The 114,007-nt window shown below is 64.3% G+C and carries 103 protein-coding genes and 1 pseudogene (1 of these 104 cut by a window edge); 40 read left to right on the top strand and 64 right to left on the bottom strand.

Annotated elements, in window-relative coordinates; genetic code table 11:
• Nucleotides 1-178: 178 nt before the first annotated feature.
• Complete coding sequence (ftrA, locus tag ACZ9H4_RS18705) at nt 179-1,144, bottom strand: transcriptional regulator FtrA (protein ID WP_408324046.1); 966 nt, start codon at nt 1,142-1,144, stop codon at nt 179-181.
• A gap of 176 nt (nt 1,145-1,320) precedes the next feature.
• Nucleotides 1,321-1,953 carry a glutathione transferase gene (gene yfcF, locus ACZ9H4_RS18700; protein ID WP_408153134.1) on the bottom strand — a complete coding sequence of 211 codons (633 nt, stop codon included), beginning with the start codon at nt 1,951-1,953 and terminating at the stop codon, nt 1,321-1,323.
• 680 nt (nt 1,954-2,633) lie between these two features.
• Between yfcF and ACZ9H4_RS18695 the strand changes: the two genes are divergently transcribed.
• A complete protein-coding gene (locus ACZ9H4_RS18695; protein ID WP_476120186.1) occupies nt 2,634-5,054 on the top strand; it encodes a membrane-bound PQQ-dependent dehydrogenase, glucose/quinate/shikimate family in 2,421 nt (806 codons plus the stop codon).
• A 184-nt stretch (nt 5,055-5,238) separates the two neighbouring features.
• On the top strand, nt 5,239-6,327 hold the full coding sequence (locus ACZ9H4_RS18690; protein WP_408153136.1) for a porin: 1,089 nt from the start codon (nt 5,239-5,241) through the stop codon (nt 6,325-6,327).
• A 98-nt stretch (nt 6,328-6,425) separates the two neighbouring features.
• On the opposite strand, the gene ACZ9H4_RS18685 is transcribed toward ACZ9H4_RS18690, so the two are convergent.
• From ACZ9H4_RS18685 to ACZ9H4_RS18660, 6 genes are all read right to left on the bottom strand, one after another.
• Nucleotides 6,426-8,168: an ABC transporter substrate-binding protein gene (locus tag ACZ9H4_RS18685; protein WP_408142728.1), complete on the bottom strand. Its 1,743-nt coding sequence runs from the start codon at nt 8,166-8,168 to the stop codon at nt 6,426-6,428.
• Nucleotides 8,169-8,276: 108 nt separating this feature from the next.
• Complete coding sequence (locus ACZ9H4_RS18680; protein WP_408142730.1) at nt 8,277-8,558, bottom strand: DUF2160 domain-containing protein; 282 nt, start codon at nt 8,556-8,558, stop codon at nt 8,277-8,279.
• The gene (locus tag ACZ9H4_RS18675) at nt 8,558-9,367 is read right to left on the bottom strand and encodes a carbohydrate ABC transporter permease (RefSeq protein WP_168663913.1); all 810 of its coding nucleotides are present in this window, start codon (nt 9,365-9,367) and stop codon (nt 8,558-8,560) included. Before ACZ9H4_RS18675 ends, ACZ9H4_RS18680 begins: the two co-directional genes overlap by 1 nt.
• Nucleotides 9,357-10,253: a carbohydrate ABC transporter permease gene (locus ACZ9H4_RS18670; RefSeq protein WP_408142732.1), complete on the bottom strand. Its 897-nt coding sequence runs from the start codon at nt 10,251-10,253 to the stop codon at nt 9,357-9,359. Before ACZ9H4_RS18670 ends, ACZ9H4_RS18675 begins: the two co-directional genes overlap by 11 nt.
• Entirely contained in the window at nt 10,250-11,338 is a 1,089-nt protein-coding gene (locus ACZ9H4_RS18665; protein ID WP_408142734.1) for an ABC transporter ATP-binding protein, read from the bottom strand. The genes ACZ9H4_RS18670 and ACZ9H4_RS18665 overlap by 4 nt, the downstream gene beginning before the upstream one ends.
• The gene (locus tag ACZ9H4_RS18660) at nt 11,325-12,431 is read right to left on the bottom strand and encodes an ABC transporter ATP-binding protein (protein ID WP_408142736.1); all 1,107 of its coding nucleotides are present in this window, start codon (nt 12,429-12,431) and stop codon (nt 11,325-11,327) included. The genes ACZ9H4_RS18665 and ACZ9H4_RS18660 overlap by 14 nt, the downstream gene beginning before the upstream one ends.
• A 472-nt stretch (nt 12,432-12,903) precedes the next feature.
• Between ACZ9H4_RS18660 and ACZ9H4_RS18655 the strand changes: the two genes are divergently transcribed.
• Complete coding sequence (locus tag ACZ9H4_RS18655) at nt 12,904-13,638, top strand: ABC transporter substrate-binding protein (RefSeq protein ID WP_476120181.1); 735 nt, start codon at nt 12,904-12,906, stop codon at nt 13,636-13,638.
• Between the two features lie 125 nt (nt 13,639-13,763).
• Here ACZ9H4_RS18655 and ACZ9H4_RS18650 read toward each other — a convergent pair whose 3' ends face one another.
• The 4 genes from ACZ9H4_RS18650 to ACZ9H4_RS18635 all read right to left on the bottom strand — a co-directional run bounded on the left by ACZ9H4_RS18650 (nt 13,764) and on the right by ACZ9H4_RS18635 (nt 16,405).
• Nucleotides 13,764-14,174, bottom strand: a complete 411-nt coding sequence (locus tag ACZ9H4_RS18650) for a rhodanese-like domain-containing protein (RefSeq protein WP_408153139.1) — start codon at nt 14,172-14,174, stop codon at nt 13,764-13,766.
• Nucleotides 14,175-14,333: 159 nt separating this feature from the next.
• A complete protein-coding gene (gad, locus tag ACZ9H4_RS18645) occupies nt 14,334-15,713 on the bottom strand; it encodes a glutamate decarboxylase (RefSeq protein WP_408142741.1) in 1,380 nt (459 codons plus the stop codon).
• Nucleotides 15,710-15,949: a hypothetical protein gene (locus tag ACZ9H4_RS18640; protein ID WP_476120179.1), complete on the bottom strand. Its 240-nt coding sequence runs from the start codon at nt 15,947-15,949 to the stop codon at nt 15,710-15,712. The genes gad and ACZ9H4_RS18640 overlap by 4 nt, the downstream gene beginning before the upstream one ends.
• 99 nt (nt 15,950-16,048) lie before the next feature.
• On the bottom strand, nt 16,049-16,405 hold the full coding sequence (locus ACZ9H4_RS18635) for a hypothetical protein (protein WP_408142883.1): 357 nt from the start codon (nt 16,403-16,405) through the stop codon (nt 16,049-16,051).
• A 564-nt stretch (nt 16,406-16,969) separates the two neighbouring features.
• Between ACZ9H4_RS18635 and ACZ9H4_RS18630 the strand changes: the two genes are divergently transcribed.
• From ACZ9H4_RS18630 to ACZ9H4_RS18610, 5 genes are all read left to right on the top strand, one after another.
• Nucleotides 16,970-18,262, top strand: a complete 1,293-nt coding sequence (locus ACZ9H4_RS18630; protein ID WP_408324053.1) for an LssY C-terminal domain-containing protein — start codon at nt 16,970-16,972, stop codon at nt 18,260-18,262.
• Complete coding sequence (locus ACZ9H4_RS18625) at nt 18,259-19,512, top strand: LssY C-terminal domain-containing protein (RefSeq protein WP_476120177.1); 1,254 nt, start codon at nt 18,259-18,261, stop codon at nt 19,510-19,512. Before ACZ9H4_RS18630 ends, ACZ9H4_RS18625 begins: the two co-directional genes overlap by 4 nt.
• 43 nt (nt 19,513-19,555) lie before the next feature.
• The gene (locus ACZ9H4_RS18620; RefSeq protein ID WP_408142885.1) at nt 19,556-20,653 is read left to right on the top strand and encodes a hypothetical protein; all 1,098 of its coding nucleotides are present in this window, start codon (nt 19,556-19,558) and stop codon (nt 20,651-20,653) included.
• Between the two features lie 332 nt (nt 20,654-20,985).
• Nucleotides 20,986-23,055 (top strand): putative bifunctional diguanylate cyclase/phosphodiesterase, encoded by a 2,070-nt coding sequence (locus ACZ9H4_RS18615; protein WP_408142746.1) that lies wholly within the window; start codon nt 20,986-20,988, stop codon nt 23,053-23,055.
• Nucleotides 23,056-23,057: 2 nt separating this feature from the next.
• Complete coding sequence (locus ACZ9H4_RS18610; RefSeq protein ID WP_408142747.1) at nt 23,058-23,276, top strand: hypothetical protein; 219 nt, start codon at nt 23,058-23,060, stop codon at nt 23,274-23,276.
• 24 nt (nt 23,277-23,300) lie between these two features.
• Here the strand turns inward: ACZ9H4_RS18610 and ACZ9H4_RS18605 are convergent, their stop codons facing one another.
• The 4 genes from ACZ9H4_RS18605 to dapA all read right to left on the bottom strand — a co-directional run bounded on the left by ACZ9H4_RS18605 (nt 23,301) and on the right by dapA (nt 26,440).
• Complete coding sequence (locus ACZ9H4_RS18605; protein ID WP_476120174.1) at nt 23,301-23,750, bottom strand: bactofilin family protein; 450 nt, start codon at nt 23,748-23,750, stop codon at nt 23,301-23,303.
• A gap of 80 nt (nt 23,751-23,830) precedes the next feature.
• Entirely contained in the window at nt 23,831-24,223 is a 393-nt protein-coding gene (locus tag ACZ9H4_RS18600; protein ID WP_408153144.1) for a hypothetical protein, read from the bottom strand.
• A complete protein-coding gene (locus tag ACZ9H4_RS18595) occupies nt 24,216-25,187 on the bottom strand; it encodes a M23 family metallopeptidase (protein ID WP_476120172.1) in 972 nt (323 codons plus the stop codon). Before ACZ9H4_RS18595 ends, ACZ9H4_RS18600 begins: the two co-directional genes overlap by 8 nt.
• Before the next feature lie 332 nt (nt 25,188-25,519).
• On the bottom strand, nt 25,520-26,440 hold the full coding sequence (gene dapA, locus ACZ9H4_RS18590) for a 4-hydroxy-tetrahydrodipicolinate synthase (protein WP_408142754.1): 921 nt from the start codon (nt 26,438-26,440) through the stop codon (nt 25,520-25,522).
• A gap of 416 nt (nt 26,441-26,856) precedes the next feature.
• Here dapA and ACZ9H4_RS18585 point away from each other — a divergent pair, with 416 nt between their 5' ends.
• A complete protein-coding gene (locus ACZ9H4_RS18585) occupies nt 26,857-28,149 on the top strand; it encodes an aspartate carbamoyltransferase (RefSeq protein ID WP_408142756.1) in 1,293 nt (430 codons plus the stop codon).
• 31 nt (nt 28,150-28,180) lie between these two features.
• Here ACZ9H4_RS18585 and ACZ9H4_RS18580 read toward each other — a convergent pair whose 3' ends face one another.
• Both ACZ9H4_RS18580 and ACZ9H4_RS18575 read right to left on the bottom strand, forming a co-directional pair.
• On the bottom strand, nt 28,181-29,050 hold the full coding sequence (locus ACZ9H4_RS18580) for an alpha/beta hydrolase (protein WP_408142758.1): 870 nt from the start codon (nt 29,048-29,050) through the stop codon (nt 28,181-28,183).
• Between the two features lie 185 nt (nt 29,051-29,235).
• Nucleotides 29,236-30,012 (bottom strand): NAD(P)H-dependent oxidoreductase, encoded by a 777-nt coding sequence (locus tag ACZ9H4_RS18575; RefSeq protein ID WP_408142760.1) that lies wholly within the window; start codon nt 30,010-30,012, stop codon nt 29,236-29,238.
• Between the two features lie 89 nt (nt 30,013-30,101).
• On the opposite strand from ACZ9H4_RS18575, the gene ACZ9H4_RS18570 reads away from it, so the two are divergent.
• Nucleotides 30,102-30,995 carry a LysR family transcriptional regulator gene (locus ACZ9H4_RS18570; RefSeq protein ID WP_476120169.1) on the top strand — a complete coding sequence of 298 codons (894 nt, stop codon included), beginning with the start codon at nt 30,102-30,104 and terminating at the stop codon, nt 30,993-30,995.
• A gap of 6 nt (nt 30,996-31,001) precedes the next feature.
• Here the strand turns inward: ACZ9H4_RS18570 and ACZ9H4_RS18565 are convergent, their stop codons facing one another.
• Nucleotides 31,002-31,877: an aldo/keto reductase family oxidoreductase gene (locus ACZ9H4_RS18565; protein WP_408153149.1), complete on the bottom strand. Its 876-nt coding sequence runs from the start codon at nt 31,875-31,877 to the stop codon at nt 31,002-31,004.
• Between the two features lie 104 nt (nt 31,878-31,981).
• On the opposite strand from ACZ9H4_RS18565, the gene ACZ9H4_RS18560 reads away from it, so the two are divergent.
• On the top strand, nt 31,982-32,893 hold the full coding sequence (locus tag ACZ9H4_RS18560; RefSeq protein WP_408153150.1) for a LysR family transcriptional regulator: 912 nt from the start codon (nt 31,982-31,984) through the stop codon (nt 32,891-32,893).
• Between the two features lie 19 nt (nt 32,894-32,912).
• Here the strand turns inward: ACZ9H4_RS18560 and ACZ9H4_RS18555 are convergent, their stop codons facing one another.
• Nucleotides 32,913-33,272, bottom strand: a complete 360-nt coding sequence (locus ACZ9H4_RS18555) for a response regulator (RefSeq protein ID WP_408142766.1) — start codon at nt 33,270-33,272, stop codon at nt 32,913-32,915.
• A gap of 269 nt (nt 33,273-33,541) precedes the next feature.
• Between ACZ9H4_RS18555 and ACZ9H4_RS18550 the strand changes: the two genes are divergently transcribed.
• Both ACZ9H4_RS18550 and ACZ9H4_RS18545 read left to right on the top strand, forming a co-directional pair.
• Entirely contained in the window at nt 33,542-34,759 is a 1,218-nt protein-coding gene (locus ACZ9H4_RS18550; RefSeq protein ID WP_408324068.1) for a sensor histidine kinase, read from the top strand.
• Between the two features lie 105 nt (nt 34,760-34,864).
• Nucleotides 34,865-35,359 carry a GNAT family N-acetyltransferase gene (locus ACZ9H4_RS18545; protein WP_408153152.1) on the top strand — a complete coding sequence of 165 codons (495 nt, stop codon included), beginning with the start codon at nt 34,865-34,867 and terminating at the stop codon, nt 35,357-35,359.
• A gap of 33 nt (nt 35,360-35,392) precedes the next feature.
• On the opposite strand, the gene ACZ9H4_RS18540 is transcribed toward ACZ9H4_RS18545, so the two are convergent.
• The 3 genes from ACZ9H4_RS18540 to ACZ9H4_RS18530 all read right to left on the bottom strand — a co-directional run bounded on the left by ACZ9H4_RS18540 (nt 35,393) and on the right by ACZ9H4_RS18530 (nt 37,388).
• A complete protein-coding gene (locus ACZ9H4_RS18540) occupies nt 35,393-35,749 on the bottom strand; it encodes a hypothetical protein (protein WP_476120165.1) in 357 nt (118 codons plus the stop codon).
• Nucleotides 35,750-35,760: 11 nt separating this feature from the next.
• Nucleotides 35,761-36,753, bottom strand: coding sequence for a hypothetical protein (locus ACZ9H4_RS18535; RefSeq protein ID WP_476120163.1), 993 nt, complete (start codon nt 36,751-36,753; stop codon nt 35,761-35,763).
• Nucleotides 36,754-37,016: 263 nt separating this feature from the next.
• Nucleotides 37,017-37,388: a lysozyme inhibitor LprI family protein gene (locus ACZ9H4_RS18530; protein WP_408324072.1), complete on the bottom strand. Its 372-nt coding sequence runs from the start codon at nt 37,386-37,388 to the stop codon at nt 37,017-37,019.
• Between the two features lie 322 nt (nt 37,389-37,710).
• Between ACZ9H4_RS18530 and ACZ9H4_RS18525 the strand changes: the two genes are divergently transcribed.
• Nucleotides 37,711-38,097, top strand: a complete 387-nt coding sequence (locus tag ACZ9H4_RS18525) for a DUF2917 domain-containing protein (protein ID WP_408142777.1) — start codon at nt 37,711-37,713, stop codon at nt 38,095-38,097.
• 143 nt (nt 38,098-38,240) lie between these two features.
• Here ACZ9H4_RS18525 and ACZ9H4_RS18520 read toward each other — a convergent pair whose 3' ends face one another.
• The 9 genes from ACZ9H4_RS18520 to ACZ9H4_RS18480 all read right to left on the bottom strand — a co-directional run bounded on the left by ACZ9H4_RS18520 (nt 38,241) and on the right by ACZ9H4_RS18480 (nt 47,833).
• Complete coding sequence (locus ACZ9H4_RS18520; protein WP_408142779.1) at nt 38,241-38,819, bottom strand: hypothetical protein; 579 nt, start codon at nt 38,817-38,819, stop codon at nt 38,241-38,243.
• Nucleotides 38,820-39,106: 287 nt separating this feature from the next.
• The gene (gene pcaF / locus ACZ9H4_RS18515) at nt 39,107-40,309 is read right to left on the bottom strand and encodes a 3-oxoadipyl-CoA thiolase (protein WP_408153156.1); all 1,203 of its coding nucleotides are present in this window, start codon (nt 40,307-40,309) and stop codon (nt 39,107-39,109) included.
• 573 nt (nt 40,310-40,882) lie between these two features.
• Nucleotides 40,883-41,863, bottom strand: a complete 981-nt coding sequence (gene denD / locus ACZ9H4_RS18510) for a D-erythronate dehydrogenase (protein ID WP_408153157.1) — start codon at nt 41,861-41,863, stop codon at nt 40,883-40,885.
• Between the two features lie 27 nt (nt 41,864-41,890).
• Nucleotides 41,891-42,679 (bottom strand): 2-oxo-tetronate isomerase, encoded by a 789-nt coding sequence (gene otnI / locus ACZ9H4_RS18505; RefSeq protein WP_408153158.1) that lies wholly within the window; start codon nt 42,677-42,679, stop codon nt 41,891-41,893.
• A gap of 78 nt (nt 42,680-42,757) precedes the next feature.
• Complete coding sequence (locus ACZ9H4_RS18500) at nt 42,758-44,092, bottom strand: MFS transporter (protein ID WP_408153159.1); 1,335 nt, start codon at nt 44,090-44,092, stop codon at nt 42,758-42,760.
• Between the two features lie 69 nt (nt 44,093-44,161).
• Nucleotides 44,162-44,824: a 3-oxo-tetronate 4-phosphate decarboxylase gene (gene otnC / locus ACZ9H4_RS18495; RefSeq protein WP_408153160.1), complete on the bottom strand. Its 663-nt coding sequence runs from the start codon at nt 44,822-44,824 to the stop codon at nt 44,162-44,164.
• Nucleotides 44,821-46,134, bottom strand: a complete 1,314-nt coding sequence (gene otnK / locus ACZ9H4_RS18490; protein ID WP_476120158.1) for a 3-oxo-tetronate kinase — start codon at nt 46,132-46,134, stop codon at nt 44,821-44,823. The genes otnC and otnK overlap by 4 nt, the downstream gene beginning before the upstream one ends.
• Before the next feature lie 15 nt (nt 46,135-46,149).
• Nucleotides 46,150-47,040, bottom strand: coding sequence for an L-threonate dehydrogenase (gene ltnD / locus ACZ9H4_RS18485; RefSeq protein ID WP_408142793.1), 891 nt, complete (start codon nt 47,038-47,040; stop codon nt 46,150-46,152).
• Nucleotides 47,041-47,128: 88 nt separating this feature from the next.
• Entirely contained in the window at nt 47,129-47,833 is a 705-nt protein-coding gene (locus ACZ9H4_RS18480) for a FadR/GntR family transcriptional regulator (protein WP_408142795.1), read from the bottom strand.
• A gap of 208 nt (nt 47,834-48,041) precedes the next feature.
• Here ACZ9H4_RS18480 and ACZ9H4_RS18475 point away from each other — a divergent pair, with 208 nt between their 5' ends.
• On the top strand, nt 48,042-48,866 hold the full coding sequence (locus ACZ9H4_RS18475) for an IclR family transcriptional regulator (protein ID WP_408142797.1): 825 nt from the start codon (nt 48,042-48,044) through the stop codon (nt 48,864-48,866).
• Between the two features lie 96 nt (nt 48,867-48,962).
• On the opposite strand, the gene ACZ9H4_RS18470 is transcribed toward ACZ9H4_RS18475, so the two are convergent.
• Together ACZ9H4_RS18470 and ACZ9H4_RS18465 are read right to left on the bottom strand one after the other, a co-directional pair.
• Nucleotides 48,963-50,273: an MFS transporter gene (locus ACZ9H4_RS18470; protein ID WP_476120155.1), complete on the bottom strand. Its 1,311-nt coding sequence runs from the start codon at nt 50,271-50,273 to the stop codon at nt 48,963-48,965.
• Nucleotides 50,274-50,321: 48 nt separating this feature from the next.
• Nucleotides 50,322-51,512: a M20 aminoacylase family protein gene (locus ACZ9H4_RS18465; RefSeq protein WP_476120153.1), complete on the bottom strand. Its 1,191-nt coding sequence runs from the start codon at nt 51,510-51,512 to the stop codon at nt 50,322-50,324.
• Nucleotides 51,513-51,645: 133 nt separating this feature from the next.
• Between ACZ9H4_RS18465 and ACZ9H4_RS18460 the strand changes: the two genes are divergently transcribed.
• Entirely contained in the window at nt 51,646-52,554 is a 909-nt protein-coding gene (locus tag ACZ9H4_RS18460) for a LysR family transcriptional regulator (protein ID WP_408142804.1), read from the top strand.
• Between the two features lie 6 nt (nt 52,555-52,560).
• On the opposite strand, the gene phnN is transcribed toward ACZ9H4_RS18460, so the two are convergent.
• From phnN to phnF, 3 genes are read right to left on the bottom strand one after another with little or no spacing between them, the layout of a single operon-like run.
• Nucleotides 52,561-53,115: a phosphonate metabolism protein/1,5-bisphosphokinase (PRPP-forming) PhnN gene (gene phnN, locus ACZ9H4_RS18455; protein ID WP_476120151.1), complete on the bottom strand. Its 555-nt coding sequence runs from the start codon at nt 53,113-53,115 to the stop codon at nt 52,561-52,563.
• Nucleotides 53,116-53,117: 2 nt separating this feature from the next.
• A complete protein-coding gene (locus ACZ9H4_RS18450) occupies nt 53,118-53,840 on the bottom strand; it encodes a DUF1045 domain-containing protein (protein WP_408324086.1) in 723 nt (240 codons plus the stop codon).
• Nucleotides 53,837-54,595 carry a phosphonate metabolism transcriptional regulator PhnF gene (gene phnF / locus ACZ9H4_RS18445; RefSeq protein WP_408142808.1) on the bottom strand — a complete coding sequence of 253 codons (759 nt, stop codon included), beginning with the start codon at nt 54,593-54,595 and terminating at the stop codon, nt 53,837-53,839. The genes ACZ9H4_RS18450 and phnF overlap by 4 nt, the downstream gene beginning before the upstream one ends.
• Nucleotides 54,596-54,774: 179 nt before the next feature.
• On the opposite strand from phnF, the gene phnG reads away from it, so the two are divergent.
• The 7 genes from phnG to ACZ9H4_RS18410 all read left to right on the top strand — a co-directional run bounded on the left by phnG (nt 54,775) and on the right by ACZ9H4_RS18410 (nt 60,780).
• Nucleotides 54,775-55,272 (top strand): phosphonate C-P lyase system protein PhnG, encoded by a 498-nt coding sequence (gene phnG / locus ACZ9H4_RS18440; RefSeq protein ID WP_476120148.1) that lies wholly within the window; start codon nt 54,775-54,777, stop codon nt 55,270-55,272.
• A complete protein-coding gene (gene phnH, locus ACZ9H4_RS18435) occupies nt 55,272-55,883 on the top strand; it encodes a phosphonate C-P lyase system protein PhnH (protein ID WP_408324119.1) in 612 nt (203 codons plus the stop codon). The genes phnG and phnH overlap by 1 nt, the downstream gene beginning before the upstream one ends.
• On the top strand, nt 55,883-57,058 hold the full coding sequence (locus tag ACZ9H4_RS18430; RefSeq protein ID WP_476120146.1) for a carbon-phosphorus lyase complex subunit: 1,176 nt from the start codon (nt 55,883-55,885) through the stop codon (nt 57,056-57,058). The genes phnH and ACZ9H4_RS18430 overlap by 1 nt, the downstream gene beginning before the upstream one ends.
• Nucleotides 57,055-57,978, top strand: coding sequence for an alpha-D-ribose 1-methylphosphonate 5-phosphate C-P-lyase PhnJ (locus tag ACZ9H4_RS18425; RefSeq protein WP_408324091.1), 924 nt, complete (start codon nt 57,055-57,057; stop codon nt 57,976-57,978). The genes ACZ9H4_RS18430 and ACZ9H4_RS18425 overlap by 4 nt, the downstream gene beginning before the upstream one ends.
• The gene (gene phnK, locus ACZ9H4_RS18420; protein WP_408324093.1) at nt 57,975-58,751 is read left to right on the top strand and encodes a phosphonate C-P lyase system protein PhnK; all 777 of its coding nucleotides are present in this window, start codon (nt 57,975-57,977) and stop codon (nt 58,749-58,751) included. Before ACZ9H4_RS18425 ends, phnK begins: the two co-directional genes overlap by 4 nt.
• Before the next feature lie 8 nt (nt 58,752-58,759).
• The gene (phnL, locus tag ACZ9H4_RS18415) at nt 58,760-59,536 is read left to right on the top strand and encodes a phosphonate C-P lyase system protein PhnL (RefSeq protein ID WP_476120143.1); all 777 of its coding nucleotides are present in this window, start codon (nt 58,760-58,762) and stop codon (nt 59,534-59,536) included.
• A 110-nt stretch (nt 59,537-59,646) separates the two neighbouring features.
• Entirely contained in the window at nt 59,647-60,780 is a 1,134-nt protein-coding gene (locus ACZ9H4_RS18410; RefSeq protein ID WP_476120141.1) for an alpha-D-ribose 1-methylphosphonate 5-triphosphate diphosphatase, read from the top strand.
• 83 nt (nt 60,781-60,863) lie between these two features.
• Here the strand turns inward: ACZ9H4_RS18410 and ACZ9H4_RS18405 are convergent, their stop codons facing one another.
• From ACZ9H4_RS18405 to manD, 5 genes are all read right to left on the bottom strand, one after another.
• Nucleotides 60,864-61,697, bottom strand: coding sequence for a GntR family transcriptional regulator (locus ACZ9H4_RS18405; protein WP_476120139.1), 834 nt, complete (start codon nt 61,695-61,697; stop codon nt 60,864-60,866).
• A 132-nt stretch (nt 61,698-61,829) separates the two neighbouring features.
• A complete protein-coding gene (locus ACZ9H4_RS18400) occupies nt 61,830-63,122 on the bottom strand; it encodes an MFS transporter (RefSeq protein WP_476120137.1) in 1,293 nt (430 codons plus the stop codon).
• A 309-nt stretch (nt 63,123-63,431) separates the two neighbouring features.
• Entirely contained in the window at nt 63,432-64,478 is a 1,047-nt protein-coding gene (locus tag ACZ9H4_RS18395; protein ID WP_476120135.1) for an L-idonate 5-dehydrogenase, read from the bottom strand.
• Nucleotides 64,479-64,509: 31 nt separating this feature from the next.
• Nucleotides 64,510-65,916 carry an MFS transporter gene (locus ACZ9H4_RS18390; RefSeq protein ID WP_408324097.1) on the bottom strand — a complete coding sequence of 469 codons (1,407 nt, stop codon included), beginning with the start codon at nt 65,914-65,916 and terminating at the stop codon, nt 64,510-64,512.
• A gap of 62 nt (nt 65,917-65,978) precedes the next feature.
• Nucleotides 65,979-67,187 carry a D-mannonate dehydratase ManD gene (gene manD, locus ACZ9H4_RS18385; RefSeq protein ID WP_476120133.1) on the bottom strand — a complete coding sequence of 403 codons (1,209 nt, stop codon included), beginning with the start codon at nt 67,185-67,187 and terminating at the stop codon, nt 65,979-65,981.
• 261 nt (nt 67,188-67,448) lie between these two features.
• On the opposite strand from manD, the gene ACZ9H4_RS18380 reads away from it, so the two are divergent.
• The gene (locus ACZ9H4_RS18380) at nt 67,449-68,948 is read left to right on the top strand and encodes a mannitol dehydrogenase family protein (protein WP_476120131.1); all 1,500 of its coding nucleotides are present in this window, start codon (nt 67,449-67,451) and stop codon (nt 68,946-68,948) included.
• A gap of 70 nt (nt 68,949-69,018) precedes the next feature.
• Here ACZ9H4_RS18380 and ACZ9H4_RS18375 read toward each other — a convergent pair whose 3' ends face one another.
• Together ACZ9H4_RS18375 and ACZ9H4_RS18370 are read right to left on the bottom strand one after the other, a co-directional pair.
• Complete coding sequence (locus ACZ9H4_RS18375) at nt 69,019-70,851, bottom strand: diguanylate cyclase domain-containing protein (protein WP_476120129.1); 1,833 nt, start codon at nt 70,849-70,851, stop codon at nt 69,019-69,021.
• The gene (locus ACZ9H4_RS18370) at nt 70,851-72,005 is read right to left on the bottom strand and encodes an extracellular solute-binding protein (protein WP_408324103.1); all 1,155 of its coding nucleotides are present in this window, start codon (nt 72,003-72,005) and stop codon (nt 70,851-70,853) included. The genes ACZ9H4_RS18375 and ACZ9H4_RS18370 overlap by 1 nt, the downstream gene beginning before the upstream one ends.
• 510 nt (nt 72,006-72,515) lie before the next feature.
• Between ACZ9H4_RS18370 and ACZ9H4_RS18365 the strand changes: the two genes are divergently transcribed.
• From ACZ9H4_RS18365 to ACZ9H4_RS18355, 3 genes are all read left to right on the top strand, one after another.
• On the top strand, nt 72,516-72,746 hold the full coding sequence (locus ACZ9H4_RS18365) for a hypothetical protein (RefSeq protein WP_408153175.1): 231 nt from the start codon (nt 72,516-72,518) through the stop codon (nt 72,744-72,746).
• A 396-nt stretch (nt 72,747-73,142) separates the two neighbouring features.
• The gene (locus ACZ9H4_RS18360) at nt 73,143-73,925 is read left to right on the top strand and encodes an ABC transporter substrate-binding protein (protein ID WP_408142837.1); all 783 of its coding nucleotides are present in this window, start codon (nt 73,143-73,145) and stop codon (nt 73,923-73,925) included.
• Between the two features lie 247 nt (nt 73,926-74,172).
• The gene (locus tag ACZ9H4_RS18355; RefSeq protein WP_408142839.1) at nt 74,173-75,288 is read left to right on the top strand and encodes a succinylglutamate desuccinylase/aspartoacylase family protein; all 1,116 of its coding nucleotides are present in this window, start codon (nt 74,173-74,175) and stop codon (nt 75,286-75,288) included.
• Nucleotides 75,289-75,441: 153 nt separating this feature from the next.
• Here ACZ9H4_RS18355 and ACZ9H4_RS18350 read toward each other — a convergent pair whose 3' ends face one another.
• Nucleotides 75,442-76,248, bottom strand: coding sequence for a MetQ/NlpA family ABC transporter substrate-binding protein (locus ACZ9H4_RS18350; RefSeq protein WP_408142841.1), 807 nt, complete (start codon nt 76,246-76,248; stop codon nt 75,442-75,444).
• A 44-nt stretch (nt 76,249-76,292) separates the two neighbouring features.
• On the opposite strand from ACZ9H4_RS18350, the gene ACZ9H4_RS18345 reads away from it, so the two are divergent.
• Together ACZ9H4_RS18345 and ACZ9H4_RS18340 are read left to right on the top strand one after the other, a co-directional pair.
• On the top strand, nt 76,293-76,544 hold the full coding sequence (locus tag ACZ9H4_RS18345) for a hypothetical protein (protein ID WP_476120125.1): 252 nt from the start codon (nt 76,293-76,295) through the stop codon (nt 76,542-76,544).
• Between the two features lie 19 nt (nt 76,545-76,563).
• Complete coding sequence (locus ACZ9H4_RS18340; protein WP_408142845.1) at nt 76,564-77,742, top strand: porin; 1,179 nt, start codon at nt 76,564-76,566, stop codon at nt 77,740-77,742.
• 137 nt (nt 77,743-77,879) lie between these two features.
• On the opposite strand, the gene ACZ9H4_RS18335 is transcribed toward ACZ9H4_RS18340, so the two are convergent.
• Complete coding sequence (locus ACZ9H4_RS18335) at nt 77,880-78,785, bottom strand: LysR family transcriptional regulator (protein WP_476120387.1); 906 nt, start codon at nt 78,783-78,785, stop codon at nt 77,880-77,882.
• Nucleotides 78,786-78,931: 146 nt separating this feature from the next.
• Between ACZ9H4_RS18335 and ACZ9H4_RS18330 the strand changes: the two genes are divergently transcribed.
• The 3 genes from ACZ9H4_RS18330 to ACZ9H4_RS18320 are packed head-to-tail and all read left to right on the top strand — an operon-like array spanning nt 78,932 to nt 82,734.
• A complete protein-coding gene (locus ACZ9H4_RS18330) occupies nt 78,932-80,368 on the top strand; it encodes a M20 family metallopeptidase (RefSeq protein ID WP_408142847.1) in 1,437 nt (478 codons plus the stop codon).
• The gene (locus ACZ9H4_RS18325) at nt 80,365-81,657 is read left to right on the top strand and encodes an MFS transporter (protein WP_408142849.1); all 1,293 of its coding nucleotides are present in this window, start codon (nt 80,365-80,367) and stop codon (nt 81,655-81,657) included. Before ACZ9H4_RS18330 ends, ACZ9H4_RS18325 begins: the two co-directional genes overlap by 4 nt.
• Before the next feature lie 18 nt (nt 81,658-81,675).
• Nucleotides 81,676-82,734, top strand: a complete 1,059-nt coding sequence (locus ACZ9H4_RS18320) for a serine hydrolase domain-containing protein (RefSeq protein ID WP_476120123.1) — start codon at nt 81,676-81,678, stop codon at nt 82,732-82,734.
• Nucleotides 82,735-82,897: 163 nt separating this feature from the next.
• Here the strand turns inward: ACZ9H4_RS18320 and ACZ9H4_RS18315 are convergent, their stop codons facing one another.
• From ACZ9H4_RS18315 to gltS, 10 genes are all read right to left on the bottom strand, one after another.
• On the bottom strand, nt 82,898-83,449 hold the full coding sequence (locus tag ACZ9H4_RS18315) for a glutathione peroxidase (RefSeq protein WP_408153177.1): 552 nt from the start codon (nt 83,447-83,449) through the stop codon (nt 82,898-82,900).
• A 199-nt stretch (nt 83,450-83,648) separates the two neighbouring features.
• A complete protein-coding gene (locus tag ACZ9H4_RS18310; protein WP_408142854.1) occupies nt 83,649-84,392 on the bottom strand; it encodes a FadR/GntR family transcriptional regulator in 744 nt (247 codons plus the stop codon).
• A gap of 34 nt (nt 84,393-84,426) precedes the next feature.
• Nucleotides 84,427-85,947 carry an arabinosylfuranosidase ArfA gene (arfA, locus tag ACZ9H4_RS18305; protein WP_408142856.1) on the bottom strand — a complete coding sequence of 507 codons (1,521 nt, stop codon included), beginning with the start codon at nt 85,945-85,947 and terminating at the stop codon, nt 84,427-84,429.
• Between the two features lie 83 nt (nt 85,948-86,030).
• Nucleotides 86,031-87,365, bottom strand: a complete 1,335-nt coding sequence (locus ACZ9H4_RS18300) for an extracellular solute-binding protein (RefSeq protein ID WP_476120120.1) — start codon at nt 87,363-87,365, stop codon at nt 86,031-86,033.
• Between the two features lie 111 nt (nt 87,366-87,476).
• Nucleotides 87,477-88,364, bottom strand: coding sequence for a carbohydrate ABC transporter permease (locus ACZ9H4_RS18295; RefSeq protein ID WP_408142859.1), 888 nt, complete (start codon nt 88,362-88,364; stop codon nt 87,477-87,479).
• The gene (locus ACZ9H4_RS18290) at nt 88,361-89,287 is read right to left on the bottom strand and encodes a carbohydrate ABC transporter permease (RefSeq protein WP_408142861.1); all 927 of its coding nucleotides are present in this window, start codon (nt 89,285-89,287) and stop codon (nt 88,361-88,363) included. The genes ACZ9H4_RS18295 and ACZ9H4_RS18290 overlap by 4 nt, the downstream gene beginning before the upstream one ends.
• Nucleotides 89,277-90,359 carry an ABC transporter ATP-binding protein gene (locus ACZ9H4_RS18285; protein WP_408142863.1) on the bottom strand — a complete coding sequence of 361 codons (1,083 nt, stop codon included), beginning with the start codon at nt 90,357-90,359 and terminating at the stop codon, nt 89,277-89,279. The genes ACZ9H4_RS18290 and ACZ9H4_RS18285 overlap by 11 nt, the downstream gene beginning before the upstream one ends.
• Before the next feature lie 313 nt (nt 90,360-90,672).
• A complete protein-coding gene (locus ACZ9H4_RS18280) occupies nt 90,673-92,004 on the bottom strand; it encodes an MFS transporter (protein ID WP_408142865.1) in 1,332 nt (443 codons plus the stop codon).
• Between the two features lie 251 nt (nt 92,005-92,255).
• Nucleotides 92,256-93,989: an IlvD/Edd family dehydratase gene (locus tag ACZ9H4_RS18275; protein ID WP_476120116.1), complete on the bottom strand. Its 1,734-nt coding sequence runs from the start codon at nt 93,987-93,989 to the stop codon at nt 92,256-92,258.
• Nucleotides 93,990-94,357: 368 nt separating this feature from the next.
• Nucleotides 94,358-95,560 (bottom strand): sodium/glutamate symporter, encoded by a 1,203-nt coding sequence (gene gltS, locus ACZ9H4_RS18270; protein WP_408142869.1) that lies wholly within the window; start codon nt 95,558-95,560, stop codon nt 94,358-94,360.
• A gap of 298 nt (nt 95,561-95,858) precedes the next feature.
• On the opposite strand from gltS, the gene ACZ9H4_RS18265 reads away from it, so the two are divergent.
• From ACZ9H4_RS18265 to ACZ9H4_RS18255, 3 genes are all read left to right on the top strand, one after another.
• Nucleotides 95,859-96,245 carry a DUF6232 family protein gene (locus ACZ9H4_RS18265; protein ID WP_408142871.1) on the top strand — a complete coding sequence of 129 codons (387 nt, stop codon included), beginning with the start codon at nt 95,859-95,861 and terminating at the stop codon, nt 96,243-96,245.
• Between the two features lie 156 nt (nt 96,246-96,401).
• The gene (locus ACZ9H4_RS18260) at nt 96,402-96,740 is read left to right on the top strand and encodes a hypothetical protein (protein ID WP_408142873.1); all 339 of its coding nucleotides are present in this window, start codon (nt 96,402-96,404) and stop codon (nt 96,738-96,740) included.
• A 330-nt stretch (nt 96,741-97,070) separates the two neighbouring features.
• Nucleotides 97,071-98,189: a hypothetical protein gene (locus ACZ9H4_RS18255; RefSeq protein ID WP_476120113.1), complete on the top strand. Its 1,119-nt coding sequence runs from the start codon at nt 97,071-97,073 to the stop codon at nt 98,187-98,189.
• 104 nt (nt 98,190-98,293) lie between these two features.
• Here ACZ9H4_RS18255 and ACZ9H4_RS18250 read toward each other — a convergent pair whose 3' ends face one another.
• On the bottom strand, nt 98,294-100,747 hold the full coding sequence (locus ACZ9H4_RS18250) for a glycogen/starch/alpha-glucan phosphorylase (RefSeq protein WP_408142877.1): 2,454 nt from the start codon (nt 100,745-100,747) through the stop codon (nt 98,294-98,296).
• A 762-nt stretch (nt 100,748-101,509) separates the two neighbouring features.
• Between ACZ9H4_RS18250 and ACZ9H4_RS18245 the strand changes: the two genes are divergently transcribed.
• Nucleotides 101,510-102,877 (top strand): MFS transporter, encoded by a 1,368-nt coding sequence (locus tag ACZ9H4_RS18245; RefSeq protein WP_408142892.1) that lies wholly within the window; start codon nt 101,510-101,512, stop codon nt 102,875-102,877.
• 60 nt (nt 102,878-102,937) lie between these two features.
• On the opposite strand, the gene ltaE is transcribed toward ACZ9H4_RS18245, so the two are convergent.
• Nucleotides 102,938-103,945 carry a low-specificity L-threonine aldolase gene (ltaE, locus tag ACZ9H4_RS18240; protein WP_476120385.1) on the bottom strand — a complete coding sequence of 336 codons (1,008 nt, stop codon included), beginning with the start codon at nt 103,943-103,945 and terminating at the stop codon, nt 102,938-102,940.
• A gap of 251 nt (nt 103,946-104,196) precedes the next feature.
• Nucleotides 104,197-104,691 (bottom strand): universal stress protein, encoded by a 495-nt coding sequence (locus tag ACZ9H4_RS18235; RefSeq protein ID WP_476120111.1) that lies wholly within the window; start codon nt 104,689-104,691, stop codon nt 104,197-104,199.
• Nucleotides 104,692-105,106: 415 nt separating this feature from the next.
• Here ACZ9H4_RS18235 and ACZ9H4_RS18230 point away from each other — a divergent pair, with 415 nt between their 5' ends.
• The 3 genes from ACZ9H4_RS18230 (at nt 105,107) to ACZ9H4_RS18220 (ending at nt 108,566) form a co-directional block, all read left to right on the top strand.
• The gene (locus tag ACZ9H4_RS18230; protein ID WP_408149078.1) at nt 105,107-106,264 is read left to right on the top strand and encodes an HPP family protein; all 1,158 of its coding nucleotides are present in this window, start codon (nt 105,107-105,109) and stop codon (nt 106,262-106,264) included.
• Between the two features lie 74 nt (nt 106,265-106,338).
• Entirely contained in the window at nt 106,339-106,755 is a 417-nt protein-coding gene (locus ACZ9H4_RS18225) for a MarR family winged helix-turn-helix transcriptional regulator (RefSeq protein WP_408149063.1), read from the top strand.
• 2 nt (nt 106,756-106,757) lie between these two features.
• A complete protein-coding gene (locus tag ACZ9H4_RS18220; RefSeq protein ID WP_476120109.1) occupies nt 106,758-108,566 on the top strand; it encodes a chloride channel protein in 1,809 nt (602 codons plus the stop codon).
• A gap of 501 nt (nt 108,567-109,067) precedes the next feature.
• Here the strand turns inward: ACZ9H4_RS18220 and ACZ9H4_RS18215 are convergent.
• The 3 genes and pseudogenes from ACZ9H4_RS18215 to ACZ9H4_RS18205 form a co-directional block, all read right to left on the bottom strand.
• Nucleotides 109,068-109,745: pseudogene (locus ACZ9H4_RS18215) on the bottom strand (RNA polymerase sigma factor); the annotation flags it as partial.
• Nucleotides 109,746-110,283: 538 nt separating this feature from the next.
• Nucleotides 110,284-111,054, bottom strand: a complete 771-nt coding sequence (locus ACZ9H4_RS18210; protein ID WP_476120107.1) for a peptidoglycan DD-metalloendopeptidase family protein — start codon at nt 111,052-111,054, stop codon at nt 110,284-110,286.
• 158 nt (nt 111,055-111,212) lie between these two features.
• Nucleotides 111,213-111,524, bottom strand: a complete 312-nt coding sequence (locus ACZ9H4_RS18205) for a cupin domain-containing protein (RefSeq protein WP_168662846.1) — start codon at nt 111,522-111,524, stop codon at nt 111,213-111,215.
• Nucleotides 111,525-111,797: 273 nt separating this feature from the next.
• Here ACZ9H4_RS18205 and ACZ9H4_RS18200 point away from each other — a divergent pair, with 273 nt between their 5' ends.
• Complete coding sequence (locus ACZ9H4_RS18200) at nt 111,798-112,118, top strand: hypothetical protein (protein ID WP_054041885.1); 321 nt, start codon at nt 111,798-111,800, stop codon at nt 112,116-112,118.
• Between the two features lie 298 nt (nt 112,119-112,416).
• Here ACZ9H4_RS18200 and ACZ9H4_RS18195 read toward each other — a convergent pair whose 3' ends face one another.
• Nucleotides 112,417-112,734: a DUF4148 domain-containing protein gene (locus ACZ9H4_RS18195; protein ID WP_408156167.1), complete on the bottom strand. Its 318-nt coding sequence runs from the start codon at nt 112,732-112,734 to the stop codon at nt 112,417-112,419.
• 267 nt (nt 112,735-113,001) lie between these two features.
• A protein-coding gene (gndA, locus tag ACZ9H4_RS18190; RefSeq protein WP_476120104.1) for an NADP-dependent phosphogluconate dehydrogenase crosses the window boundary here: on the bottom strand, nt 113,002-114,007 show its 3' portion. The gene runs 407 nt beyond the window's last position; only the last 1,006 of its 1,413 coding nucleotides appear in the window; the start codon falls outside the window, past its right edge; its stop codon occupies nt 113,002-113,004.

Genomic DNA, 114,007 nt, shown 5'->3' with positions numbered 1-114,007 from the left:
CCGCGAGTGGGGGGCTGGCGTTCGCGGCCGACGCGCGATGGAACGGGCGCGTCCAGAAGCTACCGCCAGGCCACGCGCATCGAGCGCCATTTTTGCGAACGCGCGGCTGCACACTACTTTGTTTATAGAATGATCGCCAATACCCGCCGTCTATCGCACACGACACAAGCGCGCTTTTTCAGGCACGCTCCTGTGCGCCGAACTTCTTGCGATACGCCGCCGGACTCGTCAGCGCGACGCGCCGAAAATGGCGCCGCAGCGATTCTTCAGAACCGAAGCCCGCGACTTGCGCGACGCGCGCCATCGGCCACGAAGCCTGCGCTTCGAGCAATTCGCGCGCAATCGCAACCCGTTCCCGCACGACCCACTCGAAGAGCGCCATGCCGGTCGCGTCGCGAAACTGCCGCTGCAGCGTGCGCGGGCTCATCGCGGCGCGTTCCGCGAGCGAGCCCAGCGTGTGCGGCTCGGCCGGATGCGTGCGCACCCAGTCCATCAGTTTCGCCAGCCGCCCGCTCTCGTCCTGCGGCATCGGCCGCGGCACGAACTGCGCCTGCCCGCCCTCGCGATGCGGCGGCACCACGAGCCGTTGCGCGACCCGATTCGCCACCGCGCCGCCATGATCGCGCCGCACCAGGTGCAACAACATGTCGAGCCCCGCCGCCGATCCCGCCGACGTGATGATCCGGCCTTCGTCGATATAGAGCGCGTCGGGTCGCACGTTCAACTGCGGGTAACGCTGCTGCAATTTTTCGGCGTAGCGCCAGTGGGTCGTGACGGTCTTGCCGTCGAGCACGCCTGCGGCCGCCAGCACGAACACACCGGAACAGATCGAACACAGCCGCGCGCCGCGCTCATAAGCGGCGCGAATCTTTTTCAGAAGCGGTGCGGGCGGCACTTCGTCCGCGTCGCGCCAGCCGGGAATGACGATGGTGTCGGCGCGCTCCAGCAGCTTCAGCGTGTATGGCGCGGCGATCGTGATGCCGCCCGCCGCGCGAATCGGACCGGCTTCGACCGCGCACACCGCGAAGCGATACCAGTCGACGCCGAGCTCGGGACGTTCGAGCGCGAACAGTTCGGTCACGCAGCCGAATTCAAAGGTGCAGAGCCGGTCGTAAGCCAGCGCGACGACGAGGTGATTGTGCATGGCGCAATGTTACTGGAGATTGCAATTGCGCCAGTCGAATAGACGACGAGGCGATGCGACGAACTCGCGCTTTTTGGGCCCGCGAGACAGCACGTCTCAGGAGGGTATGGCTCTGAGCCAAACGGCCGGGGCAGACCGGATCGGCAAAGGCCAAATCCAGCCCAGGCCTCGTCTATTCAAAGCGGCGGACGGTCCAGCTCGATCCACCGCTGCACGGAAGGCCTCTCCCATTGGCGCGCAGCGTAATCCATCAACCGTGCCGGCACCCGATCGCCATGCATGATGAGGCGATTCAGCATCAACGCGAGGTCCGTATCGGCGATACACCAATTCCCGAAGAGATTGGGCGCATCTCCAGCGAGCAGCGCCTCGGCCGCAGAAAACAACTTTCGCGCCGCCGCTTCGGCCGCAAAGGTGAGCGGCGCCCCTGCCTGACCGTAGAACACCACCTCCGTCGAACGCTCCTGCCGGATCGGCATCAGATCGCTGCGAAGCCAGGCTTGCATCTGGCGCGCCCTTGCCCGAAGAAATCTGTCCTGAGGGTAGACGAGCGTTTCTGGAAACGCTTCGTCGAGATACTCGGTGATCGCCGACGACTCCGACAAAGCGAAGTCCCCATGCACGAGCGTCGGTACGCGCTGTGTCAACGAGCGGGCCGCGTAGCTCGCTTCATGGTTCGCTTGACTGCCGAGATCCACGCTCGACAGGTCAAACGGCAATCGCTTCTCGTGAAGGGTCACAAAGACCGACATCGCGTAAGGGCTCGTGAACTGGGCATCGGCGTATAGACGAAGACGACTTTCCTGCAAGATGCTCTCCCTGGCGGGTTACGTTGGTGAGGAACCTCGATGATATCCGGCTCAGACCGCGTTCGATCACGGGGGCACCTGCACGAGAAAACCCAGTTTGAAAAAACTCTCACCGGTTCGACACGACATCCAGACAATGGGCTAACTAGATCGTTATCATTTGAATTGGACTACCTCAAATCCGTCCAGGCTTTTCCGTCAAAGCAAAATCAGGCCCTCACGTATGTCTTCAAAAATTCGAAAGAGCCGACCTGCCGAACGCAAATCAGCCATTTGTATTAAAATGTACGGACTAGTTAGTTTTAAATGCACGCACTACGCTGCCGAAAGCCTCGTCAGACGCCATGTGGCCGCGAACGCCGCACGTCTGCGCACCGTTCCGGATGCCCTTTGCGCTTAGCCTTTTGCTTCGCGCCCAACGCAATACGCTCAGGGAAATCCGCGAAATCGAAGGCGCTCGCCCGCCTCGCGCCGGTGCCGGCATGCGCGCGCCATGCAGTAACACCACCAGCGCGATGACGCAGCGTAAGACCACGTCGAAAGCCCTGACGGGCTTTTCACCCGAGCCGATTCACCACTGCCGGAGCCAGCGCGCACCGGCTTCACGACCCGGCACATGCACGCCGCCCGCTTCAGGCGGCCCGTATGCATGGGCCCAATTTTGCGTACCTATGAAAACAATGTCCAGGCAAACTCAAACTAACCCACCATCGACCGCGGCGCGCGTCGGTCTGTCCGTCGTGGGTGCGCTGGGCCTCCTGCTCGGCCTCTATTTCGTGATCGGCGGGGGCATGCTCATCGCCCGCGGCGGCTCCTGGTATTACCTGCTGATGGGCCTCGCCATCGGCGCGACGGGCATCCAGCTCGCGCGACGCCGCTCGAACGCCTACGTGCTCTTCATGATCGCCCTCGTCGCGACCGCGCTGTGGGCCGTCTGGGAAAGCGGCATCGACTTCTGGCCGCTGCAAGCGCGCATCTTCATGTTCTCGATGATCGCCATGCTGCTCGCGCCCGTCTATCCGGTCCTGCGCCGCCTTGAGGGCAAGAGCCCCGCCAGGGGCGCCGCGTGGGCCGTCGGCCTCGTGCTGCTGGCGTGTAACGCGCTGTTCGTGTACGGCATGTTCATTCCGCACGGCACCTTCGGCACCGAGTCGGACGCCGGCCTTGCGAGACACCATACCGGCACCGGCGACTGGTCCGCATACGGCCACTCGGCGGGCGGCGACCGTTTCGTGGGCTTCCCGCAGATCAATCGCGACAGCGTGAAGAACCTCCAGGTCGCGTGGACCTACCACACCGGCGACGTGCCGCTCAGCCCGACTGGCGGCGGCGCGGAAGACCAGGAAACGCCGCTGCAGATCGGCGACACGCTGTTCGTTTGCTCGCCGCACAACACGGTGATCGCGCTCGACGCCGCGAACGGTCACGAAAAGTGGCGCCATGAATTTCCGAGCAAGACGACCGTCTGGGTGCGTTGCCGCGGCCTCGCGTACTTCGATACGACGAAGCCCGTGCAGCAGCCAAGCGTGAGCGGTTCGACGCCCATCACGCCCGTTGCGCTGCCGGCCGATCAGGCCGCCTGCCGTCGCCGCATCTTCATGAATACGATCGACGCGAAGCTGGTCGCGCTCGACGCCGACACCGGCAAGCTCTGCGCGGACTTCGGCGAGAACGGCGTGATCAACCTGAAGGCCGGGCTCGGCGATGCGACCGACCCGCTCTACGAACTGACCTCGCCGCCGACCGTCGCGGGCACGACCATCGTGGTCGGCGGGCGCGTCGCCGACAACGTGGCGCTCGACATGCCGGGCGGCGTGATCCGCGGCTTCGACGTGATCACGGGCAAGATGAAGTGGGCGTTCGACCCGGGCAATCCGCAGGACAAGCAGGCGCCGGCGGCCGGCAAGACCTTCACGCGTTCGACGCCGAACGTGTGGGCGCCGATGTCCTACGACGCGTCCTCGAACACCGTCTACATGCCGGTGGGCAATGCGGCAATCGATCTGTGGGGCGCGAAACGCACGCAACTCGACGAGTCCTACGGTGCGTCGATTCTCGCGCTCGACGCGACGACGGGCGCCGAGAAGTGGCACTACCAGACCGTCCACCACGATCTGTGGGACTACGACGTGCCGATGCAGCCGACGCTCATCGACTTCCCGGTCGACGGCAAGAAGGTGCCGGCGCTGGTGGTCGGTACGAAGATGGGCCAACTGTTCGTGCTCGACCGTCTGACCGGCAAGCCGCTCACCAAAGTGATCGAGCAGCCGGTGAAAACCGCGACGATCCCGGGCGAGCCCTATTCGAAGACCCAGCCGGTGTCGGTCGGCATGCCGCAGATCGGCGCGGAAGTACTGAAGGGCTCAGACATGTGGGGGATGACCCCGGTCGACCAGATGATGTGCCGGATCATTTTCCACGGCATGCGCTATGACGGCAAGTTCACCGCGCCGGATACCGACACGTCGCTGAGCTTCCCCGGCTCGCTCGGCGGGATGAACTGGGGCGGCCTGTCGTACGACCCGGACGCGGACATGATCTTCGTGAACGACATGCGCCTCGGCCTGTGGGTGCGTCTCGTCAAGGAAGCGCGGCGCGGCGGCGAATCGAACGGCAATGAAGCGGTGAACGCCGGCATGGGCGCGGTGCCGCTCGGCGGCACGCCGTATTCGGTCACCAAGGACCGCTTCTTCTCGCCGCTCGGCATTCCTTGCCAGAAGCCGCCTTTCGGCAGCCTGACGGCCATCGACCTGAAGACGCGCAGCGTCGCATGGCAAGTGCCGCTCGGCACGGTGCGCGACACGCGCCTCGCGGGCGTGCAGATGCACATGCCGACGCCGATCGGGATGCCGACCATCGGCGGCTCGCTCAGCACCGGCGGCGGTCTCGTGTTCTTCGCGGCCACCCAGGACTACTACCTGCGCGCGTTCGACAGCTCGACCGGCAAGGAAGTCTGGAAAGCCCGCCTGCCGGTCGGCAGCCAGGGCACGCCGATGAGTTACGAGCTCAACGGCCGCCAGTACATCGTGATCTCGGCGGGCGGCGCACGTCAGTCGCCGGATCGCGGCGATTACGTGATCGCCTACGCGCTGCCGCAATAGCACGCGACACGAGCACCTGAAGCGCGATCCATTCGTCCGCGCTTCAGCGTGGCTCGGTATGGCGTCAGCGTGCGCACCCTCGCAACGGCATGCCGCCGGCGCAGCTTCGCGTCGGGCATGCCGTTTTCATTCGCGCTTCTCGTGCCCCCCGTGGCGCACAGCGTGCGGTATTCTCTTTTCCCTTATGAAACATTCACCCCTCGCGCTACCTCAGTGCCATGACACCTCACGCGGGTCGGCGCGTGTGTTCGGCCGGCTGGCGCGGCGTACCTCGGCGGCGCTGGCCGTGTTCGCCGCGCACGCCGTGACGGCGCACGCCCAAAGCTCCGTCACGCTCTACGGCGCGCTCGACACCAGCATCGAAATCACCAACCCCGGCGCGGGCTACGTTGCACGCATGGACTCCGGCGCCTATCGTGGCTCGCGCTTCGGCCTGCGCGGTGCGGAAGACATCGGCAACGGCGTCAAAATCCTGTTCGACCTGGAGAACGGCTTCAACTCGGGCAACGGCTCGCTCGCCGTCGCCGACACGATCTTCAATCGCCAGGCATGGATCGGCGCGTCCACGCCCTATGGCACCGTGCGGGTGGGCCGTCAGTATTCGCCGATCTACATCCCGTTCAAAGGACAGCTCGACGCATTCGGCGCCGGCACGATCGCCTCGGGACTCGACAATCTCTCGAAGATCACACCGTATGAGAGCAACGCGATCACATATCTGTCGCCGGAATTCCACGGCTTCTCCACGACGCTGATGGCCGCCCTGCGCGACCCCGCCGACGGCGACGGCAACGGCCTCGCGGGCCACATCGAAACGCTCGCGTGGCGCAGCGGTCCCTTCCGCATTTCCTATGCGCACCAGCAGACGCACGGCGACGGCGCGTTGCGCGCCAATCTCGGCGGCGTTTCGTACGTGTATGGGCCGCTCACCGGCTTCCTGTCGTTCTTCAACGGCGATGGCGGCACGCCGCGCTATCACAACGACGGCGCGTCGGTGTCGGCGCGCTACGCGATCAACGGACGCTTTCGCGCCTCGCTCGGCTACACGTATCTGCGTGACCGCTCGGGTGGCGACAACAATGCCGACCAGTTCAGCGCCGCCTGCGAATACGATCTCTCGAAGCGCGTGCTGCTCTATGCGAGCGCAGGCTGGCTGAGAAATCACGGAGACGCCGAATTCACGCTCAAGGGCGTGAACGTCACCGGGCTCACGCCCTCGTGGCCCGGCGCCAGCGTGCGAGGCGTGCAGTTCGGCATGATCAACCGCTTCTAGGCGGCGCGCGTAATACGCGTGCCCGTCGCGTGAAAAAAACGGGCGGCCTTGCACAGGCCGCCCGCCCACACCCTCTCATACCATCGCGCAGCGGTTCCCTAGCGCACCTTCCCCTCCCTCCAGGCCGTCAGCAACTGGTCGTACTTGACCGTTTCGCCCTTCGGCTTCTCGTTGCCCAATTTCTTCCACGGTGCGTGCTGATCCGACAGCCATTTCCCCGGATCGCTTTCCGCATTCAACTCCGGCGCGCACACCTTCATCCCCGCACGCTGCAAGCGGCCCAGCACCTGGTCCATTTCCTTCGCCAGATTGTCCATCGCGGCTTGCGGGGTCTTTTCCCCGGCCACGGCCGTCGCGACATTTTTCCACCAGAGCTGCGCCATCTTCGGATAGTCGGGCACGTTGTTGCCGGTCGGCGTCCACGCGACGCGCGCCGGGCTGCGATAGAACTCGATCAGGCCGCCGTACTTGTCCGCGTTCTTCGTGAAGAACTCGCTATGAATGTCGGAATCGCGAATGAACGTCAGCCCGACGATCGACTTCTTCAGCGAGACCGTCTTCGACGTGACGAACTGCGCATAGAGCCATGCGGCCGCACGCTGGTTCGGCGGCGTCGACTTGAAGAACGTCCACGAGCCGACGTCCTGATAGCCGTTCTGCATGCCGTCCTTCCAGTACGGACCGTGCGGCGACGGCGCCATCCGCCACTTCGGCGTGCCGTCGGAGTTGGTCACGTTGCCGGGCTTGAGCATCGACGCGGTGAACGCGCTGTACCAGAAGATCTGCTGCGCGATGCGGCCTTGCGCCGGCACCGGCCCCGCTTCGTTGAAGGTCATCCCCGAGGCTTCGGGCGGCGCGTATTTCTTCAGCCAGTCGATGTACTTGGTGGTCGCGAAGACCGCCGCCGGACTGTTCGTGCCGCCGCCGCGGCTGACCGACGCGCCGACCGCGTGGCAGCCGTCGGGCGTCACGCGAATGCCCCACTCGTCGACCGGCATACCGTTCGGGATGCCCTTGTCGGCTTCGCCCGCCATCGACAGCCACGCGTCGGTGAAGCGCCATCCCAGCGACGGGTCTTTCTTGCCGTAGTCCATATGCCCGTAGACCTTCTCGCCGTCGATATTCTTGACGTCGTTGGTGAAGAACTCCGCGATGTCCTCATACGCGGACCAGTTCACCGGCACGCCGAGATCGTAGCCGTACTTCGCCTTGAACTTGTCCTGCAGGTCCTTGCGCGCGAACCAGTCGGCGCGGAACCAGTAGAGGTTGGCGAACTGCTGGTCGGGCAGCTGATAGAGCTTCTTGTCCGGCGCGGTCGTGAAACTCGTGCCGATGAAGTCCTTCACGTCGAGCCCGGGGTTCGTGTACTGCTTGCCTTCGCCGGCCATATAGTCGGACAGCGGCACAATCACGCCATAGCGGTAGTGCGTGCCGATCAGATCGGAGTCCGAAATCCAGCCGTCGTAAATGCTCTGGCCGGATTGCATCGAGGTCTGCAGCTTCTCGACGACGTCGCCCTCCTGGATGATGTCGTGCTTGACCGGAATGCCCGTGATCTCGGTGAATGCCTTGGCGAGCGTTTTCGATTCATACATGTGCGTGTCGAGCGTTTCGGACACCACATGCACCTCCTTGACGCCCGCCGCCTTCAGCTTCGCCCCGGTGTCGATGAACCACTTCATCTCGTCCATCTGTTGCTGCTTCGACAGCGTGCTCGGCTGGAACTCGCTGTCCACCCACTTCTGCGCCTCCGGCGTGCCGGCCATCGCCGCGTGGCTAGTAAAGCCTGTCGCGACGACGCCTGCCACGGCGAGCGTGACGATCCGTCTCCTCTGTTGCATGGCTGTCTCCAGTCTCTGAGCACCCCTTGCATCAACTGCCGGCGTCCGCCCGGGGCATCAACGGAACCGGTCTGTCCAGATACGCAAGTCTTCGGAACGCAACGCCGTTCAACCCTTCCACATGACGGTGAGCAGCACGAGCATCGACACCACAAAGCCCGGCCACGCGTTCGCGTTCTCCGCGCTGATGCCGATCCACGCGAGATTGATGTACGCGGCGATCAGCAGCCCGATGAAGAGCCGGTCGCCACGCGTGGTGGAAATCGGCAGGAATCCTTTTCGTTCGATGGTCGGTGAGCGGATTTCCCACACGGTCATGCCCGCCAGCATCAGCACGATGCAGCCGAAAAAGACCGCCACCTCGGGGGTCCAATACATCCACGTGAGCATCAGACTCTCCCCATCGCAAAGCCCTTCGCGATGTAATTGCGCACGAAGTAGATGACGAGCGCGCCCGGCACGATGGTCAGCACGCCCGCCGCCGACAGCACGCCCCAATCCATCCCCGCCGCCGACACCGTGCGCGTCATCACCGCGGCAATCGGCTTCGCGTTGACCGTCGTGAGCGTGCGCGCGAGCAGCAGTTCGACCCAGCTGAACATGAAGCAGAAAAACGCCGTTACGCCGACGCCCGACTTGATCAGCGGCAGAAAGATCTTCACGAAGAAAGCGGGAAACGTATAGCCGTCGATGTACGCGGTTTCGTCGATTTCACGCGGCACGCCCGACATGAAGCCTTCGAGAATCCACACCGCGAGCGGCACGTTGAACAGCATGTGCGCGAGCGCGACCGCGATATACGTGTCCATCAGACCGACGCTCGAATAGAGCTGGAAGAACGGCAGCAGGAACACGGCGGGCGGCGTCATGCGGTTCGTGAGCAGCCAGAAGAACATGTGCTTGTCGCCGAGAAAGCGGTAGCGCGAGAACGCGTAGGCCGCCGGCAGCGCGACCAGCACCGACATCACCGTATTCATCAGCACGTAGATGATCGAGTTGATGTAGCCCCAGTACCAGGACGGGTCGGTGAAGATGACCTTGTAGTTGTCGAAGGTCACGTGATGCGGCCAGACGGCGAACGCCGACATCGTCTCTTCGTTCGTGCGCAGCGAGATCGACAGCATCCAGTAGAGCGGGACCAGTGCGAACAGGATGTACACCGTCAGCACGACGACGCGCATCCAGCGGTTATTGCCCATATTCGTCTCCCCCGGTTGCCGGCCCGCCCTTGCCGACGCGCTCCATCCAGTTGTAGAGAATGAAGCACAGCAACAGGATGATCAGGAAGTAGATCAGCGAGAACGCCGCCGCCGGTCCGAGGTCGAACTGGCCGACCGCTTTTTGCGTCAGGTACTGCGAGAGGAACGTGGTCGAGTCGCCCGGGCCACCGCCCGTCAGCACGAACGGCTCGGTGTAGATCATGAAGCTGTCCATGAAGCGCAGCAGCACCGCGATCATCAGCACGCCGCGCATCTTCGGCAGCTCGATATAGCGGAACACCGCGAAGCGGCTCGCGCCGTCGATTTCGGCGGCCTGATAGAACGCGTCGGGAATCGCGCGCAAGCCCGCATAGCAGAGCAATGCGACGAGCGGCGTCCAGTGCCAGATGTCCATCACGAGCACCGTGATCCACGCGGCGGCGGGACTCGCCGTGTAGTTGTAGTCGATGCCCACGCGATTGAGCACGTAACCGAGCAGACCGATATCCGGCCGCCCGAAAATCTGCCAGATCGTGCCGACCACGTTCCATGGAATCAGCAGCGGCATGGCAAGCACGACCAGCGACGCCGACGCGCGCCAGCCGGACGCGGGCATCGCCAACGCGAGGCCGACGCCGAGCGGGATTTCGAACAGCAGCACGCACGCGGAAAAGATGATCTGCCGCCCGAGCGCACCGCGCAGATCGGCGTCGTTGATGATCGCGCGAAACCACTCGGTGCCGACGAACACATGCTGCGTCGGGCTGATGATGTCCTGCACCGAATAGTTGACCACCGTCATCAGCGGCAGGATCGCCGAAAAGGCGACGCAGATGAACACCGGTATGACCAGCAGCCAGGCCTTCTGGTTGACGGGCTTGTTCATCGCACGATCCTTTCGTCGTTGCTGAAGAACACGGTTTGCGCCGCGGCGAGCTTCAACCAGACCGCCCCGTCGCCCACCCGCAGATGCGGTTCGAGCTTGGCCCGGAAGGTGTGGCCGTCGCATTGCGCGGTGACCAGCTGATAATTGCCGAGCTGCTGCACGCGCAATACGTTCGCCTTCACCGCGCCGGGCTCGCCGTCGTTCACCACGCGCACGAACTCCGGGCGAATCCCGAGCGTCAGCGTGCCGCTCGCGTGTTTCAGCGTATCGAGCGTGTGCGCATCGAGCCGCACGTGCTGCGTGCCGATCCTGATGCCGTCGGCATCCAGATCGACGGGGCAGAGATTCATCCCCGGACTGCCGATGAAATAGCCGACGAACGCATGATCGGGCCGCAAAAACAGCGCGTCCGGGCCGCCCTTCTGCACGACGCGGCCGTTCGTCATCACGATCACTTCATCGGCGAAGGTCAGCGCCTCGACCTGATCGTGCGTCACGTAGATCAGCGTCAGCTTCAGTTGCTGATGGATCTTCTTCAACTGACGACGCAATATCCACTTCATATGCGGATCGATCACCGTCAAGGGTTCGTCGAACAGGATCGCGGCGACGTCCTTGCGTACGAGTCCGCGCCCCAGCGAAATTTTCTGCTTCGCATCCGCCGACAGATTGTTTGCCTTGCGCGGCAATTCCCGCGTCATGTCGAGAATCTCCGCCACCTCATGCACGCGCCGCCCGACGTCGCGCGCCGCCATCTTGCGGTTGCGCAATGGGAACGCGAGGTTGTCGAACACGCTCATCGTGTCGTAGATCACCGGGAACTGGAACACCTGCGCGATGTTGCGCTCGCGCGGGCTCAAGCCGGTGATGTCGCGTCCGTCGAACAGCACCCTGCCCTCCGACGGCCTGACGAGGCCCGATACGATGTTCAGCAGCGTGGACTTGCCGCAGCCGGACGGCCCGAGCAACGCATACGCGCCGCCGTCTTCCCAGACCATGCTCATCGGCTGCAATGCGTAGTCGTCGAGCGTCGCGGGGTTGGGGGCGTACGCGTGCGCGAGATTCTGGAACTCAATGCGCGCCATGAGCCGCCTCCGGGCCGGACAGTAGCTTCGTGTCCGCGCCGAACACGAACAGTTCGTCGGGGTCGATGTACACGTCGAGCTGCGTGCCGAGATCGATCTGATGCACGCCTTGCAGTTGCGCGACCAGATCGACACCGCCTTGTTGCGTGTGCAGATGCAGGTAGGTTTCGGAGCCGCTCAATTCGGCCAGTTCGAGCCGGCACGGCACCGCGACGGAGCGCTCGGTGCGGGGCGCGAGCCGCAGATGGCCGGGGCGGATACCGATGCGGAACGTGTCGTTGCCGCGCACCGCGCGCATGCTGGCCCGTTCGAGCGGCACGTCGATGCCGATCGGCAGGCGCGCGGTGCCGTCGGCGGTCAGATCGCTCACCAGCATGTTCATCGGCGGATCGTTGAAGACAGCGGCGACGTCGACGGTGGCGGGCGCGTTGTACACGTCGAGCGTGGGGCCGTGCTGCAGCACGCGCCCTCTGTCGACGATCGCCGTATAGCCGCCGAGCAGCAGCGCTTCGAGCGGCTCGGTGGTCGCGTAGACGACCGTGGTTTTGCCGTCGGCGAACAGCGTCGCCAGTTCGACGCGTAGTTCTTCGCGCAGCTTGTAGTCGAGATTCACGAGCGGCTCGTCGAGCAGCACCAGCGACGAACGCTTGACCAGCGCCCGCGCCAACGCGCAACGCTGCTGCTGGCCGCCGGACAGTTCGCCGGGGCGGCGTTGCAGCAGATGATCGATGTGAAGTTTGGCGGCGACTTCATGCACGCGCCGTTTGACTTCGTCGGCGGGCAGCTTTTGCAGTTGCAGCGGCGACGCGATGTTGTCGAACACCGTCATCGCCGGATAGTTGATGAACTGCTGGTACACCATCGCGAGGTTGCGCTGTCTGACGCTGACGCCGGTTACATCCTGGCCGTCGGCCAGCACGCGCCCTGACGCCGGGCGGTCGAGTCCGGCCATCACGCGCATCAGGGTGGTCTTGCCGGCTTGCGTCGGCCCGAGCAGCACGTTGATCGCGCCGGGCACGAGCCGCAGATCGACGCCGTACAGATGCGTCTGGGCGCCCGAAACGACTGTCACCCGCTCCAGTTCCAAGACCAAATCGCTCTCCTTTGTTCTAAGTGCGTCTCCGGTGCTGCGGGTGCCTGGCGCGGCGCGCAGGCGTGGTGCGTGATGGTGTTACGGATTGCTTGCGCCGTGGGATCGTTCGGTGAATCTTCCGTGGTTCTTATGCTTCAGGGCGAACCATCAGGCAGGCCCTATTTTTTCCGAAAGGAATTAAAACAACAGAATCGATGTTCCTTTTTGTTCGTTTACGGATAAATTGGTGTTAACCATACAATCGTGAAACAGTTTCACTCCCACCTCCTTACCGTATGCGTCTTAAATTCTTTCGCTACCTGAGTTTTTTCATCATTGTCGTAAGAATCATGTCAGCGTAACAGAAAGGTTATGGCCCGAGGAGGCGGCAGCAAGCCCGCCACATGGGCGGGGGAACCGATATGCTGTCGCGCATCGACGAATTCCTGAACCTTGAGACCGCGTGCAAAACGCGGTCGCGACGAGAGCCGCCATGAACATCGAACCGTCCGTTGTCGCCGCCTTCTCGCCCACCGGCAAGCTGCGCGCGTCGATCAATCTCGGCAATCCGATTCTTGCCAACAGACATCCGGAATCCGGCGAGCCGTTCGGCGTGTCCGTCGACCTTGCGCGGGCGTTTGCCGCGAAGCTCGGCGTCGAACTGGAACTGGTGGTTTTCGATGCCGCAGGCAAATCGGTGCAGGCCCTGAGCGAGGAGCGCGCCGATTTTGGTTTCTTCGCCGTCGATCCATTGCGCGGCGAGACCATCGCTTTCACGGCGCCGTACGTGTTGATCGAGGGCTTCTATCTCGTGAGCGACGACTCGCCCGTCAGAACGAATCAGGACGTCGACCAGGCGCACAACCGGGTCGCCGTCGGCAAGGGCAGCGCTTACGACCTGTTCCTCACGCGCGAACTGAAGGCGGCGCAAATCGTTCGCGCACCCACGTCGCCGACTGTCGTGCAAACGTTCCTTGAACAGAATCTCGAAGTGGCTGCCGGCGTCAAGCAACAACTCGAAACCGATGCGCTAAAAGTCTCCGGGCTGCGCTTGCTCGACGAACGATTCATGGTGATCCAGCAGGCGATGGGCACGCCTAAAAGTCGCGGCGCCGCGGCGGCGAACGTTCTGAGTCAGTTTGTCGAGGCAATGAAGGCGTCGGGATTCGTGGCCGAGTCGCTGGAGCGGCATGGGATCGTTGGCGCGTCGGTTGCGCCGGGGGCATAGCTGCGGCGCATGGTGCAGTGCGGGGCGTCTGCAAAGAAAACGCTGGCAGCGTGATGCGGCTCCCCTTCAAGACGCACCGGCCGCCACCAACGTGCTTCAAAGACGGAGCGGCCTCGCGCCGCCGCTCACTCGCTACGGGCAACGGCCAACGGTAAGCCCTCATCGAGCCAGCCGGTGATGCCACCGGTCATGACCTTGACCGGGCGGCCGAGTCGAGCGAGATTGATCGCGGCACGCGTTGCGCCGTTGCAGTGAGGGCCCGCGCAGTACGTGACGAACAGCGTATCGGGCGGATAGTCGACGAGCTTCGATGCCACGATCTTGCCGTGCGGCAGGTTCACGGCGCGAGGCACATGGCCGCCGGCGAAAAGCGCAGCGCCACGCACGTCCAGCAATACGAAATCGATCGAAAGCGGATCGTTGCTGGCCAGTGCCGCGTGGACGTCGGCGCAATCCGTTTCGAATGACAGCAACGTGCTGAAATGATCGAGCGCGGCAGCGCTATCGGCAGCAGGAATGGCTGAGACCGGGGACATTTAAAGCTCCTTTTGCGTGTAGTGTCACGAAGGATTGTCCCGTTCTCACGCACGATCGACCAGTGGCGCAATTGACAGATTCCGGTAACATCACGCCACCCTACCCCACCCCGTTTCCGCGCAGCCATAGCGGTTACGGCTGCGCCTCGATCGGTATCCTCAACACTTGGCCGGCGCCGCGGGTCCCGACGCATGCGTGTGCAGCTCGGGAGGCGTCGCGTTTCCGCCATGCGTTTCGAGAAATTTGCACGCATTGACGATGTCCGCGGCGAGCAGTTCCGCCACGTTCCGGTTGATGTGCGGCCGCACCACGACCCGCAGGCTCGTCACTTCCTCGGCATTGGGCGGCATCGAGTAAGCCGCTAGCACCCAGCCTTTCTCGCGCACCTTGTTCGACACATCGAACTCGTTGAAATTTTTTACTTTCTTGTCGAGCGTCACGGCGACCACCGGGATGCGCTGCGCGTCGTTCATGACGGTGAAATAGCCGCTATCCACGAGAATGCCCCGCAACGCAATGGCGTTGTCCAACGTGTGCTGCATGACTCTCCGATAGCCCTCAAAGCCCTGGCGAATGAACATGTAGTACTGCACCGCCACCTGGAACGCGTTACGGCTGAAATTCAACGTCGCGGTCGGCATTTCGCCGCCCAGGTAATTGACGTAGAAAACCAGTTCCTCGTTGAACACCTTGCGTTCGCGGAAAATGATCCAGCCGAGGCCAGGAGGCACGAGGCCGTATTTATGCCCCGACGCATTGATGGACAGCACGCGCGGCAACCGGAAGTCCCATTTGTAGTCGGGGTAAAGGAAAGGATTGACGAATCCCCCCGACGCGCCGTCGATGTGCATCGGAATCGAAATGCCGGTGCGCTTCTCGTAGTCGTCGAGCCAGTCGTGAATGCCCTGGATATCGTCGTCCTCGCCGGTGAAGGTCTGCCCCGCGATGGCCACGACGGCGATGGTATTTTCGTCGACGTACTTGTCGAGCTGTTCCGCCGTCAGCCGGTAGTTGCCGGGACTCAGCGGCACGATGCGCGGTTCGACGTCGAAGTAGCGCAGAAACTTTTTCCACACGATCTGCACGTTGCCGCCGGTGACCATATTCGGCCTGCTCGTGTCTTTTCCTTCCGCTTCCCTTTTCTTGCGCCAGTTCCACTTGTGCGCGAGACCGGCAAGCATGCACGCCTCCGACGAACCTACCGTCGCCGTGCCGTACGGCTCCACGCCTTTCGGCCCGTTCCATAGCTGATGCAGCCACTTGACCATCCGCGTTTCCATCGCAAACACCTGCGGATACATGTCGTGGTCGATGTAGTTCTTGAATATGTTGCGCCTGGCGGTCTCCGCGGCCTCCGGTTCAGCCCAGGTGGTCACGAACGACGACATGTTCAGCATCGGGTTCGCGTCGGTCCACTCGGCGCTGATGACGACAGCGGCGGCCGCGCGCGCGGACATGCCGTCCTTGGGAAATTCGTCCTCGGGAATCGGATAGTTGAACTCGTCATAAGGTGTGATCTTGTCGCTGGCCGTAGTCATCTGTCGCTCCTCGATGGATAAAGATTGGATGCGATGGCCGCCGTGGACGGCGTGATCGTCAGTCGGTCCGATGCCGGCTGCTGCAAATCGCTGTTCCTGTCGAGCTTGATGCCGGTCGCGGCGCCGTGGCACTCGACATATTCGGCAAGCAGTGTCCTGATGGCGCGACCTGTCTTCCGATAGCGGGAATCGGTCAGAGTCGCGAGCGAAAGCCGGCGCTCGTGTGCCGAGCCCATCCGACGATCGTTCCGCTACGTCGCCGGACGCTTCTGACCGCGCCGGCCTCGTTGCGCACGAAGGCCCGCGTTGTCAGAAGGACTGCGGGCGTGGCCGGCTTAAAGACAGGAGTTGATGTCGGCCGCGCCACCACTGGCATCACCGCCGCCGGCCCCAGGACGAAAGCCAACCCATGTCTTGCTGTTGCCCGACCACGAAGGCCGCACGAGGGCGGCGGCGCCACTCGGAGGCTGCTGCCCCGGCACATAGACGTCCATCGCCTGATTGTTCGCCACGATGACCTGCGATATGACCTGCTGTTGCGACCGGTTCGCCCATTTCTGAGCGATGCATTGCCAGACGGCGGAGACCGGCTGCTGACTTTCGCCGACCGTTTGTGCGTTCGGCGGCATCGGTGCGTTCGCACAGGCGGTCAAGGTGGCGGCAGTCACGACGAGAAGTGGTAACGATTTCATTTTTTCATCCCTCACTTGGATCCGCGTTTCTATCGGTGTGATGCTACGTTCCGGGAGCACGTGCTCTGGCCTCGAACGATTCGCATCGCTCGAACAATTCATGACATGCCCTCACTACAGGCACTTTTCAGTGCCGACTGGCAGTTATCGAACCTGAACGAGCCGCGCGATGGGCCTTGGTGTACGCCGCAGCGGCAGCCTTTCGAGCGTGACCCGCAGCAAGATGGGCGGCAGTTGCTTGTCGAGCATGCCGTCAATGAAAGTAACGCGCGCCTCTGAACTCTCTCCAGCCGGATGCGGCTGCCGATCCCAGCACAATGACGGCTATCGGCCGATGCGTAAATCGGCCTTTGGTCTTATACGTGCGAGCGTCGCGCCGTATGACGATTGAAGGCCTCGATCGTGGCGGTTTTTAACCATGGCGCGCTCGAAGCCGCACACTATAATTCCACTCGCATAGCGTGGAAGGTACGACACGGAACGGCCTGCATTTGCCGTCAAGCTCGATTGATATCGGCCCATCGACAGGAATGCCGTCCTGGCTCGGGGCACAAAGGTTACGCGATGGACCGCATCGTGAATCGACGGCTGGCTGCAGTGGTCATCGCCTTCGCATTGTGCGGTTGCGGGGCCGCCACGCTGCAGAGCGCAGGGGAACGCAGCTATAAGAGCCGCGCCGTGAATCGTGACGAAGGTGGCGTGCGCGTTTCCGCGTCGGTCCTGTCGGCGCAGGAAAGCGCGGAGGTGTACGGCGTGCCGCTCGCCGCAAAGGGCATTCAGCCAGTCTGGGTCGAGGTGCAGGACAACGACACGGCCAGCTATTTCCTGATGTCGCCGGGCCTCGACCCAAATTTCTTCCCGGCTTCCGAAGCCGCCGAGGCATTCGGCGAGAGCAATGGGCCTGGCGGCAAAGCCGAACTCGAACGGCGCTTTCGCGCGCTCGCTTTCCGTAATCCGGTCCGGCCCGGGCAAACCGTCTCGGGCTACGTGCTGACCAACCTCAGCGAGGGCGCGAAGCTCGTGCAGTTGGACCTCGTGGCGAGCGAACGGGCACGCACCTTCTCATTCCTGATGGTCGTGCCCGGCTTCTACGCCGACTACCACGTCAGCGAGGTTTTTCGGCGCGATATCTATCCGCCGGAAAAAATCGTCAACTACACGGATGACGACGCGTTTCGCGCCGCACTCGAAGCGCTGCCCTGTTGCACAACTAACGAAAGCGGTTCGAAGAACGGCGATCCGATCAACCTCGTCATCGTGGGTGGGCTGAACGACGCGTTTCCCGCACTGGTCCGCCGCGGCTGGAGTCCGACGGAACAGAAATGGTCCGGCGCGATCATGAAGACGGTGACCTCCGCGCTGTCCGGCGACCGTTACGTCAATGCGCCCGTCAGCGATCTTTACCTGTTCGGCCGCGCCCAGGACCTGGCCTTGCAGAAAGCGCGCGACACGATTCACCAGCGCAATCACCTGCGACTCTGGCTGAGCCCGATGCGCTATCACGACAAGCCCGTTTGGGTCGGCCAGATCAGCCGGGATATCGGCGTGCGTCTCACGTTTCATTCGCCGACGTTCACCACGCACAAGATCGACCCGGACGTCGACGAGGCGCGCACCGCGTTGACGGAAGACATGGCCTATTCGCAGAACCTCCAGAAGATCGGCTTCGTCAAGGGGGTGGGCGCCGCGCCGCCAGGCGCACCGAGCGAGAACCTCACCACCGATCCGTATTTCACCGACGGCTATCGCCAGGTACTCATCTTCGACCAGCAACCGACCGCGCTATCGGGAATCGAATTCCTGCCGTGGGAGTCCGACGCGAAGCTCAACACGCTGCCGCCGGGAGAGAAACGATGAGTGACTCGCGTTCTCTGCGTCGGGCATGCAAGCAGGCCGTGGGCTGCGTCATCCTCGCGTTCGTTCTCGCGGGCTGCACGACGTGGACGGCGCCGGCCAGTATCGACGATGCGCCGCTGCGCGAGCGCGCGGTGAACGAGTCGAAGCGGAATACGCGCGTCAGCGTGGCCGTGTTGGGATCGGATGACAGCAAGCGCATGTTCGGCGCCGATCTCAACAAGCACAACGTCCAGCCGCTGTGGGTCGAAGTGGAGAACCACACTTCGCAGCCCTTATGGTTGCTCCATTCCGGCACCGATCCCAACTACTTCTCTCCGCTCGAAGTCGCCTGGTCCATGCACACGCTGTTGGGCGGCGCGACGAATGCGGACATCGACAGCCATCTGAACCGGCTCGGCTTCAGAAATCCCGTTCCACCCGGCGAAACCCGCACGGGGATTCTGTTCACCAACCCGGACCGGCAGATCAAACTCGTCAATATCGATCTGCTCGGCGACAGGACGTTGATCCCCTTCTCGCTGTTTCTGCCGATCCCGGACGACGTCGTCGACCCGCGTCTCGTACTGACGCCGTTCCTGTACCCGGAAGCCGAGATCACCGACTATCACGACCTGGCTTCCTTGCGTGCCGCGCTCGAACGGTTGCCGTGCTGCGCGAGCGGCGAGCACGCGGCGGCGGCAGCCGATCCGTTGAACGCGGTCGCAATCGGCACGCTGGGTGACATCGGGGCGGCCCTGGTGCGTCGCAGCTACCGTCGCGACATGCGGAAGAACGACCTCGCGCAATGGGTGTTCGGGCGCCCGCCCGACGTCGTCCTGCGCAAGGAAGCGCAGACGGGCGCGCCGTCCACGTCGTTGCGCGCGTGGCTCACACCCATGCGCTTTAACGGCACGCCGGTTTATCTGGTGCAGGTCGGGCGGCCTGTCGGCGGCCGCTTCGCACACAACGACACGGACGGCGGCACGCTCCATGAGGACGTCGACGAAGCGAGAAACTTTCTGATTCAGGACATGATGTATTCGGGTGGTCTGGATAAGCTCGGCTTCGTGTACGGCGTAGGCTCATCCCCGCAGGTAGGCTCGCGCACCTCGCTAGACGGGGCGCGCTATCACACTGACGGACTGCGTGCCGTGATGTTCTTCGCGACGCGCCCGCTCAGTTTCACGAACGTGACGATTCTCGACTGGGTGCCCTACCTGGACCAGCGTGAGCCCGCCGCGCACGAGGAGAACGGCGATGCCGGAAAATAGCCCGCTCTGCGCGCGGCGTGGCCGCGTCGCGCTGCGCACGCTCATGCGGGCGCGTGCATGGGCCAATCGCCGGGCAGGGCTCGCTGCCTTGGCCTCCTGCGTGGCGCTCGCAGCGTGCGCGACGAAGCCGCTCGTTCCCTACTCGACCGACACGCCGCCCCTGATACTCGTTCCGGCGTCCTATGCAGGCGTAGAGGACAAGCGGGCGCGGTTTCGTGAAATCTACTGCGCGGTGCTCGAAGCGCACGGCGCAGCGCTTCCCGATTACCGCCCTTGCGAAAGCGCACTCACACGCGTCGGCACCGAACCGGCCGGCACCGGCGCGCCGGTCGCGCTGGGCCAGTCCACGCGGCACCTCGTTGCGGCGGTCGTCGCCGGCATCGGTTACGACTGCTTCAAACCGTGGCTGAACGCCCCCGGCACCGTTACGACCCAACTGCGGCAATCCGGATACGACGGCTTCATGCTCGAGGTCGACGGCTTATCGAGCTCCGCTCACAATGCACGACAGATACGCGATGCCATCATGGCGATGCCACCGCCGGACGGACCCGCGCGGCTCGTGCTGATCGGTTACTCGAAGGGGGCGCCGGACATCCTCGAAGCCGTCGTTGCCTATCCGGAGATCCGCAGCCGCGTGGCGGCCGTCGTCAGTGCGGCCGGGGCGGTCGGCGGCTCGCCGCTCGCCAACGACGCGCAGCAGTATCAGGCTGATCTGCTGCGGCACTTTCCGGGCGCGACCTGCACCTCGGGAGACGGCGGCGCCGTCGAGAGCCTGCGCCCCGCGACACGCAAGGCGTGGCTCGCGCAGAATCCGCTTCCGGGCGAGGTGCGGTACTACTCGCTCGTGACGTTCCCGGAGCCGCAGCGGATATCGTCGATACTCGAATCGAGTTACGAGAAGCTCGCGCGAATCGATACACGTAACGACAGCCAGGTGATCTTCTACGATCAGGTCGTACCCGGCAGCGCGTTGCTCGGCTACATCAATGCCGATCACTGGGCTTTGGCGGTGCCGATTGCCCGATCTCATGCCACGATCGGCGCGCTGTTCGTCACGCAGAACGCGTACCCCCGCGAAGCACTGACGGAGGCAATTCTGCGGTTTCTGGAGGAGGATCTGGCGGCAACCGGGAAGTGACACTAACCCGGCCGCCGGATCCAGCCGGACACCATCCCGCAAACCTGCCTTCAACGCATTGCCATGCGTGGTCAATGGTAGCGCCTCTTGCGGCCACAGATGCCATCCGATACCCGGTTATCGATCGTCCATCCCCATTCGACAGGTCCTTCGTCGGCTTGGGGCAGCCGGCGGGTTCCGGGTCGCGAATACCGTCCGCCCGTTGATCCGTGTCGCTCCCCTGCCACGCTGCCCCCAGACTCGACGGCCAGCGGATTGGAAATGCGCTAAATAAAAACCGCAAATTGCCGATAACATGTCCAGCCGCATTCCTACCGGCGGTTGGACCCAACATGCAGAGTTCATATAATTTTTGGCTCGTGGCCATCTCGTTCGTGGTCGCGACGCTGGCGTCGTACACAGCGCTCGATCTGACCGGCCGCATTTTCCTGCTGGCGTCGGCGCGGCTGCGGCACGCCTGGCGTGCGGGCGGCGCGGCGGCGCTCGGCGTCGGCATCTGGTCGATGCATTTCATCGCGATGCTCGCTTTTTCACTGCCTATCCCGCTCGGCTACGACGCCGCGACCACCGCCTTCTCGCTCGGGCTGGCGATCGGCGCGTCGTACCTCGCGCTGTGCATGACGACCCAGGTGCGGCTGACGCCTGCCCGCCTGCTGGCGGGCGGCGTGCTGATGGGGCTGGGCATCGCCGGTATGCATTACACGGGCATGGCGGCGCTGCAGATGACGCCGGGCATCCGTTATCAGCCGGCATGGTTCGCGGGGTCGCTGGTGATCGCGATTGGCGCGTCGAGCGCGGCGCTGTGGATGGCGCGCGTACTCAGTGACGACGAACAACGCCACGTCGTGCGCAAACGTTTCGCCGCGGCGCTGGTGATGGGCGTCGCGATCAGCGGCATGCACTACGCGGGCATGGCCGCCGCCGGCTTTGCGCCCGGCGCCCTATGCGGCGCGGCCAAAGGCGTGGATGCCGCCTGGCTCGCCACCTCGGTGATCCTGCTCACGTTCGCAATCCTGATCGTCACGCTGATGCTGTCGCGTTTCGGCGCGCGCGCCACCTTCCTCACCGGCGCGGTGTCGAGACTGAACGGGCAGATCGTGCGCCTCGCCACGCTCGACACCCTGACCGGACTACCGAACCGCAGCACGCTGACCGAGCGCATCGAACTCGCGCTGACCAACGCGCACCGTCAGCGCTCGCTGTTCGCGATCCTCTTCATGGATCTGGACGGCTTCAAGACCATCAACGACTCGCTCGGCCACTCGGCCGGCGACGCCGTGCTGTCCGCGTTCGCGCAACGCCTGCAGCAATGTGTGCGCGCGAACGACACCGTCGCGCGCCTCGGCGGTGACGAATTCGTCGTGCTGGCGGAAAACCTCGGCTCGCGTGAAGACGCGAGCGCGCTGGCCGAAGGCGTGCTCGAACGGATGCGCCGCGGCACGTGGACCGATTCGCAGCCGCTGCAGGTGATGCCGAGCATCGGTATCGCACTCTATCCGCCCGACGGCGACTCCGTCGAAACGCTGCTGAAGCACGCGGACGCAGCCATGTACGAAGCCAAGCGCGCGGGCCGCAGCACCTATCGCTTCTTCGAGCGCAGCATGAACGAGGCAGCCGTGCGCACGCTGCAGATTCAGAACGCACTGCACGACGGACTCGCCGCCGGCCATTTCTCGGTGCACTTCCAGCCGAAGTTTCACGGCGGCGGCGACTCGCTGGCGGGCGCCGAAGCGCTAATCCGGCTGCATGATCCGCAGCTTGGCGAACTGACGCCGCTCGAATTCATTCCGGTCGCCGAGCGCTCGGGCCAGATCGTCCAGATCGGCTACTGGGTCGTGCGCGAAACTTGCCGGCGGATTCGCGGCTGGATCGACCAGGGCCTGCCGCCAATGAAAGTCGCGATCAATCTTTCGCCGCGCCAGCTCCTGCAGCCAGATCTGATCGCGACCATGCTCGAGATCGTCAAGGCCGAAGGCGTCGCGTGCGAGCAGATCATGTTCGAAATCACCGAAACCGTGGCGATGCAGGACGCACCGCGCACCATCGAGATGATCCGCGCGTTTCAGGCGAGCGGCTTCGAGATCGCGATCGACGATTTCGGCACCGGCTATTCGAGCCTCGCCTATCTGCAACGTTTTCGCGTGAAGCAACTGAAGATCGACCGCTTCTTCACCAACGGACTCGACGAGCACGGCCCGGAAGGCAGCGCGATCGTCTCGGCGATCATCGCGCTCGCGCACTCGCTGGAAATGGACGTGGTGGCCGAAGGCGTCGAGACCGAATCGCAACTCGACATGCTCAGGTCGATGATGTGCGACGAGATGCAGGGCTTTCTGCTCGGCAAGCCCGTCAGCGCCGACGATTTCGGCGAACTGCTCAGAGGCAGGATGCTGGCGGTGTGAGCGTGCCGGTTGTTGAACCGCTGAGCGGGTTGATCGCACAGGCGTTCAAACGGCTGAGCGTCGAGCGCGACATGCTCGCCACGCTCGATCGCGGCGCGTGCGCACGCCTCGCGACGAGCCGCGCCGTGCGCGCACAGCGCGATGCGCTCATGCCGCACGGCGACGTCCGCGGCCACCACGACGCCGTGCCGCACGCTCCCTCGATGCCGGGCGCCGTTTGACCATTTGACACGCGGCGAGCCCGCCTAGCCGGCCTTGCGTTCCCTGCGCTCGTCGCGCATGGACTCGTCCAGCGAGACCAGGAGCGGCGCCGCCTGCACGGCCTGCGCGGCTTCCCGCTTGGTGAGCTTGCCATCGACCGACGCGCCGCAGTCCATCCGCAGTTGCTGGTAGTAGATGTTGCCGGTCACGTGCGCATTGCCCTGCAACTCGACGAAGTGATCCGCGATCAGATCGCCGACGATCCTGCCGTTGACCACCACGTCGTAGCCGTGCACGTTGCCCTCGATCGAGCCACGCTCGCTCAGCACCAGCAGCGTCTGGGCGCCGGGCGCGCCGCTGACGTTGCCTTTCACGTGGCCATCCATGCGCAGGCCCTCGCTGAACTGCAGGTCGCCCGTGATCCGCACGTCGTGGGCGATCAGGGTGGCGAGCTTGGTCTGTTCGATGCCCGCGCTTTTTTTCTTGCTGAACATAACGGTTTCCTCGGAATAAGAATGTTCGTCGCGTGATGCTGTCCGGGCAACGGGGGCGGGTTTGCGCTGTGCGCCCCCACTCACCGCCGCGCCGTCTGTGTCTTGCTCTGCCCCCGCAGAAACTGCAACTCGACATTGAGCCGCGCGACGTCGGCGGCGGCGCTGTCGGCCGACTTCTGCACCGCCGCGCGAGCCGCCGACTCCTGCGCCAGCGCAAGCCGCGCGCGGGCCAGTTCGGTCTGCTGTTGCCCTTCGTCGACGGATGCGGGCGCGCACCGGGCCGGCGGCATGCCGGCGCGCCGTGCGTCCCAGCCGGCCAGCGCCGCCGCGCCGAGCGCCGCGCTGAACGCACACGCCCCGGCCCACATGGCCACGCGCCGAGCCAGCGATCGCGCCGGCCGCAGCGTGTAGGTGCGCCCGCTCAGTGCGAGCGCGACGCGGTCAACCCGTCGGCCGTCCCAGCGCTCAGCCATGAGGCGCCGGCGCGAATAGCGCGAGGTAGTCGACCGGATTGACCGGCGCGCCGTTGACCAGCACTTCGAAATGCAGATGCGGGCCCGTCGAGCGTCCGGTCGAGCCGACGTCGGCAATGTGCTGACGCGGTAGCACCAGGTCGCCGACATGCGCGACGATTCGCGACGCGTGCCCGTAACGCGTCATGAGTCCGTTGCCATGATCGATTTCGACCGCGTTGCCATAGCCCGCTTTCTCGCCGGCGAACACCACGCGGCCGCCCGCCGCCGCCATGATCGGCGTGCCGGTTTTAGCGACCAGATCGATGCCCGGATGAAAACTCAAACGATGCGTGAACGGATCGCTGCGGTTGCCGAACGGCGAACCGAAGCGCGCGCCGTCGGCCGGCATGCGCCCCGGGAAAGCGGCGTAGGCGAGTTCGTGATCGGCGGTTTGCTGTTCGAGCGCCGACAGCGTCGCGGCGATGCAATCGAGCTGCCGGCGCGTGCGTTCGGCGTCGGCAGATCCGTGTGCAGACGGCACGATTTCGCTGCAGGGCCGCGGCGACAGCGCGGGGCCGCCCTCGCCGTCGGTGGCGGACAACTCCGCGTCGGACGCCGGCGCCAACGGAACGGGCGAAGCCAATGCGCGCGGCGCGGGCCGCGGCGTATTCAGACGTGCTTCGAAATCGCGCAAGGCGCCGACCTGCGTGGTCAGCCGCGCCATACGCGGCTCCATCTGCGCAACCGACGCGCTGAGCTTGCCGAGTTGATCGATCGCGTAATCGTGTTCGACGCGGCTTGCAGCCTGAGCACCGGACGCCTCATGCGCATCCCAGTGCATGCCAATCGCGACGCCCGCGGCGAGCGCCAGCGACGCCGCGCCGCAAGCCGCCCCCACCGCGACCGACAACGCCGTGCGGCGCGTGACGAAGCGGACCGAGCCGCTGGAAAGCTGACTACCGGCACTGAATACGGAAGCCATCACGGGCTCCCCGCGCACGAAGCGCAAGCGGCACGAAACCGTGCAAGCGAGTCGCGGCGCATGCCGCGGGACATCGGTGCGTCACTCGCGCCCGGCAGACGGCGCATGAAGGCACGGGACAGGAAATTGGCAAACAGGAATGGCTGCATTCGGCATGGGCCGGACACAGGCCGGCGGCAATAAAGGACCAGAAGGGCGCCGATTATCGCCTGGCTACGCCAAGCTTTATCTCAAATACAGAGCGGTGATTAGAGATGCCAAACACCGCTTGCAAGCCGTGCCTGGATGTGTCGCGATGACCGTCCTTTCGCCCGTGCCGCGCGACGATCCGATCAGGTCAATCGTTCGGCATCCTGTTCAATTGCACAGGGTCCGTCCAGCGCTTCGAGCCGCGCGGCGAGCACATCGCTCGCGCGCGTCATCGGCATGCGCAGTTCGTTGCGGATCAGCCCTTGCGCGGCGAGCAGCGCCTTCACCGGCGCCGGATTCGGCTCGGCGAACGCCGCCTGGATCAGCGGCACGAGATCGTGAAAAATGCGTCGCCCTTCGTCGAGCCGGCCCGCCGTCAGCGCGCGATACAGCGCGACGAAGCGCTCCGGCCGCAGATGCGCGGACGCCGCGATCGCGCCGCTGCCGCCCAGACAAACGGTGTTGAAGATCGCGATGTCCTCGCCGGCGAGCACCTGCAGGCGGCCGTCGCGAATCAGCGCGAGCGTGGTATCGAGCGAACCGGCGCAATCCTTCACGGCCTGAATCCGCGGATGCGCGGCGAGCGTCAGCAACGTATCGAGTTCGAGCCGCACACCGGTCCGGTACGGAATGTCGTAGAGCACGACCGGCTTGTCGCTCGCATCGGCGAGTGCGGTGAAATGACCGACGATCCCCGCTTGCGACGGCCGGATGTAATACGGCGCGGCAATCAGTACGCCGGCGATCGGTAGCGTGTTGAGTTGCTGGATGCGCTCGCGCATGCTCGCCGTGTGATTACCCGATACGCCGACCACCACCGGCAACGCCCGCGCACCGTCCGCACCACGAGCCACGGCTTGCGCGGCGTCGAGAATCGTTGCCAGCACGGCGTCCTGCTCGGCGGCATCGAGCGCGGCGGGCTCGCCGGTCGTGCCGAGCGCGACCAGCCCGGCGACGCCCGCACCGGCATAGCGGCGCACCAGCGCGCGCAACGCGGCGTGATCGACGGCGCCGTCGGCGAACGGCGTAATGAGCGGAATCCAGATACCCGAAAAATCAGACATGTTTCTACCTCGATGACGCGACCGTATCGATTCCGTTCAGCGGTACGAGGGAAACATTCAGGACAGGCCGCAGGCGGGCGGTGACCGGCTATTCCGTCGCACATCTGACGACGGAACAGCGTGCTCCGGTCAGATGAGCGGCTGTTTTTTGGCTTTGGCGCCAACATTCGGGCGGTTCGCGCTGCTGCGAACGCGCAACTCGTCCGCGCGCATCCCCGCCGCGCTAGTGAAAGCGTCGTGTGCGAGGGTCGACAGGCGGAGTCGGAACGTGGGGCCGGATTGCATGAACCGCAGTGTAACCGGCTGCGGCGCCGTCTGGCAAAGCCATCTCGAAAAGCGCTTGACTTCTCCTGCAGGCCAACTAATATACGCACCGCGTACATCCGCCACCACTCCCTTCCCCGACAGGTGCCTCCATGAGCGTCCCGCAACAAGCCTTCCTACGCGACGCGATGCGCCGCCTGAACATGACGCGCGACACGTTCGCAAGCCGCATCGGTGTTTCGCGCCGGGCGCTCGACACGTGGCTTCTGCCGGACGACTCGCAGGAATCGCGGGCCATGCCGGAGATCGTCGAGCGCTTCGTGTCGGAGATCGTGGTGCACGGCGACCCCGGCGAAAAATATACGCAGAGCGTAGATTCACAATCGCTTGCCAGCCAGATGCTGTTCGAAGGCCGGCCCCAACTGTTGTCGGTCGATCAGTTCTCGCGCGACTCGGTGGAGGCGCTGTTCCGGGTGGCCGACATCATGCAGCCCATCGCGCGACGCCGGAAAATCTCCCGCGTGCTCGAAGGCGCGGTGCTCGGCAATCTGTTCTTCGAAGCCAGCACGCGCACCCGCGTGAGCTTCGGCGCGGCCTTCTGCCGGCTGGGCGGCTCGGTGTGCGATACCACCGGCTTCACGTTTTCGTCGATGGCCAAGGGCGAGTCGATCTACGACACGAGCCGCGTGATGAGCGGCTACGTCGACGCCTTGGTGATCCGCCATCCGGAGCAAGGCTCGGTGGCCGAATTCGCGCGCGCGACCAACGTGCCGGTGATCAACGGCGGCGACGGCCCCGGCGAGCATCCGAGCCAGGCGCTGCTCGATCTCTACACGATCCAGCGGGAGTTTTCGCGTCTGGGGAAAATCGTCGACGGCGCGCATATCGCGCTGGTCGGCGACCTGAAGTACGGGCGCACCGTGCATTCGCTGGTGAAACTGCTGGCGCTGTACCGCGGCATCAAATTCACGCTGATTTCGCCGCCGATGCTCGAAATGCCCGGCTACATCATCGAGCAGATTTCGCGCAACGGCCACGTGATCGAGCAGACTCACGACCTCGCCAACGGCTTGCGCGGCGCCGACGTGGTGTACGCGACGCGCATCCAGAAAGAGCGCTTCACCGACGAATCGTTCGAAGGCTACACGCCCGATTTCCAGATCAATCAGGCGCTGGTAGACAGCGTATGCGGCGCCGACACGCTGATCATGCACCCGCTGCCGCGCGACAGCCGGCCCGGCGCGAACGACCTGAGCGTGGATCTGAACCACGACGCGCGGCTGGCGATTTTCCGGCAGACCGACAACGGCATTCCGGTGCGGATGGCGATTTTCGCGGTGCTGCTGGGCGTCGAAAAGCTGGTTCAGCATTCGATGCGCGACGCCGCGTGGCGCCCGCCCGCGTATCTCGGCCCGGATGACGCGGTGTTTCACGGCATCGACTGAAGGCCACGGCGCGGTACTCGAATTCGCGCGTTCAGCTCGCGGCGCTGGTGAGGTTGCCTGCCGCGGTGCCAGCCATGCGCGCGTGCCTGAACGCGCTGGCGAAGAACAGCACCTGATACTGCACCGCGTTTGACCAGTACGCCCAGGTGTGGCCGCCGGGCCGCTCGGCGTAGTCATGCGGCACGCCGAGTTCGACGAGCCGCTCGTGCAGCATGCGATTCGACTGCACCAGCGAATCGTTCACGCCGCAGTCGATCGTCAGCGCGATATGCGCGTCGTCGAAACTGCGCGCATTCTCGACGATCGCCTCGCTGTTCCAGAAGCCCGCATCGCGGGCCGGGTCGCCGAATACCTGCTCGATGCCGGGTTCGTCCTCGGAGCCGCGCGGGTCCACCGCGCCGCTGATGCTGCCTGCGGCGCCGAATTCATCCGGCCGGCCCAGCGCGATATGCAGCGCGCCGAATCCGCCCATGCTCAGGCCGGTAATCGCGCGCGCCTCTTTCGTCGCAATGGTGCGGAAGTGCGCGTCGACGTAAGCCACCACTTCCGTGCCCACGTAGGTCTCGTAACGGCTGCGCGGATTGACCGGACTGTCGATGTACCAGCTTTCATGACCGCCGTCTGGCATCACTAGAATCACGTGATAGCGGTCGGCCAGCTTGCCGATGGGCGAATTCGTAGCCCAGTCGGTGTAGTCGCCGCCGGAACCGTGCAACAGGTAGACGACGGGAAAGCGATTGGCCGTATTGCCTTGCGCATATTGATCGGGCAGCACCACCGTCGCCTCGAACGACTCGTGCATCGCCGCGCTGGGAATGGTGACGACCCGCGACTCATAAGCCCATGCGGGCGCCGTGACGAGCAGCGTCAGAATGAGCCAGAACGCACGAACTGGATTCACGGTGTCGCTCTCCCTGTCTAGGTGTCCGAAGAACACTACCCGGCATGCGGCGGCCTGCTTGCGTCGACGACTCTAGCAATAGCGACTTACAACCAAATTTCAGCGCAACCTACGATCCCTTCAGAGTGAAGCCCGCACACGCTCACGCGCAGGGAGGAGCGAACGTTCGCCCCTGCCTGCCCGGCCTATTCGACATGCGCGGCGAAGCCGACCCGATCCGGCGCCAGATCGTCGCGCAGCGTCAGTTCAGGAATCGCATACGCGCCGCCGTTCTGCTGCCGGAACGGTATCGGCTGGGTGGTCCAGAGATCGTCGAGTCTTTGGCCCAATGCTTCGCGAACCTCGGCATAGTTCGCCTCGTCGATTCTGCTCGTGCGATAAACCACGAACGGCGGCAACACGTCGAAACCGGGGTAATACAGGACGCCGTGCTGAATCGGGAATAGCACGTCGTCCATCGGACCATTGATGCCGCGCGCACTGTAGTGCGACTCCCAGCCGCCCGTCGTGACCACCAGCATGGCGCGCTTGCCGGCGAACCTGCCCTCGCCATAACGCTCGCCCCAGCGCGCGTCGGAGTGCTCGCCGACGCCGTACGCAAGGCCGTATGCATAGACGCGCTCCACCCAGCCCTTGAGGATGGCCGGCATCGAGAACCACCAGAGTGGAAATTGCAGGATCACCGCGTCCGCCCACATCAGCTTCTCCTGCTCGCGGACGATGTCCTCGCTCTGCAGGCCATTCTCGAACGCATGCTTCGACTCGCGGGACGGATAGAAGCGCTCGCTGGCTTGCCGCTCGATGCTGTCGTGCGCATCGAGCGAGGCTTTCCACTGCATCGCGTACAGGTCGGAAACCTGCACGACGTGGCCCGCGTCTTCGAGCCGCTTGACTGCAAAATCCTTGAGCGACCCGTTCAACGATTTCGGTTCAGGGTGCGCGTAAACAAGCAGAACTTTCATGACCGTGCTCTCTTTCGTGATTGAATGACATCACGATAGATTCCGCTCCGGTATATTGGAAATGAATTCCCAATATATCTGGTATTGCGATGGTTAATCTACGAACACTCGACCTCAACCTGCTCGTCACGCTCGATGTGCTTCTGTCGGAGCACAACGTGACGCGCGCGGCCGAACGCCTGAACTTCTCGCAGCCGTCAGTCAGCGTGCATCTGGCCAAACTGCGGGAGGTGTTCGGCGATCCGCTGCTGCTGCCCGGGCCGCGCGGCATGCGGCCCACCGCGCGCGCCGAGGCCTTGCGCGAACCGCTGCGCGAGGCGCTAGAAGCGCTCGAACGCGCGGTCGCCCCGGCGAGCCCGTTCGATCCGGCGGTGGCCACCCACACGTGGCGCGTCGCCGCGAGCGATTACGCGGAGTCGACGATCATCCTGCCCGCGCTGGCCGGCATGCGCGCGGCGGCGCCGGGCACGCGCCTCGCCGTCGTCGAAGCGGCGCCGCTGCGCATCGCGAAACAGGCCGAACGCGGCGAGATCGATCTGGCCTTTCACACGAGCGAAGGCTCGCCCGAAGGATTGCGCCGGCGTGTGCTATTTGCGGAGCGCTATGTGCTGGCGGGCCGCGCGGATCATCCGCGGCTCAAGCGCCGGCCGACGCTCGCGCAGTTCTGCAAGCTCGACCATGTGATCGTGTCGCCGGTGGGCGGCGGCTTTGTCGGCGTCACCGACGAAGTGCTCGCGAAAGCGGGACTCACCCGCAAAGTGGTGCTTTCGGTACCGCATTTCCTGTTCATGCTGTCGGTGCTGGCGAGCACCGACCTCGTCGGCATGCTGCCCGCGCGGCTCGCGCGCGACTGCGGCGCGCTGCGCATGGTCGAGCCGCCCGTCGACGTGCCGGGCTACGAGATGGCGATGCTCTGGCATGAGCGTTCGCATCGAGACCCGGCGCATCAATGGTTGCGGGAGCACGTCGCGGGGTCGGTGTGACGACGCTTAGCCTTTGGCGCTGCCGATCGCATTCAGCTGGGCGAGCACGTCACCGCTCAGATTCAGGCGCGCCGCCGCCAGGTTCTCGCGCAGATGCCCAGGCGAAGACGTACCAGGGATCAGCAGAATGTTAGGTGCCCGACGCAACAGCCACGCGAGCGCCACCTGCATCGGCGTCGCGCCGAGCGTCTGCGCGATGTCCGATAGCGCCGACGACTGGATCGGCGTAAATCCGCCAAGCGGAAAGAACGGCACGTAAGCGATGCCCTTGTCGGCGAGCTCGTCGATCAAGGCGTCGTCGTCGCGATGCACGAGGTTGTAGTGGTTCTGCACGCAGACCACCTCCGCAATGCGCCGCGCCTCGTCGATTTGCGCGGCGGTCACATTGCTCAACCCGATATGACGCACGAGCCCGCGCTGCTGAAGCTCGGCGAGCGCCGTCACCGGCTTTTCGATCGAGCCTTCGGAGGGCGCGTGCACGCTGCCCATGATGCGCATGTTGACGACTTCCAGCACGTCGAGGCCGAGGTTGCGCAGGTTGTCGTGCACGCCGCGCTCGATATCCGCGGGTTCGAACGCCGGCAACCACGCGCCGTCGTCGCCACGCGTCGCGCCTACTTTCGTGACGATCACGAGATCGTCCGGGTACGGATGCAGGGCTTCGCGAATCAGCTGGTTGGTAACGTGCGGCCCGTAAAAGTCGCTCGTATCGATGTGGTTCACACCCGAGGCCACCGCCTCGCGCAGCACCGCGAGCGCCGTGGCGCGATCTTTCGGCGGCCCGAACACGCCTGGGCCGGCAAGCTGCATCGCCCCGTACCCCATGCGCCGCACCGTGCGGCCGGCAAGCGAAAAGCTATCCGTGAAACTGACATTCGACATGACGCGCTCCTTGATGAGTGGATGAACGGCAGTATCGCCGGGATTGCGTTGTTAAATAAACAGGTCTAACGTGTACGGGTTGTTTAAAAATGTGAACAATCGCAATGGAATTGAACGACCTGGCCGCCTTCGTCTCCGTCGCCCGGGCGGGCGGCTTTCGCGACGCGGCGCGCAGCGCCGGCGTGTCGGCATCGAGTCTGAGCATCGCCGTGCGCCGCCTGGAGAGCAAACTCGAGCTGCGTCTCCTGAACCGCACCACGCGCAGCGTCGCGCCGACGGAGGCCGGGCTGCGCCTGATCGAAAAGCTGACGCCGCTGTTCGGCGAAATGGAAGCGGCGCTGGATGTCCTCAACGGCTTCAGGGACACGCCGACCGGCACGCTCAAACTGAACGTGCCGTCGAGCACGGCGCGCATCGTCCTGCCGAACGTCATCGCATCCTTCCTGAAGCAGTACCCGGATATCCGCGTCGAAGTCGTGGTCGAGGACGGCTTCGTCGACGTGCTGTCGATCGGCTGCGACGCCGGCATTCGCTATGACGAACGCCTCGAACAGGACATGATCGCGATCCCGATCGGACCACGCGTGCAGCGCTTCGCGACAGCCGCGGCCCCGGCCTATCTCGACGCACACGGACGCCCCGAGCATCCGCGCGAGTTGCTCTCGCATGCGTGCTTGCGCGGCCAATTTGCCGGCGGCGCCACACCGACCTGGTACTTCGAGCGCGACGGCGAAGTGCTGCAATTGAATCCGTCTGGACCCCTGATCGTGCGGCCAGGCGCAGCGATCGATCTTGCGGTCAGTTGCGCGGTGGCAGGCGTCGGCGTGATCCATCTGTTCGAAGACATGCTGCGTGCGCCACTCGACAGCGGCGCGCTGGAGCCCATTCTGGAGCCGTGGTGGCAGCGCTTTTCGGGGCCCTTTCTCTACTATCCCGGCGGCCGCCACATGCCGGCGCCGTTGCGCGCGTTCGTCGATTTCGTGAAGGCGGGCAATGCGGGTGGTCAGACGGATTGAGCCGCGCGCGCCCGGCATCTCAACGCGTGCGCTTGCACAGTTGCGCGACCATCGCCAGAAAGCGCTCCGCGCCGACCGGCTTGCGCACGCACACGTCCCAGTTCTTCCCGTCGGCTTCGAGCGGCGGGACCGCGGTATGAACGACGATGGGCACATTGGCGAATCCCGGCAGCGCCCGCAGACGCCGGCACAATTCTGCGCCGTCCATGACCGGCATCGTCCAGTCGGTGATAACCAGGTCGGGAACGTGCGCTGCCGAGCGCGCCATCGCCTCGGCGCCGTTGCTCGCGCAACCCACCTCATAACCTTCACGTTCGAGAATCAGGCGCCACGCCGCGAGGATTTCCGGCTCGTCGTCCACCAACAGGATTGAATGCATCAGGATCGCCGGGTTGATTGTCTTGCTCGTCTGCGGATGGCGCCGCAACAAATGTTCCGCTCATGGAGAATGCGGTGATAATGAACCGGATGACTGGCTTGAACGGCGCGTGGCAAGTCCAGGTGAGCACAGCGCCTGCTGGTCGGGTCTCTCAATCACTCCAGCGGACAGCTTGTTTCTCCAAAGTGCGGCGATGTGCCCGCAACCGATATGTCCGCAGTGATTTGAGCCTTTGCGCATTGTAGAAACTTCACCCCTGCGTTCCAGTCATGACCGACACCCGCGTGAGCCCGCTGCGCAATTTCGCCGACTTCGTCCGCTCGGAGCGACTCCGGCTCACCGAGCAATGGATGAACGCCGTGGCGAGCGACCTCGATCTCGTTGAAGCCGACAAGCTCACGTACCAGCAACTCGCCGATCATCTGCCGGAGATTCTGGAAGGACTCTGCGCGGCGCTCGATAGCGAAGATCTGGAGCGCGTCGAAACATCGATCGAACGCAACGCGAAAAAGCACGGCAACGTGCGGTGGCGCCAGGGCTACCGGATCGAGGAGCTCGTACGCGAACTCGACCTCTTCCATCAGGTGCTCGACGAGGCGCTCGAAGCGTTCGCGCAACAGGACAGCACGTTCACGCGCCGTCATGAAAACCGCGCGCGGCGGCTGATCACCGAAGCGTTCAGCATGGTGTCGTACACGTCGATCAAGGAAGTAGTCAGCGAGCGTGACCGCAAGATCGACGAATACACCGGCCAACTCGAACGCGCGAACCATGAGTTGATACTGAAACAGCGGCTGGTGGGCGAGCTGCACGAATCGCGGATGCAGATCACGCGCAGCGTGGTGCACGACCTGCGTAATTTCCTCAATGCGTTTTCCATCGCACTGCAACTGATCGCGCGAGCGCCATCGAAGGCCGATACCGCGTTGGCGCTCGCGAACCGGCAGGCCGACGACATGAAGCTGCTGGTCGATCAGATGGTCGAGTATGCGGTCATGCTCGGCGACGGCGCGCCGCTCGTACTCGAACAGGTCGAGCCGCGCGAGCTTTACGACGAACTGGTCACGTCCACGCGTCCGTTGATCGAGGCCAAAGGGCTGACCTTGCGCGCATCGTGCGACCCGGCGTTGCACACGGTCACGTCCAATCGTCTCAAGCTGAAACAGATCGCGGTCAATCTGCTGTCCAACGCGACCAAGTACACCAAGTCGGGGCAAGTCGAACTGCAGTTCGCCATGGCCGGCACAGAGCACTGGACGATTCGTGTGTCCGATACCGGTGTGGGCATCGCGGCTTCGGACGCGGAGCGCGTGTTCGACGAATTCGAGCGCGCCGCGGGCGAGGATATTCCAGGCACGGGCCTGGGTCTCTCGATCGTCAAGGAGTTGTGCCGCATGTTGAATGGGCAGATCGATTTCGTGTCCCGCGAGGGCGTGGGGACGGCGTTCGATATCCGCTTTCCGGTGGTGCTCGAACAAACGCAATGAGGTCTAAGCGGTGGCGGCATCGCACCGCACACGTTCCGTTAAACTGCTCGAACTCAAAGCGCAGCAAGCCTGCGCTACGTCGAAACAGCCCACGACTACGCGCGAATGATCCACATCCACACCGCCCGCTTCCCGGAACAGCTCGACGCCGTCCGGGCCATCTTTCGTGAATACGCCGAGAGTCTGGGCATCGATCTCTGCTTCCAGGATTTCGATTCCGAACTGGCCGACCTGCCCGGCAAATTCGCTGCGCCCCGCGGCCGCGTGCTGCTCGCTTATCAGGAAGCGGATATCGTCGGCTGCGTCGCGGTGCGCCCGCTCGATGACACGACCTGCGAGATGAAGCGTCTGTATGTCCGTGCGTCGGGTCGCGGTTTGCAGGCCGGTAAGCAATTGGCGATACGCATTTGCGCGGTGGCAAGAGAGTCGGGCTATCGCCGCATCCGCCTCGACACGCTGCCGAGCATGCACGCGGCGCTGCGGCTTTATGCATCGCTGGGTTTTGAACCCATCCCTGCTTACGTGTTCAATCCGATCCCCGGCGCGATATTTCTGGAGTGCGATCTGACTCGCCATCCCCAGGAAGATCAGCCGGTTTAGTCGTGCCGCGCCGTGCGGCGGGCACACGGTGCTTCATTGCGGCACCGGTTCGCTACGGCCTGCCAGCAGACAGGCACTCATCGCGCCGCCGTGCTCGCTCAACCCGCGCACGACGATCTCTGACGATTTGCCGTCGCGCCGCGCCAGTTCGGCCAGGTCGAGCAACGCGGCGTATCGCGCGGAACAGTCTTGCGATGCCTCGGCCGCATCGTTCGCGTGAAGGCCGTAAGTGTCTGCGATGAACTCACTCGCAACCGCCGTCAGACCTAGCGCGACAATAAGCGCCGCGAGCAGGCCTTTGAAAGCAGCGCTCGTCGATATCGCTTCGACATGCGCGCGGTGCGCCACAGCCCGTCCTTGTTCATCGATCGCGTCACAATGGACTCGCATCGCCGCGCTCCTCACGCCCAGTGTGCCGGCACCCAGACTCGCCCGACCCAATGGCCCGGCACCCACACCGCCGGGCGCGGCGCCGGCGCGACGTACACGACGCGCGGCGCCACATACAGGGCCGGCGGCGGGGGCGGCGGTGCGTACACCACTGGCGGCGGAACATAAGCCACCGGCGGCGCCACCACGACCGGCTTGGGCGCAACGTAGACGACCGGCGGCGGAGGCGGCGGTACGTACACCACCGGCTTCGGCGCCACGACAACCGTCGTACCGCCGGTCGCGACGACGCCGCTCGTGACCACCGTCCCGCTCGTCGTCACCGTGTTGCTGTGCGTGCCGGTCACGCTCGTCGAGGTTGTCACGACGCCCGGCGCGACACGCGTCGCCGTGCCGGCGTGATAGACGCTCCCGCCGTCCGAGCCCGTCACCGTGCCCGAGCGCGAGCAGGTCGAGCCGGCGCAATTGGTCGACGCGGAATGATCGACCGTGTTGCCGTTCGAACCGGTGATCGATCCCGACGACGAATATTGGCCCGGCGCGGTCTTCGTCACGTCGCCGGAGGTGGTGGCCGTTTTGCCGTCCGGACCCGTCAGCGTGCCGGTGTGCGAACAGCTCCCGCCGGCGCAACCGGTGTCGCCGGCATGCTGGACGGAGTTGCCGTCACGCCCGGTCGCCGTGCCCGAATTCGAGAACTGGCCCGGCGCGTTACGCGTCACGGTGCCGGTGTTGCTGGCAAAGCCGCCATAAGGGCCCGCGACGCCGCCCGCGTGCGAACAGCTGCCGCCGCCGCACGAACCGTAACGCGCGCCGTTGTAGGTGCCGCGCGATGTGTACGCCGTGCCGTGCTGCGACCACGCAAACGCCGACGCGCTGCCGAGTGCGAGGATGGCGGCGGTGGCGCCGAGCACGAGCTTGCGCAACGCACCGCGCGCGGATGAAGAGGCTACCGATGACGCAACACACGCGGCGCTGACCGGGACGACGAACGAACGATTTTTCACGGTATGTCCTTGCTGGGTTCGGGCCACTTGTGTCACTGCGGTGTGGCGACAGACGGACTATAGAAGGACCCACCAGGTAAATCAGCAACGCAGATATGTCACCTTGTTTCACCGCGAGGGAAGCCCGTTGGGCGAGGGTTTGCGGGCGTTTTGCGGGCGTCGTGACATATCTCGACATAGATTGTTGCGGGCGGGCGCGACGCCCGGAACGTGGCGTGCGCCCTCGTCGCGCACGCATCTGAATATCGGCGCGAAATGCGAACTCAGAACGGTCCGCGACTCGCCAGGTGCGCGTACTCGTCCTTCAGCGTGTCGATGCGCCGACGATATGCCGCGAGCAGACACGCGTGATCACGGCCACATGCCTGCCTCGACTTCAGCCATGCCTGTTGTTCGTCCTGCATGTTGCCGCGCGTGCCCATCGCGACGAGTCCGGTCAGCATCTGATAGCGAACCGACATCTCGACATCCAGCTCGCTCAGTTGCCGGGAAGCACAAATCGTCTTCTCGTCGGGCAAACGCGCCCGATTGCAGTCGAAGCTCGCGGCGCAAACGGAACCGGCAGCGAACGCGGCCATCATGATCAGCGCACATTGCAGACGTCGTTTGATGCGGCGGTTATGGTTTCTCGTCATCGTCGTTCGGGAGTGGATGCGATGGAATGAATCTGCCAGCATGGACGCTCGCGTGTCAATCCGCGTGATGCGTGCATAAAGCAGCACATTTTGATTGACAAGCCCTGCGGCAAAACGGCACACTCGATTCCATGCTGACGCACCTCTTCATCGCCATTGCGATTAATCACCCGATGCGAGCCATCACTGGCTGGCCATTGGGAGCATGTGTGCGCTAGTAGTCTGAATCTGCAAACAAGACCCCCAAGGCCCCGCCGGTAACGGAAGGGGCCTTTTGTTTTGTGGGCGCCTCCGTCAGCCGGCACGATGAAGGAGAACAAAGATGGATCAGGCAAGCCCGCAGTGCATGGACGATGACTCGAGTCTGGTGTCGTATCGGCATCGGCCCGACGAGTGTCTGCCGAAAGTCGTAGTGCATTTTTCCGTGTTGCCCGGCGCGACGCTGACCTGGCGCGTCGACGCCAACAGCACGCTCACGGTGCAAGGCGCGCGTGTCTGGCTCACGCGTGTCAGTTCACCTTACGATCACTGGCTCGCGCCCGGCGAAGAACTCCGCCTGCAACGCGGCGAGCGTGTGTGGCTCAGCACGGACGGCGACGCTGCCGCACGCGTGTCGTTGAGCAGCTTGCTGCCCGCCAGACGCGGGGTGATCGGGCGCTGCCTGGGAAGGCTCGCGTGGTTGAGCATCGGCACGCCTACACCGCGTTAGCGAAGCCATTCGATGCACAGCGTAGCGCTCGCGTGATGGCTGAAACGTGCATATGCGTCAGAAGAAATGCGGTGGCACCCCTGCTGTCAGGGGGTGTGCGTTTCGACGGTATGGGTAGTCTCATCGCGCCGTGTGCATCACACTCACTGCCCCACCGGCGTGATCTGCACCGCCGCGGCCGACACGAATACCGCGTGAATCGTGTCGCCCGCCTTCACGTCTTTCAGATCGACGCCGGGACCGGCTTCGAGCGTCTGCGTCCGATATGCGCCACGCAAGGTGACGAGCCGCTTCTTCCGGTCGATCTTCTCCACGGTGGCGACCACTTCGGTCTGACGCGCCGATTCGAAACCGCCGGAGGCCGGCGTGTACGTCTGCTTGTCGACGCGCTTGCGAATGCCCTTCTCCGCACCGACGACCTTCTCGGCCTTCACGAGCAACGCGTTTTTATAGAGCACGTCTACCCGATCGCCCACCTTCAGTTGATCGAACGTGCTGACCTGTTGGCCTACCAGCACGGGCACTTCATTGCCGCCAGGCCCCTTCAGCGTGAGCGAGCGGCTGCCCGCATCGATGCCGACGATTTCCGCCTTCATGTGCACCGGCTCCACTGCGCCGATCACGCCTTGCGCAGCGCTCGCCATGTCGTCTTGCGCCCACGCCGGTCGCGCCGCGGCGAACGCCGCGACCATCAATGCTGCGCCAATCGTCATTGCCTTCATCTGCGCGCTCCTTGTGACAGTGTTCGGTCCGGCTCGGCGGTAGTCCGAATTAGAGGACATACGCGTTCGACGCCAGTCATAACCACCTCTTCAGGACAACCGCTTTCAAACGATTCTACTTTTTTGGTAGCACGCAGCGAGCCCGCACACATCCGCTGCGTATGAACACACGATACGGCGCATGAAGCACAAAACAAAACAGCCCCATCGCACAAGCGATGGGGCTGTTCATGATGCCTTGCAAAGCAGGGACGCGTGCGAAACGCGACACGCCCCACTTCAAACCATTACACGCGCTCGATAGCGATCGCGATGCCCTGGCCGACGCCGATACACATCGTGCACAGCGCAAAGCGGCCTTGCGTGCGATGCAGCTGATACATCGCGGTCGTCACCAGACGCGCGCCGCTCATGCCGAGCGGGTGGCCGAGCGCGATCGCGCCGCCGTTCGGGTTCACGCGCGCGTCGTCGTCGGCAACACCGAGTGCGCGCAAGACCGCGATACCTTGCGAAGCAAATGCCTCGTTCAGCTCGATCACGTCGAACTGATCGATGGTCATGTTCAGACGCGCCAGCAGCTTTTGCGTGGCGGGCGCCGGGCCGATGCCCATCACGCGCGGCGCGACACCGGCCGTGGCGATACCGAGCACGCGAGCACGCGGCGTGAGGCCGAAGCGCTTCGCCGTTTCTTCGTTGGCGAGCAGCAGAGCCGCCGCGCCGTCGTTCACGCCCGACGCGTTGCCGGCCGTGACCGTGCCGTCCGGACGCACCACGCCCTTGAGCTTGGCAAGCGTTTCGAGGCTGGTCTCACGCGGGTGTTCGTCTTGCGACACCGTGACCGGATCGCCCTTCTTCTGCGCGATCGTCACGCCGACGATTTCCTGCGCGAGCGTGCCGTCGCGTTGCGCACGAGCCGCCTTCTGCTGGCTGCGCAGCGCGAATGCGTCCTGATCGGCGCGGTTGATGTTGTAGTCGGTCGCGACGTTTTCGGCGGTCTCCGGCATCGAGTCGACGCCGTACAGCTTCTTCATCAGCGGGTTGACGAAGCGCCAGCCGATCGTCGTGTCGTAGATCTCGGCCTGGCGCGCAAACGCGCTGCTTGCCTTGGGCATCACGAACGGTGCGCGGCTCATGCTTTCGACGCCGCCCGCCACCATCAGCGCGGCCTCGCCCGACTTGATCGCGCGCGCGGCAATGCCGACCGCGTCCATGCCCGAGCCGCACAGACGGTTCACCGTCGAGCCCGGCACGCCTTGCGGCAGGCCCGCGAGCAGCAGCGACATGCGCGCGACATTGCGGTTGTCGTCACCGGCCTGGTTCGCGCAGCCGTAGATCACGTCGTCGATCGCGTCCCAGTCGACGCTCTTGTTGCGCTCCATCAGTGCCTTGAGCGGCACCGCGCCCAGATCGTCGGCGCGCACCGACGACAACGAACCTGCATAGCGGCCAATGGGGGTGCGAATCGCGTCGCACAGGAATGCTTCGGTCATGTGATGTCTCCAGTTGATGTGCTGCGCGCGCGGCGCCGTGGCCGGCCGCTCTGGCGCTGGCGCCAATGTGGACGGGATGCGCTGAGGCATCGGCCCGGCGAGCGCAACGGGAAGCGGTGACACGGCAGCCGTCACGTCGAGGCAGCTTAGCGCAGGATGGTGAACGACGGTTTCGAAATCGCCATTTGTTCTTTATACGAACACACGGTCATATATCGAACAACGAGACTCGATGATAGGCGCGGGCGCGAAACCATGTCAAGCGCGGCCAGGCCCGCACCAGGGAATACGTGCAGGCCGAAGAATGAGGGCGCAGTGGCCGTCATGCGTCGGATGAATTGTGGTGAACTGCAAGGCCGCTTAAGGGAGCGGCCTTGCCGGAGTACAACCCGTGGCTGTTGGCCTGGAGTTAAAGCTGAAGCCGCAGACAAGCTCTGTGCACCCGCTGTGGTGAGCGGGCCGTCGGGAGCGTAACTGCTGGCGAGCCCGGAGCTCAAGCTAAAAACGAAAGCCGTGGCCGCGCTGAAACTGAAGCTGAAACGAAGCCGAAGTCAAAGCCCAGGCCCAGGCCCCTCATCGAACCTCGATCCCCTCATCCGCGATATACCCGCGAATCACGTCCGCGAAGCTGCGATCGCCGCTCAGTCCGAGCCCTTCGGCGCGCGACGTGTCCCACTGCCCCGGCCAGCTGCCGACGATCTTCTCCACACGCGCATCCGGCTCACGCACGATCCGCTGCGCGACCGCGTCGCCGGCGACCTCGCGCAGCGCGGCGATCATCTCGTCGACGCTCACCGAAATCCCGGGCAGATTCAGCACGCGCTGGTTGCCGAGCGCGGCCGCATCGATTTCGAGCCCGGCGATCAGGCTCTCGATCGCCTTGCGCGGCGACAGCAGCCACAGGCGCGTCGAACCCGCGACCGGGCACGTCGCCGATTCGCCGTTCAGCGGCTCGCGGATGATGCCGCTCGCGAACGACGACGCCGCCGCATTCGGCCGCCCCGGCCGCACGCTGATGGTGGGCAGCCGCAACACGCGGCCGTCGACGAAGCCACGCCGCGCGTAATCGTTGAGCAACAGTTCCGCGATCGCCTTCTGCGCGCCATACGACGACTGCGGATTCAAGGCGGTGTCGTTCTGCACGATCTCGGGCAGGTCGCCGCCATAGACCGCGACCGAACTCGTGAACACCACGCGTGGCCGATGCCCGCGCTGCCGGCAAACTTCCAGCAGCAAGCGGGACGCATCCAGATTGATGCGCATGCCGAGATCGAAATCCGCTTCGGCCTGGCCGCTCACGATCGCGGCCAGATGGAAGATCGCCGAAGTTTTGTCGTCGATCACGCGTTCCAGCACGCTGCGCTCCGCGATGTCGCCCACTTCCGTGCGCACGCGGCTGTCGCCGAAATCGCCCGCACGCACCACGTCGAGCAGCACCAGCTCGGTAATCGCTTGCGGCGCGCCTTGCTGGTCTTTCAGGGAACCGCGCGCGAGCAGTTCACGCGCGAGACGCTGGCCGAGAAAACCCGCGCCGCCGGTAATCAGTACTTTCATGATTGGTCGTCTTTCGTTTGATGAGGGTTAGCGGGCGGCGGGCAGATAGGGCTTCAACCAGCCGAGGCCGGCGGAAGTGCCCGCGCGCGGCCGGTATTCGCAACCGATGTAGCCGTCGTAGCCGAGCGAATCGATCAGTTCAAGCAGATACGGGTAGTTCAGTTCGCCGATGTCGGGCTCGTGCCGCTCCGGCACGCCCGCGATCTGGATGTGACCGATGCCCGCCATATCGCGTTTGAGTTTCACCGCGAGATCGCCTTCGACGATCTGGCAGTGATAGCAGTCGAACTGCACCTTCAGATTCGGCGCGCCGACTTCCGCGCAAATCGCCTGGGCGTCGTCCTGACGGTTCAGGAAAAAGCCCGGCATGTCGCGCGTGTTGATCGGCTCGATCACGACCATGATGTTCTCGGCTTGCGCGGTCTGTGCCGCATGCGCGAGATTCTTCAGATACACCTCGCGATGCTTCGCGCGCGGCTGATCCGCGCCGATCAGGCCGGCCATCACGTGCACCTTGCGGTTGCCGAGCACGCGCGCGTATTCGAGCGCGGTGTCGAAGCCGCGCCGGAACTCGTCCTCGCGGCCCGGCAGCGAGGCGATGCCGCGCTCGCCGCCCGCCCAGTCGCCGGGCGGCGCATTGAAGAGCGCCTGCGTGAGACCGTGCGCGTCGAGCCGCGCCTTCAGTTCGCCGGCGCGGAAATCATACGGAAACAGATACTCGACCGCTTCGAAGCCGTCTTTCGCGGCGGCGGCGAAGCGGTCGAGAAAAGCGTGCTCGTTGTACATCATCGTCAGGTTGGCGGCGAAACGAGGCATGGCGGCAACTCCTTGAAAACGGTGTAAGCAAACGCGCGGCGCAAGCAATGAACGGGCGCGCCGCGCGCCAATGTCGATTTAGCGATTGACCAGCTTCGCCGGCGTGAGCCACGTGGCCACCGCGCCGATCACCAGCATGCCGGCCAGCACATACATGCCGGTCTGCGTGCTGTGCGTGAGGTCTTTCAGATAGCCGATCATGTACGGACTCGCGAAGCCCGCGAGATTGCCGATCGAATTGATGATCGCAATGCCGGCAGCCGCACTGGCGCCCGACATGAACGCGGTCGGCAATGACCAGAAGAGCGGCGCGCAGGTCAGCACACCGGCGGCGGCCAACGACAGGAACGCGATCGACACCACCGTGTTGTCCGCGAACGAAGCGGCCACCGTGAAGCCGACCGCGCCGAACAGCGCCGGCACGATCAGATGCCAGCGGCGCTCGCGGCGTTTGTCGGCGCTATGGCCCATCACGTTCATCACGACGATCGCGCAGAGAAACGGGATCGCGCTCAGCAGACCAATGTTCAACGCGCCGCTCACGCCGGTCGATTTGACGAGCGTCGGCATCCAGAACGTCAGGCCGTATTGCCCGGTGACGAACGCGAAGTAGATGAGAGACATCCACCACGTGCGCGGATCGCGAAACACCGCGCCGAGCGAGTGCTTCTGGTTTGTCTCCTGCGGCTGCGCGGCGGCGATTTCATCGGTGAGCAGGCGCTTTTCGCGCTCGCTCAGCCATTTCGCGCTGGCGATGCCGTTGTCGAGATAGAGGATCGTCGCGATACCGATGGCGACCGCGGGAATCGCTTCGATCAGGAACATCCACTGCCAGCCCGCGAAACCCGAGCTGTTATGGAACGCCTGCATGATCCAGCCGGACAGCGGGTTGCCGAAAATCCCCGACACCGGAATCGCCGACATGAACACCGCGATGATCTTCGCGCGTCGATGCGACGGAAACCAGTAGGTCAGGTACAGGATCACGCCCGGATAGAAACCGGCCTCGGCGAGACCGAGCAGAAAGCGCAGCAGATAGAACTGCATCGGCGTCTTCACGAACACGAACAGTGCGGACAGCAAGCCCCACGTAATCATGATCCGCGCAATCCAGATCTTCGCGCCGATCCTGTGCATCAGGATGTTGCTCGGCAACTCGAACAGGAAGTATCCGATGAAAAACACACCGGCGCCGAGGCCGAACACCGTTTCGCTGAACGCGAGATCCTGCGACATCTGCAGCTTTGCGAAGCCGACGTTCACGCGGTCCAGATAAGCGACTACGTAGCACAGCATCAGAAACGGCACGATGCGCCAGAACACCTTTTTGTAGGTGCGTTCAACTTCGGCAGCGCCGGGCTGTGCCGCGCCGGCGGCAACGGGACGGCTTGCTGCGGTCTGATACGAACTCATGCATTGTCTCCTTCCATGAATAGCCTCATGCGCCGCTTCAGGCGGCAGGGCCTTGTTGTGCCAGCTTCTTTACCAACGTGCGCCGAACACGGCGCGCAGTTCTTCGAGTGCGGCTTCGTCGAGCGGAGCGGGCCGTGGATTCGTCATCAGCCACAGGCGCGCGGTCTCTTCGAGTTCTTCGAGCGCATAAGATGCCTGCGCGACGGAACGCTCCCACACCACCGGCCCGAGCCGCTCCAGCAGCACCGCGCGAACCGTATCGGCAAGCGCGGCGATCTGCGCGGCCACTTGCGGATCGCCCGGACGCTGGTAGCGAATCAGCGGGACGTGACCCACTTTCATCACGTAGTACGGTGTAAGCGGCGGCAGCACGTCCGCCTCGCTCCACACGCCCGCGAGCGTCAGCGCGACCAGGTGTGTCGAATGCGTATGGACGACGCCGCGCGCCGCGCTGTTCGCCGCATAGATGCCGCGATGCAGCGCCAGCGTTTTCGACGGCTTGCCGCCCGACACCGCCTTGCCGTCGAAATCGACCTTGGCGATATCGGCGGGATCGAGCCGGCCGAGGCACGCGTCGGTCGGCGTGATCAGCCAGCCGTCGTCGAGCCGCGCGCTGATGTTGCCGGCGGTGCCCACCGTATAGCCGCGTTCATAGAGACTCGCGCCGCTCACGCAGATTTCCTCGCGCACGCGGGCTTCATTCGAAGTATGGAGTGCGGGTGTGCCGGTCATTGCGCGGCTCCGTCGAGATGACGCAGCGCCTTCTCGAAGAAATCGGTCGTGCCGAAGTTGCCTGATTTCAGCGCGAGCGCGAGCGGTTCGGCGCCGGTCGTCGCGGTAGCCGGCACGCCCGGATCGATCTGCGCGCCGATGCGCAGCGTGCGCACGTCGAGTGCCTGCACGACCGCGCCCGATGTTTCGCCGCCCGCCACCACGAACTTGCGCACGCCGCGTTCGAGCAAGCCGCGCGCGATCGACGCGAGCGTCGCTTCGACCAGATGCCCCGCTTCGTTGACGCCTAGCTCACGCTGCACGGCCTTGACTTCGTCGGGTGTGGCCGTTGCGTAGATCAGCATGGGCTCGCCACGTTCGAGATGCGTTTGCGCGAACGCCAGCGCCTGCTCGACGACGGCTTCGCCGCGCGCCGCCGCCAGCGGATCGATGCGAAACGCGGGCCGGTTCGCGCGCCATGCCGCCACTTGCGCGTTGGTCGCCTTCGACGCGCTGCCTGCCAGCACCGCCGACAGACCTTCGACACGCGGCAATTGCGCGGCGTCGTCCTGCTCAGCGAGCAAGCCCGCGCGCCGGAAGTTGGCCGGCAAACCCAGCGCGACGCCGGAGCCGCCGGTGATCAGCGTCAGGTCCGCGCAGGCTTCGCCGAGCACGTGGAGATCGGCGTCGGATACGGCGTCCGCAATCGCCATGCGCACGCCGTCCTCACGCAGCGCGTCGAACGCCGCGCGCACGCTCGCCACGCCTTTGGCCACGGCGTCGTAACGCACGAGGCCGACTTTCGATTGCGTCTGACGTTGCAGCACGCGCACGAGGTTCGCGTCGCGCATGGGCGTGAGCGGATGGTTTTCCATTCCCGACTCGTTGAGCAGCACGTCGCCGACGAACAGATGGCCGCGAAAGATCGTTCGGCCGTTCTCGGGAAACGCCGGGCAAGCGATCGTCAAAGCGCTCGCGTTGCCGCCATCGGCGCTCAGCGCATCGAGCAGCGCATCGGTCACCTGGCCGATGTTGCCCGCGTCGGTCGAATCGAACGTCGAGCAGTACTTGAAGAAGAATTGCCGGCAGCCTTGCGCGCGCAGCCAGTCGAGTGCGGCGAGCGATTGCGCGAGCGCATCGGCGGCGGGAATGGTGCGCGATTTCAGCGCGACCACCAGCGCGTCGGCCTCGATCGTTTCGCTCGATGCGGGCACGCCGATCGTCTGCACCGTGCGCATGCCGCCGCGCACCAGCATGTTGGCGAGATCGGTCGCGCCGGTGAAATCGTCGGCGATGCAGCCGAGCAGCGCGCGTTTCGTTGTAGCCGTCATGGATCGCTCTCCTGCTTACTTCGCCGCCGGCACGTCGATGCCGGGGAAAATCTTGATCACCGCGGAATCGTCTTCGCCACCGTGGCCGGCCGTGGACGCCATCATGAACATCTGATGCGCGGCCGCCGACAGCGGCAACGGGAATTTCGAGCGGCGCGCGGTATCGAGCACGAGGCCCAGGTCCTTGACGAAAATATCGACCGCCGACAACGGCGTGTAATCGCCCGCGAGAATGTGCGGCACGCGGTTCTCGAACATCCACGAATTGCCCGCGCTGTGCGTGATCACCTCATACAGCGCGTCGGGGTCGACGCCTTCGCGCAAGCCGAGCGCCATCGCCTCGGCGGCCACCGCGATATGCACGCCGGCCAGCAACTGGTTGATGATCTTCACTTTCGACCCCGCACCGTGCGCCGCACCGAGGCGGTACACCTTGCCGGCCATCGCGGCCAGGACGTCCTCGCACGCGGCATAGGCGGCGGCCGGGCCGGACGTCATCATCGTCATCTCGCCGGATGCGGCGCGCGCCGCGCCGCCTGAAACCGGCGCGTCGAGCATTTGCAACCCGGCGGCCTCGACCCGCTTGCCGAGTTCGATCGCGAAGTCCGGCGCAACCGTCGCACTCGCGATCACCACGCCGCCCGGCTTCATCGCGGCCACCGCGCCCTGCTCGCCGAACAGAACGGCGTCGGTCTGAGCCGCATTCACGACCAGCGTGACGACCACTTCGCACTGCGCACCAAGTTCGGAAGGCGTTGCGCAACCCACGCCGCCTTCAGCGACGAACGCCTGCAGCACCTCGCTGCGCAAATCGCAAGCGTGGACCCGAAAGCCCGCTCGCAACAACGACCGCGCGACACCCAGGCCCATTGCACCAAGACCGATGACACCGACATTTCTGGACATGCTTGACCTCTATGAATTCGTTCTGCGTTGTCGCGCCCGATGAGCGCATGCGTTGATCGGCGCCCTCGCTGCGCCATGGGCTGAAACCTCAGCAAATCCCCGCTTCCGCGAGACGCCGTGCGGCGTTGTACATATGCGTGCGCGCCGCGTTGCGCGCCGCCATCGGATCCCCCGCGCGAATCGCGTCCGCAATGGCCGCATGCTCTTCGCGCACCTGGCGCGAAAAGTCCTCGCGCAAGGCCTCGTTGCGGCGCGTGACGACAGTGCCCGCCTCCAGGTACTGATTCAGAAAGGTGAGTGTCTTGAGGAAATACGGATTGCCGGTGGCCGCCGCAATCGCACGATGGAACGCGACGTCTTGCGCGACGCCCTCCTCGCCTTCGGCCACCGCCTGATCGATGCGGGCAAGCGCGGCGTCGATCGCGGCCATGTCGGCATCGCTGCGGCGCATCGCGGCTTCCGACGCGACTTCCGCTTCGATCGCGCGACGCAGCGCCAGGATCTGCACGACCGAGCCGGGCTCGGCCGCTTCGGCGGAATCGATCCGCAGCGGCCGAACCGTGCCGTGCGCCGCGACGAACACGCCGCTGCCTTGGCGCGGCTCGACCACCCCTTCGTTCTTCAGCCGCGAAATCGCCTCGCGGATCACCGTGCGGCTCACACCGAATTGCTGCGCCAGCGCGGCCTCGGTCGGCAGCTTGCCGCCGCGCTCGAAAGTGCCCTTGTCGATCTGCTTCAGAAGCTGCTGGGCGACCGTGTCGCTCAACGCCCGCGCAGGAATCTTGTCGAACATCGATGCCTCGATTGATCATGTTATCGGGTCATCATACAAATTTTGAATGCGACCTGCATCCGCGCAAACCCTGGTATTTTCGGGCAAATCGGTGTCGAGTTGGCGAATCACAAAGGCTTAAGCTATCGTCACGCCTTTGCGCCACCGCGCGCCGCGTGAACCGGTGCGGCGTCGCGCGCACTTTTCTCGAACGCATTTCTCAAGGCCCATGAGCAAAGCCCTGCCGCCGTCTTCCGCCGTGCCCGCCAGCGCCGAACCGGCCCCGGACAAACCGGGCGACTCGTATGTGCAGTCGTTCGCGCGGGGCCTCGCGGTCATCCGCGCGTTCGACGCGACGCGCCCCGAACAGACGCTCACCGATGTCGCCGCCGCGACCGGCCTGACGCGCGCGGGCGCGCGCCGCATTCTGCTGACCCTGCAGACGCTCGGCTACGTGGAGTCCGAGGGCCGCCTGTTCCGCCTCACGCCGAAGATTCTCGACCTCGGCTTCGCGTACCTGACGTCGATGCCGTTCTGGAATCTCGCCGAGCCGGTGATGGAAAGCCTGTCGGCGCAAGTCCACGAAAGCTGCTCGGCGGCCGTGCTCGATCGCACCGAGATCGTCTACGTGCTACGCGTGCCGACGCACAAGATCATGACCATCAATCTGTCGATCGGCAGCCGGCTGCCTGCGTATTGCACGTCGATGGGCCGTGTGCTGCTGTCCGCGCTCGACGACGAAACGCTCGACGCGACGCTCAGCTCGACGCCGCTCTATGCGCATACGCCGCGCACCGTCACGGATAAGGAAGAACTCAAGAGATTGATCGCGCAGGTACGCCGCCAGGGATGGGCGATCGTCGATCAGGAACTGGAAGGCGGGCTGATTTCGCTGTCCGCGCCGATCCGCAATCGCCAGGGGCGCGTGATCGCGGCGATGAACATCAGCGGCAACGCGCAGCGCAATTCGGCGAAGCAGATGGTGAAGGCGTTTCTGGAGCCGTTGCAGCAGGCCGCGCAGACCGTGTCGGAGATGGTGGCGCGGCGCGGTTGAAGGCGGTTCGCCTGATTGCGAAGCGAGCGCGCGCGGGTTGCCCGCGCACCGTGATCAAGGCTACGGAAAAGGCGCGGTTGAAGGCGCCACGATCACTCAATCGATCGATTCGTTCGCGGTCTCCCTGAGCATCGAGACTGCAATCAGCGACACCACCACGCACGCCGCCACATAACCGGCCGGCGCCAGCTTGCTGCCGGTCGCCCGGATCAGCCAGGTCGCGACCAGTTGCGCGGTCCCGCCGAATACGCACACGCTCACCGCATACGCGATCGAAATGCCGGTGGCGCGCACGCGCCGCGGAAACGACTCGCACATCAGCGCGAATTCCGACGCCGAGCCCATCGAATAGAACACCAGCATCAGCGCGGTCAGCGACATCACAACCGATAGCTGCGGAAAGCGGTTCATCAGCATGAAGGCCGGAAACAGCAGTACGACCAGCACGCCACGGCCAAACAGGATCGGCCGCTTGCGGCTGCCGATGCGGTCGGACACGAGGCCGAACAGCGGGCACGTGATCAGCATCACGAGGCCCGACGCGACGCCGACCAGCATCGACAGCGACATCGGCAGGCCGAGCGTGTGGATCGCGTAGGTCGGCATGTAGAACGTGAGGATGTAGGTCGAGACCGTGCCGCCCATCACCGTCAGCGTGATCAGCACGAGCGGACGCAGATGCGCGGTGAAGAGTTCGTGCAGCACGCCGCGCTCGATCCCGTGGCCGTGCGCGCTGGACGCATCGTCGGCGAGACGGCGGCGCAGGTAGATGCCGACCGGCGCGATCAGCACGCCGAGCAGAAACGGCACGCGCCAGCCCCAGCTTTCCAGCGCGTCCTTCGACAACGCCGCCGAGAGCGCGGCCGCGATGCCCGCGCCCATCAGCGCCGCGCCGCCTTGCGTCGCCAGTTGCCAGCTGGCGCGAAAACCGCGCCGCCTGCCGCCGCCCTGTTCGAGCAGCGTGGAGGTGGCCGCGCCGAACTCGCCGCCTTGCGAGAAGCCTTGCACGAGACGCGCGAACACGATCAGCAACGGCGCGGCGAGACCGATCCGGGCGTAGGTCGGCGTGAGCGCGATCAAGCCGGTGCTCGCCGCCATCAACATGATGGTCAGGTTGAGCGCGGCCTTGCGCCCCTTGCGGTCCGCGTACACGCCGAGCAAAACGCTGCCGAGCGGCCGCGTGATGAACCCCGCGGCGAAGGTCGCCACCGACAGCAGCAACGAAGTGGTCGGGTCCATCGACGGAAAAAACAGCCTGCCGATGATCACGGCGAAAAAGCCGTACACGGTGAAGTCGAAGAATTCGAGCCAGTTGCCGATCACCGCGGCGGCGACCGCGCCCCGGCTGGAGATCCGGTTCGTGCCTGCGGCGTCGAGGGTGCGCCTCGCGTCGGTGGTGGTGTTCATCGTGTGGTCTCTTTCGTCGTTATGCCGGCCGTACCGCAGTGTCAGGGCTCACTGCCCCAGATACCGCTCCACCAGCCGCGTCCAGAACGCCGCGCCCACCGGCAGACTGCGATCGTTGAAATCGTAGTGCGGGTTGTGCACCATGCACGCATCCTCGCCCACGCCATTGCCGATCCGCAGGAACGTGCCCGGCCGTTTTTGCAGCATGAAGGCGAAATCCTCGCTGCCCATCAGGATGTCGGTGTTCGCGACCACCTTGTCGTCGCCGACGAGTTCACGCGCGACCTGCACCGCGAAATCCGTTTCGGCATCCGAATTAACCACCACCGGATAGCCCTCGATGTACTCGACCACCGCCTTGCCGCCATAACTCGCCGCCTGGGTTTCGGCGAGTTCGGTAATGCGCTTCTTCAGAAGCGCGCGTACTTCGGGGCTGAACGAACGCACGCTCAGTTCCAGTTTCGCGCTGCTCGAAATCACGTTGTTGGCGGTGCCCGCATGCATCGAGCCGACCGTCACGACCGCCGGCTGCGACGGATCGACGTTGCGCGCGACGATCGTCTGCAACGCCATCACGATGCTCGCCGCGACCACGACCGGATCGACGGTCAGATGCGGACGCGCGGCATGCCCGCCAACGCCTTCGATCGTGATGATCGCCTTGTCGCCCGCCGACATGAACGGCCCCTTGCGAAACAGCAGCGTGCCGGGTTCCGCGCCCGGATGGTTGTGCACGCCGAACACGGCGTCGCAGGGGAAGCGCTCGAACAGGCCGTCGTTGATCATCTTCAGCGCGCCGCTGTCGATGCCGCTCTCTTCCGCCGGCTGAAAATACAGATGCACCGTGCCCGAGAAGTTGCGCGTGGCCGCGAGATGCTGCGCGGCGCCGAGCAGCATCGTCGTGTGGCCGTCGTGGCCGCAGGCGTGCATCTTGCCGTGCGTGCCGCTCGCATACGGCAGGCCGGTTTGCTCGATGATCGGCAACGCGTCCATGTCAGCGCGAATGCCGATGCTGCGGCGGCCGTCGCCCACCTTCAGCGTGCCTACCACGCCGGTCTTGCCAACTCCGCGCGTCACCTGCCAGCCCCATTGCTCCAGTTTCTCCGCGACCAGCGCGCCGGTTTGCAGCTCCTCGTAGGCCAGTTCCGGATGGTGATGGATGTGATGGCGAATCTCGCGCAGGCTCTGCGCAGCAGGCTCCAGATCGGACACTTCGGTAAAACGCGCGGCTTCTTTCATCTCGATGGCTCCGTGAAATCATGCCGCGCAAACACGCGGCAAACAGCTCGCCACTATAGCCACGCCGTTTTGTTCGAATAAGATGCTATTTTTTTCACCCTGATTAACAAGTCTTATATAGAGGATTACCCTCATGAAGCTGCAGCAGTTGCAGGCATTCGTCGCGGCCGCGCATCACCGCAGCTTGCGCGCCGCCGCGCGCGAACTCGGCGTGACGCAACCGGCCGTCACGCATACGATCCGCGAGCTCGAAAACGCGCTGAACGCGGAGTTGATGGTGCGCAGCGTGCGCGGCATCGAGTTGACGGCATGCGGGCTCGCGCTGCTGCCGCGCGCCGAGCAGTTGCTCGGTGACATGCGGCGCACGGTCGAAGCCGTCGAACAGGTGAAAGGAGAACTGGCCGGCAAGGTCAGCGTCGGGACCATGCCGTCGATTGCGCTCACGGCGCTGCCACATGCGGTGTCGAGCTTTCGCCGGAAGATGCCGCTGGTGAACCTGCATCTGGAGGAAGTGACGATTCCCGATGCGCTCGCGCGTTTGCGCAATGGCGCGCTCGACATCGCGGCGCTTCATCACGTGCAGGCGCTCGACAGCGATCTGGTGCAGGCGCCGCTCTACTCGACGCAGTTCGTGGTCGCGCTGCGCGCCGGGCATCCGCTTGCGAACGTGACACGTCTGCACGAGCTGCTCGACGCCGAGTGGATCGCGACGGTCGGCGCCGATCACTTTCCGCACAGCGTGATGATGGCGATGTTCAACGCGCACGGCTTGCCGGTGCCGAAACGGCTGGTGCGGGCGCCGTCGTCGTTTGCGGTGACGTTGGGGCTGGTGTCGCAAACCGACGTGATCGGCTGCTTCACGCGGCCGCTCGCGCAGATGGTCGCGCCGCTCGGCATCCGCGTCGCGCAGATCGAAGACGCGCTGCCGAACTACGATCTCAGCATCATCTCGCGGCGCGATCTGCTGCCCACGCCCGCGGTTCAGCAGTTCGTCCTGTGTTTGCAGCAGGCGACGCGGGAGCGGATGGCGGCCGGTGAATAGTCCGCTTCAGTGAACCCCGGCGCGCGCCATGAGAATCTCGACCAAGGCGTGCCCCGCGTCTTCGAGGCGGCCCGAATTGTCGATCGTCGTACAACGCACGCCCGCGGGCAATGAGAACGGCGCACGCCGCGCGAGCCGCGCCGCGACCTGCTCCGCGGACTCACGCGCCCGCGCGCCAAGACGCGCTTCGAGAATATGCGGCGCGGCGTCCACGTGCACGATTTCCGCGTGCGGATAGCGCGCCAGTGTGTGCTGCACATGCTGCCGCGAGCCGTTGACGACCACCGTGCAACCGCGCGCCAGCCACGCATCGAGTTCGATGCCGATGCCATAACGCAGCGCGTGACTCGACCATTCGAGCGCGAACAGGCCGAGCACCGAACGCGCCGCGAACTCTTCGACGCTCAACGCCACATGCACTTCGCCGTTGCCGCTCGGCCGCGTGATGTAGCGGTGCGCGAACAGGATCGGCTCGCCCGCGAGACGTTGGCGCGCGAACGCCAGCAACGCGTCCTTGCCCGCACCGGACGGCCCCATTACATAGATCAAACGCCCCGCCATGGTCATGCCACCTCGCCAGTGCGGAACGGCAAACGCTGCCACAGCACGAACGGCTCACCGGGCGCCGGCTCGACGAAGAGCGCGGCCTGATCGACGCTCAACGGCCCGAGCGCGGACGTTTGCTGCCGCCACCAGGCAACCAGCGCCGCGCGCTCCTGCAAGTCGGCGAGCGAACCGGACAGCGTCATGTGAAAACGGAATTCGTCGAACACGTACGGATACCCCCAATCGATTAACAACGCGCGCTGCCGTTCGCTCAGCGGCGCTTCGAGCCGGCGCGCGAGGTCGGCAGCGGACGGCCGCGCACGCAACGGGTGGAACGTTTGCAGCGCGCTACTCGCCAGCGCGCGAATGGCGGCCTCGCCATGCTGATCCACCGGACGCAGTGCGACGAAATCGCCGAGCGTCGCGGCTTCCACCGGCAACATGAACGCGTGCTGCGTGAGCGCCCATGCACGCGCCGCGGCCAGCAGGTGGTCCTGCGTGACGCCGGCCGCGAGATGAAATGGCGCGACCAGCGTGCCGTGCCAGCCATAACGGCGCGGCGCTTCGGTCAACTCCGTCAGCGCGCGCGTCAAGCCTTCCGGTTGAGGCGGCACGTGGCGCTCGCCACTTTGCGCATCGCGGCCGAGCCATACCGAGCCCGCCCGCCACCACTCGGACGCGCCCGATGGCGCGTAATACACGGCAAAGCGTGCGCCGGCGCTCCACGCAGCGCCGTTCACAGGTCGTGCTCCACCAGCAACTGCACGCGATCCGCCGCGAAATGCGTGAAGCCGTATTTGACCGGCGTGCCTTCCAGATCGACATCGACGTTTTCGACCCACAGCACCGGCTGCTGCCGGTTGATGTTCAAACGCCGCGCCACTTCGGGCTCGGGCAGCACGCTGCCGATGCGGCTCCACTTACGCAGATAGTCGTCGACGCCGAACTCGGCCATCGACTTCGTGACGCTGCCGGTGCGCTCCAGTACCTCGGGCAGGCCCGCGAACCGCGTGGCCGGATACCAGCTGCGCGCGAACGTGAGCGGCACGCCGTCGGACTCGTGCAGCGATTCGATCCGGTAGACCGCCGCGCCCGCCCGCAGACTCAGCGCCTTCGCGACACCCGGCTCGGCCTTCACACGCGCCGCCGACAACATCGTGCCCGCCGCCGCGTGATGCTGCTGGCGCAAGTTCTCAGTGAAGCGCGTGCGGCGGCCGATCGAATAATCGATCGCGCCGGGCTGCACGAAGGTGCCGCGCCCCTGCTCGACGCTGACGAGGCCCAACGCGGCCAGCCCCAGCATCGCCCGGCGCACGGTGTGCCGGTTCACATCGAAGCGTTTGGCCAGCTCGCCCTCGCTCGGTAAGCGCCCTTCTTCGCCGAAGCCGCTGGCCGCGATCTCGGCCGCCAGAATCTGCTCGATCTGCCGCCACACGGCAACGCCCGCGCCGCGTTCGAGCGTCGTGCCCGGCATCGCGTTGTCGTTCGATGTCATGGTGCTGTCATTCCCCCAGGGTCAAATATTCGGCATGGTGTGCATTGTAGTGCGCAAGCCGTGATGAAAATGTGAAACGGTGGCACACATGCCGATGCGCGACAAGGTACCTCTAAACGTCTAGACGTTTAGATGAATAGATGGTCAAATGTCCATTTGCTTGCTCAACAGGAAATCCGATGAGCGCTACTTCCGCGCCGCCTGCTCCTGCTCCTGCGTCGTCCGAGCGGCGCGCATGGATGGCCGTGCTGGCCCGCACGCCGCGCGCCGATCTCGAAGCCGCCATGGAGCGCGCGCTGCACGGCCTGCCCACTCCCGCTTACGACTGGCTGCGGCCGCCCGAAATCGGGCTTGCGATGGTGCGCGGGCGCGTCGGCGGCAGCGGCGATCCGTTCAATCTCGGCGAAGCCACCGTGACGCGCGCAACCTTGCGCCTGCGCGTACCGGATGATGCACTCGCGACAGTCGGCGTCGCATGTCACCTGGGCCGTGACCGCCGCCGCGCGGAACTCGCCGCGCTCGCAGACGCGCTGCTGCAAATGCCCGAGCTTCACGCGGCATTGCATCGGCAACTGGTCGAACCGTTTGCCGCGCAACAGGCCGCGCGCCGCGCCGAACGGCAACGCAACGCCGCGGCCACGCGCGTCGAGTTTTTCACGATGGTGCGGGGCGAATGATGGAAAACGCGCAGATTGCCTTGTCCACATTGACGCCGGGCTTCGCGGACCCCGTCCACGATACGCAGGCGGTGTTCCGCACGCTGCTCGATGCATTGTCGCGGCCGGGCACGATCGGCGAGGTCGGCAACGTGCTGCCCGACGTGCGGGCCACGCGTGCTGAACTCGCCGCGTTCGCCGCGCTGCTCTCGCTATGCGACTACGCGACGCCCGTGTGGCTCGCGCAGCCGGACGCCGCGCTCGGCTCGGCGCTGCGTTTTCACACCGGCGCGCCGCTTGTCGGCGAACCCGGCGCCGCCGCGTTCGCGTATGTTCATGATGCAAGTGCATTGCCACCGCTCGAGCGCTTTATGCTCGGCACCGCGGAATCGCCCGAGCAGGCGGTGACGCTGCTGATTCGCGTCGAAGCACTCACAGGCGGCATTTCGGTCGTCCTCAGCGGACCTGGCATTCTGGATACCGAAACGATTGCACCGGTCGGTCTGCCGGAGCACTTCTGGCGCGAGCGCGCCGCGCTGGCGCCGCTGTTTCCGTGCGGTATCGACTGCTATCTCGTCAGCGGCACTCGCCTGATCGGCTTGCCGCGCACAACTCAAGCGAAGGTGAACTGATGTACGTTGCCGTCAAAGGTGGCGAGCGCGCAATCGAAGCGTCGTGGCGTCTGCTCGATCAGGCGCGCCGCGGCGATACGCGACTCGCCGAACTCGGCGTCGCGCAGATTCGCGAGCAATTGCGCCTCGCCGTCGCGCGCGTGATGACCGAAGGCTCGGTGTTCGACGAGGAACTCGCCGCGCTGGCGATCAAGCAAGCAGCCGGCGATCTGGTCGAAGCGATCTTCCTGCTGCGCGCGTATCGCACCACGCTGCCGCGTTTCGGCTACACGCAGCCGATCGACACCGAAGCGATGCAGGTCGAGCGCCGCATTTCGGCGACCTTCAAGGACGTTCCCGGTGGTCAGTTGCTCGGCGCGACTTACGATTACACTCAGCGTCTGCTCGATTTCGCGTTGCTTGCCGAAGGCGAGGCCGAAGAAGCGGGCACAAGCGCACGCAATGACAACGGCACAGCCGAAGCATATGGCGAGTCGCTCGCAAGCGCGGCGGCGGCAACAAACGCCATGCCGCGCGTCGTCACCTTGCTCGACAACGAAGGCCTGATCGAACAGGAACGCCCCACGCCGAGCGCGCCGCCCCCCGGCGATCTTTCGCGCGAACCGCTCGCCTTTCCCGCCAGCCGCGCGACGCGCCTGCAGAATCTGGCGCGCGGCGACGAAGGCTTTCTGCTCGCGATGGGTTACGCGACGCAACGCGGCTACGCGCACTCGCATCCGTTCGCGGGCGAGATCCGCTTCGGCACGATTGCCGTCGAGATGGAACTCGACGAGCTGGGCGAAGCGGTCGACATCGGCGACATCGACATCACCGAATGCCAGATGATCAACCATTTCGCCGGCAGTGGCACCGTGCCGCCCACCTTCACGCAGGGCTACGGTCTCGCGTTCGGCCACTCGGAGCGCAAGGCAATGGCGATGGCGCTGGTCGATCGCGCGTTGCGCGCCGAGGAACTCGGCGAAGCGGTCGCGTCGCCGACCCAGGACATCGAATTCATGCTGTCGCACAGCGATAACGTCGAAGCGTCGGGCTTCGTTCAGCATTTGAAGCTGCCCCACTACGTCGACTTTCAGTCCGAACTCGAACTCGTACGACGCTTGCGGGCACAGCATGGTGCGCAGACGCGGAATCAAAGCGAGCAACAATGCAGCGATCAAGCGGAGCAGGCAGCATGAACGCGCCCGGCGCATCTCCAACCCCCGCCTCGTACGACAGCGCCGCGCACGGCTACAACTTCGCCTACCTCGACGAGCAGACCAAGCGCATGCTGCGCCGCGCGTTGCTCAAGGCCGTGGCGGTGCCGGGCTGCCAGGTGCCGTTCGCGTCGCGGGAAATGCCGTTGCCGTTCGGCTGGGGCACCGGCGGAATTCAGGTCACCGCGGCGATCATCGGTAAGCAGGACACGCTGAAGGTCATCGATCAGGGCTCCGACGAAACCACCAACGCGGTCAACATCCGCCGTTTCTTCGCGCGCACCACGGGCGTCGCGACCACGCGCCGCACCGCCGAAGCGACGATCATCCAGACACGTCACCGGATTCCCGAAACGCCGCTGACGGACAGGCAGATTCTGGTGTACCAGGTGCCGATGCCCGAGCCGTTATATCGGCTGGAACCGCGCGTCGCCGAATGCAGGAAGCTGCATGCGCTCGCCGACTACGGTCTGATCAGCGTGAAGCTCTACGAGGACATCGTCCATCACGGCAGCATCGCCACCACGTACGACTATCCGGTGATCGTCAACCACCGCTATCTGAGTTCGCCGTCGCCGATCCCGAAGTTCGACAACCCGAAGATGCACATGAACCCCGCGCTGCAACTGTTCGGCGCCGGCCGCGAACGGCGCATTCACGCGATTCCGCCCTACACATCCGTACGCAGTCTCGACTTCGACGATCATCCGTTCGACGTGCAGAAGTGGCAGCACGCGTGTGCGCTGTGCGGATCGACCGAGAGCTTCCTCGATGAAATGATCGTCGACGACGCGGGCAAACGCATGTTCGTCTGCTCCGATAGCGACTACTGCCACGAACGCCGTGGCGATGCGGACCAGGCTCCGGCGCAGCCCAACGCACGCGACGGAGAATCCGCATGACGCCACAGCCGCTATTGAGCGCTCGCCATTTGACCAGGCAATACGGCGGCCGCAACGGTTGCAGGAACGTCAGCTTCGATCTGTATCCGGGCGAAGTGCTGTGCATCGTCGGCGAATCGGGCTCGGGCAAGACCACGCTGCTCAATACGCTCGCGCTGAAAACCACGGCCGACAGCGGCTCGCTCCACTACACCGCCACGCAGGGCGAGCGGCTCGATCTGCTCGCGCTGTCCGAGCCGCGCCGGCGCCTGCTGATGCGCACCGAGTGGGGCTTCGTGCAGCAGAATCCGCGTGACGGACTGCGCAGCGGCGTCTCCGCCGGCGCGAATATCGGCGAGCCGTTGATGGCGGTCGGTGCGCGCCACTATGGCGAGATCCGTCACGCGGCCACGCAGTGGATGGAACGCGTCGAACTCGACGCTTCGCGCATCGACGAATTTCCCAGCGCGTTTTCCGGCGGCATGCAGCAGCGCCTGCAGATTGCGCGCAATCTCGTGACCGGTCCGCGGCTCGTCTTCATGGACGAACCCACCGCCGGGCTCGACGTGTCGGTGCAGGCGCGTCTGCTCGATCTGCTGCGCACGCTGACGTCCACGCTGCACCTGTCGGTGCTGATCGTCACGCACGATATCGGCGTCGCGCGTTTGCTCGCGCATCGGCTGATGGTCATGCAGGGGGGCGAAGTCGTCGAGTCGGGTCTGACCGATCAGGTGCTCGACGATCCGCAGCATCCCTATACGCAAACGCTGGTTTCCTCGGTTCTGCCGGTTTGAGGCTCACGATGCAATCCATTGAAGCAGGCAGTCGCACAGTTCATGAAGCAGGCGCGGCCGGGCGTGCGTTTTCCTGCAACACGGCATTGATGCTGCGCGCGGCCGGCGTCGGCAAGACCTTCACGCTGCATGGCCAGGGCGGCGTGCGGATCGACGCGCTCGCGGACGTTTCGCTGGAAGTCGAACGCGGCGAATGCGTGGTGCTGGTCGGGCCGTCGGGCGCGGGCAAGAGCACGCTGCTGCGCTGTCTGTACGGCAACTATCTCGCCAGCACGGGGTCGATCGAGATACGCGACACAGCGGATCATGGCCAACCCGTGTCGATCACCGGTGCCGAACCGCGCGACGTGCTGCGCCTGCGCCGCGATGTGGTCGGCTACGTGAGCCAGTTTCTGCGCGTCATCCCGCGCGTGCCGACGCTCACGCTGGTCGCCGAACCGCTGCTCTCGCGCGGCGTGGCCGAAGACGAAGCCCGCGCGCGCGCCGCCGCGCTGCTCGCAAGGCTCAACGTGCCGCAGCGGCTGTGGACGCTCGCGCCCGCCACCTTCTCCGGCGGCGAGCAGCAGCGTGTGAACATCGCGCGAGGATTGATCGCCGGGTATCCGCTGCTGCTGCTCGACGAACCCACCGCCTCGCTCGACGCGGAGAACCGCGACGTGGTCGCCGGGCTGATTGTCGAAGCGCGCGAGCGCGGTGCGGCGATCGTCGGTATCTTTCATGACGAAGAGACGCGCAGCAAGGTCGCAACGCGCCGGCTCGCCTTGCAGCCGCCACGGCGTCACTGAACGATTGATCGACCGCCGCGAAACGGCACTAGAATGGACCGGCGAACGGCGATGAGAGACTACCCCCATATGGCAACAACACCCAGGCTCGATAAGAACGGAGCAAGTCGATGTTGATCAGGAACGCTCGCATCGTGACGCGACACGAAGCATTCACCGGCGTGGTGCGCGTCGAGGACGGCGTGATCCGCGAGATCGCACGCGGCACGACCGCGGCGCGCGAAGCTGAAGACTGGGACGGCGATTATCTGCTGCCCGGTCTGATCGAGTTGCATACGGACAATCTCGAGAAACACCTCGCGCCGCGTCCTGGCGTGCAATGGAATACCGACGCCGCGTTCGTGATCCACGACGCGCAGGTGGCGGCCGCGGGCATCACCACCGTGTTCGACGCGCTCGCGATCGGCTCGCGCTCGAACGTCGGGCTGCGTGGCCGCGATGTGCAAACGCAATGCGCCGATTCCCTGCTGCGCTTTTCAGCGCGCAAACTGCTGCGCGCCGAGCACTTTCTGCATCTGCGCTGCGAGATCGCCACCGCCGACGTGGTCGAGGTGTTCGATTCGCTGTGCACGCATCCGCTGTTGCGGCTCGCGTCGGTGATGGATCACACGCCCGGTCAGCGTCAATGGCACGATCGCGAGCAATGGCGCCGCTTCCAGGAGCGCGACGGCAAGCTGAGCGACGAACATGTCGCGGCCGCGCTGGCCGAACTGTCGGTCGAACAGGAACGTTATGCCGATGCGCACCGCCGCGAGATCGTCGCGCGTTGCCAGCGGCTCGGCATTCCGGTGGCGAGCCACGACGACACGCTGATCGAGCACGTCGAACAGGCAAAGGCCGAAGGCATCGTGCTCGCCGAATTCCCGACCACCCGCATTGCCGCCGAAGCCGCACGCGCGCACGGCATCTCGACCATCATGGGCGCGCCGAATATCGTGCGCGGCGGCTCGCATTCGGGCAACGTGTCGGCGCTCGAACTCGCGAAGGCGAACCTTCTCGACATCCTTTCGTCAGATTACGTGCCGTCGAGCCTGCTGACCGCAGTGTTCGACCTCGTCGACAAAGCCGGCTGGACGCTGCCGCGCGCAATGGCGACGGTCTCCGCCGAACCGGCCCGCACCGCCGGTCTGCACGATCGCGGCGCGATCGAAACGGGTTTGCGCGCGGACTTCGTGCGCGTGACGATGCTCGACACGCTGCCGGTGCCGCGCGCGACTTATCGCAGCGGGACTCGGATCGTTTGATGGGGTGAATGGAAAGCACGCGGCGCAACGCTAGCCGCCCGCAAGCGCCACATACCGGATGCGCGCTTGCGTCGCGTCGAGCCTCACCTCGACAACGGCACGCGCTCCGGCTCGTCCGCTTCGAACCACGCGGGGTTACGTTCGGCGATCGGGCCGAGCGACATCAGAATCTCACGCAGATGGCTGCGCATCGCGTCTTCGGCGGCGCTCGGGTCGTGTGCGCGCAAGCCGGCCAGAATCCTGGCGTGCTGTTTGATCAGCAGATCGAGCGGCGACACATCGGGCAGGCTCAGATAGCGTACCCGGTCCATTTGCGCCTTGATGTCCTGAATCGTTTCCCACGCAGCCGTGCAGTCGATCGCCTGGGCAATCGCGTAATGAAACGCCTCGTCGAGCGCAAGAAACGCGGCAGTATCGTTCGACTTCGCCGCCAGCTTCTGTTCGCGCAGATTATCCGCGAGCGCCTGCAATTGCTCGTCGGTGATCGACACCGCCGCCTTGCGCACCACCGCGGTTTCGATCGCTTCGCGAATGAAGCGCCCTTCGCGTACCTGGCGCGGCGAAATCCGCTTCACGAACGTGCCGCGCTGCGGCAACACCTGCAATACGCCGGCTTCGACCAGTTTGATGAACGCCTCCCGCACGGGCTGCCGCGACACCTGAAACATGTCGGACACTTCCTTCTCCGAGAGCGGTGTGCCCGGCACCATCTGTCCGACGAAAATCGCCTCGCGCAAGGCGCGGAAAATCTGCTTGCCGATCGGCTCGTGCGAATCGAACGAAACGTTCGCGGTCAGATCGGGCAGTTGAGCAGGTGTCCCGGCTTGCGCGCTCGCGCGGCGCCGCGTGCGGCGCGCGACGAGCGCCGTATCGGCGGAGAGAGACGATTCGTTGGTGAGGAGGTTCTTGGTCGGCATCGGGCAGAGCAAACGGATAACGGCGAATCGATCGCGGAAAGAGCACGGGTGTCAGGCACCCGCGAGACACCCGCGAGGTACGCGCGCGACGGCAGGCAAGCCTCGCCAGGCGTGACACCATACCGCACCATACTACCATGCACGTTTCATCGCCAATGTGCTCTCCCGCGGCTCGCGAATCCACACCAGCGAGCACACCGCGCCGAGCACAGCGACCGCGCCGGCCAGCACGAAGGCGCTGCCGTAGGCACCATGCGTCGCCTCGACGATAAAGCCGGTCACCGCCGGCCCGATGACCCCGGCCAGATTCGCCAGCAGATGCACGAAGCCGCCCACGCCGCCGACGTGTTCGCGCGGCACGGTATCCTGAATCACCGCCCAATACACTGCGCCCGTCACGTACAGGAAGAAGATCGACACCGACATCAGCGCGACCGCGCCCTGTGTGCTGGCCACACGGCCGGCCAATGCGACACACACCGCCGCCGCGCCGAGACAGGTGCCGAGCACGATCTTGCGCGACAGCAGCGGTTTGCCGGTCAGCCGCAGGATCAGGTCGGAGATGAAGCCGCCGGCCGCGAGCCCGACGCTGCCGAGCAGCCATGGAATCACCGTCGCGAAACTCATGTCGCGCAGGCTCAGGTGATGCGCCTCGGTCAGATAGGTCGGAAACCACGACAGGAAGAAAAACAGCACGTAGTTGTATGAGAAGAACGCGAAGGCGGTCGCGAGAATGATCGGCTTGCGCAGGAAGTGGCCGAGGCCGAGCTTGCCGCCATCGGCCGAATGCGAGATTGCATGCTCGTCCGCCTGGCCCGCGCGGATCAGGTCCAGTTCGTGAGGCGTGACGCGCGCATTCTCGTGCGGATGTTCGGTCGTCGTGATCGACCACAACACGAGCCATGCAAGCCCGAACAGCATGATCGCGACGAAGGCCCAGCGCCAGCCGAACTGCACCGCCATGAAGCCGACCACCGGCCCGGCCAGCGCACCGCCGAGCGGCGTGCCCGAACTGATGACGCCGATCGCGCTCGCCACTTCCTTGCGCGGAAACCAGTTGTTGACCATCTTGCTGTTGGACGAACTGAACGGGCCCTCACCCATGCCGAACAACACGCGCAGCACGATCAGCGAGCCGATGCCGCTCGCCAGCGCGGTCGCGCCGCAGAACACCGACCACACGCCCATCGCGGTGCCGAACACGCGCTTCGCGCCAACCTTGTCCGACAGCACGCCGCCGACAAAGTTGAATAGCGCATAGCCGATAAAAAAGCTGCTGAACACCATGCCCATTTGCGCATGCGAGAAGTTCAGGTCTTTCTGGATCAGCGGCGCGGTGATCGACAGCGCCGCGCGATCCAGATAGTTGATCACGCCCGCCAGGAACAGCAGCGCGACGACAAACCAGCGTTGACTCTTGATCATCAGGTGTCTCCAATGTCGACGTGAGTTAGCGCTTTGGCGCTTACTCACGTCCCATGCAAAGCTGTCGACGTGAGTTAGCGCTTTAGCGCTTACTCACGTCCCATGCAAGGCGGTCGGCTGGAGTTGGCGCTTCAGCGCTTAGTCCAGCCCCATGCAAGGCGGTCGGCTGGAGTTGGCGCTTTAGCGCTTAATCCAGCTCCATCCTCGATGGATGCTCGATCCGCCTCTTCGCGGGCGTTCAGACCAGCTTGTCAGTTCGATTCGCCGCATAGGACCCAGCGCGTGCGACGCCCTGTCAAGCGGCGCGGCTCAGTCGAAATTCAGATGGACCTTCATCGACTGCGAGCGGTCCAGCGCCACTTCGAACGCGCGGTTCGCGTCGCTCATCGCGAACGCGTGCGTCATCAGCGGGCGCAAGTCGAGTTTGCCGGCGGCGATCTCCTCGGCGGCAACTGCGTATTCAGTGGTAAAGCGGAACGAGCCTTGATAGCGGAGTTCCTTCGCCATCACCAGGTTTGCGGCCACCGGCGATTGACCGGCCGGCAGGTTGCCCACCTGAATCACCGTGCCGCCCGCGCGCGCCGAACGCAGCGCCGTGTCGAGACCCGCGGGACTGCCGGAGGCTTCGATGACGACGTCGAAGGTGCCGCGCTGCGCGGACCACTGATCGATCGTGGCGGTGTCGGCGGCGTTCACGGTCTGGTCCGCGCCGAGTTGGTGCGCGACCCGCAATGCCACGTCGGACAGATCCAGCGCCACCACGCGATGCGCGCCCGCGCGACGCGCGACACTCAGCAGAATGCAGCCGATCGGACCGCAGCCGATCAGCAGCACGCTCGCGCCCACCAGCGAGCCGGCCTGCTTCACCGCGTGCAGCGCGACGGCGAGCGGCTCGGCCATCGACGCCTGCGCGAAATCGACGCCATCCGGCACCGGCACGCATTGCCGCGCCGCCACGACGATGTACTGGCGGAACATGCCCTGCGTATGCGGAAAGGTCGACGCGCTGCCCATGAAGCGCATGTTCAGGCAATGATTCGGCATCCCGCCAACGCAAAAGCGGCATGTCCCACACGCGAGGCCCGGATTGACCGCGACGCGTTGACCCCGTGCGAGATGCAGGCCGCCGCTCACGCCTTCGCCAAGTGAATCGATTTCGCCGGCCACCTCGTGACCGAGCACGAATGGCTCCCGCACCACGAAGTCGCCGCTCTTACCTTTGAAGTAGTACGAAAGATCGGAACCGCAGATGCCGCCGGCGCGCACCCGCACGCGCACCTGGCCCGGGCCGGGCTCGGGCGGATCGACTTCGTCGATACGGATCAGTTTGGGTTCGTGAAGCACTGCTGCCAGCATGATGGACTCCAATAGGGTAAAGTTCGCGCGCTCAATGCTGCGCGGCGGAAGAAGACGGGGATGAAGACGCGAACACTTGCGCGGCGCCATGTGTGTCGGCTGAACCGGCGCCGCCCCAATCGTGAAGGTCGCCGTTGCGGCGCAGCGGCGCGGTTTCCGGCAACGCGAACAGCGACAAGGCCGACACGATGCCGAGCACGGCCACGTAGGCGATCAGCGCGAGCGAACTGCCGTGCGTGACCTGAATCAGCTTGACGGCGAGCAGCCCGAGCACGCCGCTGCCGAGCAGCGAGCCGATCTGCCAGATCAGCGCGATACCGCTGCAACGCACGCGCGCCGGGAACAGCTCGGGGAACAACGCCGCTTGCGGCGCATAGCAAAGACTGTGGCCGATGCTGATCGCGAGGATCATCACGAGCTGCACTGCGCCGCGATTGCCACTGTCGATCGCGAAGAAGAACGGCACCACGAGCGCGATGTGCAGCAACGCGCCCGCCATAAACGTCGGACGGCGGCCGATGCGGTCGGACAACGCGCCCGCGAGCGGAATCGTCACGAGTTCGAGCGCCACCGCGACAATCACCGTTTGCAGCAACATGCTTTGCGCGATGCCGTGCGCTTTGCCATAGGCGAGCACGATCATCGTGTACATCGCGAACGTGCAGGCCTCGATCAGTTTCGCGCCGACGCCCTTGACGATGGTCGGGCCGAACTGCCGCACCACTTCCACGACCGGCCGCGACGCCACCGCCTTGGTGCGCTGAATGGTCGCGAAGATTGGCGACTCTTCGGTGCGCAGGCGGATATACAGGCCGAGCGCAACCAGCAGCGCGCTGGCAAGAAACGGAATGCGCCAGCCCCAGTCGAGCAGTTGCACGGGCGTCAGCGTGGCGGAGAGTAGCGCGAACAGGCCGGACGGAATCAGGAAGCCGGCAGGCGCCCCCAATTGCACGAGACTCGCGAAGAAGCCGCGCCGCGCGGGCGGTGCGTATTCCGCGGTGAGCAACACGGCGCCCGCCTGCTCGCCGCCCACACCGAAGCCTTGCAGCACGCGAATCAGGATCAGCGCGACTGGCGCCCAGATGCCGATCGACTGATAGTCCGGCAGCAAGCCGATCGCGAAGGTGCCAAGCCCCACGATCAGGATCGTGACGATCAACGCCTTCTTGCGGCCGACGCGGTCGCCGAAGTGGCCGAACACGATGCCGCCCAGAGGCCGTGCCAGGAAGCCGACCGCATAGGTGGCAAACGCGGCGAGCGTGCCGATCAGCGGGTCGGCGGCGGGGAAAAACTTCTGACCGAACACCAGCACGGCGGCCGTGCCGTAGACGAAGAAATCGTAGTACTCGGCGGCGGTGCCGATGGTCGACGCGAAGGCCACGCGGCGCAGCATGGCGCTGCTGGCCGGCGCGGCGCCTGTTGGGCGGGCTGGTTTCAAACGTGTCTCCATGATTTTTTCTTTAGTTAGTTAAGCGTATCGAATCGATCGGGCTCACCGGCTCACCAGTTCCACAGCGTGCCGTCTTCGAGACGCGCCACCGGCAGGTAGGCGGGGTCGTACGGATAACGCGCGGCCGCCGCTTCGTCGATGTCGACGCCGTGGCCCGGCGCTTCGCCGGGATGCATCATGCCTTTGTCGAAGCGCCATGCATGCGGGAATACATCGAGCGCTTCCTCAGGAAAGCCCATGTATTCCTGCACCCCGAAGTTCGGCACCCACAGGTCGAAATGCAGCGCCGCGCCCATGCAGACCGGCGACAGATCCGACGGCCCGTGACAGCCGGTACGCACCTGGTACAACGAAGCGAAATCCGCGATGCGCCGCAAATGGGTGATGCCGCCCGCGTGCGTGAGAGTCGCGCGGATGTAGTCGATCAACTGCTCCTCGATCAGCTGCTTGCAATCCCAGATGCTATTGAAGACCTCGCCAACCGCGATCGGCGTGACCGTATGCTCGCGAATCAGCCGGAAACCGGCCTGGTTTTCCGCGGGCGTCGGATCTTCCATCCAGAACAGACGATACGGCTCGACCGATTTGCCGAGGCGCGCGGCTTCGATCGGTGTCAAACGGTGATGCACGTCATGCAGCAGATGCGTGTCGAAGCCGAACTTGTCGCGCACCGCTTCGAACAGCTTCGGCACGAAGTCGAGATACTTTTCCGACGACCAGCTCTGCTCTTCCACCGCGCCCTTGGTGGCCGGCTCGTACATGCCGCTGCCTTTCGCCACGCCGTACACCGAGCGCATGTTCGGCACGCCACATTGAATGCGGATCGCCTGATAACCGGCCTCGATATGTTCGGCGTAACGGTCGAGCGCTTCGGGAATGTCGCGTCCGGTGGCATGCCCGTACACCATCACGCCTTCACGCGACGCGCCGCCGAGCAGCTTGTACAGCGGCATGCCCGTGACCTTGCCGAGGATGTCCCACAGCGCCATGTCCACCGCGGCGATCGCCGTCATCGTGACGGGACCGCGCCGCCAGTACGCCCCTTTGTAAAGGAACTGCCAGGTGTCTTCGATACGGCCGGGGTCGCGGCCGATCAGCAGCGGGCACACATGGTCCTTCAGATACGACGCGACCGCCAGTTCGCGGCCGTTCAGCGTTGCATCGCCGATGCCGTGCACGCCTTCGTCGGTGACGATTTTCAGCGTGACGAAATTGCGGCCCGGGCACGTGACGATCACGTCGGCGCGAACGATCTTCATGACTTCTTCCTTGCAAAGACGGTTGACGAGCCGCGCTCATGGCGTACAGACATGACGCGGATAGCTCGCGGTTTTCATGTTGCTTACGAACGATGGCGAGGACGCTGACCGAGTCGAAAAATCAGACTCACCGGGCTGTCCCAAGCCGTTTGAACGATGCTACCATACAAGTATAGCGAACCGTCAAATCAGGGTTTTCCCGCTGAACGGTGTCGTTCCGAAGCCGTCTTACGCCCAACCGAGCCACCTGGATTTCATTACATGAGTTCCGCCGCCCCACTGCTTTCCTTGCCGCGTCTGTCCCGCGACGCGCTGCCCGCACTGCCCGCGCATCTGCTGTCGCCACAATGGGACGAGCCGCGCATCGGTATCGTTCATCTCGGCATCGGCAACTTTCATCGCGCGCATCAGGCGCTGTATACGGAAGAAGCCATGCTCGCCGAAGGCGGCGATTGGGGTATTTGCGGCGTGACGCTGCAAGGCGACGTCGGCAAGCGCGACGCGTTGATGGAACAGCAGGGTCTCTACAGTCTGGTCGAACGCGGCCCGACGGGCGCGAAGGTCACTGTGATGCGCGCGCTGCGCGAAGTGCTCGCGATGCCCGTTGATCGGCGTGCGCTGTTCGCGCGCCTTGCGGAGCCGGCGGTGCGGATCGTCTCGCTGACCGTCACGGAAAAGGGTTATTGCCGCGATTCGAAAACCGGCGAGGTCGCGCTCGACGATCCCGCCATCGCGCACGATCTGGCCCACCCGCTCGCGCCGCGCACGGTGCCCGGCATACTCGTCGCGGCATTGCGCGCGCGGCGCGACGCCGCAAACGGCAAACCGTTCACGGTGCTGTCGTGCGATAACCTCGCGCATAACGGCGCCGCGCTGCGCCAGGTGGTTTGTTCGTTTGCCCGGCAACTCGATGCCGCGCTGGCCGACTGGATCGCCGCCGAAGTCGCGTTCCCGGCGACGATGGTCGACCGCATCGTACCCGCCACCACCGACGCCGAGCGCACGACCGCCGCCGAACAACTCGGCTATCGGGACGCTGCGCCCGTGCCTTGCGAGCCGTTCCGGCAATGGGTCATCGAAGATCGCTTTCCGCACGGACGTCCCGCGTGGGATGCGGTCGGCGCACAACTCGTCGACGACGTCACGCCGTTCGAGCTAGCCAAACTGCGCATGCTGAATGGCACGCATTCGACGCTGGCCTATCTGTCGATGCTCGGCGGCTTCGCCACCATCGACGCGGCGATCGCCTACCCCGCGATGCGCGCTTTCATCCACGCGATGATGACGGAAGAAATCGCGCCGACGCTAAGTATGCCGGCATCGTTCGATCTCGCCGGCTATCGCGACGCTTTGCTGGAGCGTTACGCGAACCCGGCGCTGAAGCACCGCTGCGCGCAGATCGCGATGGACGGCAGCCAGAAATTGCCGCCGCGCCTGCTCGCGACGATCGCGGCGCGCATCGAAGCGGGCCAGCCATATCGACGGCTCACGCTTGCGGTCGCGGCGTGGATGATGTTCCTGCGCGCTCAGGCGGACGACGGCACGCGTTACGAGATCAGTGATCCGCTCGCGGACAGATTGACGGCGCTCGCGGCGCCGGCGCATGGGGAGCCCCAGGCGTTGATGGACGCGCTACTCGCGGTACGGGAAGTGTTTCCGGCGGATCTCGCCGGTCATGGGGAGTTCAGGGCGACGCTTTATCGCGCGCTGCAATTGCTGAAGGAAAACGGTGCACGGGGGGCAATCGCCGCGTTGCAGTGAAGCGTTGCATCGAGTCCCGGCAACGGCGTGAACCGGCAGGCGCTTCGGGGCATCACGCTTGTCAGCCGCCTCAAGCGGTCGGCTCGGACTCGCGCCCTTCGGTCGCGCCTTCGCTAGCCCGCGCTCGCGCGAGCGCGGTCCGCTCGACTTCCTCGGCCTGTTCGCGCCGGCGTGCTTCGAGCACATCCTGATAGCGCAGATACGCGCACCGTCCGCCGGATTTGGCCGCGTACATCGCCGCGTCGGCGTTGAGCAGCAGTTCCTCGGCGGTGCCGCTGTCGTCCGGAAACTGGCTGATGCCGATGCTCGCGCCCACCGTCATGCTGTGCCCGTCCATCAGCAGCGTTTCGTTCAGCGCGCTCATCATGCGCGCGGCGATGCCGGGCGCGGCCTGGGCGACACGCGGCCCTTCGATCAGCACGATGAACTCGTCGCCACCGAGCCGCGCCACCACGTCCGCGGCACAGAGTACCTGCTTCAGGCGCCGCGCGACGGCAACGAGCACCTTGTCGCCGACCGAGTGGCCGAACTGGTCGTTGATCTGCTTGAAACGGTCGAGATCGACGAATAGCACAGCAAGCCCCGCGTCGTGCAGCTTCGCCTCTTCGATCGCGCTTTCGAGCTTCTGCATGAACAGCATGCGATTCGGCAATCCGGTCAGCACGTCGTGCGTGGCGAGATGCACGAGCTCGCGCTGCTTAGCGTGCAGCGCATCCATTTGCGCCTTGATCTCGCGGCGCAGACGATCGAAGCAGCGCGCCAGCACGCCGATCTCGTCGGTGCGTTTGAGCGGCAGCGTGTTCATCGCGTGTTCGGCGAACAGGTGCGTCGCCGCATGCGCGAGCAGTTGCAGAGGCTTGGTCACGGCGCGCGCGAACAGAATCGCCAGCAGCACCGCGAGGCCGCTGAAGATCAGCACCATGCGGATGATCTGATTGCCGAGCAGATGCGCGCCCGACAACACGTCGTCGAGCGGCTTGGCAAGGCCCAGCACCATGAAGCGGTTGCCCTCGGAACCGCCGAACGGCCTGCGCACGAACGCAAGCACCTGGCCTGCCGCCTGCCTCGGCCGTGCAAGGCCGTTCACCAGCACTTCGTTGTGTGCCTGCTCGAAGAGCGGCCGCGTCACCGGGAAGCTGTCCTGCATCAGCACGCGCCGCCCGCGATCGAAGCCGAACGTTTTCGACGCATCGGGATGAACCAGGAAGTCGCCCCACTCGTTGGCGAGATAGACCTGATAGTCGCTCGGCAAATCGCTCTGCAAGCGCCTGAGCATACCGGCCAGATCGATGTCGATCACGACCACGCCGACCACGTTGCCATTCGCGTCCGCGATCGGCGTGCCGAGCCGCAGCGTCGGCTTGCCCTCGGCGCCGTGCGTGCCGTACTCGTGATTCACCGAAATCGGCGACGTGTAGATGCGCCCAGGTGCAAACGTCAGCGTCTCGAACACGTACGCGAACTGGCCTTTTTCCTGCAGCTTGCTGCCTTCCACACGCACGAGGCCGTCCGCGTCGCGATCGAAGCGGATCAGTTCCAGACCGTAATGCTGCCGCGTGATCAGCCGGATTTGCAGGTACTCCTGGTGGTGCACCATGAAGCTTGAATACACCTGCGCGAGCCGCTCGCGTCCGGCATTCGCGCCGAGGCCGTCGTCGCTTTGCGCGACGCTCGCCGAGGATGGCATGGTCGCGAGCACCAGCGCGTCGGCGCCGACATCGTCGATCGACGCGGCAAAGCGCTGCCCCAGCAGTTCCGTCGACGTCAGCAGGCTGCGCTCGGCTTCGTTGACCAGCATCGTGCGATTCGCGTGATACGCGTAATAGCCGGTCGCACCGGACGCGAGCACGCCGATGCACGCAAGGAGCACCGATAGCTTGGAGGTCAAGCCGGGCCGTAACATCAGAACCGCTCCGACCGGTCGCCGGACACGATGCGGGTCCACAGTTCCTCGCGCCGTTGAATGTCTTCCACCGGGCCGATCCAGACAATGTGCCCGGTGCCGCTGTTTTCCACGGGCGCCGTCAGCGTGTTGGCCAGGCCCTGGCGTTGCGTGAGCAGCGCGCTCACGTCCGGTTCGAGCATGTAGTTGATCCACGCGAGCGCGAGCGGCCGGTCGCTCGCCGCGCGCGTCATCGACCAGCAATCGAGCCACGCGAGCACGCCCTCGTCGGGAATCACGTAGCCGACGTCCGCGCCCGCGCGGCGCAGCAATTCGACCTGTTGCGTGCCGTAATTGCCGAACATCAACGCAACATTGTGGCGGATGAAGAACGCGGTCGCTTCTTCGGGCAGCGTGTAATAGGTCAACAGATTGCGGCGCAGATCGACGAGCTTATGGGCGATCGTGCGCATTTGCGCGGCGTCGAGCTGAAACGGATGCGGATAGCCGAGCGCCAGCGCCGTGAACGAGAAGTTGTGCTGGGCGCTGTTGAAATCGAGCACCTTGCCGCGGTACTGCGGATTCCATAACTCGCGCATCGAATGCGGCGCGACCGGAACCTGCTTGCGGTCGTAGATGAGCCCCATCGACGAATACGTGAACGGGATCGCGTAGACCTTGCCCGCCGAGGTCAGTCCTTCAATCGAGCCCACTGCCTGAAAACGCGGCAACTGTTTTTTTGTGTTCGGCAGGCTCGCCAGATCGAGCGACGCCAGCAGATTCGCCTGCGTATAGCGGCGGATTTCGGCGGTATTGGCGGCGAGCACGTCGAAAGGCGGGGCGTTTTTTGCGTGCATCTGGGCCCACAGCGCCTCGTCGGAGTCGACCAGCGTGACTTCGACCTTCGCCTCGTAGCGCTGCTCGAACGCCTTCACGACGTCGGCGTCGGCATAACCGGGCCATGCGAGCACGCGCAGCACTTTCTCCGCGGCGTGAGCGGGTGCGGGCAGCAAGAAGCCCGCACCGCACACCACGCCGAACACAACCGCCAACGCGCCGCGCAAAACGCCACGATGCAGTAAATGCGCGCGTGCCAAGGCAGAAGCGGCTGCAATTCGCCGTTGAAAGAACTGTTTAAAACAGCGCATTTCGCCCGCCATTAACATCATATGCATATACAACACCGTTTAGCAGAAGGCCGTTGGACGAGCGTAAAACCGCGCGGCATTTCATCCGCGACCCGTGCTCGGTGACTTTCTCCAGACAGATACGCCTGCCGCGCCGCTATCGACGATAAACGCAGGGAGCACCGATGATAGCGCCAAAGCAATATTTTTTTGCCGCTGAACGGGTCCGGTTTCGAAAAAGAGCGTATCAGAGGCAAGGCGGACAATCCGCTTATTAACGTTTAACGACAATTCAGTCCGCAATCTTTAACACGGCACCCAACGATTTAAAGATTCGGGCGATGACGGCAATAATTCGTCATGCGTCGTGGTAAATAGCCTCGTCTGAATTCGCCAATACGGCGCATCGGATAACGCCGGCGGTGCCACATCTAAAGAAGCGCAGTACCGATGCCGATAACGATGACTTGTCCCAATCCGCCGCCGGCGGTTGCCGGCGATGTGCGGTCGCCGCGCGGGCGCCGGCCGGGTAGCCGATGAGCCGAACAGAAACAGACGATGCGCGTGAGAAAAACCGAGTGGATGGGCGTGGCCGTCGTGGCCGGATCGATAGCCTGCTTCGGCGGCTGGCTGCAAAGCGAAATGACCCGCGCGGCGCTGGCGCGCATGCAGCGCGACACGCCGGATGCGCACGGCGCCTGCGCGGGCATGAGCGCGCGGGAAACTGAAATGAGGGGCAAGGGTGAACTGTGGTGCGGCACGATCGGGGCGGGACCAGGGGACGCATGAGGAAAGACGTGGAGGGATTGGGTTTGCAGGCGGGATGACGGGAGCGGCGACGATTACGGTACGGCCCGCACCGGCAGCGCCAGCCGCACCTATAATTAGCCAACTTCATTACTACGTCATTACATAGCAACCCAACCGGGGGAAAACCCCAAATCACACCCACAGCAATCCCGCACGCGCACCCTATCCCCACCACATTCACGCTTTAGAAGCTATCCTCTCGCGCCATCCGGTGTTTTACTGACTACCCAATCTTTTTGAACTGATAAGCTTGGCGCGCGCTGCTGACCGCCCCGGCCGGCAGCTTCACCCCAAGCCCGCCGTAAGTCACGACGGGTGTCCCGCAGCGCTACAACCGCACGCGGGAGCATTCGAACTACACCGAGGAGTTAAATAGTGAAAAAACTGCTAGCGGCTTTGACGGTTGCTCTGCTTGCCACCGTCTCGATTGGCGCACACGCTAAAGATTGGTCCACGATCCGTTTTGGCGTTGATGCCAGCTACCCCCCGTTCGAGTCCAAGGGCTCGGATGGCAAGCTCGTTGGCTTCGATATCGACCTCGGCAATGAAATCTGCAAGCGCCTGGATGCCAAGTGCGTGTGGGTCGAAAACGACTTCGACGGCATGATTCCCGCGCTGAAGGCGAAGAAGTTCGACGGCGTGCTGTCGTCGATGTCGATGACGCCGCAACGCGCCGAACAGGTCGCGTTCTCGTCGAAGCTGTTCAACACGCCGACGCGTCTGGTCGCGAAGAAGGGTTCGGGCATCCTGCCGACGGCCGAGTCGCTCAAGGGCAAGTCGATCGGCGTCGAACAGGGCACGATCCAGGAAACCTACGCGAAGACGTACTGGGAACCGAAGGGCGCGAAGGTCGTGCCGTATCAGAACCAGGATCAGGTCTATGCCGACCTGCTCTCGGGCCGTCTGGATGCAGCGTTGCAAGACGCGGTGCAGGCTGAAATCGGCTTCCTGAAGACGCCGCGCGGCGCGGGCTTCGACTTCGTCGGCAAGGACCTCGTGGACGCGAAGATTCTCGGCAACGGCGCGGGCATCGGCATGCGTAAGGAAGACACCGATCTGAAGGTGAAGGTCGACAAGGCGATCGCCGACATCATCAAGGACGGTACGTACAAGAAGCTCGAGAAGAAGTATTTCGACTTCGACGTGTACGGCGGCTAAATCAGCAGCTGAGTCCGCCACGCGCGTCCGATGACGCGCTAGCCGGCTGGCAGAAAAGGGCTCCGCACAGCGGAGCCCTTTTCGTTTGCGCCGCCGCATAAAACCACATCACGCGTCATATCGGCTAAGATCGTGCGGTCGCGGCGCCGCAAAGCGGCCCGCCCTGGCCCCGCCACGAATCACGCTTTCATAATGTAATCAACGACATAGCGCAGCGCGCCCAATTGGGCCGCGGCTTTCGGAAACCATGCAAACCCAAACCCATCCGCTGATTGCGCCCACGCTCGGCACCGCCCGCAACCTGACGAGTTTCCACTACGGTCCCGGCGGCGGGCAGAAGATTTACATCCAGTCCTCGCTGCACGCCGACGAACTGCCCGGCATGCTGGTGTCCTGGGAACTGCGCCGCAAGCTGGCCGCGCTCGACGCCGCCGGCAAGCTGCGCGGCGAAGTCGTGGTCGTGCCGGTGGCCAATCCGATCGGTCTGAACCAGCACTTTCTCGGCCACCTGACCGGACGTTTCGAAACCAACACCGCGCAGAACTTCAACCGCAATTTCCATGATCTGTCGGCGCTGGTGCAGCCGGTCATCGAGTCGCGTCTGACCGACGACATCGACGCGAACCGCACGGCGATCCGTGCGGCGATGCGCGAAGCGCTCGACGCGCAGGAGCCGACCACCGAACTCGCGTCGCAACGTCTCGCGCTGCAAAAGCTCTCGTACGACGCGGACGTGGTGCTCGATCTGCATTGCGACTGGGAAGCCGCGATGCACCTGTACACGAACCCGGACCTGTGGGCGGAAGTCGAGCCGCTCGCGTGCTATCTCGACGCGAAGGCGTCGCTGCTCGCGCTCAACTCGGTGGGCAACCCGTTCGACGAAATCCACAGCTTCTGCTGGTCGGATCTGCGCGGCCGTTACGGCGAGCGCTTCCCGATTCCGAACGGCTCGATCTCGGTCACCGTCGAACTGCGCGGTCAGCGCGAGGTGTCGTACGAGTACGCTGAAAAAGACGCGCAGGCGATCATCGAATACCTGACCTCGCGTGGCGTGATCGACGGCAAGGCCGCACCGCTGCCGCCGCTCGAATTCGCCGCCACGCCGCTGGCGGGCGCCGAGCCGCTCGTCGCGCCGCAAAGCGGCGTGCTGGTGTATCGCTGCGAAGTAGGCACGTGGGTGGACGTCGGCCATGAAATCGCGGATATCGTCGACCCGCTGACGGACCGCGTGGTCACGGTGAAGAGCAGCGTGGCCGGCGTGCTGTACGCGCGGCACAGCACACGTTTTGCGACGGCCGGGCTGGAATTCGCGCGGATTGCCGGCTCGAAGGCATTCCGCAGCGGTTCGCTGTTGAGCAATTGAGCGTCATTGCGACGCGGCCGGTGTTGCACTAGCCGCTAGCCGCTCGCCACTAGTGGCTGCGCCTTTCGGTCTCTGTCCGAACGCCAGGCAACAAAGCAGATCGCCCGCTGAAATAGCGGGCGATCTGCGTTTACGCACCGTGTCAGGTGCCGCTCAGAAAGCCGGAATGATCGCGCCTTTGAACTGCGTGTCGATGTACTTGCGCACCTCGTCGGACTCGTACGCCGCGACCAGCTTCTTCACCCACGGCTGATTGCGATCCTGCACGCGCACCGCGATGAGATTCGCGTACGGACCTTTGATGTCCTCGATGGCGATCGCGTCTTTGGTCGGCTGCAGGCCGGCTTTGACCGCGTAGTCGGTATTGATCGACGCCGCATCCAGATCGTCGAGCGCGCGCGGCAATTGCGCGGCGTCGAGTTCGACCAGCTTGAGCTTCTTCGGATTCTCGACCACGTCGAGCGGCGTCGCGTTCACGCCGTTCGTGCCGACGCCCGGCTTGAGCCTGATCGCGCCGTACTTCTGCAACAGCAGCAGTGCGCGGTTGCCGTTGGACGGATCGTTCTGAATACCGACCTTCGCGCCTTCCGGCAAATCCTTCAGCGACTTGAATTTCTTCGAATAGAAGCCCATCGGCGACACATAGGTCAAGCCGACGTTGACGATCTTATAGCCGCGCTGCCTGATCTGACTGTCGAGAAACGGCTGATGCTGAAAACCATTGGCGTCGAGATCGCCCGCGTCGAGCGCCGCGTTCGGCTGCACGTAGTCGTTGAACTCGATGACCTTGAGGTTCAACCCGTCGCGCGCCGCCACCTTGGTGACGACCGACCATATCTGCGCATCGGGGCCACTCATCGTGCCGACCGTGATGCGTTTGTCGTCCGCGTGAGCGAACGCTGCCGTGAGCGAAAACGCGGCGACGGCGAGCAGATTCTGGATGAGTGTCCGGCGTTGCATGCTATTTCCCGTAATCGATTGAGGTGAATTTAACAAAAGACTGAATGAAGCCGCATCGTCACACGCCGTCGCGGCGCTGGAAAACCAATCGTTTTTCACACGCTTATATCCGCGCTTCGAGCAAAGCTTATACAGGCACTGCCTTGCGCAATTTCACCTTGCAAAGCCACGCCTTTGTCGCGCCAACACGACAGATAAAAAAAATAACCGCACTGTCACATACCTTACTCAGCGTTCCCTTAAATTTCGGGCCATCGCATGATCTGACCGAAGAGCCGGGCATCGCGATCGCCTAATTTTTAACCGGAGAAAGTCTTGAACAAGAAAGTATTGACCGCCGCTACGCTCGCCGTCTTCGCTACCGCCGCTCACGCGCAAAGCAGCGTCACACTGTACGGGTTGATCGACGCAGGTATCAGCTATGTGAACAACTCGAAGTCGGCCACCGGCAGCGACAAGCTCTTCAAGTACGACGACGGCGTGGCGCAAGGCAGCCGTTGGGGCCTGCGCGGCACGGAAGATCTCGGTGGCGGCCTGAAGGCGCTGTTCGTGTTGGAAAGCGGCTTTAACAGCGGCAACGGCACGCTCGGCCAGGGCGGCGCGATGTTCGGCCGTCAGGCTTACGTCGGTCTGTCGCAGAACAACGTCGGCTCGCTGACGTTCGGTCGCCAGTACTCGTTTTCCACCGACTACCTCGGCGGCAACTACTCGACCGGCGGCCTGACCGTCGCGGGTAACTACGCTTACCACATCAACGACGTCGACCAGTTGACGTCGAGCCGTATCAACAACTCGGTCAAGTTCAGCAGCGCGAACTTCTCGGGCCTGACGTTCGGCGCGATGTACGGCTTCTCGAACCAGGCTGGCGGCTTCGCCGGCTCGCCTGCTACGGGCACGACCGCTGCAACGGTTGCAGGTTCGTCGCGCGCTTACAGCTTCGGCGCGAACTACGCCAACGGCCCCTTCGGTCTGGGCGTCGCGTACACGGACATCCGTTACCCGGGTCAGGCATCGCCGGCCTTCTCGACCTCGCTGGCTAACGTGACGTTCCCGACGCTCGGCAACGGTCAGATCCAGGATCTGCGCACCTTCGGCGCTGGCGGCCGCTACGCTATCGGCGCAGCGACGCTGTGGGCGTTGTATACGAACACGCGCCTCGCACCGATCTCCGGTGAATCGACCACGTTCGCCGCGTACGAAGCAGGCGCGAAGTACGCGTTCACGCCGGCTATCACGGCAGGCGCCGGCTACACGTACATGCATCTGAGCGGCGCGAACACGGGTCACTGGAACCAGGTGAACCTGAGCGCCGACTACGCGCTCTCCAAGCGCACGGACGTGTACGCACTGGGTATCTATCAGATCGCGTCGGGCCATAACGGCACGCAGGATCTGCAAGCGCAGATCGGTTCGAGCACGAGCTACTTCAGCACGTCGGGCACGGGCGCGGACAACCAGCTGGCATTCCGCGTCGGCATCCGTCACAAGTTCTAAGCGGGTCCTGGACGGCGGGGAGCGCATGCGTTCCTGCCGTGCGGATTCGAAGCTTCTGGAAAACGCCCTGCGGGGCGTTTTTCTTTTTGCGGCATAGGCCGTCGCCCACGAAGCGGGCTCGCACGGCGCCCACCCGCTCAATCCAGAAGCGCGGGATTGTCGATCGCCCCCGTCAACAGCTCGACAAACGCCTGCACCACGCGCGGCAGCACGCGCCCGGCCATCGTCTGAATCTGCAGCGAGCGCTGGTGCAGTTCAGGATTACTGATCGGTATCGCGACGAGCCCATCCACTTCCAGCCGGCTGCGCACGGTCAGAAAACCCGTCACCGTGACGGCATCGGTTTGCAGCACGAAACTTTGCAGCGCCGCATGATAGTTGCTGACGAACACCGGATCGAACACGAGGCCTTCCAGGCTGCAGGAAATGTCGAATAGCTGACGGATCGTCACGCCCTGGTTGTCGATTGCGAGCGGCCACGGCAGCAGGTCCGCGAGCGAAACGGCGTCGCGCGCCGCGAGCGGATGATCACGCCGCACCAGCGCGAAAATCGGCGCGCGCTGCGCGTACACCACGTTGATGTCCGGCTCCGGCGCAATGCTGAAACACACCGCGATATCGGTAGTGCCGTCGCGCACGCGCTGCGTCGCCACCGATGGCGCCGACACTTCGAGTTGAAAATGCGTGGCCGGGTGCGTCTTCAGAAAACGCGCGAAAACCTGCGGCAGAAAATGCGGCGCGACGCCCTCCGAACTCGCGATGCGAATCGTCGCGCGGCCGCCGTTGCTCAGTCCACGAATTTCCTCGGTGACGCGCTCCGCGTCGAGCAGGCTACGCCGCGCGTGCTCGACGAGCAGACGCCCGGCGTCGCTCAACACCATGCCGCGCGGCCGCCGCTCGAATAGCGCCGTGCCGACGTCCTCCTCCAGCTTTGCGATCTGTCTGCTGAGCGCCGACACGGCGACGTACAAACGCCCCGACGCCTTGCTCAGCGAACCGCTGCGCGCCACTTCGAGAAAGTAGCGCAGCGCGGTGTTGTCCAACTGGCTCATGGTTTTTCCGCTTTGCCGTTTCGGCAACGATATCTGCCAAATATTGTAATTGTCCACAAATATCGTCCACCCCAAGATCGCGACATCGCTTCGAATCCAGCGCTCGCGCTCGCGGCGCGCCCCACCGGAGAACAACGTTGACCCGTGACTCGGCTATTCAACATGCGACGGAGCAGTACGATTCCGGCCGCTTTCTCGATGACCTCCAGCGCCGCGTCGCTTTCCGCACGGAGAGCCAGGAAGCCGACAGCGGCGAGCGCCTGCGCGCCTATCTGAGCGATGAAATCACGCCGACGCTGACGCAATGGGGCTTCACCTGCCGCATCGCCGAGAATCCGGTGGCGGGCGCGGGGCCGTTTCTGATCGCCCACCGGCATGAAGACGACGCGCTGCCGACCGTGCTGTCGTACGGCCACGGCGACGTGGTGCGCGGCTACGACGCGCAGTGGCGCGAAGGCCTCGCGCCGTGGCGCGTCACCGTCGACGGCGAGCGCTGGTACGGGCGCGGCACGGCGGACAACAAAGGCCAGCACAGCATCAACCTGGCCGCCCTGAAAGCGGTGCTCGATACGCGCGACGGCAAGCTCGGCTTCAACCTGAAGCTGCTGTTCGAAACCGGCGAGGAAGTCGGTTCGCCGGGACTTCACGAACTTTGCGCACAACTGCGCGACGAACTGGCCGCCGACGTGCTGATCGCATCCGACGGCCCGCGTCTGACCGCACAGCATCCCACGGTCTTTCTCGGCTCGCGCGGCCTCGTGAACTTCCGGCTCGACGTGAAGCTGCGCGACGGCGGCCATCACTCCGGCAACTGGGGCGGCCTGCTGCGCAACCCGGGCGTGGTGCTCGCCAATGCAATCGCGTCGATGGTCGACGCCAACGGCCGGGTGATGGTCGAAGGTCTGCGCCCGCCGCCGATGCCCGACGCGGTGCGCCGTGCGCTGGCCGGGCTCCAGGTGGGCGGCAATCCGGGCGAGCCCGCTGTGGATGCGGACTACGGCGAACCCGGCCTCACGCCGGCCGAGCGCGTGTTCGGCTGGAACAGTCTCGAAGTGCTCGCGTTTCGCACCGGCAATCCGGAGAAGCCGGTCAACGCGATTCCGCCGCACGCGTTCGCGCACCTGCAGATCCGTTTCGTAGTCGGCACCGACTGGCTGAATCTCGAACAGATCGTGCGCCGCCATCTCGACGAGCACGGCTTCGGCATGGTCGACATCGATGTCGAGCGCGGCGTGCCCGCGACCCGCGTCGATCCCGACAACCCATGGGTACAGTGGGCGTTGCGCTCGCTGCAGCAAACCACCGGCAAGCAGCCGGTACTGCTGCCGAACCTCGGCGGCACGCTGCCCAACGACGTGTTCGCCGACGTGCTCGGCATGCCGACGCTGTGGGTGCCGCACTCGTACCCCGGTTGCTCGCAGCACGCGCCGGACGAGCATCTGCTCGCTCCGGTGGTGCGCGAAGGATTGCGCATCATGTCGGGCCTCTTCTGGGACCTCGGCGTGCGCGATGCCGATGCCCCCAACAGCGCAGCCGCGCTTCCCACGCAACGCCGCCAGGGAGTCCCGTCATGAGCATCGATTCCGCCACAGTCGACGGCACGATCGCCGAACCCAAAGCGCGCTCGGGCGTATCGCGCCTGATCCTCGCGACGTCGATCGGCAATGCGCTCGAGTTCTACGATCTGATCGTGTACGGCTACTTCGCCACCACGTTGTCGCGGACCTTCTTTCCGGTCCACGACAAAACGGTGTCGCTGCTGCTCACGCTCGGCACCTTCGCGCTCTCTTATCTGGCGCGGCCGATCGGCGCGCTCGCGCTCGGCTCGTTCAGCGACCGCAAAGGCCGCAAGGCGTCGCTCACGCTGTCGATCGGGTTGATGACGCTCGGCACCGGCATGGTCGCGCTGATGCCCTCGTATGCCGCAATCGGCCTGCTCGCGCCGATCGGCATTTTTGCTTCACGGCTATTGCAGGGCTTTTCGGCCGGCGGCGAGTTCGGCAGTTCGACGGCGTTTCTGATCGAGCATGCGCCGGCTCGCAAAGGCTTCATGGCAAGCTGGCAGTTCTCCAGCCAGGGCGCGAGCACACTGATCGCGTCCGCGTTCGGCGCGGTGCTGACCGGCGCACTCACGCAATCGCAACTCGACGACTGGGGCTGGCGTATTCCGTTCCTGTTCGGCATGCTGATCGGGCCGGTCGGACTCTACATTCGCCGCCGGATCGACGAAACGCCGGAGTTCGAACGTGCGGAGAAATCCGCCTCGCCGGTGCGCGAATTGCTGGCAACGCAAAAGGAGCGCGTGCTGGTCTCGATCGGCTCGCTCGTGCTCACGACCACGGCCAACTACATGCTGCTATACATGCCGACGTATGCGGCCCGGCAACTCGGCCTCGCGCCGTCGTCCGGCTTCATCGCGACGCTGCTGGCCGGCTGCATCATGATGGTGTTGACGCCGATCGTCGGCCACTGGTCGGACAAGGTGGGCCGCATCCGCATCATGCTGGGCGCAGGCGTGCTGTTCTTCCTGACGGTCTATCCGGCGTTCATGTTCATGAACGCGCATCCGTCGCTGGGGACGCTGCTCGCCGCCGTCGTATGGGTCGCGCTCCTGAAGGCCACCTACTTCGCGCCGATTCCCGCGTTGATGTCCGAACTCTTTCCGACCCGCACACGCACCACCGGCATGGCGCTCGGCTATAACATCGGCACGACCGTGTTCGGCGGCTTCACGCCGCTCGCCGTCGCGGCGCTGATCGCCGCGACCGGCAACAATCTCGCGCCCGGGCTCTATCTGATGCTCGCGGCCGTGATCAGTCTTTTCACTATCGTATGGGCCCGCGTTCGTCTGAATGCGCGTTGAACCGACAGGACTCTATTCATGCAAGAAGATTTGCAACAGGCAGTGCAGTTCGCAGTGGATCACGAATCGCTTTGGGACCGTCACGTCGACGGCGCGTGGGGCGTGCACGTCAACGATCCGCCGCCGTGGAACCGGCTGCTCGGTCCGGTGCACGATCGCGGCCCTGTGTCGGGCACGATCGCGGTGGACGGCCGCGTGCTCACTTCATGGGGCGAGCCCGATCGCGCCGATCTGACCTTCAGCGTCGCGAAGATGTACCTCGCGCTGCTGGCCGGAATCGCGCACGATCGCGGCTTGCTGCCGGACGTGGACGAACCAGTGCGCGTGCGGGTGCCCGGCATCGGCTTCGACGATGCGCACAACGCTGACGTGACCTGGGCGCACCTGCTGCAACAGACGAGCGAATGGCAAGGCACGTATTTCGGCCTGTCGGATCAGGCAGACCACTATCGCGCCGTCAATTTCGCCGCGCCGCCCGATGGCAAAAAAGGCGAGCTGCGTCCGCTGCAACGCCCCGGCACGTACTGGGAATACAACGACGTGCGCATCAACCAGCTTTCGCTGGCGCTGCTGCATCTGTTCCGGCAACCGCTGCCCGAGGTGTTCCGCGAAGCGATCATGCGCCCGGCCGGCGCGAGCGAAAACTGGCAATGGGTCGGTTACGACCATGCGTGGGTCGAGATCGACGGTCGGCGCATGCAGTCCGTTCCGGGCGGCACGCACTGGGGCGGCGGCATGTCGGTCAGCGCGAACGATCAGTTGAAAGTCGCGCAACTGCTGCTGAACGACGGCGTCGTGAACGGCCGGCGGATTCTGTCCAGCGAGTGGATCGCGCGGATGCGTACGCCATGCGCGATCGCACCGTTTTACGGCTATCTGGTTTGGCTCAATACCGATCGCAAGGTTTTCCCGAGCGTGCCGGCATCAAGTTATTTCGGCGTGGGCGCGGGCAGTTCATTTACGTGGATCGAGCCCGAGCGCCGGATGACGGTGATCGTGCGCTGGTTGAACCCGGCCGCCGCCAACGAGTTCTTCGGGCTCGTTCTCAATGCGGTCGATGCGATCTGTGTCGATTGATGCTTCGTGTGTGCGATTTCAGGCCGCTGGGTGAAGGTTGATGAGTCTTCGCCTTCGCTCACCCGGCGGCCCTGAAAGACCGTAACAACTCGATTGAACGCAAGCATGAGTGCGAGCGCGGCCGATTCGCGCCGCACTCACGGCCTCCACACCACTCACTCCATTACGCCGCCTTGGCGAGTTCCGCGTCGATAGCGGTGACGAGACGCGGATCATCCGCCGTGACGTCGGGCGAAAAGCGGCCGACCACTTCGCCGTTGCGGCCGATCAGGAATTTTTCGAAATTCCACAGCACGTCCACGCGATTTTCCGGATCGACGCCATAGCCCTTCAATTTTTCACGGAAAGGCCCTTCGCCGGTCGCGGCGGGTCGCGCTTCAGTCAGGCGCGCGTACAGCGGATGTTGATCTCCTCCGAGCACGGAGATTTTCGAAAAGAGCGGGAAATGCACGTCATAGCTCGTGCTGCAAAACGCGGCGATCTCGCCGTCGCTGCCCGGCTCCTGGCCCTTGAAGTTGTTGGCGGGAAAGCCGAGCACTTCCAGACCCGACGCGCGTTTGTCCTGATACAGCTTTTCGAGGCCGCTGTATTGCGGCGTGAGCCCGCATTTCGACGCGACGTTGACGACGAGCAGCACCTTGCCCTCATAATCGGCAAGGCTCGCTGCATTGCCGTCGATTGTTTTCAGCGGAATATCGAATAGCGCTTCTGCCATGGAGCCTCCTGGTTGAAGATGGGCCGCTCGTCAGCGTGATCGTGAGCCGAACGCGTGAGTCGAACGGTGAAGCGATCCAGCTTACCCGATCCGCCGCGTTTCGGCAGAAGGCGCTCCGAGGCATCCTGTGCGCTCAACGAGACGCGCAGTCTTCACGACCGGCAAGCCGCACCTCGATCAATCACCCGCCCTCGCGCCTTCACCCGGCGTCTTTCGGACTGATGGTGTACCTCAGCATTCTTTCGCGCGACGCCGCGAGCAATCGCGTCATCGCCGCGGACGCGGCCTCCGGTTCCCGCGCGACGATCCCGCTGCGCACCGCGTCGTGCAGTTCGATATCTTCGCTGGGCCGCGCAGCCTGCCGCAGCAGCATCTCGGACGACACCCGCAACGCGGCCTTGATCGCGCTGCCGATCGTGATGAACATGCCGTTCTGCGACATCGCGATGATCGCCATGTGGAACTCCAGCACCGCTTCGCCCACGGCGCGTACATCCGATTGCGCGGCCGGCGACGCGTAGGCGTCCGCCAGCTCACGGTAGCGGCGCTCGATCAGTTGCAGGTCGTCGTCGCTGCCATGGCGCGCCGCCAGAAAGCTCGCGCGCGGCTCGAAGCACAGGCGCATCTCGAAGATGTCTTCGACGATCTTCGAATCGAACTGCGCATTGAGCCGCCACGCGAGCACGTCGCGGTCGAGCAGATTCCAGTCGGAGAACGGCAGCACGCGGGTGCCGATTTTCGGCGTCACCTCGATCAGCCGCTTGCCGGTGAGCTGCTTGATCGCCTCACGGATAGTGGTACGACTCACGCGGTACTCGCTGCACAATTCGCTTTCGACGGGGAGCAGATCGCCCGGACTGAATTCGCCCGAGACGATCCGCATGCCGACGATTCTCGCGACCTGTGCCGTCATCGTACCGACGACGGGCTCACGCTCGAACATCACCCCTCCTTCGTAGACGCCCGCTTCGATCAACCTAGCCGCGCTTTGCCGCAGTCGTGACGATCACGTTCCACGAGCCCGGCTTCAGACGCGCGGTGATCTTCTCACCGTCGACCACCACACGGGCGTTGGTCTCGGGCACGACCGTCAACGGCGCTTCGCGCGTGTTCACCGCCTTCATGTTCGCGTGATGAAGTTCGAGCGCGTGATCGAGCGTGCGTTCGGCGCCGAGGCCGCGCAACTCGATGTTCAGGTCCATCTCGTCGGTCAGGTGCCGGTTCAATGCGAAGATCGTCGTGGTGCCGCTCGCCCGGTCATCGACCACGGCCGCGCACAGGTAGGCGATCTCGGGGAAAGTCTCTGCCTCGTATGACGGCGACTCGATCACCGGCTTGAGGACGCGGCCATGACCGAACTTCGACGCCTGCGCGAACGGATAGAAAATCGTCTGCCGCCACGCCGCGCCGCCCGGCTCGGTCATGATCGGGCCGATCACATTGACGAGCTGCGCGAGACAGGCGGTCTTCACGCGATCGGCGTTGTTCATCATCGTGATCAGCGCGCCGCCCACCAGCAGCGCGTCCTCGGCGTTGTAGACCTCTTCGATCAGGCGCGGCGCGCTCGGCCAGCCGGGCTTGCGCAGATCGTTGATCGAGCGGGCCTTGTACCAGACGTTCCATTCGTCGAACGACAGCATGATGCGTTTGGTCGAATGCTTGCGCGCGGCCACGCTGTCCGCCACCGCGACGATCTCCTTGATGAACAGGTCCATCACGTCGATGTTGCCGAAGAACTCCGCCGTGGAGTCGTGACGGTTTTCGAAGTACGTGTGCAGCGAAATGAAGTCGACCTGATCGAAGCAGTGTTCGAGCACGCGGTCTTCCCACGCGCCGTAAGTCGCCATTTCATGGGTCGAGGATCCGCACGCCGCAAGCTGGATGGTGGGATCGACCGCGCGCATCAGCTTGGCTGTTTCGAGTGCGACGCGGCCGTATTCGTCGGCGGTCTTGCGGCCGATTTGCCACGGCCCGTCCATCTCGTTGCCGAGGCACCAGAACTTGATGTCGTGCGGCTTTTCGTAACCATGCTCATGACGCAGATCCGATAGCGCGGTGCCGCCCGGATGATTGCAGTACTCGACGAAATGCCGCGCTTCGTCCGGTCCGCGCGTGCCGAGGTTGACCCCGTACATCGGCTCGATGTCGAGCTCGCGGCACCAGTCGATGAATTCATTGGTGCCGAACTGGTTGGTTTCGACCGAATACCACGCGAGATCGAGGCGCTTCGGCCGCTTCTCTTTCGGACCGACGCCGTCTTCCCAGTTGTAGCCCGACAGGAAGTTGCCGCCGGGATAGCGGACGATCGTCGCTCCGAGTTCGCGCGTCAGTTCCATCACGTCTTTGCGATAGCCACGCTCATCGGCTTCGGGGTGGCCCGGTTCGTAGATGCCGGTGTACACGCAGCGGCCCATATGTTCGACGAAGGTGCCGAACACGCGCCGGTCAAGGTCCGCGACGACAAAATCGCGGTCGACGACGAGGCGGGAAGTAATCATGGTGAGAGGTCCTCTTGTGAGATCGACGAGGCGCGCCGCCCGATGCGGCGCGCTGGCTGACAAGTTCGGCCGCCGGGCGGCAATTACCTGGACAACAGCTTGTTGACGCGGTCTTCCGCGTCCTTCTGAACCGCCGGAATCGGCTTGCCGGAGGTCAGCATGTTGCTGACCTCGCTGCCGACAATCTCCTGAATCGCGAACTGGCGCGGCACCGTGTTCGGCAGCGAATAGCCCGTCGACGAGATTTCCTTGATCGACGAACGATGCGGCAACGCGTTGAATGCTGCGCTATCGATGACGGACTGGCGCGCCGGCAGATGCCCGGTGCGCGCCCAGTCGGCGTCGTGGTCGTAGAGGAACTTGAGGAACACGAACGCGGCGTGGCGCGTCTTGTCGTCCTTCGCGCCGCCCTTGAGCATGACCCACGAATGGCCGTCGGCCCACACCGCCTTCTTCTGGAACAGGTTCGGGAACGGCACGACGTCATAGCCATTGTTGGCGAGCGGCGAGTCCGACTTCTTCGCCAGGTTGGTCAGGTCTTCGATCACCCAGGTCCCGCAGATCAGCACGCCGGCCTTGCCGTTCATGAACGCCTGGTTCGATGCGCCGTAGTCGAGATTCGGCGTGATGTCGCCCGCCTTCATCAGAGCGTCGAGCAGTTGCAGCGCGTTCGTCACGGGCTTGCCCTGCAGATCGATCTTCGTCGGTCCGGACGGAAACAGCGTGCCGTTGTGCTGATACACCATCGTGTAGAGCGAACGCGTCTGCGCGGCGCTCTCGTTCGCGATCGGCATCGTGATGTACGGCAGGCCGGTCTTGTCCTTGAACTGCTTCGCCTGTTTGAGCAGTTCGTCAGGCGTGGTCGGCAGGATCGGCTTGCCGCTCGCATCGACCAGACCCGCCTTTTTGAACAGATTGACGTTGATGTGCCAGAGCCACGAATGCGTGTCGAACGGCAACGCGTAGGTCTTGTCGCCGAATGTGACGCCACGGTGCGCGTGGCCCGTGAAGTCCTTCGTATCGACGCCGACCGATTTGAAGCCGTCGTCGAGCGGCTCGACGAGCTTGCGCTTCACGTAGTCGCCGAGCACGGCTTCGTGCATCACCGAAATGGTCGGCACGTCATGGCTGAGAATGCGCGCGTCGATCTGCGTATAGTAAGGATTCCATTCGATGATCTGCGGCTTGACGACGATGTCTTCCTTGTTCGTCGCATTGAACTGGTTGACCAGCGTCGTGATGATGCCGCACTCGCCCGCCGCTTTGCTCACGTCGTTCACATTGCCGTATTCAGCGTCGCAGGCGCCAAAGAAACGCGACAGCGTAATTTCGGTTTTGGCCTGCGCCGGCGCCGTCAGGCCGGCCGTCAGACTCAGCAAGGCGAGCGAAAGCGCACCGCGCACGAGCGATCTTTTCATCGTTGTCTCCTAGGTCGATAATGAGCCGCGTCTTTCCGAACGACTGTGCGCGGCTGCCGGGTGGTCATTGGCGTGACCGGTTGTGCTTCGGTTGTGCTTCGCCAAGCTCGACTACCGCACCGTGGTGCCCGCCACCGCCGCCACGATGTACTTCTGGAAGAACAGATACAGCACGAAGATCGGCAGGCCGGCGAACACCGCTTGCGCCATCAGATAACCAATCCCCTCGGACTGTGCGAAATTGCCCTGTGTCGATGCGAGGCCAATAGTCAGCGTGTACATCTCCGGCTTCGATGCCGACACGAGCGGCCACAGGTAGTCGTTCCACGCGCTGAGAAACGTGAAGATCGCGAGCGTCGCCTGCGCGGGGATCGACAGCGGCAGCACGATGCGCCAGAACACCTTGAAGCGCGACGCGTTGTCGAGCAACGCCGCTTCCTCGATATCCACGGGCACCGCCTTGAAGTACTGCGTCATCAGATACACGCCGAACGGCGACGCGAGGCGCGGCAGAATCAGCGCACCATAGGTGTTGTGCCAGTCGAGCGAGGCGAAGATGCTGTGCAGCGGAATCACGAGCGCCTGCTCGGGAACCGCGAGCCCGGCGAGGCAGATTACATACAGCCAGCGCTTGCCCGGAAAGTTCGTGCGCGCGAAACCGTAACCCGCGAGCGATGCGATGACGAGCGTCAGGAACGTCTGGCCCAGCGCGACGATCACGCTATTGATCAACCAGCCGCCCACCGCCGATGTGCCGATGATGCTCGTATAGTTCTGCAGCGTGAACGGCGGCGAGAACAGCACATCGGTATGTTGCTGAAGGAACGCGTTCGGCTTGAACGACAGCGCGAACACCCACACGAGCGGCGCGATCCAGACGAGCGCGAGCAGCACGACGGCGCCGAGCATCACGCGCTCGCCGAAACGGCCCGCGAGCGAGCCGCGCGAGCGTTGCTCGGGAGAAGGACTCGGGGCGGATTTGAGTGCGGCGGTGCTCATGCGGAATCCTTTCTGCGAACGATCCATGCCTGCGCGGCGATGCCCAGCAGCATCAATGCGAACAGCACCTGCGCCGCGGCTGCCGAGTAGCCGAATAGCCATTGACGGAAGCCGGATTCGTAAATGAACTGCACCAGCGGACGCGATGCGTTGTTAGGACCGCCGTCGGTCAGCAGTTGCGCCTGACCGAATAGCTGGAACTGGAACACCGCTTCGATTACCGCGACCAGCGCGACGGTGCGCCGGATCGACGGCAGCGTGATCGACGCGAAGGTGCGCCAGCGCGTTGCGCTGTCGAGCGCGGCTGCTTCATACAGCTCCTGTGGAATCTGTTGAAGCGCGGCGAGGAACAGCATCATCGGCAGGCCGACGATCCACCATACGGTGACGATCGCGATCATCGGCAGCGCGGTGGCTTCGTGCACGAGCGGCACGTACTCGGGAAGGTTCAGCGCGTGGCTCACGTCGGCGAGCAGTCCGTGGCCGGGCATCAGCACGAGCTTCCAGACCAGCGTGACGATCGTGACCGACAGCACCGACGAGCCGAAGAAAATCGCCCGCAACGCCGCGCAAAACCGGCCCGGCCGGTTGAGCACGAGCGCGAGTGCGAGACCCAGCGCGACGAACATCGGCACCGTCATGAACACGAAGTAGAACGTGTTGCGCACGGCGCCGCGAAAGATCGGATCGGCCGCGAGGTCGACGTAATTCTTGATGCCGATGAACTCGCTCGTGCCGGCGAGCAGGTCGACGTTTTGCAGGCTCAGCCACCAGCCGTACCCGAGCGGCACGACCAGCAGCAACACGTAGACGACCACGAACGGCAGCACGAACAGGCCGTTCGACCAGGACGCGAGGGGATTACTGAAACGGCGTTGCCGCGCCTTCGGCATACCGGCCGCCAGCGAGCGCTCAGCCGCCATGATGCGCCGTCCCGCTTGCGTCGAACAGATGCAGATGAGCGGCGTCTATGCTCATACGGAGCGGGTCGCCGGCCTGCAATTCGTATTCGCGTGGAATCTCGATCACGATTAGCTGATTGCTCGCGAGACTCACGTGCGCGAGCGAGCGATCGCCGAGCCGTTCGATGAATTCGGCGCGGCCGCCGAGCGGACCGTTCGCGTCGATCACCACGTGCTCGGCGCGAATGCCGAGCGTGAGCTGGCCCAATGGCAAACCGCCGGCCGCGATGGTGGTGGGAATGACGACATTGTCGACCGGCAGGCGCACGAGCAGACGGCCGCCGTTATCGCCCGCGGGCTCGACGTCGATAAAGTTCATGGCCGGTGCACCGATGAATCCCGCGACGAAGCGCGTGGCCGGACGGCGGTAGATGTCGAGTGGCGCACCGATCTGCTCGATGCGTCCGCGATTCATCACGACGATGCGCGTGGCAAGCGTCATCGCTTCGATCTGGTCGTGCGTGACGAAGATCATCGTCGAACTGAGACGGCGATGGATGCGGGCAAGCTCGACTCTCGTGCGGGTGCGCAGCGACGCATCGAGATTCGACAATGGCTCATCGAACAGGAATGCTTCGGGCTCCTTAACCACCGCACGGCCAATCGCCACCCGTTGACGCTGACCACCCGACAATTGTGCGGGACGACGCTTGAGCAACGCATCGAGTTCGAGCATACGGGCCGCTTCGGTAATGCGCCGCTCGATCTCGCTCGCGGCGACACCCGTATTGCGCAGTCCGAACGCCATGTTGTCGTAGACCGTCATGTGCGGATAGAGCGCGTAGTGCTGGAACACCATCGCGACATCGCGCCTCGCCGGTGGCAGGTTCGTGACCTCGCGGCCGCCAATGCTGATCTGCCCTTCGCTGACGTTTTCGAGTCCGGCGATCATGCGCAGCAGAGTCGACTTGCCGCAGCCGGAGGGGCCTAGAAAGACGAGGAATTCGCCTTCGTGGATATTGAGGTCGAGACCCGTGATCACTTCCGTCTCGCCATACCGCTTTGTCACGCCGTTGAGCTGAATGCCCGTCACCGCGCCTCCTTGGGTTATGTCCCGGAACTGCTGTCTCTGTCTGCTTTGATATTATGAAAATATAATAAGGTAGCCTGATTGGAGACGTCCAATCCCTGTTTCGATATCGAGGTATTCGGGTTTCGGTATGCGCATGCGTATTGGATCGCACTGCGATGCTTCGATTCGGGCTTGAGGACGCTGATCAGGGTGCAGAGCCCCGCGCCGACATTGGCTGTCAGGAGAATTGTGAAGAATCGGCAAGGGTTAACGAGCCCGCGCTCGAATAGCCGATCAAGCAACGGCGAGGCGGGCTCTTTTATATTTCTTTTTCTTACGTCGCGCGGGGCGCGTGCAGCGCTGAGCGCACGACGAAGGTAATCACAACCGCAAACACCAGCGTCGCCGCGAGAAAGTACAGGCCGGCGGCGAGGCTGCCGGTCGCATCCTTGATGAGCCCGATTCCGTACGGCCCCAGATAACCGCCGAGATTGGCGAGCGAATTGATCGTCGCAATGCCGACGGCCGCACTCGCGCCGGTCAGGAACTGACCCGGCAGCGCCCACACCACTGCCTGGATCGAATACAGCGAAAACGCCGTCAGGCAGATGAAGATGAATTGCAGCAGCGGCGCTTGCGCCCACGCGCTGGCCGCCATCGTCACGGCCGCGAGAGCGGATACGACGACGATGTGCCAATAACGCTCGCCGTGACGATCCGAATGACGCGGCACCAGATACAGACCCACCACGGCGAACAGATACGGCACCGCCGACAGCAGACCCGTGGTCGAATCGCTGACGCCAAATGCCTTGATGATGGTCGGCAGCCACAACGACAATCCGTAGATGCTCAACGGAAACGGCAGAAACAGCAGCGCCAGCAGCAGCACGCGTTTGTCCTTCAGCGCGGCGAGCGGATTGCGATGCGATTCGAGCCCGTAGGACGCGTGATCGGTAGCCAGTTCACGTTCGATCCACGCACGATCTGCCGACGCGAGCCAGTGCGCGCGGGCGGGCGACTCCGGCAGAAGACGCAGCGTGGGCCAACACAGCAGCACGGCCGGCAATCCGCTCAGCACGAACAGGATCTGCCAGTTCGACAGACCGAACGCGCCATGCGTCGACAACACCATGCCCGCAATCGGCCCGGTCACGATGCCGGCAATGGGCTGCGCCAGCACGAGCAGCCCGATGATGCGCGCGCGGTGCCGCATCGGAAACCATTTGGTCAGGAAATAAAGAATGCCGGGATAAAGGCCCGCCTCCGCGGCGCCTAGCAGAAAGCGCAATGCGTAGAAGCTCCGTGGCCCTTCCACGAGCGACATCGCCATCGTGATGACGCCCCACGTGAACAGGATGCGCGCGAACCACACGCGTGCGCCGAAGCGTTCCAACGCGAGATTGCTCGGTACTTCGCACAGAAAATAGCCGATGAAGAACAGGCCCGCGCCGAGGCCGTAAGCCGCGTCGCTCAGGCCGATCGCCGCATTCATGTGCAGCTTCGCGAAACCGACCACCGAGCGGTCGATATAAGCGACCACATAAATCAGCGCGAGAAATGGAATCAGTCTGCGCGTCAGCATCCCGACGATGCGTTGCTCGTCGCCCTGCTCCACATGCGAAGGCGCAGCAACCTGCTGCGCGCCGGCCGGCTTGGTGCTCATTGCACTGTCTCCATCGATTAGGGTGGTGTCGTGTGGATGCGCGACGCGGCCTGCATGTCCGTAGGCGCCTTTGCGCCGGCCAGCAGTGCGACGCGACGGCGCGAGCGCGCGCGCGACTGTTGCGTCGCTGCGCGCGACCCGCGCGTGGTGCGCGTGAAACTCGGGGTTCTGATCAGACCGCGTGTAACCGCCGCCTGGCGGTTACACGGCTCACTCGACTCAGCGCGACATGCGTCGCCGAGCCTATGACGTCAATGAGAATGTCGCGGCACGGCGGCGCCGCGGCAACCAACGAGGAAATCGAGGTCGCAGCCTTCATCGGCCTGCAGCACGTGATCGACGTACAGGCGCTGATAACCGCCGCCAGCCGGCGCCTGCGGCGGCACATGTTGCGCCATGCGGCGCTCCAGTTCCGCGTCGCTGATATCCAGATGCAGCGTGCCGGCATCGCAATCGAGTTCGATCCAGTCGCCGTCCTGCACGGCGGCGAGCGGCCCGCCCGCCGCCGCTTCCGGCGTCACGTGCAAGACCACCGTGCCATAGGCGGTGCCGCTCATGCGCGCGTCCGAAATCCGCACCATGTCCTTCACGCCCTGGCGCAGCAGCTTCGGCGGCAGCCCCATGTTGCCCACTTCGGCCATGCCCGGATAACCCTTCGGGCCGCAGTTCTTCATCACCATGACCGAATTGGCGTCGACGTCGAGGTCTTCGTCGACGATACGCGTCTTGTAGTGCTCGAGGTTTTCGAACACCACCGCGCGTCCGCGATGCTTGAGCAGACTGGGCGTGGCCGCCGACGGCTTGAGCACCGCGCCGCGCGGCGCAAGATTACCGCGCAGCACGCGAATGCCGCCATCGGCGACGAGCGGGTTGTCGAGCTGGCGGATGACTTCGTCGTTGGTGTTGGGCGCGTCCTTGACGTTGTCCCACAGCGATTTGCCGTTGACGGTCAGCGCACCGGGATGCGGCAGCAGGTCCGCTTCACCGAGCCGGCGCAGCACCGCCGGCAGACCGCCCGCGTAATAAAACTCTTCCATCAGGAAGCGGCCCGACGGCATCAGGTCGACGATCGTCGGCGTATCGCGGCCGATACGCACCCAGTCGTCGAGTTCGAGATCGACGCCCATGCGACCGGCAACCGCCTTCAGATGAATCACCGCATTGGTCGAGCCGCCGATCGCGGCATTGGTGCGAATCGCGTTCATGAAGGCCTCGCGCGTCAGGATCTTCGACAGCTTGAGGTCTTCGTGTGCCATCTGAACGATACGGATTCCTGACATATGGGCGAGCACATAGCGGCGCGAATCGACCGCGGGGATCGCTGCGTTATGCGGCAGCGACGTGCCGAGCGCTTCGGCCATGCACGCCATCGTCGAGGCCGTGCCCATCGTGTTGCAGGTGCCCGCCGAGCGCGACATGCCGGCTTCGGCCGAGAGGAACTGATGCAGGTCGATCTCGCCCGCCTTCAGCGATTCGTGCAGTTGCCACACTGCGGTGCCCGAACCGATGTTCTTGCCGTCGAGCTTGCCGTTCAGCATCGGACCGCCGGTGACGACGATCGCCGGCACGTCGCAACTCGCCGCGCCCATCAGCAGCGCGGGCGTGGTCTTGTCGCAACCGGTGAGGAGCACGACCGCGTCGATCGGATTGCCGCGGATCGCTTCCTCGACGTCCATCGCCGCGAGATTGCGCGTGAGCATCGCGGTCGGACGCAGGTTCGATTCGCCGTTTGAAAACACCGGGAACTCGACCGGAAACCCGCCCGCTTCGTAGACGCCACGCTTCACGTGCTCGGCGATCTTGCGAAAGTGCGCGTTGCACGGCGTGAGTTCCGACCAGGTGTTGCAGATGCCGATGACCGGACGGCCATCGAATTCGTGATCGGGAATGCCCTGATTCTTCATCCAGCTTCGATACATGAAGCCGTTCTTGTCGGCCGTGCCGAACCATTCAGCCGAACGCAATTTCCGCTTATTTTCCGACATGCCTATTTCCTTGATGCACGTGCCGGGGCACAGCACCGGCCAGTTTGACCTAACCGGCGCGGCGCGACCGGCGAGATGACGATTAAGCGGCTGGCTACAGCGCGTTCCGCGCTGTCTCGGGCCTCGCAAAGCTCTGGAATGCGGATCACGGAAGGCTGTCGCTCAATTTATGGGACTGCTGAAGTGTACGGAGCAGGCCGATATCTTTCCAATTAAATTTTTGGCGGTATCGATATCAGTTTTGGTATCAGAGGGTGGGACGTGCGCGGGATGGGCGTCCCGCGAAGGTGCGACACAGATAGACGCTGAATTCGCGGTCCCGCAATTGGTCATCCTCTGGCGAAGCCGATCGGCCCGCCTCAAGCGTATCAGCGAAAGAACGGCAGCGCGAGAAACAGCTTGATGACGATCGCGTTGACGATGTCCATGAAAAACGCGCCGGTCATCGGGACGATCAGGAACGCGATGTGGGAATGGCCGAAACGGTTGGTAATCGCCTGCATGTTGGCGATGGCGGTGGGCGTCGCGCCCATGCCCAGGCCGCAATGCGCGGCGCTCAGCACGACCGCGTCGTAGTTGCGCCCCATCACTGGGAACGTCACGAACACCGCATACAGCGCCATCAGCAGCGTCTGCGCGACGAGGATCGCGATGACCGGCACCGCGAGCGCCGCGAGTTCCCACAGGTCGAGTCTCATCAGCGCCATCGCCAGAAACAACGCGAGGCTGACATTGCCCACGAGCGCGACCGCATGCTGATCGAGTTGCACCCGCACGAGCGACAGCCCATTGTTCAATAGCACGCCGACGAACAGCACGCAGACGAACGTAGGCAATTCGAAGACGGTCCCGGCCAGCCACTCGGCCACCACCTCGCCCACGGTCAGACACACGGAGATCAACGCGAGCGTCGTGATGATCGCAGCGGGCGTAGTGGGCTGCTGGGCTTTGGGCTCTTCGAAGACCAGCGTCTCGTTCTCGCGATCGGAAATACGCCGCCTTTCGTCGTCGCCGATTCGACGCATGAGCAGGCGTGAAATCGGACCGCCGAGCACCCCGCCGATCACCAGCCCGAACGTCGCGCAGCCGATGGCGATTTCCGTGGCCGAGTTCAGCCCATGATGCTCGGTGAAGACCTGACTCCACGCGGCGCCCGTGCCATGACCGCCCGACAGCGTGATCGATCCGCCGAGCAGTCCGAAGAGCGGATCGACGCCGAGCGCGAAGGCGAGCAACACGCCGACCACGTTCTGCAGTATCAGCAGTCCACTGACGAGCGCGAGAAATCGGATCAGCACGGGCCCACCCGCCTTCAGGCTGGAAATATGCGCATTGAGACCGATGGTCGAGAAGAACGCGAGCATGAGCGGCACCTGCAGCGCGGGCTCGAAGCGCACTTCGATACGCGTCGTAAGACGTATCAGCAGCACACCGACGGCAACGATGAGCCCACCGGCCACCGGTGCGGGAATCGAGTAGGTGCGCAGCACGGTAATCCACTGAATCAGCTTCTCGCCGAGAAGCAGGACGAGCGAGGTCGCGACCAGAGTTCCGTATACGCCGATATTCATGAATGACCTCCCGACCGGAAGCGCAATCACGTCTTATCCCTTGGGCGTGCCGCCGTGGCGGGATCGGGTCGACCCGGGATTGCGCGAGCAATAGACGACCGCCGACCTGGGCAGGCGAGCGGATTATTTTCTATTCACGTACGGGCACATCGACAACCATGCTTCATGTTAGCCATTCCGCCGGCTCAGGGTAGAAATTTCCTTGACCCGCCACAATCCGGGCATCATGTCACGTCACTGGTCGCGTTGAAGTCTGCTACGCTGCGCCCTTCTCCTTCACTACCTCGCATTGAACCCGATGGAAACCCCTTTCAACGATCGCGGCGTGTCGGTCACGCGCAATGCACTCTCGTCCGCCGGCCAGGTTTTTCCGCTGCGCGATATCGTCGGCGTGCAGGTCGTCACCGTACAGAAGAACAAGGTCTTGCCGGTGACGATCTCGGTGCTCGGCCTGATCGGCGCGATTGCCGGCGTGATCTTCGGTTCGCCGGCGGGCATTGTGTGCGGCGTGATGCTGGTCGCGGTCGGCTGGCTCACCTGGGCCACGCAGGACATCACGCATCGGCTGATGGTGCAGACAGCCGACGGCGAACGCGAGGCGCTGATGAGCACCGATCGCGAATTCGTCGAGCGGGTGGGCGCGGCGGTGGACGAAGCGAAAGCGGCGGCGGTGCAGAAGGCGTGACGCCGTCCACGTTTGTACGACACTCGCTCATTAGCACAAGCTCGTTAACACAAATTTGATTCGCGCAGCCGCAGCTTTTGCGTGCCATTGAGGCGCGCCTGATTAAAGTGGAGCGGGTATCGACAACGCGCGCCGCCTCTGCGGGTCGGCGCAACCATGATGCTCACTTCAGTCGCCACGTCTGACATCTCCGTGCCGCGCGTTTCGCGCATCGGCCACCGCGCCGCCCATCCGATGGTTCCGCTCGTCGTTATCGACGTGACCGTGCCCGGCACGTCGTCGGCCCTTGCGCGGCGAGCATTGCATGCCGCGCTCGGCGGCGATCTGCGTCTCTACATCGTGACCGTCGACCAGCTGCGCGAGCACATCGTCTTTCGCATCGAAGTGACCTCGCGCAGTGTCGACGACGTGATCGGTGTGCTGAGCGCCACCCTCGAGCGCGCGACGCTGGGCCGCGCGCATGCGACCATGATTCGAGCTTCGCGCCCGGATTGAAGCAGGCCGATGCAGGCGCGTACCGGCGCCTGACTCACCGCGAGCAAACCTTTACACATCTTGGCAATTGTGCCCGACGGGCCATGTAGAGTCGCCGCTTCCATTGTTGCGTTCCTTCTTGCAGGGTGTCTTCGCTTTGATGTGGCTTGAGCGTGTCTCCATCCGCGGCCGCTCGTGAATTCCGTCGAGGCTGGCTTGTATGAGCGATCAGTCTGCCTCGCGCTTGCTCCGCACACGCCGCGAGTCGGCTTCACGCCGACACGAAACACCCCCAGGCATTGCGATGCATTGCCCCGCAAGAAGACCGCGCCTTATAGCGAAGCGTGATCCATGCCCCTGTCATCTCTTCATGCCGCGCGGCGGCCTCGTCGTCCGCTTTGGCAAACTCGCCTCCGCGCCGGTTTGCGTGCCCTCCATCAGCGTCTCGCTTGCATGGCGGCGTGCGCGGCCACCGCCCTCGCCGGTTGCGCCGCCACCTTCCCCGTGCCCACGCCGCCCCCGCCCACGGCCATGCTGATCAACGGCGGCAACGACGGCCTGCTGATTCCGCTGCATGTGGAGCGTGCCGACGAGGGTCACGCGCGCCTCGGCCTGCCGGTCCAGCTCGACGGCAAACCGTTGTACGTCGCACTGGACACCGGCACGCAAGGGGTGCGGATCCTGAAGTCGACGCTGCCAGGTTCGAACTACACGCGCGCCGGCGACGTCACGTCGCTCTCGTTCGCGAACGGCGCCGAAGTGGTGGGCGCCACGCTCACGCTGCCGTTCAGCGTGGCCGGCACGAAGCCGGCGCCGATCGCCGCGCAGGCAGTCGACGTGGTGCGTTGTCTGCCGGGCGCGAAGCGTTGCGTCGCGATGGACGGCTACACCGGCGAATTCGGTTGGGCGTTCTCCGGGATTGCCGGCATCGGCGCGGACCTGCCGGGCGATAACTGCTGCACGCCGCCACTGCGCGTGTTGCCGGGCAACATCGGGCAGCGCTATCTGGTGCGCTCGAACTTCGCGAAGCCTTACCTCGTGCTGAGTCCGTCGAATGCGATGACGAAGGACTACACGATGCTGCCGCTGGCGGCATCGAAAGACGGTGCGACGCAATGGCCGACCGGCTGCGTGCGTGTCGCCGACAAGATGACCTTCTGTGCGCCGCTGGTGTTCGCCACCGGCAGCTCCGGCATGATCCGCATCGAAACGGACAAGACGCCGAACTGGACCGGCGACGACGACGTCGGCAACGTGCTCAATCGCGGCAACTACGAGGCGGCGATCGGCGTGGGTTCGTGGACGCACCACTACGAGAGTGCGCAAGTCACGATCGTCAAGGCGAAGCCGAACGCGAACCGCATCGTGGTGGGTCTGATGGCGATGCAGAACATCGACGTGCTGTTCGATTTCCAGCGCGGCGAGTTGGGTCTGCATGCGGCGAACGCGAGCGAAAGTTTCGCGCCGTGAGATTGCGCGCGCGATAAAAAAGGCCGTGCGGTTCAAACGATGAACCGCACGGCCTTGTCACTTATAGCGCGCTCAAACGAAACAGAAACGGCGGCCCGCCCTCCTCAATCGAGCTCGAGCTGGTTCACCCGCCAGATATTGCGTGCATATTCGCCGATCGTGCGGTCGGATGAAAACTGCCCCATCCCCGCGACATTCTCGATCGCGCTTTCGGTCCACGCGCGCTTGTCGACGAAGCGCGCATCCACTTCGTCCTGCGCCTTCGCGAATGCGGCGAAGTCGGCCAGCACCATGTAGTGATCGCCCCAGTCGACCAGCGTGTGGAAAATGTCCGAGAAGCGCACCGGATCGTCCGGCGAAAAGAAGCCGCTGCGGATCTGGTCGAGCGCCGTGCGCAGTTCCACGTTTTCCTCGTAGACGTGCCGGGGCCGGTAGCCGCTCGCGCGCAGGTCGTCCACCTCGTCGGCGGTATGGCCGAAGATGAAGATGTTCTCGCGCCCCACCGCGTCGCAGATCTCGATGTTCGCGCCGTCCATCGTGCCGATCGTCAACGCACCGTTGAGCGCGAGCTTCATGTTGCCGGTGCCGGACGCTTCGGTGCCCGCCATCGAAATCTGTTCGGACAGATCGGCCGCCGGAATGATCAGCTCGGCCACGCTCACGCCATAGTTCGGCACGAACACCACTTTCAGACGATCGCCGATCAGCGGATCGTGATTGACCTTCTCGCCGACGTCGCCGATCAGCTTGATGACGGTCTTCGCCATCCGGTACGCGGAGGCGGCCTTGCCCGCGAACATCACGACGCGCGGCACCCAGTCGCGCTCCGGATTCGCGCGAATCTGGTTGTAGCGCACGATCACATGCAGCACGTTCAGCAGTTGCCGCTTGTATTCGTGAATGCGCTTGACCTGCAGGTCGAACAACGCGTCCGGATTGAAATGCTGCCTCGTATGCTGCACGAGCCGTTGCACGAGCCGCAATTTGTTTTGCCGTTTGGCTTCCCGGAAAGCCTCGATGAAGCCGTCGTCGGTGCGCAGATTGCGCAACTGCTCCAGCTCGAACAGATTGCTGCGCCAATGCTTGCCGATCCGTTCGTCGATCAGCGACGACAGCGGCGGACTCGCTTGCGCGAGCCAGCGGCGTGGCGTGATGCCATTGGTCACATTGGTGAAGCGGTCGGGATAGATGCGCGCGAAGTCGGCGAAGATGTCGCGCGTCATCAGTTGCGAATGCAGCTTCGACACGCCGTTCACCTTGTGACTCGCGACGATCGCCAGATACGCCATGCGCACGCGCCGCTGCCCGTACTCGTCGACGAGTGAGATGCGGCGGATCATCTCGGCATCATGACCCGAGTGCTCGCTGACGTGCTTCAGAAACTGCGCGTTGATCTCGAAGATGATCTCGAGATGCCGCGGCAACAGACGCGCGAGCATCTCGACGTCCCACGTTTCGAGCGCTTCGGGCATCAGCGTGTGGTTCGTGTAAGAGAAGATCTGCGTGACGTGTTTCCAGGCCTTGTCCCACGGCAGATGATGGACGTCCACCAGTAGACGCATCAATTCGGGAATCGCCAGTACCGGGTGCGTGTCGTTCAGATGCACCGCGACTTTTTCCGCGAAGCGCCCGAACGTGCTGTGCGTGCGCTGATAGCGGCGAATCAGATCCTGCATGGTCGCCGATACGAAAAAGTATTCCTGGCGCAGCCGCAGTTCGCGGCCGGCCGGCGTGGAGTCGTCGGGATACAGCAGGCGCGAGACATTCTCCGACATGTTCTTCGTGTCGACCGCGTTGCGGTAGTCGCCACGATTGAACGCGCCGAGATCCAGTTCCTCGGTGGCGCGCGCCGACCACAGCCGCAGCGTGTTGGTCGCGTCGGTCGCGTAGCCGGGAATGACGGTGTCGTATGCGGTGGCGTTCACATGTTCGGTGTCGATCCATTCGACCTTTTCGCCGCGCTGCACCGTGCGCCCGCCAAAGTGAACCATGTACTTGATCTCGGGCCGCGGAAACTCCCACGGATTGCCCGCACGCAGCCAGTAGTCCGGCGCTTCGACCTGCTCGCCGTTGACGATTTCCTGACGGAACATCCCGTACTCGTAGCGGATGCCGTAGCCGAAACCCGGGATGCCGAGTGTCGCCATCGAATCGAGAAAGCAGGCCGCTAGCCGGCCGAGACCACCGTTGCCTAGCGCGGCGTCGGGCTCGATATTGACCAGCGCTTCCATATCGACGCCGAGGCTCGCGAGCGCTTCCTTCATCTGGTCGTGAATGCCGAGCGCCAGCAATGCATTTGTAAAGGTCCGGCCGATCAGGAATTCCATCGACAGGTAGTAGACGCGTTTCACGTCCTGCTCGTATTGCAGGCGCGTGGTTTTCATCCAGCGCGCGACCAGCCGGTCGCGCACGGCGAGGGCTGCCGCGTGCAGCCAGTCATGCGGATGCGCGGTGACGGCATCCTTGCCGACGCCGTACATCATGCGATTGGAAATTGAGCGCCGTAGCGCGTCGACGGTACTGTTGAGCTGGTCGAATTCCAGATCGACGGCTGTCATCGAAGCCTCCGGTTAAGAGCGACGCGGCATGCGCGGACCGCACAGGTGACGGACGGGAGGCGCGTGCCGGTCAGGCGGTTTAAGAAACAGAGTAGGACATTTTACGGCTGCCGCACACCGGCGAGCACGAGCGGTTAGTTACGCACGTGCCATGCCCGCAAGCACGGGCGCGTACAGGCCGTTGCGCGCCGATACGACGGCTGCGCGCACGGACGCGGTGCAAATCGGCGCGTGGGCGGCACTGCGGACGTGCATCGCGAGCGCTGAATCCAATCCTAAGCACGACGCGAGTCGCAGCGCGTATTGGATAAACGTGGACCTGCAACAGCATTATTTTTTCGCCGCGTGACGCGCGGATGAACCGGGACGATTGAATCGGCTTCATCGTCGAATCAGGCTGCCTCGTCTGCGGAACAGTGACGCGAGTCACGTGTGACATGGTGCTACGCGCATCCGTTCGAAGCGGCGGGCCGGGGCCGACAGTTAGTTGCGTTCTGGAGCCTGCATTGCATCCGTTCAGGTCAAAGCCCTCACTGTCCGCGCGCCAGCAGGATTTCCACGTCTCTGTAACAATCGCTACATTCCGCCGCGCGACCCGCCTCGCCCTGTCGATCAGCCGACGCGCACGTCATTCCACGCAACTCTGCCGCTCGCGTCGTGTTCTCCAGGGAGCCGCGGCAACGGCATGCATAACCGACGAGCCACGCCTTGTCCGACAAACCCAGCGCCACCGCCGCGCACCCCTTCCCGGCGGACGGCCCGATGTCCGCCGCCAACCGCCGCGCGATGGCCGCGATCATGCTCGCGGTCGCACTCGCCACGCTCGACACCGCGATCGCCAACACCGCCCTGCCCGCCATCGCCGCGGACCTGCATGCGGCGCCCGCGGCGTCGGTGTGGATCATCAACGCGTACCAGCTCGCGATGGTCGCGACGCTGCTGCCGCTCGCCGCGCTCGGCGATATCGTCGGGCATCGGCGCATTTATATCAGCGGCATTGCGCTGTTCACGCTGGCCTCGCTCGCGTGCTCGATGGCCTCGACGCTGCCGCTGCTCGCCGCCGCGCGCGTGCTGCAAGGGCTCGGCGCGAGCGCGATCATGAGCGTGAATACCGCGTTGATCCGCTATCTGTATCCGCCACACCGGCTCGGGCGCGGCCTCGGCACCAATGCGCTGATCGTCGGCGTGTCGTTCGCGGTGGGGCCGACGGTGGCCTCGCTGATCCTGTCGGTGGCCGCGTGGCCGTGGCTGTTCGCCGTCAACGTGCCGCTCGGCGTGCTGGCGTTGGCCTTTGCATGGCCCGCGTTGCCGCACACCGGGCGCGGCAAGCACAATTTCGATCCGGTCGCGGCGCTGCTCAACGTGATCACCTTCGCCGCATTGATTTTCGCGCTCGGCGAGGCGGCCCAGCGCGCGTCGACGCAACTGGTGCTGAGCGCGGCGGCGATCGCGCTGGTCTTCGGCCTGCTGCTGATTCGCCGTGAGTCGGGCCACCCCGCGCCGATGCTGCCGGTCGATCTGTTCAAACGGCCGGTGTTCGCGTTGTCGGCGGTCACGGCCGTGTGCTCGTTCGCGGCGCAGGGTCTCGCGTTCGTCTCGCTGCCGTTCTACTTCGAGGACGTGCTGCATCGCAGCCAGGTCGAAACCGGCTTTCTGATGACGCCGTGGCCCGTGGTGGTTGCGTTGGCCGCGCCGCTCGCGGGCAGTCTGTCGGATCGCTATCCGCCAGGCCTGCTCGGCGCGATCGGGCTGGCGGTGATGTCGGCGGGGATGGCGTCGCTGGCGTTGTTGCCGGTGCATCCGCACGTGCTCGACATCGGCATCCGGATGGCGATTTGCGGCGCGGGCTTCGGCTTCTTCCAGTCCCCGAATCTGAAGGCGTTGATGGCGAGCGCGCCGCCGGAGCGCAGCGGCGGTGCGAGCGGCATCGTCGCGACCGCGCGGCTGCTCGGACAAACCACCGGCGCGGCGCTGGTGGCGTTGAGCTTCGGGATTGCCGGCCGGCATGGTCCGACGCTCGCACTCAGCACCGGCGCGTTCTTCGCCGGCGCGGCGAGCCTCGCGAGCGGACTGCGGCTTTTGGCGCCGTCGCATCGCGCGGGTGCGCATGTGAAGGCGTCGGCGAAATGAAAGAAGCGGGCGCGCTGTGCACAGCGCGCCCGCTTCTTTGCCTGCTTAACCCCTTACCGCTCAGCGCGCCGCGAAATACCCCTTCACGGCGGCGATGAACGTGTCGATGTCGGCGCGCGACACGTCCTTATGCGTGACGAAGCGCGACGCATACAGCATCTGCGTGAGGATGCCGCGCTCCTTGAGCCACGCTTCGAGCGGCACGCAATGCTGCTGCGGAAACTGCGCGAACACCATGTTCGTCGCGACCGACTGCACCTTCACCTGTTCGATCGACTCCAGACCCGCTGCCAGATGCGCTGCGTTCGCGTGGTCGTCGGCGAGACGCTCGACGTTGTGATCCAGCGCATACAGGCACGCCGCCGCCAGCACGCCGGCCTGGCGCATGCCGCCGCCCAGCACCTTGCGCCAGCGGTGCGCCACGTCGATCAGCGCCTGGCTGCCGACCAGCACCGAGCCCACCGGCGCGCCGAGTCCCTTCGAAAAACAGATCGAAACGGAATCGAACAGCTCGCACAACGCCGCGACCGGCTTGCCCGAGGCGACTGCCGCGTTGTAGACGCGCGCGCCGTCGAGGTGAGCCGCGAGGCCCCGCTGACGCGCGAGTTGCACCGCCTCGGCGACGTAACCGGCCGGCAGCACCTTGCCGCCGATGGTGTTTTCCAGCGCCAGCAGACGCGTGCGCGCGAAGTGGCTGTCGATGGGCTTGATCGCGGCGGCGATCTTCTCGAGCGGGATCGAGCCGTCGGCGGCGTTCTCGAGCGGCTGCGGCTGGATGCTGCCGAGCACCGCCGCGCCGCCGCCTTCGTATTTGTACGTGTGCGCCAGTTGGCCGACGATGTATTCGTCGCCGCGCGCGCAGTGCGCCATCAATGCCGCGAGATTGCTTTGCGTGCCGCTCGGGAAGAACAGCCCGGCTTCCTTACCGGCGCGTTCGGCGACCGTGGCTTGCAGACGCAGTACGGTGGGGTCGTCGCCCCAGACGTCGTCGCCGACTTCGGCGGCCGACATGGCCGCGAGCATCGGCGGAGTCGGGCGGGTTACGGTATCGCTGCGCAAATCGATCATTGTGTGTCCCTGTGCGTCCATGAATGACAGCCTATGACCGCCGGCGGCGCGCCCTTCAATTTTGCGGAGAGGGAATGCTGCGTTGGCGGGTCAGCCGTGTATTTTGCTTTTTGCTTTTCGTTTTGTCACTGGTGCAGCGCAGCACCCACCGGCAGGGATGTCCGGTGAACCGAGCGCGGCGGCCCGCTCCCGCGGGATGCGATTGCAGCAAAGCCGGCGCGCTCGCGCCATCAGATTGCGCCAGGAATGCTCTAACGATGCGTCGTCTCGCCGGCGCCCGAGCTTCCACTCACCGCTGCGTGCGGATCGATTTCCGGTCCCATCGTGACGAGCACGCTGCAACTGACCCGGTCCAGCAGCAGGCCGTTGCTCCTGCCGCCCCACCAGCGCGCGAGGCGGCTCGAATGACGATGTCCGACGACGATCAGGTCCACCTTCAGTTCGTTTGCCAGCAGCGGAATCTGATCGAGCGGATCGCCGATGGCGAAATGTCCGCGCGCGATGATTCCGCGCGCGGCGAGCTTCTGCAACCCTTCGTCGAGCAAACTTCTGGCCGAATCGGTGATGAGATCGATCGGCACGGCGGAGGCAACGTCGGCGCCTTGCATCCACGCGAGATTGTTGAGGACGGAGAGCACGTGCACTTCCGCGTGAAGGTCCTGAGCCAGAGAAGCGCCGTCCTTCAATGCGTGCTGTCCCTCCCGGGTTCCGTCGTAACAGAGAAGAATGCGGTTGAATGTCGGCATGTCATTTCTCCCTGTGCTTTGCGTTTGCGAAACGCGACAGCACGGCAACCCGCAACTCAAACGACAGAGGCGAAAACGGATCCGCCACGCTCGACGCCAACAGCTGCATAGCCGCAAGGCCAGCACATTCCCAGTTCATTGTATGTCACTTTGTGACATATGAGCCGCCTGGCATCCGAAGGTGAAAATGGGTGCAAGAAAACTCGGCGGGCAATGCTCAATTGTCATTGCTCCAGGTCGCGCATCGCTGAACTTGATCTGCAGGACGAGACGACATTGCCGCTCACCCTTGAACCGGTCAGGAGTCAGTTTTTATATCACAATGCAATATAATCACCGCCACAGGGCACGCGCGTCGCCAGGGTTTCCCCGGTCATGCCGGCCCGCATCATCAACTCCTTTTCCTGTCCAGATCTTGTCCCGCTCCATTGCCCTGCGCTGGCTTGCCAGCTTCATTCCCGCACCGGTCGCCGTGAAATGGCAGGAGCGCGGCCGCTCGTGCCTCGGCGCGCTGCTCGGCATCGCATTCACTGGCGGTTCCATGTATCTGCTGCTCGGGCCGGCGGCGAGCATCCCGCTGCTCGTCGCGCCGATGGGCGCATCCGCCGTGCTGTTGTTTGCCGTGCCCGCCAGTCCGCTCGCGCAGCCCTGGTCGATCATCGGAGGCAATCTGGTGGCGGCGACGATCGGCGTGACCTGTGCCCATGCAATCGCCGATCCGACCCTCGCCGCCGCGCTGGCGGTCGCGCTGTCGATCGGCGGGATGTTCGCGCTGCGCTGCGTTCACCCGCCTTCGGGCGCGGTCGCATTGACGGCGGTGGTGGGTGGACCGGCCATTCACGCGCTGGGCTACCGGTTCGTGCTGGAGCCGATTGCGATCCAGTCGGTTGCGCTGCTCGCCGCGGCGCTCGCCTACCACGCCGTCACCGGCCACCGCTACCCGCACGCGGGGCGGCAGAACCGCAGCGCCCCGGTCGACGACGCGTCGCGCGGCGGCTTCACCCGGGCCGATCTCGACACGGTTTTGAAGCGCCGTGGCGAAATGCTGGACATCGACCCGGACGACCTCGAATCGCTGCTGCGCGACACGCAGCTTCAGGCCTTTTCGCGCAGCTTCAACGAGCTGAGCTGCGAAGACATCATGTCCCGCCATGTGGTGACGGTCTCCGTGACCACGCGTGCGACGACCGCGTGGGGCCTGTTGAAACGCAACAAGGTCAAGGCGCTCCCCGTTATCGATGCCGGCCAGAACCTGATCGGCATCGTGACGCGAACCGACCTCGTCGATAAGCGGGTTTTCAGCAAGTTCGCGCCGATCATCACGCAGATCGACAGCTGGCTGCGCGGCGACCCGCGCCGTCCTCCGAGCGTCGGCCACGTGATGAGTACCGAGGTCCGCACCATCGCGGCCACGGCGCCGATCACCGACCTCGTGCCGATGTTCGCCCATCACGGCCACCACCACATTCCGGTGCTCGATGCCGGCGGGCATTTGATCGGCATGATTACGCAGGTGGACCTGATCTCCGGCCTCTACCGGCAAACCGTGATGAAGGCTCAGCAGACTGCCTGACGGCATCCGGCAGCAGGAACAAATACATCACTTTGTGATATATTCAGCGTTTCATCTGCATGCACAGGCCTCCCATGAAAGTACGGACTCGCGGACTGACGAAACCCGACTTCGAGCAACTCTCGGAGTTTCGCTATCAGATGCGGCGCTTCGAGCGCTTCTCCGAACAGGCCGCCCAGAGCGAGGGCATCACGCCGTTGCAGTATCTGTTGCTGCTGCATATCAAGGGGTACCCCGGGCGCGACTGGGCGAGCGTCGGCGAGCTCGCCGAGCGCCTGCAGTCGCAGCATCACGGCGTCGTCGCGCTGGTGTCGCGCTGCGAGGCGCTCAATCTGGTGCGCCGCCAGGTCAGCGAAACCGATCGCCGGCAGGTGGAAGTGCACCTTGAAAAAGCGGGCGAACGCGTGCTCGCGAGACTCGCGGAACTGCACCGCGCCGAATTGAAATCGCTCGAAGGCGCTTTCCAGATTCCACAGATCGACCTCGACTAATCATGAGCATGGATTCCCATAAGCGTGACTTTTCGGCTAACACCCGGCTGCCTGGCATTTTTGCGCTGGCCGCGTGCATCGGCATAGTCAGCACGCTGGCTGCATTCGTGTTGCTGAACCTGATTCATCTGTTCACCAATCTGTTCTTCTTCGGCACGCTGTCGTTCGCCGAACGTTCGCCCGCCGAAAACACACTCGGCCTATGGGTGATCGGCGTGCCGGTGATCGGCGGCCTGATCGTCGGGCTGATGGCGCGATACGGTTCGGAGAAAATTCGCGGACACGGCATTCCCGAGGCGATCGAAGCGATCCTGTTCGGCAAGAGCAGGATGTCGCCGAAGGTGGCGGTGCTCAAGCCGCTGTCGTCAGGCATCGTGATCGGCAGCGGCGGCCCGTTCGGCGCGGAAGGTCCTATCATCATGACCGGCGGCGCACTCGGCTCGCTGATCGCGCAATGCGTCAAGGTCACGGCGGCGGAACGCAAGACGCTGCTGGTGGCGGGCGCCGCTGCCGGTATGACCGCCGTGTTCGGCACGCCGGTGGCGGCCGTGCTGCTCGCGGTCGAACTGCTGCTGTTCGAGTGGCGCCCGCGCAGCTTCCTGCCGGTGGCGGTAGCCTGTGCGGTCGCCGGTTTCGCCCGCGCGCTGTTCTTCGGCACGGGCCCGTTGTTCCCGCTCGAAACGGCCGCACCGGATAGCTGGTCGCTGCTGTCCTGCGTGATCGCCGGGCTGCTGTCCGGCGCGTTGGCCTCCGGACTTTCCGCGGCGCTGTACAAGACGGAAGACCTGTTCGGCAAACTGCCGATCCACTGGATGTGGTGGCCCGCGTTGGGCGGGATCGTGGTCGGCATCGGCGGATGGCTCGAACCGCGCGCACTCGGTGTCGGCTACGACGTGATCGGCGATCTGCTGCATCAGCACATCGCGTTGCAGGTCGCACTCCTGCTGCTGGCGGTGAAGGCCGTCATGTGGGTCGTCGCGCTCGGCTCCGGCACCTCGGGCGGCGTACTCGCGCCGCTGCTGATGCTCGGCGCCGGGCTCGGCGCGGTGCTCTCGCACTGGCTGCCTGGCAACCAGCCGGCGTTGTGGCCGCTCGTCTGCATGGCCGCCACGCTCGGCGCCACCCTCGGTGCACCGTTGACGGCCATCGTGTTCGCCTTCGGTCTCACTCATGACAGCAACGCGCTGCTGCCGCTCCTGACCGCGACGCTGATCGCACACGGCTTTTCCACCGTGGTGATGCGTCGCTCGATCATGACCGAGAAAATCGCACGCCGTGGTTATCACATCTATCGCGAGTATGGCGTCGACCCGCTCGAGCGTCATTACGTCGACGAGGTGATGACGACCACGGTCGAATCGATCGATGCTGACATGACGGCCGGCGACGCGCTGACGGCGTTTTTCGGCGCCAGCCAGCTGCGCCGGGCCTATCCCGTGGTCCGTGACGGCGCGGTGATCGGCGTGGCCGACCGCGCCATGCTCGAACGCTTGTGCGCCGAAGACGGTGAAAGCAAAGCGGCGAAACGCGCGCTGAAGCTCACCGATGTGTTCGGCCAGACCACCCCGGCCTCCGCGTTGCCGTCGGAAACCTGTCGTCTCGTCGCGACGCGGCTGGCCGTGCACAATCTCGAACGATTGCCCGTGGTGGCCGACCACAAGAGCATGCGCCTCGTTGGCATCGTGTCGCGTAGTGATCTGGTCAAACCGTCGCTCAGCCATTTCGAAGAAGAGCATAAGCGGGAGCGTTTTCGGCGCCTGACACCGGCGCGCGGCAAGCGGCGCTTTGCGCCGGTTCGCAGAGCGGGCTGACACAGGCACATTGGAATCGAGGCCGCTTGCGGCCTGCCGGTTACGCGGTGCGGCGCTATTTGCCCGCGCCGCGCTCGCTTGCGCAACTCAGCACGAGTGTGTCATCCCATCTCACTGCGGGGCCGAGTGCGGCGGTGTGGAACTCGGCCCCGTCGCAACGCCACTCGGCCACGAAGTCATTGCTGCACGCCGCCACGCGGCCTTTGCGCGGCGCGCGCGGCGAATATTCGCATGTCGTCCGGCCGTCGCATCGATGCGCCAGGTCATGGGTGACGTTGCCGTGTAGCGCTCCGCAGTTCTGGCCGTACGTGCCCGATACGATGCGGATAGTTCGCCCTTCCGCTTTCGTTTCCCGGCTTGCAACCAGAACGCAGATGACCGACACGGTCAACATACAGCGAATGCTTCCGCCAGGGAAAGCCCTTTTCCCGCACGGATACTTAGGGACGCTGATCATTTCTCACCTCCCTGCAAATCACATAGCGAACCGAACTGCACCGGTTAACAACGGCCGACGCCGTTACGCTCACCAATCAGACTTGCCAGCACAGCAGCGACCACCCGGTCGCATCGAGCGCCGCCGAACTCGAACAGGTCCCGTTCGATCGAATCGACTTCCCGAGCCAGCGATTCGCGCAGCAGATTTCTCGCGCGAAAATGCCGGCTGCGCACCGTCGCCTCCGGAATCGCGAGACATTGCGCGGTTTCCTCGATGCTCATTTCCTCGACCGAGCGCAGCACGAAGACGACGCGGAACACATCGGGCAGTTCGTCCAGTTTGCGTTCGAGCAACGCGCGTAATTCAGCGCGCGCCGCCGCTCTGTCCGGGGAATTCGAATCGTCTGCTTTCATCACGTCGAAGTCGGCATACATGCCGGGGTCCACCATCGGAATCACGTTCTGACGCCTGGCCTCGCGGCGCAAACGGCCAAAGCATTCGTTGAGCACCAGCCGCGACAGCCACGTGAGGAGCGCGGACTCGCCGCGAAACTGGCTGATCGATCGATATGCCGAGAGATACGCTTCCTGCAACGCGTCCTCGGCCTCGGCGTCGTTATGGAGTGTTGCGCGCGCCAGACGATACAGACGCCGGTTGTGCCGGCGCATCAACTGTTCGAACGCGGATAAGTCGCCGGCAACGACGCGGCCCACGATCGACAGATCATCGACCGCTGGAGATGCCCAACGTGTTACAGCGCGCTGTCCGTCATAGCGCGCCCGTCAGGTTGTATCACCGGACATTCAGTGTGCCATGCATCGTCGGATGGAAGTTGCACAGATACGGATAGCTGCCCGGCTTGCTCGCCACGTAACTCCATGAAGCGTTCGGCGCGATGCTGCCCGAATCGCTGCGCTCTGAGGATCGGTGGGGCCGGCGCTTTGCGCATGGCCAGCCTGGCTGGCCAGAGTCAGCGCCCCGAACAGAGTAACGTTGAGCCACTTCATGAGGTGTCTCCCGGATGATCGTCGCGCGCCTGGCTGGCGGTCGCAGTCCAGATCCGATGCGATCGTTGATATGGACCTGGATGTCACCGGGAGGAGCCCTGTTTCCGCATGCTTCACGCGCTTCACGCGCTTCATGCGCTTCATGCGTTGAGTGCGACGGCTACGGGCTCCGGTAGCCGCACGCAATGCTTCAAACCCGCTTGCGCGCCACGCCGATGCGTTCATCGACGCAGTGCCAAAACACGCCACGCGCAAACCGGGCTACGAAAGCTCATCCACCTGTTTTCGGCAGCCAGGTGAGTGGGTCGACAGGTTGACCGTTGTAGCGGACTTCGAACTGGACCGACGCGACGCCGCGGCTATCCACCCCTACCTCGCCGATGGTCTGCCCTTGTGCGACCGCGTCGCCTTCCTTGACGAGCAGCGTGCTGTTCTGACCGTACGCGGTGATCAGCGAGTCGTCATGCTTGATGATGATGAGCGGACCATACGCTTCGATACCGGAGCCTGCGTAGACCACGCGGCCGGTCGCAGCGGCTTTGACCGGATCGCCGGGGCGCCCGCCGATCACGATGCCGTTCGACTTACCCTGCGCGAAGGCTTTCAGGATCGGCCCGCGCAGCGGCCATTGCAGCACGCCCTGCTGGGGACCGGCGGAGGCGGTGGGCGCAGCGGGCGCAGCACCCGGCGCGGCCGGGGCAACGCCGACCGGCGGCGTGACGACGCTGCCGGAGGCCATCGGCGGAGACACGCGCAATACCTGGCCCGGCGTGACCGGTGAGTTGACCGCGAGACCGTTCCACGCGGCGATCTCCTGCGGCTTGCGGCCATACGCCGACGCGATGCCGCCAATCGTATCGCCCGCATTGACCCGGTAGAAACCGGCGGGAACCGGCACCGTGCTGAGGGTGGTCGGGCTGGACGGCGCGCTGCTGTAGAACGGCGTGCTCTCCCACGGCATCGACGTGCAGCCGCCGAACATCACGCTGAGCGCGGCCACTGTCAGCCAGCGCGTCCCCGCCAATTGCCATTGTCTTGTCATGTGATTTTCCTCGACACCTGTTTCAATCGGATTCAATCGATGCCCAAGCATTTACCGTGCCGCCGTGTCTCGCGGACTGGCGCGGCAATGGCTCTCCATTATGCCGCCATGCCCACGGGCGACGGTGTGGGCATGGCCTCAAACCTGCCGAAGTTCGTTCAGACGCTGCCCTGCGCTTCGACCACCAGGATGCGCGCCGCGCCGATCGGATGAGCCACGTGCTCGGTGCCTACCGACGCGTAGAACACATCGCCCGTTTCCAGCACGGCCGAGCGCTCGACGCCGTCCTCGCGATAGCGCATCTCGACGCGGCCATCGAGCACGGCGAACACTTCCTCGCCGTCGTTGACGTGCCACTTGTACGGCTGATCGGTCCAATGCAGGCGCGTCGTGATGCCGTTCATGCTGGCGATGTCGAGCGCGCCCCAGGGACGCGTCGCGGTAAAGCTCTTGCTGCGGATGATCTTCATGGTCAAAGGGCAGTTGAGAAAAACGGACGCCGCCAAGCGCTTTCCTCGCGCGCATACCGCAGCGGCGCAAGCTGGCGCAACAGTCTTTCGACTGGCCCCATTATAGGTCGGACAGCGGGTCGGACAGCGGGTCGGACCGCTCTGGCGCCCTCCGCGACAAGGTCACCTGACCCATTCGTGTGATTATTGAAACCTTTGAGGCCTCGCCTATACTCCCTCAAGCTGCGCGGAGCACACCCTGCGCCTACGTCTGGATCCTGCGAGGAGCGGAGCATGAACAAAGCCACCTTTCTGGCCGTGCAACTGAACGTCGACGATGTTGCGGCGTCGCCCGGTCTGGTCGAGTTGCTGAATACGCACCTCGTTTTCGCCGCCGACGTGGCCGAAGCCGCCGACGCCCTGGTGCAACTGGCCAGCATCGCGGGGCTATCGAGCGGCGTCGAAGCCAGCGTCGAGATTCCGGCGTTGGCGATCGAGCGGCTGCGCGAGGCGCTGGACAACCTGAGCGGCTACGACGAATCCTGGCTGCTCGCCCTGGAACCCAGCCGCGCACTCTTCGATGAAATCGGCCGCCGGCATCGTACGTTGCATTAGCGGGGGTGTTTGCGAAGTGCCTATACATCCCGCGCTGTCGCTCGCTTCACCAGCTGCGCGGAGGGAGCGCTGCAGGCAGGCGTAGGCGGACAGCACGCGCGGGCCGGTCCGGTGACTCAATCTGGCTGCCGGCCAAGGGATCAAGCCCTTGTCCAATCGCAGACAGCCGCATTGGAGCCTCGACCGAGACTGGCCCAGCGCCGTAAACGACAAAACGCCATCCAGCAAAGCGGATGGCGTTTTTTTATTGCTCGCCGCCTTATCGATCAGGCGGCGCCTTCATGAGCTTCGGCGCAGCTTAGTTGCCGAAGTAGACCGAGTTGCGGTCGGTGTTGCTCACCGGACGGCCGGCTTGCGAGGTGCCAGCCATCGGCGCGCCGTAGCCGCTGTTCGCAGCTTGAGCCGTACCGTTTTGTGCATCGACGCGCGCTTGCGCAGCCTGGATGCTCGCCGGGTAAGCGAAGTTGTCGTTCGACGGGTTGTAGCCGGCCTTTTCGAGCTGCACCAGTTCAGCGCGAACCTGAGCGCGCGTGACCGGCTGATTCGATTGGGCGAACGACGCGACAGGAGCAACCAGAGCGGCGGCGACGACAACTGCAGAGATCAGGGTCTTCATGATTAAACCTCCATAACTTGTTGTGTAGTGCGCTTTGGGTTTGTTCTCCTGCAGCGCTTGAAAACAAGTTTAGAAGGGTTGATACCTAGGGTAAACACCTAAAACAACGAAACTCTATTGTCGTTTTTGCAATAGTGTTGAAATCATGAACCAGTATGCGAAATGGTTCAGCGAATTCCAGCAACAATATGCGGCGGCCGGCATTCGAACAACGACGCGACCCGCCCTGCCCTACGACGAAGGCGCGGCAGGTCGCGATTCGAACGATCAGCTCCAGTTCGCGTGGAAGCTGCCCGGCTTATCGGTGCGCTCGAACGTATGCGCGCCGAAGAAGTCGCGCTGCGCCTGCACGAGGTTCGCCGGCAGGCGTTCCGAGCGATACGCATCGAAATACGCCACCGCCGACGCGAAAGCCGGCACCGGCACACCCGCATTGATCGCGGCCACCACGACCTCGCGCAATGCCGACTGGTAGTTCTTCGCGATGTCGCGGAAGTACGGATCGAGCAGCAGATTCGCGATCGCTTTGTCCATTGTGTAGGCGTCCGTGATCTTCTGCAGGAAACGGGCGCGGATGATGCAGCCGGCGCGGAAGATCTTCGCGATCGTGCCGAAATCCAGGTCCCACTTGTACTCTTGCGACGCGGCGCGCAGTTGCGCGAAGCCTTGCGCGTACGAAATCACCTTGCTGAAGTACAGCGCGCGGCGCACCGCTTCGATGAACGCGTCGCGCTTGCCACCCTCGAGCGGCTTCGCCTGCGGCCCCTCCAGCACCTTGCTCGCGGCCACGCGCTGATCCTTCAGCGACGACAGCACACGCGCGAACACGGCCTCGGTGATCAGCGGCAGCGGCGCGCCGAGGTCGAGCGCGTTCTGGCTGGTCCACTTGCCGGTGCCCTTCTGCGCGGCGCGGTCGAGAATCACGTCGACCAGATCCTTGCCGGTTTCCTCGTCCTTCTTGCCGAAGATCTTCGAGGTGATTTCGATCAGATAGCTGTCGAGCTCGCCCTGATTCCACTCGGTGTAGACCTTGCCCAACTCTTCGTTCGACAAGCCGACGACCTGCTTGAGCACCGCATAACTTTCGGCAATCAGCTGCATGTCGCCGTATTCGATGCCGTTGTGCACCATCTTCACGAAGTGGCCCGCGCCATCCGGACCCATGTAGGCGACGCACGGCTCGCCGTCCGGCGCCTTCGCGGCGATTTCGGTGAGGATCGGGGCGACCAGGTCGTACGCTTCGCGCTGGCCGCCCGGCATGATCGAGGGGCCC

The sequence above is a fragment of the Paraburkholderia sp. TE9906 genome, from assembly GCF_056279605.1.
Note: the sequence above shows the minus strand (reverse complement) of the source record. Positions and strands in the feature narration are given on the sequence as shown.

Bases quoted from the DNA above. Each gene is read 5' to 3' on its own strand.
- gltS (WP_408142869.1), bottom strand. From the start codon at position 95,560: ATGAATATCGGCGTATACGGAACTCTGGTCGCGACCTCGCTCGTCCTG.
- ACZ9H4_RS18410 (WP_476120141.1), top strand. From the start codon at position 59,647: ATGTTGATCAGGAACGCTCGCATCGTGACGCGACACGAAGCATTCACC.
- ACZ9H4_RS18265 (WP_408142871.1), top strand. From the start codon at position 95,859: ATGGAAACCCCTTTCAACGATCGCGGCGTGTCGGTCACGCGCAATGCA.
- ltnD (WP_408142793.1), bottom strand. From the start codon at position 47,040: ATGTCCAGAAATGTCGGTGTCATCGGTCTTGGTGCAATGGGCCTGGGT.
- ACZ9H4_RS18475 (WP_408142797.1), top strand. From the start codon at position 48,042: ATGAGCAAAGCCCTGCCGCCGTCTTCCGCCGTGCCCGCCAGCGCCGAA.
- ACZ9H4_RS18405 (WP_476120139.1), bottom strand. From the start codon at position 61,697: ATGCCGACCAAGAACCTCCTCACCAACGAATCGTCTCTCTCCGCCGAT.
- phnK (WP_408324093.1), top strand. From the start codon at position 57,975: ATGACGCCACAGCCGCTATTGAGCGCTCGCCATTTGACCAGGCAATAC.
- ACZ9H4_RS18310 (WP_408142854.1), bottom strand. From the start codon at position 84,392: ATGTTCGAGCGTGAGCCCGTCGTCGGTACGATGACGGCACAGGTCGCG.
- phnF (WP_408142808.1), bottom strand. From the start codon at position 54,595: ATGACATCGAACGACAACGCGATGCCGGGCACGACGCTCGAACGCGGC.
- phnN (WP_476120151.1), bottom strand. From the start codon at position 53,115: ATGGCGGGGCGTTTGATCTATGTAATGGGGCCGTCCGGTGCGGGCAAG.
- ftrA (WP_408324046.1), bottom strand. From the start codon at position 1,144: ATGCACAATCACCTCGTCGTCGCGCTGGCTTACGACCGGCTCTGCACC.
- ACZ9H4_RS18640 (WP_476120179.1), bottom strand. From the start codon at position 15,949: ATGGGCTCGGCACACGAGCGCCGGCTTTCGCTCGCGACTCTGACCGAT.
- ACZ9H4_RS18370 (WP_408324103.1), bottom strand. From the start codon at position 72,005: ATGCATATGATGTTAATGGCGGGCGAAATGCGCTGTTTTAAACAGTTC.
- ACZ9H4_RS18205 (WP_168662846.1), bottom strand. From the start codon at position 111,524: ATGAAGATCATCCGCAGCAAGAGCTTTACCGCGACGCGTCCCTGGGGC.
- otnK (WP_476120158.1), bottom strand. From the start codon at position 46,134: ATGACGGCTACAACGAAACGCGCGCTGCTCGGCTGCATCGCCGACGAT.
- gad (WP_408142741.1), bottom strand. From the start codon at position 15,713: ATGACTACGGCCAGCGACAAGATCACACCTTATGACGAGTTCAACTAT.
- dapA (WP_408142754.1), bottom strand. From the start codon at position 26,440: ATGTCTGATTTTTCGGGTATCTGGATTCCGCTCATTACGCCGTTCGCC.
- ACZ9H4_RS18430 (WP_476120146.1), top strand. From the start codon at position 55,883: ATGTACGTTGCCGTCAAAGGTGGCGAGCGCGCAATCGAAGCGTCGTGG.
- ACZ9H4_RS18665 (WP_408142734.1), bottom strand. From the start codon at position 11,338: ATGGCGCGCATTGAGTTCCAGAATCTCGCGCACGCGTACGCCCCCAAC.
- ACZ9H4_RS18465 (WP_476120153.1), bottom strand. From the start codon at position 51,512: ATGAAAGAAGCCGCGCGTTTTACCGAAGTGTCCGATCTGGAGCCTGCT.
- ACZ9H4_RS18530 (WP_408324072.1), bottom strand. From the start codon at position 37,388: ATGACGAGAAACCATAACCGCCGCATCAAACGACGTCTGCAATGTGCG.
- ACZ9H4_RS18245 (WP_408142892.1), top strand. From the start codon at position 101,510: ATGTCCGCCGCCAACCGCCGCGCGATGGCCGCGATCATGCTCGCGGTC.
- ACZ9H4_RS18395 (WP_476120135.1), bottom strand. From the start codon at position 64,478: ATGCTGGCAGCAGTGCTTCACGAACCCAAACTGATCCGTATCGACGAA.
- ACZ9H4_RS18225 (WP_408149063.1), top strand. From the start codon at position 106,339: ATGAAAGTACGGACTCGCGGACTGACGAAACCCGACTTCGAGCAACTC.
- ACZ9H4_RS18525 (WP_408142777.1), top strand. From the start codon at position 37,711: ATGGATCAGGCAAGCCCGCAGTGCATGGACGATGACTCGAGTCTGGTG.
- ACZ9H4_RS18670 (WP_408142732.1), bottom strand. From the start codon at position 10,253: ATGAACAAGCCCGTCAACCAGAAGGCCTGGCTGCTGGTCATACCGGTG.
- ACZ9H4_RS18300 (WP_476120120.1), bottom strand. From the start codon at position 87,365: ATGAAAAGATCGCTCGTGCGCGGTGCGCTTTCGCTCGCCTTGCTGAGT.
- ACZ9H4_RS18470 (WP_476120155.1), bottom strand. From the start codon at position 50,273: ATGAACACCACCACCGACGCGAGGCGCACCCTCGACGCCGCAGGCACG.
- ACZ9H4_RS18635 (WP_408142883.1), bottom strand. From the start codon at position 16,405: ATGAAATCGTTACCACTTCTCGTCGTGACTGCCGCCACCTTGACCGCC.
- ACZ9H4_RS18545 (WP_408153152.1), top strand. From the start codon at position 34,865: ATGATCCACATCCACACCGCCCGCTTCCCGGAACAGCTCGACGCCGTC.
- otnC (WP_408153160.1), bottom strand. From the start codon at position 44,824: ATGACCGGCACACCCGCACTCCATACTTCGAATGAAGCCCGCGTGCGC.
- ACZ9H4_RS18400 (WP_476120137.1), bottom strand. From the start codon at position 63,122: ATGATCAAGAGTCAACGCTGGTTTGTCGTCGCGCTGCTGTTCCTGGCG.
- ACZ9H4_RS18320 (WP_476120123.1), top strand. From the start codon at position 81,676: ATGCAAGAAGATTTGCAACAGGCAGTGCAGTTCGCAGTGGATCACGAA.
- ACZ9H4_RS18290 (WP_408142861.1), bottom strand. From the start codon at position 89,287: ATGGCGGCTGAGCGCTCGCTGGCGGCCGGTATGCCGAAGGCGCGGCAA.
- ACZ9H4_RS18680 (WP_408142730.1), bottom strand. From the start codon at position 8,558: ATGCTCACGTGGATGTATTGGACCCCCGAGGTGGCGGTCTTTTTCGGC.
- ACZ9H4_RS18650 (WP_408153139.1), bottom strand. From the start codon at position 14,174: ATGTCCCCGGTCTCAGCCATTCCTGCTGCCGATAGCGCTGCCGCGCTC.
- ACZ9H4_RS18255 (WP_476120113.1), top strand. From the start codon at position 97,071: ATGCCCCTGTCATCTCTTCATGCCGCGCGGCGGCCTCGTCGTCCGCTT.
- ACZ9H4_RS18690 (WP_408153136.1), top strand. From the start codon at position 5,239: ATGAAACATTCACCCCTCGCGCTACCTCAGTGCCATGACACCTCACGC.
- phnL (WP_476120143.1), top strand. From the start codon at position 58,760: ATGCAATCCATTGAAGCAGGCAGTCGCACAGTTCATGAAGCAGGCGCG.
- ACZ9H4_RS18600 (WP_408153144.1), bottom strand. From the start codon at position 24,223: ATGGCTGAGCGCTGGGACGGCCGACGGGTTGACCGCGTCGCGCTCGCA.
- ACZ9H4_RS18350 (WP_408142841.1), bottom strand. From the start codon at position 76,248: ATGCAACGCCGGACACTCATCCAGAATCTGCTCGCCGTCGCCGCGTTT.
- arfA (WP_408142856.1), bottom strand. From the start codon at position 85,947: ATGATTACTTCCCGCCTCGTCGTCGACCGCGATTTTGTCGTCGCGGAC.
- ACZ9H4_RS18460 (WP_408142804.1), top strand. From the start codon at position 51,646: ATGAAGCTGCAGCAGTTGCAGGCATTCGTCGCGGCCGCGCATCACCGC.
- ACZ9H4_RS18575 (WP_408142760.1), bottom strand. From the start codon at position 30,012: ATGAAAGTTCTGCTTGTTTACGCGCACCCTGAACCGAAATCGTTGAAC.
- ltaE (WP_476120385.1), bottom strand. From the start codon at position 103,945: ATGATCGATTTGCGCAGCGATACCGTAACCCGCCCGACTCCGCCGATG.
- ACZ9H4_RS18380 (WP_476120131.1), top strand. From the start codon at position 67,449: ATGAGTTCCGCCGCCCCACTGCTTTCCTTGCCGCGTCTGTCCCGCGAC.
- ACZ9H4_RS18630 (WP_408324053.1), top strand. From the start codon at position 16,970: ATGGACCGCATCGTGAATCGACGGCTGGCTGCAGTGGTCATCGCCTTC.
- ACZ9H4_RS18275 (WP_476120116.1), bottom strand. From the start codon at position 93,989: ATGTCGGAAAATAAGCGGAAATTGCGTTCGGCTGAATGGTTCGGCACG.
- ACZ9H4_RS18365 (WP_408153175.1), top strand. From the start codon at position 72,516: ATGCGCGTGAGAAAAACCGAGTGGATGGGCGTGGCCGTCGTGGCCGGA.
- manD (WP_476120133.1), bottom strand. From the start codon at position 67,187: ATGAAGATCGTTCGCGCCGACGTGATCGTCACGTGCCCGGGCCGCAAT.
- ACZ9H4_RS18570 (WP_476120169.1), top strand. From the start codon at position 30,102: ATGGTTAATCTACGAACACTCGACCTCAACCTGCTCGTCACGCTCGAT.
- ACZ9H4_RS18315 (WP_408153177.1), bottom strand. From the start codon at position 83,449: ATGGCAGAAGCGCTATTCGATATTCCGCTGAAAACAATCGACGGCAAT.
- ACZ9H4_RS18280 (WP_408142865.1), bottom strand. From the start codon at position 92,004: ATGAGCACCAAGCCGGCCGGCGCGCAGCAGGTTGCTGCGCCTTCGCAT.
- ACZ9H4_RS18585 (WP_408142756.1), top strand. From the start codon at position 26,857: ATGAGCGTCCCGCAACAAGCCTTCCTACGCGACGCGATGCGCCGCCTG.
- ACZ9H4_RS18260 (WP_408142873.1), top strand. From the start codon at position 96,402: ATGATGCTCACTTCAGTCGCCACGTCTGACATCTCCGTGCCGCGCGTT.
- ACZ9H4_RS18345 (WP_476120125.1), top strand. From the start codon at position 76,293: ATGAAGCCGCATCGTCACACGCCGTCGCGGCGCTGGAAAACCAATCGT.
- ACZ9H4_RS18675 (WP_168663913.1), bottom strand. From the start codon at position 9,367: ATGGGCAATAACCGCTGGATGCGCGTCGTCGTGCTGACGGTGTACATC.
- ACZ9H4_RS18375 (WP_476120129.1), bottom strand. From the start codon at position 70,851: ATGTTACGGCCCGGCTTGACCTCCAAGCTATCGGTGCTCCTTGCGTGC.
- ACZ9H4_RS18250 (WP_408142877.1), bottom strand. From the start codon at position 100,747: ATGACAGCCGTCGATCTGGAATTCGACCAGCTCAACAGTACCGTCGAC.
- ACZ9H4_RS18220 (WP_476120109.1), top strand. From the start codon at position 106,758: ATGAGCATGGATTCCCATAAGCGTGACTTTTCGGCTAACACCCGGCTG.
- ACZ9H4_RS18565 (WP_408153149.1), bottom strand. From the start codon at position 31,877: ATGTCGAATGTCAGTTTCACGGATAGCTTTTCGCTTGCCGGCCGCACG.
- denD (WP_408153157.1), bottom strand. From the start codon at position 41,863: ATGAAAGTACTGATTACCGGCGGCGCGGGTTTTCTCGGCCAGCGTCTC.
- pcaF (WP_408153156.1), bottom strand. From the start codon at position 40,309: ATGACCGAAGCATTCCTGTGCGACGCGATTCGCACCCCCATTGGCCGC.
- phnH (WP_408324119.1), top strand. From the start codon at position 55,272: ATGGAAAACGCGCAGATTGCCTTGTCCACATTGACGCCGGGCTTCGCG.
- ACZ9H4_RS18480 (WP_408142795.1), bottom strand. From the start codon at position 47,833: ATGTTCGACAAGATTCCTGCGCGGGCGTTGAGCGACACGGTCGCCCAG.
- ACZ9H4_RS18540 (WP_476120165.1), bottom strand. From the start codon at position 35,749: ATGCGAGTCCATTGTGACGCGATCGATGAACAAGGACGGGCTGTGGCG.
- ACZ9H4_RS18620 (WP_408142885.1), top strand. From the start codon at position 19,556: ATGCGGGCGCGTGCATGGGCCAATCGCCGGGCAGGGCTCGCTGCCTTG.
- ACZ9H4_RS18685 (WP_408142728.1), bottom strand. From the start codon at position 8,168: ATGCAACAGAGGAGACGGATCGTCACGCTCGCCGTGGCAGGCGTCGTC.
- ACZ9H4_RS18695 (WP_476120186.1), top strand. From the start codon at position 2,634: ATGTCCAGGCAAACTCAAACTAACCCACCATCGACCGCGGCGCGCGTC.
- ACZ9H4_RS18355 (WP_408142839.1), top strand. From the start codon at position 74,173: ATGCAAACCCAAACCCATCCGCTGATTGCGCCCACGCTCGGCACCGCC.
- otnI (WP_408153158.1), bottom strand. From the start codon at position 42,679: ATGCCTCGTTTCGCCGCCAACCTGACGATGATGTACAACGAGCACGCT.
- ACZ9H4_RS18325 (WP_408142849.1), top strand. From the start codon at position 80,365: ATGAGCATCGATTCCGCCACAGTCGACGGCACGATCGCCGAACCCAAA.
- ACZ9H4_RS18550 (WP_408324068.1), top strand. From the start codon at position 33,542: ATGACCGACACCCGCGTGAGCCCGCTGCGCAATTTCGCCGACTTCGTC.
- ACZ9H4_RS18235 (WP_476120111.1), bottom strand. From the start codon at position 104,691: ATGCCGACATTCAACCGCATTCTTCTCTGTTACGACGGAACCCGGGAG.
- ACZ9H4_RS18555 (WP_408142766.1), bottom strand. From the start codon at position 33,272: ATGCATTCAATCCTGTTGGTGGACGACGAGCCGGAAATCCTCGCGGCG.
- phnG (WP_476120148.1), top strand. From the start codon at position 54,775: ATGAGCGCTACTTCCGCGCCGCCTGCTCCTGCTCCTGCGTCGTCCGAG.
- ACZ9H4_RS18615 (WP_408142746.1), top strand. From the start codon at position 20,986: ATGCAGAGTTCATATAATTTTTGGCTCGTGGCCATCTCGTTCGTGGTC.
- ACZ9H4_RS18210 (WP_476120107.1), bottom strand. From the start codon at position 111,054: ATGACAAGACAATGGCAATTGGCGGGGACGCGCTGGCTGACAGTGGCC.
- ACZ9H4_RS18595 (WP_476120172.1), bottom strand. From the start codon at position 25,187: ATGGCTTCCGTATTCAGTGCCGGTAGTCAGCTTTCCAGCGGCTCGGTC.
- ACZ9H4_RS18560 (WP_408153150.1), top strand. From the start codon at position 31,982: ATGGAATTGAACGACCTGGCCGCCTTCGTCTCCGTCGCCCGGGCGGGC.
- ACZ9H4_RS18605 (WP_476120174.1), bottom strand. From the start codon at position 23,750: ATGTTCAGCAAGAAAAAAAGCGCGGGCATCGAACAGACCAAGCTCGCC.
- ACZ9H4_RS18655 (WP_476120181.1), top strand. From the start codon at position 12,904: ATGAACATCGAACCGTCCGTTGTCGCCGCCTTCTCGCCCACCGGCAAG.
- ACZ9H4_RS18195 (WP_408156167.1), bottom strand. From the start codon at position 112,734: ATGAAGACCCTGATCTCTGCAGTTGTCGTCGCCGCCGCTCTGGTTGCT.
- ACZ9H4_RS18500 (WP_408153159.1), bottom strand. From the start codon at position 44,092: ATGAGTTCGTATCAGACCGCAGCAAGCCGTCCCGTTGCCGCCGGCGCG.
- ACZ9H4_RS18425 (WP_408324091.1), top strand. From the start codon at position 57,055: ATGAACGCGCCCGGCGCATCTCCAACCCCCGCCTCGTACGACAGCGCC.
- ACZ9H4_RS18625 (WP_476120177.1), top strand. From the start codon at position 18,259: ATGAGTGACTCGCGTTCTCTGCGTCGGGCATGCAAGCAGGCCGTGGGC.
- ACZ9H4_RS18520 (WP_408142779.1), bottom strand. From the start codon at position 38,819: ATGAAGGCAATGACGATTGGCGCAGCATTGATGGTCGCGGCGTTCGCC.
- ACZ9H4_RS18200 (WP_054041885.1), top strand. From the start codon at position 111,798: ATGAACAAAGCCACCTTTCTGGCCGTGCAACTGAACGTCGACGATGTT.
- ACZ9H4_RS18295 (WP_408142859.1), bottom strand. From the start codon at position 88,364: ATGAGCACCGCCGCACTCAAATCCGCCCCGAGTCCTTCTCCCGAGCAA.